The sequence below is a fragment of the Daejeonella oryzae DSM 19973 genome, assembly GCF_000422945.1.
GTDB lineage: Bacteria > Bacteroidota > Bacteroidia > Sphingobacteriales > Sphingobacteriaceae > Daejeonella > Daejeonella oryzae.
In genome coordinates, this window is the sequence record NZ_AUHA01000002.1 from 346027 (window position 1) to 461369 (window position 115343).

At 37.8% G+C, this 115343-nt stretch carries 112 protein-coding genes (2 of these 112 only partly in view); 39 read left to right on the forward strand and 73 right to left on the reverse strand.

Annotated features, from left to right (window positions below; translation table 11 throughout):
• From G521_RS0101750 to G521_RS0101765, 4 genes are all read left to right on the forward strand, one after another.
• Window positions 1-103, forward strand: the end of a protein-coding gene (locus G521_RS0101750) for a family 4 glycosyl hydrolase (RefSeq protein ID WP_162141779.1). Its footprint begins 1100 nt before the window's first position; only the last 103 of its 1203 coding nucleotides appear in the window; the start codon falls outside the window, past its left edge; it ends in the stop codon at window positions 101-103.
• A complete protein-coding gene (locus G521_RS0101755) occupies window positions 100-1056 on the forward strand; it encodes a Gfo/Idh/MocA family protein (protein ID WP_026896977.1) in 957 nt (318 codons plus the stop codon). Before G521_RS0101750 ends, G521_RS0101755 begins: the two co-directional genes overlap by 4 nt.
• Window positions 1057-1137: 81 nt before the next feature.
• On the forward strand, window positions 1138-1485 hold the full coding sequence (locus G521_RS16245; protein ID WP_051189371.1) for a cupin domain-containing protein: 348 nt from the start codon (window positions 1138-1140) through the stop codon (window positions 1483-1485).
• 44 nt (window positions 1486-1529) lie between these two features.
• On the forward strand, window positions 1530-2609 hold the full coding sequence (locus G521_RS0101765) for a hypothetical protein (RefSeq protein ID WP_051189374.1): 1080 nt from the start codon (window positions 1530-1532) through the stop codon (window positions 2607-2609).
• Between the two features lie 62 nt (window positions 2610-2671).
• On the opposite strand, the gene G521_RS0101770 is transcribed toward G521_RS0101765, so the two are convergent.
• From G521_RS0101770 to G521_RS0101790, 5 genes are read right to left on the reverse strand one after another with little or no spacing between them, the layout of a single operon-like run.
• The gene (locus G521_RS0101770; RefSeq protein ID WP_026896979.1) at window positions 2672-3727 is read right to left on the reverse strand and encodes an NAD-dependent epimerase/dehydratase family protein; all 1056 of its coding nucleotides are present in this window, start codon (window positions 3725-3727) and stop codon (window positions 2672-2674) included.
• Window positions 3720-4634, reverse strand: coding sequence for an NAD-dependent epimerase/dehydratase family protein (locus tag G521_RS0101775; RefSeq protein WP_026896980.1), 915 nt, complete (start codon window positions 4632-4634; stop codon window positions 3720-3722). Before G521_RS0101775 ends, G521_RS0101770 begins: the two co-directional genes overlap by 8 nt.
• 2 nt (window positions 4635-4636) lie before the next feature.
• Window positions 4637-5497 carry a class I SAM-dependent methyltransferase gene (locus G521_RS0101780; RefSeq protein WP_155975633.1) on the reverse strand — a complete coding sequence of 287 codons (861 nt, stop codon included), beginning with the start codon at window positions 5495-5497 and terminating at the stop codon, window positions 4637-4639.
• A 3-nt stretch (window positions 5498-5500) separates the two neighbouring features.
• Complete coding sequence (locus G521_RS0101785) at window positions 5501-6670, reverse strand: glycosyltransferase family 4 protein (protein ID WP_026896982.1); 1170 nt, start codon at window positions 6668-6670, stop codon at window positions 5501-5503.
• An 11-nt stretch (window positions 6671-6681) separates the two neighbouring features.
• A complete protein-coding gene (locus G521_RS0101790; protein WP_026896983.1) occupies window positions 6682-7434 on the reverse strand; it encodes a sugar phosphate nucleotidyltransferase in 753 nt (250 codons plus the stop codon).
• 138 nt (window positions 7435-7572) lie between these two features.
• Between G521_RS0101790 and dtd the strand changes: the two genes are divergently transcribed.
• Window positions 7573-8025: a D-aminoacyl-tRNA deacylase gene (dtd, locus tag G521_RS0101795; RefSeq protein ID WP_026896984.1), complete on the forward strand. Its 453-nt coding sequence runs from the start codon at window positions 7573-7575 to the stop codon at window positions 8023-8025.
• A gap of 54 nt (window positions 8026-8079) precedes the next feature.
• Entirely contained in the window at window positions 8080-8406 is a 327-nt protein-coding gene (locus G521_RS0101800) for a nucleotide pyrophosphohydrolase (RefSeq protein ID WP_026896985.1), read from the forward strand.
• A 39-nt stretch (window positions 8407-8445) separates the two neighbouring features.
• On the opposite strand, the gene G521_RS16250 is transcribed toward G521_RS0101800, so the two are convergent.
• From G521_RS16250 to G521_RS0101840, 8 genes are read right to left on the reverse strand one after another with little or no spacing between them, the layout of a single operon-like run.
• On the reverse strand, window positions 8446-9210 hold the full coding sequence (locus G521_RS16250; RefSeq protein WP_051189376.1) for a 2-phosphosulfolactate phosphatase: 765 nt from the start codon (window positions 9208-9210) through the stop codon (window positions 8446-8448).
• Between the two features lie 60 nt (window positions 9211-9270).
• A complete protein-coding gene (gene gcvT / locus G521_RS0101810) occupies window positions 9271-10347 on the reverse strand; it encodes a glycine cleavage system aminomethyltransferase GcvT (RefSeq protein WP_026896986.1) in 1077 nt (358 codons plus the stop codon).
• A gap of 55 nt (window positions 10348-10402) precedes the next feature.
• Window positions 10403-11605, reverse strand: a complete 1203-nt coding sequence (locus tag G521_RS0101815; RefSeq protein ID WP_026896987.1) for a glycosyltransferase family 4 protein — start codon at window positions 11603-11605, stop codon at window positions 10403-10405.
• A 56-nt stretch (window positions 11606-11661) separates the two neighbouring features.
• Entirely contained in the window at window positions 11662-12261 is a 600-nt protein-coding gene (locus G521_RS0101820; protein ID WP_026896988.1) for a ribonuclease HII, read from the reverse strand.
• Window positions 12262-12307: 46 nt separating this feature from the next.
• On the reverse strand, window positions 12308-13552 hold the full coding sequence (locus G521_RS0101825) for a PP2C family protein-serine/threonine phosphatase (RefSeq protein ID WP_026896989.1): 1245 nt from the start codon (window positions 13550-13552) through the stop codon (window positions 12308-12310).
• 48 nt (window positions 13553-13600) lie between these two features.
• Window positions 13601-14752, reverse strand: coding sequence for an ABC transporter permease (locus G521_RS0101830; RefSeq protein ID WP_036677992.1), 1152 nt, complete (start codon window positions 14750-14752; stop codon window positions 13601-13603).
• A 42-nt stretch (window positions 14753-14794) separates the two neighbouring features.
• Window positions 14795-15928 (reverse strand): glycosyltransferase family 2 protein, encoded by a 1134-nt coding sequence (locus G521_RS0101835; RefSeq protein WP_245580818.1) that lies wholly within the window; start codon window positions 15926-15928, stop codon window positions 14795-14797.
• Window positions 15909-16883: a lysylphosphatidylglycerol synthase transmembrane domain-containing protein gene (locus tag G521_RS0101840; RefSeq protein ID WP_026896992.1), complete on the reverse strand. Its 975-nt coding sequence runs from the start codon at window positions 16881-16883 to the stop codon at window positions 15909-15911. Before G521_RS0101840 ends, G521_RS0101835 begins: the two co-directional genes overlap by 20 nt.
• Before the next feature lie 125 nt (window positions 16884-17008).
• On the opposite strand from G521_RS0101840, the gene G521_RS18085 reads away from it, so the two are divergent.
• The 4 genes from G521_RS18085 (at window position 17009) to ruvC (ending at window position 19140) form a co-directional block, all read left to right on the forward strand.
• The gene (locus G521_RS18085; RefSeq protein ID WP_155975635.1) at window positions 17009-17176 is read left to right on the forward strand and encodes a hypothetical protein; all 168 of its coding nucleotides are present in this window, start codon (window positions 17009-17011) and stop codon (window positions 17174-17176) included.
• A gap of 84 nt (window positions 17177-17260) precedes the next feature.
• Complete coding sequence (locus G521_RS0101850; RefSeq protein ID WP_026896993.1) at window positions 17261-17698, forward strand: hypothetical protein; 438 nt, start codon at window positions 17261-17263, stop codon at window positions 17696-17698.
• 259 nt (window positions 17699-17957) lie between these two features.
• Window positions 17958-18422, forward strand: a complete 465-nt coding sequence (locus tag G521_RS0101855; RefSeq protein ID WP_026896994.1) for a hypothetical protein — start codon at window positions 17958-17960, stop codon at window positions 18420-18422.
• A 112-nt stretch (window positions 18423-18534) separates the two neighbouring features.
• Window positions 18535-19140: a crossover junction endodeoxyribonuclease RuvC gene (gene ruvC / locus G521_RS16255; RefSeq protein WP_051189378.1), complete on the forward strand. Its 606-nt coding sequence runs from the start codon at window positions 18535-18537 to the stop codon at window positions 19138-19140.
• Between the two features lie 8 nt (window positions 19141-19148).
• On the opposite strand, the gene G521_RS0101865 is transcribed toward ruvC, so the two are convergent.
• The 4 genes from G521_RS0101865 to rsmA form a co-directional block, all read right to left on the reverse strand.
• Window positions 19149-19562 carry an HIT family protein gene (locus tag G521_RS0101865; RefSeq protein WP_026896995.1) on the reverse strand — a complete coding sequence of 138 codons (414 nt, stop codon included), beginning with the start codon at window positions 19560-19562 and terminating at the stop codon, window positions 19149-19151.
• Window positions 19563-19628: 66 nt separating this feature from the next.
• Window positions 19629-20102, reverse strand: coding sequence for a transcription elongation factor GreA (greA, locus tag G521_RS0101870; RefSeq protein WP_026896996.1), 474 nt, complete (start codon window positions 20100-20102; stop codon window positions 19629-19631).
• A 106-nt stretch (window positions 20103-20208) separates the two neighbouring features.
• Window positions 20209-21141: an NAD(P)-dependent oxidoreductase gene (locus tag G521_RS0101875; RefSeq protein WP_026896997.1), complete on the reverse strand. Its 933-nt coding sequence runs from the start codon at window positions 21139-21141 to the stop codon at window positions 20209-20211.
• Window position 21142: 1 nt separating this feature from the next.
• On the reverse strand, window positions 21143-21922 hold the full coding sequence (rsmA, locus tag G521_RS0101880; protein WP_026896998.1) for a 16S rRNA (adenine(1518)-N(6)/adenine(1519)-N(6))-dimethyltransferase RsmA: 780 nt from the start codon (window positions 21920-21922) through the stop codon (window positions 21143-21145).
• A 171-nt stretch (window positions 21923-22093) separates the two neighbouring features.
• Between rsmA and pdxA the strand changes: the two genes are divergently transcribed.
• The 14 genes from pdxA to G521_RS0101945 all read left to right on the forward strand — a co-directional run bounded on the left by pdxA (window position 22094) and on the right by G521_RS0101945 (window position 36017).
• Window positions 22094-23149 (forward strand): 4-hydroxythreonine-4-phosphate dehydrogenase PdxA, encoded by a 1056-nt coding sequence (pdxA, locus tag G521_RS0101885; RefSeq protein ID WP_026896999.1) that lies wholly within the window; start codon window positions 22094-22096, stop codon window positions 23147-23149.
• A 155-nt stretch (window positions 23150-23304) separates the two neighbouring features.
• Complete coding sequence (locus G521_RS0101890; RefSeq protein ID WP_026897000.1) at window positions 23305-23838, forward strand: YceD family protein; 534 nt, start codon at window positions 23305-23307, stop codon at window positions 23836-23838.
• A gap of 21 nt (window positions 23839-23859) precedes the next feature.
• Complete coding sequence (gene rpmF, locus G521_RS17975) at window positions 23860-24051, forward strand: 50S ribosomal protein L32 (protein ID WP_081675001.1); 192 nt, start codon at window positions 23860-23862, stop codon at window positions 24049-24051.
• Between the two features lie 101 nt (window positions 24052-24152).
• Window positions 24153-25091, forward strand: coding sequence for a phosphate acyltransferase PlsX (gene plsX / locus G521_RS0101895; RefSeq protein ID WP_026897001.1), 939 nt, complete (start codon window positions 24153-24155; stop codon window positions 25089-25091).
• Window positions 25092-25112: 21 nt separating this feature from the next.
• Window positions 25113-26099: a beta-ketoacyl-ACP synthase III gene (locus G521_RS0101900; protein ID WP_026897002.1), complete on the forward strand. Its 987-nt coding sequence runs from the start codon at window positions 25113-25115 to the stop codon at window positions 26097-26099.
• A 79-nt stretch (window positions 26100-26178) separates the two neighbouring features.
• A complete protein-coding gene (accB, locus tag G521_RS0101905; protein WP_026897003.1) occupies window positions 26179-26655 on the forward strand; it encodes an acetyl-CoA carboxylase biotin carboxyl carrier protein in 477 nt (158 codons plus the stop codon).
• Window positions 26656-26746: 91 nt separating this feature from the next.
• The gene (accC, locus tag G521_RS0101910) at window positions 26747-28087 is read left to right on the forward strand and encodes an acetyl-CoA carboxylase biotin carboxylase subunit (RefSeq protein WP_026897004.1); all 1341 of its coding nucleotides are present in this window, start codon (window positions 26747-26749) and stop codon (window positions 28085-28087) included.
• A 73-nt stretch (window positions 28088-28160) separates the two neighbouring features.
• On the forward strand, window positions 28161-29042 hold the full coding sequence (tatC, locus tag G521_RS0101915; RefSeq protein ID WP_026897005.1) for a twin-arginine translocase subunit TatC: 882 nt from the start codon (window positions 28161-28163) through the stop codon (window positions 29040-29042).
• A 57-nt stretch (window positions 29043-29099) separates the two neighbouring features.
• Window positions 29100-29534, forward strand: coding sequence for a ribose 5-phosphate isomerase B (rpiB, locus tag G521_RS0101920; RefSeq protein ID WP_026897006.1), 435 nt, complete (start codon window positions 29100-29102; stop codon window positions 29532-29534).
• A gap of 18 nt (window positions 29535-29552) precedes the next feature.
• On the forward strand, window positions 29553-31154 hold the full coding sequence (locus G521_RS0101925) for a M28 family peptidase (RefSeq protein WP_036677996.1): 1602 nt from the start codon (window positions 29553-29555) through the stop codon (window positions 31152-31154).
• Between the two features lie 177 nt (window positions 31155-31331).
• Window positions 31332-32714 (forward strand): LutB/LldF family L-lactate oxidation iron-sulfur protein, encoded by a 1383-nt coding sequence (locus G521_RS0101930; protein ID WP_026897008.1) that lies wholly within the window; start codon window positions 31332-31334, stop codon window positions 32712-32714.
• A 107-nt stretch (window positions 32715-32821) separates the two neighbouring features.
• Window positions 32822-34804, forward strand: coding sequence for an alpha-ketoacid dehydrogenase subunit alpha/beta (locus tag G521_RS0101935; RefSeq protein ID WP_026897009.1), 1983 nt, complete (start codon window positions 32822-32824; stop codon window positions 34802-34804).
• A 35-nt stretch (window positions 34805-34839) separates the two neighbouring features.
• Window positions 34840-35418 carry a PepSY domain-containing protein gene (locus G521_RS0101940; RefSeq protein WP_026897010.1) on the forward strand — a complete coding sequence of 193 codons (579 nt, stop codon included), beginning with the start codon at window positions 34840-34842 and terminating at the stop codon, window positions 35416-35418.
• A 35-nt stretch (window positions 35419-35453) separates the two neighbouring features.
• Window positions 35454-36017, forward strand: a complete 564-nt coding sequence (locus G521_RS0101945; RefSeq protein WP_026897011.1) for a hypothetical protein — start codon at window positions 35454-35456, stop codon at window positions 36015-36017.
• A 4-nt stretch (window positions 36018-36021) separates the two neighbouring features.
• Here the strand turns inward: G521_RS0101945 and G521_RS0101950 are convergent, their stop codons facing one another.
• The 12 genes from G521_RS0101950 to G521_RS0102015 all read right to left on the reverse strand — a co-directional run bounded on the left by G521_RS0101950 (window position 36022) and on the right by G521_RS0102015 (window position 46704).
• Complete coding sequence (locus G521_RS0101950; RefSeq protein WP_026897012.1) at window positions 36022-36633, reverse strand: SprT-like domain-containing protein; 612 nt, start codon at window positions 36631-36633, stop codon at window positions 36022-36024.
• Window positions 36634-36706: 73 nt separating this feature from the next.
• Window positions 36707-38821, reverse strand: a complete 2115-nt coding sequence (feoB, locus tag G521_RS0101955) for a ferrous iron transport protein B (protein ID WP_026897013.1) — start codon at window positions 38819-38821, stop codon at window positions 36707-36709.
• Between the two features lie 3 nt (window positions 38822-38824).
• The gene (locus G521_RS0101960; RefSeq protein WP_026897014.1) at window positions 38825-39040 is read right to left on the reverse strand and encodes a FeoA family protein; all 216 of its coding nucleotides are present in this window, start codon (window positions 39038-39040) and stop codon (window positions 38825-38827) included.
• 201 nt (window positions 39041-39241) lie between these two features.
• Window positions 39242-39637, reverse strand: coding sequence for a VanZ family protein (locus G521_RS0101965; protein WP_026897015.1), 396 nt, complete (start codon window positions 39635-39637; stop codon window positions 39242-39244).
• The gene (gene gcvH, locus G521_RS0101970) at window positions 39637-40026 is read right to left on the reverse strand and encodes a glycine cleavage system protein GcvH (protein ID WP_026897016.1); all 390 of its coding nucleotides are present in this window, start codon (window positions 40024-40026) and stop codon (window positions 39637-39639) included. Before gcvH ends, G521_RS0101965 begins: the two co-directional genes overlap by 1 nt.
• Before the next feature lie 823 nt (window positions 40027-40849).
• On the reverse strand, window positions 40850-41731 hold the full coding sequence (atpG, locus tag G521_RS0101980; protein ID WP_026897018.1) for an ATP synthase F1 subunit gamma: 882 nt from the start codon (window positions 41729-41731) through the stop codon (window positions 40850-40852).
• 87 nt (window positions 41732-41818) lie between these two features.
• Complete coding sequence (atpA, locus tag G521_RS0101985) at window positions 41819-43393, reverse strand: F0F1 ATP synthase subunit alpha (protein WP_026897019.1); 1575 nt, start codon at window positions 43391-43393, stop codon at window positions 41819-41821.
• Between the two features lie 54 nt (window positions 43394-43447).
• Complete coding sequence (atpH, locus tag G521_RS0101990; protein WP_026897020.1) at window positions 43448-43993, reverse strand: ATP synthase F1 subunit delta; 546 nt, start codon at window positions 43991-43993, stop codon at window positions 43448-43450.
• Window positions 43994-44061: 68 nt separating this feature from the next.
• On the reverse strand, window positions 44062-44574 hold the full coding sequence (locus tag G521_RS0101995; RefSeq protein ID WP_026897021.1) for a F0F1 ATP synthase subunit B: 513 nt from the start codon (window positions 44572-44574) through the stop codon (window positions 44062-44064).
• A 76-nt stretch (window positions 44575-44650) separates the two neighbouring features.
• On the reverse strand, window positions 44651-44860 hold the full coding sequence (gene atpE / locus G521_RS0102000; protein ID WP_026897022.1) for an ATP synthase F0 subunit C: 210 nt from the start codon (window positions 44858-44860) through the stop codon (window positions 44651-44653).
• Between the two features lie 48 nt (window positions 44861-44908).
• Complete coding sequence (atpB, locus tag G521_RS0102005) at window positions 44909-46063, reverse strand: F0F1 ATP synthase subunit A (RefSeq protein ID WP_026897023.1); 1155 nt, start codon at window positions 46061-46063, stop codon at window positions 44909-44911.
• 401 nt (window positions 46064-46464) lie between these two features.
• Window positions 46465-46704, reverse strand: a complete 240-nt coding sequence (locus tag G521_RS0102015; RefSeq protein WP_036678000.1) for an AtpZ/AtpI family protein — start codon at window positions 46702-46704, stop codon at window positions 46465-46467.
• A 302-nt stretch (window positions 46705-47006) separates the two neighbouring features.
• Here G521_RS0102015 and porW point away from each other — a divergent pair, with 302 nt between their 5' ends.
• The 3 genes from porW to uvrC all read left to right on the forward strand — a co-directional run bounded on the left by porW (window position 47007) and on the right by uvrC (window position 53875).
• On the forward strand, window positions 47007-49739 hold the full coding sequence (porW, locus tag G521_RS0102020) for a type IX secretion system periplasmic lipoprotein PorW/SprE (RefSeq protein ID WP_155975637.1): 2733 nt from the start codon (window positions 47007-47009) through the stop codon (window positions 49737-49739).
• Window positions 49740-49757: 18 nt separating this feature from the next.
• Complete coding sequence (locus G521_RS0102025) at window positions 49758-51968, forward strand: penicillin-binding protein 1A (protein WP_026897026.1); 2211 nt, start codon at window positions 49758-49760, stop codon at window positions 51966-51968.
• A gap of 83 nt (window positions 51969-52051) precedes the next feature.
• A complete protein-coding gene (gene uvrC / locus G521_RS0102030; RefSeq protein ID WP_026897027.1) occupies window positions 52052-53875 on the forward strand; it encodes an excinuclease ABC subunit UvrC in 1824 nt (607 codons plus the stop codon).
• A 204-nt stretch (window positions 53876-54079) separates the two neighbouring features.
• Here the strand turns inward: uvrC and G521_RS0102035 are convergent, their stop codons facing one another.
• The 5 genes from G521_RS0102035 to G521_RS0102055 all read right to left on the reverse strand — a co-directional run bounded on the left by G521_RS0102035 (window position 54080) and on the right by G521_RS0102055 (window position 57579).
• Complete coding sequence (locus tag G521_RS0102035) at window positions 54080-54658, reverse strand: dihydrofolate reductase family protein (protein WP_026897028.1); 579 nt, start codon at window positions 54656-54658, stop codon at window positions 54080-54082.
• 92 nt (window positions 54659-54750) lie between these two features.
• A complete protein-coding gene (locus G521_RS0102040) occupies window positions 54751-56049 on the reverse strand; it encodes a hypothetical protein (protein WP_026897029.1) in 1299 nt (432 codons plus the stop codon).
• A 27-nt stretch (window positions 56050-56076) separates the two neighbouring features.
• Window positions 56077-56385 carry a putative quinol monooxygenase gene (locus G521_RS0102045; RefSeq protein WP_026897030.1) on the reverse strand — a complete coding sequence of 103 codons (309 nt, stop codon included), beginning with the start codon at window positions 56383-56385 and terminating at the stop codon, window positions 56077-56079.
• A 106-nt stretch (window positions 56386-56491) separates the two neighbouring features.
• Window positions 56492-57085, reverse strand: coding sequence for a hypothetical protein (locus G521_RS0102050; protein WP_026897031.1), 594 nt, complete (start codon window positions 57083-57085; stop codon window positions 56492-56494).
• A gap of 2 nt (window positions 57086-57087) precedes the next feature.
• Complete coding sequence (locus G521_RS0102055; RefSeq protein ID WP_026897032.1) at window positions 57088-57579, reverse strand: RNA polymerase sigma factor; 492 nt, start codon at window positions 57577-57579, stop codon at window positions 57088-57090.
• A 141-nt stretch (window positions 57580-57720) separates the two neighbouring features.
• Here G521_RS0102055 and G521_RS0102060 point away from each other — a divergent pair, with 141 nt between their 5' ends.
• On the forward strand, window positions 57721-59004 hold the full coding sequence (locus G521_RS0102060; RefSeq protein WP_026897033.1) for a DUF5690 family protein: 1284 nt from the start codon (window positions 57721-57723) through the stop codon (window positions 59002-59004).
• Window positions 59005-59021: 17 nt separating this feature from the next.
• Here G521_RS0102060 and G521_RS0102065 read toward each other — a convergent pair whose 3' ends face one another.
• The 12 genes from G521_RS0102065 to G521_RS0102120 form a co-directional block, all read right to left on the reverse strand.
• Window positions 59022-59966, reverse strand: coding sequence for a PorP/SprF family type IX secretion system membrane protein (locus G521_RS0102065; protein ID WP_245580819.1), 945 nt, complete (start codon window positions 59964-59966; stop codon window positions 59022-59024).
• A 26-nt stretch (window positions 59967-59992) separates the two neighbouring features.
• Window positions 59993-61429, reverse strand: a complete 1437-nt coding sequence (locus tag G521_RS17610) for a T9SS type B sorting domain-containing protein (RefSeq protein WP_026897035.1) — start codon at window positions 61427-61429, stop codon at window positions 59993-59995.
• A gap of 56 nt (window positions 61430-61485) precedes the next feature.
• Window positions 61486-62331, reverse strand: coding sequence for a hypothetical protein (locus G521_RS0102075; protein WP_155975639.1), 846 nt, complete (start codon window positions 62329-62331; stop codon window positions 61486-61488).
• Between the two features lie 19 nt (window positions 62332-62350).
• The gene (locus G521_RS0102080; protein ID WP_026897037.1) at window positions 62351-63865 is read right to left on the reverse strand and encodes a PKD domain-containing protein; all 1515 of its coding nucleotides are present in this window, start codon (window positions 63863-63865) and stop codon (window positions 62351-62353) included.
• Window positions 63866-64089: 224 nt separating this feature from the next.
• Entirely contained in the window at window positions 64090-64953 is an 864-nt protein-coding gene (gene porN / locus G521_RS0102085; protein ID WP_026897038.1) for a type IX secretion system ring subunit PorN/GldN, read from the reverse strand.
• A gap of 9 nt (window positions 64954-64962) precedes the next feature.
• Window positions 64963-66492, reverse strand: a complete 1530-nt coding sequence (porM, locus tag G521_RS0102090) for a type IX secretion system motor protein PorM/GldM (protein ID WP_026897039.1) — start codon at window positions 66490-66492, stop codon at window positions 64963-64965.
• Window positions 66493-66533: 41 nt separating this feature from the next.
• The gene (gene porL / locus G521_RS0102095; protein ID WP_026897040.1) at window positions 66534-67337 is read right to left on the reverse strand and encodes a type IX secretion system motor protein PorL/GldL; all 804 of its coding nucleotides are present in this window, start codon (window positions 67335-67337) and stop codon (window positions 66534-66536) included.
• A 56-nt stretch (window positions 67338-67393) separates the two neighbouring features.
• Window positions 67394-68716, reverse strand: a complete 1323-nt coding sequence (porK, locus tag G521_RS0102100) for a T9SS ring complex lipoprotein PorK/GldK (protein ID WP_026897041.1) — start codon at window positions 68714-68716, stop codon at window positions 67394-67396.
• 307 nt (window positions 68717-69023) lie between these two features.
• Window positions 69024-69794 carry a uroporphyrinogen-III synthase gene (locus tag G521_RS0102105; protein WP_026897042.1) on the reverse strand — a complete coding sequence of 257 codons (771 nt, stop codon included), beginning with the start codon at window positions 69792-69794 and terminating at the stop codon, window positions 69024-69026.
• 12 nt (window positions 69795-69806) lie between these two features.
• Window positions 69807-70790: a DUF4271 domain-containing protein gene (locus G521_RS17615; RefSeq protein WP_051189382.1), complete on the reverse strand. Its 984-nt coding sequence runs from the start codon at window positions 70788-70790 to the stop codon at window positions 69807-69809.
• A gap of 122 nt (window positions 70791-70912) precedes the next feature.
• Window positions 70913-72091, reverse strand: a complete 1179-nt coding sequence (locus tag G521_RS17620; protein WP_051189384.1) for a sugar transferase — start codon at window positions 72089-72091, stop codon at window positions 70913-70915.
• Entirely contained in the window at window positions 72088-72495 is a 408-nt protein-coding gene (locus tag G521_RS0102120) for a response regulator (RefSeq protein WP_081675002.1), read from the reverse strand. The genes G521_RS17620 and G521_RS0102120 overlap by 4 nt, the downstream gene beginning before the upstream one ends.
• 292 nt (window positions 72496-72787) lie before the next feature.
• On the opposite strand from G521_RS0102120, the gene hemW reads away from it, so the two are divergent.
• The 4 genes from hemW (at window position 72788) to G521_RS0102140 (ending at window position 76439) form a co-directional block, all read left to right on the forward strand.
• The gene (gene hemW / locus G521_RS0102125) at window positions 72788-73933 is read left to right on the forward strand and encodes a radical SAM family heme chaperone HemW (RefSeq protein ID WP_026897044.1); all 1146 of its coding nucleotides are present in this window, start codon (window positions 72788-72790) and stop codon (window positions 73931-73933) included.
• A gap of 8 nt (window positions 73934-73941) precedes the next feature.
• Entirely contained in the window at window positions 73942-74730 is a 789-nt protein-coding gene (locus G521_RS0102130; protein WP_026897045.1) for an SDR family oxidoreductase, read from the forward strand.
• Between the two features lie 166 nt (window positions 74731-74896).
• A complete protein-coding gene (locus G521_RS0102135) occupies window positions 74897-75448 on the forward strand; it encodes a fasciclin domain-containing protein (protein ID WP_026897046.1) in 552 nt (183 codons plus the stop codon).
• Between the two features lie 118 nt (window positions 75449-75566).
• Entirely contained in the window at window positions 75567-76439 is an 873-nt protein-coding gene (locus G521_RS0102140) for a cupin-like domain-containing protein (protein WP_036678007.1), read from the forward strand.
• Window positions 76440-76495: 56 nt separating this feature from the next.
• Here the strand turns inward: G521_RS0102140 and G521_RS0102145 are convergent, their stop codons facing one another.
• The 4 genes from G521_RS0102145 to G521_RS0102165 all read right to left on the reverse strand — a co-directional run bounded on the left by G521_RS0102145 (window position 76496) and on the right by G521_RS0102165 (window position 82220).
• On the reverse strand, window positions 76496-77845 hold the full coding sequence (locus tag G521_RS0102145; RefSeq protein ID WP_026897048.1) for a RagB/SusD family nutrient uptake outer membrane protein: 1350 nt from the start codon (window positions 77843-77845) through the stop codon (window positions 76496-76498).
• Window positions 77846-77856: 11 nt separating this feature from the next.
• A complete protein-coding gene (locus tag G521_RS0102150; protein ID WP_026897049.1) occupies window positions 77857-80805 on the reverse strand; it encodes a SusC/RagA family TonB-linked outer membrane protein in 2949 nt (982 codons plus the stop codon).
• Between the two features lie 279 nt (window positions 80806-81084).
• Complete coding sequence (locus G521_RS17980; protein WP_026897050.1) at window positions 81085-81612, reverse strand: plastocyanin/azurin family copper-binding protein; 528 nt, start codon at window positions 81610-81612, stop codon at window positions 81085-81087.
• Between the two features lie 164 nt (window positions 81613-81776).
• Window positions 81777-82220: a YybH family protein gene (locus G521_RS0102165; RefSeq protein WP_026897051.1), complete on the reverse strand. Its 444-nt coding sequence runs from the start codon at window positions 82218-82220 to the stop codon at window positions 81777-81779.
• A gap of 184 nt (window positions 82221-82404) precedes the next feature.
• On the opposite strand from G521_RS0102165, the gene G521_RS0102170 reads away from it, so the two are divergent.
• The 4 genes from G521_RS0102170 to G521_RS0102185 all read left to right on the forward strand — a co-directional run bounded on the left by G521_RS0102170 (window position 82405) and on the right by G521_RS0102185 (window position 87352).
• Window positions 82405-83505, forward strand: a complete 1101-nt coding sequence (locus G521_RS0102170; RefSeq protein ID WP_026897052.1) for a vWA domain-containing protein — start codon at window positions 82405-82407, stop codon at window positions 83503-83505.
• A gap of 44 nt (window positions 83506-83549) precedes the next feature.
• Window positions 83550-85058, forward strand: coding sequence for a sigma 54-interacting transcriptional regulator (locus G521_RS0102175; RefSeq protein WP_026897053.1), 1509 nt, complete (start codon window positions 83550-83552; stop codon window positions 85056-85058).
• A 44-nt stretch (window positions 85059-85102) separates the two neighbouring features.
• Window positions 85103-86380 carry a metallophosphoesterase gene (locus G521_RS0102180; protein ID WP_026897054.1) on the forward strand — a complete coding sequence of 426 codons (1278 nt, stop codon included), beginning with the start codon at window positions 85103-85105 and terminating at the stop codon, window positions 86378-86380.
• 90 nt (window positions 86381-86470) lie between these two features.
• The gene (locus G521_RS0102185) at window positions 86471-87352 is read left to right on the forward strand and encodes a UbiA family prenyltransferase (protein ID WP_026897055.1); all 882 of its coding nucleotides are present in this window, start codon (window positions 86471-86473) and stop codon (window positions 87350-87352) included.
• Between the two features lie 7 nt (window positions 87353-87359).
• On the opposite strand, the gene G521_RS16285 is transcribed toward G521_RS0102185, so the two are convergent.
• The 4 genes from G521_RS16285 to G521_RS0102205 form a co-directional block, all read right to left on the reverse strand.
• Window positions 87360-89765, reverse strand: coding sequence for a TIM-barrel domain-containing protein (locus tag G521_RS16285; protein WP_051189388.1), 2406 nt, complete (start codon window positions 89763-89765; stop codon window positions 87360-87362).
• A 67-nt stretch (window positions 89766-89832) separates the two neighbouring features.
• Window positions 89833-90522: a response regulator transcription factor gene (locus tag G521_RS0102195; RefSeq protein ID WP_026897056.1), complete on the reverse strand. Its 690-nt coding sequence runs from the start codon at window positions 90520-90522 to the stop codon at window positions 89833-89835.
• A gap of 45 nt (window positions 90523-90567) precedes the next feature.
• Window positions 90568-92250: a sensor histidine kinase gene (locus tag G521_RS0102200; RefSeq protein WP_026897057.1), complete on the reverse strand. Its 1683-nt coding sequence runs from the start codon at window positions 92248-92250 to the stop codon at window positions 90568-90570.
• Between the two features lie 3 nt (window positions 92251-92253).
• Window positions 92254-94140, reverse strand: a complete 1887-nt coding sequence (locus G521_RS0102205; RefSeq protein ID WP_026897058.1) for a S9 family peptidase — start codon at window positions 94138-94140, stop codon at window positions 92254-92256.
• Window positions 94141-94391: 251 nt separating this feature from the next.
• On the opposite strand from G521_RS0102205, the gene G521_RS0102210 reads away from it, so the two are divergent.
• The 3 genes from G521_RS0102210 to rfbC are packed head-to-tail and all read left to right on the forward strand — an operon-like array spanning window position 94392 to window position 97111.
• Window positions 94392-96200 (forward strand): tetratricopeptide repeat protein, encoded by a 1809-nt coding sequence (locus tag G521_RS0102210; protein ID WP_026897059.1) that lies wholly within the window; start codon window positions 94392-94394, stop codon window positions 96198-96200.
• A 52-nt stretch (window positions 96201-96252) separates the two neighbouring features.
• Window positions 96253-96555, forward strand: a complete 303-nt coding sequence (locus G521_RS0102215) for a DUF4286 family protein (RefSeq protein ID WP_026897060.1) — start codon at window positions 96253-96255, stop codon at window positions 96553-96555.
• Window position 96556: 1 nt separating this feature from the next.
• Entirely contained in the window at window positions 96557-97111 is a 555-nt protein-coding gene (gene rfbC, locus G521_RS0102220; RefSeq protein ID WP_026897061.1) for a dTDP-4-dehydrorhamnose 3,5-epimerase, read from the forward strand.
• Window positions 97112-97192: 81 nt separating this feature from the next.
• On the opposite strand, the gene G521_RS0102225 is transcribed toward rfbC, so the two are convergent.
• The 19 genes from G521_RS0102225 to G521_RS0102315 form a co-directional block, all read right to left on the reverse strand.
• Window positions 97193-98032 (reverse strand): OmpA/MotB family protein, encoded by an 840-nt coding sequence (locus G521_RS0102225; RefSeq protein WP_026897062.1) that lies wholly within the window; start codon window positions 98030-98032, stop codon window positions 97193-97195.
• A 16-nt stretch (window positions 98033-98048) separates the two neighbouring features.
• Entirely contained in the window at window positions 98049-98711 is a 663-nt protein-coding gene (locus tag G521_RS0102230; RefSeq protein ID WP_026897063.1) for a DUF2461 domain-containing protein, read from the reverse strand.
• Window positions 98689-99093 carry a DUF983 domain-containing protein gene (locus G521_RS0102235; protein ID WP_026897064.1) on the reverse strand — a complete coding sequence of 135 codons (405 nt, stop codon included), beginning with the start codon at window positions 99091-99093 and terminating at the stop codon, window positions 98689-98691. Before G521_RS0102235 ends, G521_RS0102230 begins: the two co-directional genes overlap by 23 nt.
• Window positions 99094-99172: 79 nt before the next feature.
• Window positions 99173-99448, reverse strand: a complete 276-nt coding sequence (locus G521_RS0102240) for a hypothetical protein (RefSeq protein ID WP_026897065.1) — start codon at window positions 99446-99448, stop codon at window positions 99173-99175.
• Window positions 99449-99539: 91 nt separating this feature from the next.
• The gene (locus tag G521_RS0102245; RefSeq protein WP_026897066.1) at window positions 99540-100079 is read right to left on the reverse strand and encodes a DUF420 domain-containing protein; all 540 of its coding nucleotides are present in this window, start codon (window positions 100077-100079) and stop codon (window positions 99540-99542) included.
• Between the two features lie 17 nt (window positions 100080-100096).
• Window positions 100097-100801 carry an SCO family protein gene (locus tag G521_RS0102250; protein ID WP_026897067.1) on the reverse strand — a complete coding sequence of 235 codons (705 nt, stop codon included), beginning with the start codon at window positions 100799-100801 and terminating at the stop codon, window positions 100097-100099.
• Window positions 100801-101148, reverse strand: coding sequence for a cytochrome C oxidase subunit IV family protein (locus tag G521_RS0102255; protein WP_026897068.1), 348 nt, complete (start codon window positions 101146-101148; stop codon window positions 100801-100803). The genes G521_RS0102250 and G521_RS0102255 overlap by 1 nt, the downstream gene beginning before the upstream one ends.
• 18 nt (window positions 101149-101166) lie before the next feature.
• Window positions 101167-101856 carry a cytochrome c oxidase subunit 3 gene (locus G521_RS0102260; protein WP_026897069.1) on the reverse strand — a complete coding sequence of 230 codons (690 nt, stop codon included), beginning with the start codon at window positions 101854-101856 and terminating at the stop codon, window positions 101167-101169.
• A gap of 22 nt (window positions 101857-101878) precedes the next feature.
• Complete coding sequence (locus G521_RS0102265; protein ID WP_026897070.1) at window positions 101879-102457, reverse strand: cytochrome c oxidase subunit 3; 579 nt, start codon at window positions 102455-102457, stop codon at window positions 101879-101881.
• A 4-nt stretch (window positions 102458-102461) separates the two neighbouring features.
• Window positions 102462-103331, reverse strand: a complete 870-nt coding sequence (gene cyoE / locus G521_RS0102270) for a heme o synthase (RefSeq protein ID WP_026897071.1) — start codon at window positions 103329-103331, stop codon at window positions 102462-102464.
• Window positions 103328-104395 carry a COX15/CtaA family protein gene (locus G521_RS0102275; protein ID WP_026897072.1) on the reverse strand — a complete coding sequence of 356 codons (1068 nt, stop codon included), beginning with the start codon at window positions 104393-104395 and terminating at the stop codon, window positions 103328-103330. Before G521_RS0102275 ends, cyoE begins: the two co-directional genes overlap by 4 nt.
• A 108-nt stretch (window positions 104396-104503) precedes the next feature.
• Window positions 104504-106402, reverse strand: a complete 1899-nt coding sequence (locus tag G521_RS0102280) for a cytochrome c oxidase subunit I (RefSeq protein ID WP_026897073.1) — start codon at window positions 106400-106402, stop codon at window positions 104504-104506.
• A gap of 8 nt (window positions 106403-106410) precedes the next feature.
• A complete protein-coding gene (locus tag G521_RS0102285; protein ID WP_245580820.1) occupies window positions 106411-107757 on the reverse strand; it encodes a cytochrome c oxidase subunit II in 1347 nt (448 codons plus the stop codon).
• A gap of 24 nt (window positions 107758-107781) precedes the next feature.
• The gene (locus G521_RS0102290; protein ID WP_026897075.1) at window positions 107782-109002 is read right to left on the reverse strand and encodes a hypothetical protein; all 1221 of its coding nucleotides are present in this window, start codon (window positions 109000-109002) and stop codon (window positions 107782-107784) included.
• Between the two features lie 16 nt (window positions 109003-109018).
• Window positions 109019-109603, reverse strand: a complete 585-nt coding sequence (locus tag G521_RS0102295; protein WP_309425071.1) for a c-type cytochrome — start codon at window positions 109601-109603, stop codon at window positions 109019-109021.
• Window positions 109596-110132: a DUF3341 domain-containing protein gene (locus tag G521_RS0102300; protein WP_026897077.1), complete on the reverse strand. Its 537-nt coding sequence runs from the start codon at window positions 110130-110132 to the stop codon at window positions 109596-109598. Before G521_RS0102300 ends, G521_RS0102295 begins: the two co-directional genes overlap by 8 nt.
• Before the next feature lie 2 nt (window positions 110133-110134).
• Complete coding sequence (gene nrfD, locus G521_RS0102305) at window positions 110135-111610, reverse strand: NrfD/PsrC family molybdoenzyme membrane anchor subunit (protein ID WP_026897078.1); 1476 nt, start codon at window positions 111608-111610, stop codon at window positions 110135-110137.
• A 31-nt stretch (window positions 111611-111641) separates the two neighbouring features.
• Complete coding sequence (locus G521_RS0102310; RefSeq protein ID WP_026897079.1) at window positions 111642-114662, reverse strand: TAT-variant-translocated molybdopterin oxidoreductase; 3021 nt, start codon at window positions 114660-114662, stop codon at window positions 111642-111644.
• Between the two features lie 41 nt (window positions 114663-114703).
• Window positions 114704-115343, reverse strand: partial view of a cytochrome c3 family protein gene (locus G521_RS0102315; protein ID WP_026897080.1) — the 3' portion only. It continues 641 nt past the right edge of the window; 640 of the gene's 1281 nt are visible here — the last part of the coding sequence; the start codon falls outside the window, past its right edge; it ends in the stop codon at window positions 114704-114706.

A 115343-nucleotide genomic window follows, 5' to 3' on the forward strand; every position in this document is an offset into this window, starting at 1 on the left:
ACCAAATAATATAAGTAGTGTTTTAAATTCAGACCCGTTGGTTGCTTCTTCCAACGTAAAAGCTATTTGTAAATCTATTTTAAAAACATATAATAGAACATGAACCGACCTACGCTAAATATTGGAATAATAGGTTGTGGAAGGATGGGAAAGATCAGGGCGGAAGCTACAAAGAATGCCAATCAAAATATATTGGCAGCGTTTGATATCAACAATCAAATGCTTTCAGATTTCAAATTATTATTCCCCAACTCTCAAGCGATAGATAAAATCGATAATTTCCCATGGAATAATATCGATATAATTTTTATTTGTTCTCCTCCTTCATTGCACTTAACTCATATCTCAATTGCTGTTAAACACAAAAAGGCATTTTTCGTTGAAAAGCCACTTTCAATAAATGCAATCGAAATAACCCGTATAATTAAAGAGATAGAAACAAAACAAATAATCAATGCTGTTGGATATATGAACAGATATCGAGCATCTATACAACATATAAAAAACCTTCCCTTCTTAGGCGTTTCAAGTTATTGGATAAACAAAATGTACAAAGTTCCCTGGTGGGAAAATATTAATGAATCTGGAGGCCCTTTAAACGAACAAGCCACCCATTTATTTGATTTATATCGTTACCTCATTGGAGATGTATTTGAAGTTTTTGCAAACTGTGCCTTAAGTAATTATAGTTTTCCAACTACTATAAGTGTTAACCTCAAGTTTATAAAAGGCCAAGTTGGAAATATCCTTTACAGTTGCGACGCAAAGTCAAAAAAAATAGGGATGGATTTATTTACTGAAGAAGATAAGATTTCATTAGAAGGGTGGGATTTCAATCTAAGAAATCAAACGTTTCCGATTTTATCTGCTCAGGATATATTCGACTTAGAAACTAAAACATTTTTCAACGCTGTTATAGAAAACAAGCAACAATTGGTTCTTTCTGACATAAAAGATGCATTAGATACCCAATTCTTAGTAGACGCTGTAAATTTATCAATCAAAACACGAAGTGTCGTCAACATTAAAGAATTTGTGACATCTAATTCAATATAATAATTTGCAAAATATGGTTGCAATGTATAATCTGTTGATAATATAATCTTTACAGTAACGCTAAAGAAGAAAAAAAAAGTTATGAAGTACTCATTTGAAGATCAAGATTATAATTTCGAGATCGCCCACAATGGTAATGCTCCGATTTACTCTTTAAGGGTGGCTACTTTATCCTCAAATTTTGCTTTTAATTTTTTAGACTTTGTCAAGATGCCCGTGGCCTCCACCATTGGTAAGCACACTCATTTCACTGATAGTCAGGAAATTTATATAATAATATCCGGAAATGGTGAAATGATAGTTAATGAAAAAAATTACATAGTTAAAAAAGGTGATGTTATAGTGAATCCCATTGGTGGAACTCATCAAATAAAAAATATGGGAAGTGAAGAAATTTGCTTTGTAGTAATTGAAACCCAAGTTCATTAAATCTAATTAGCTTTATTTCATTACAATTAATTTTAGGTACAGTTATGATATCATTCAATATACTAGCCAACCCAAACTGGAAACGAGGCTTACATCCTTTTTACCGATGGAAAAACCAATTGGAGAACAATGGTATTAAGGTTCAAATATACTTTAGCCATAAAGACAAAAGGCTTCGGAACTCAGACAACATTTTTATTTTTTCAAGGTACTTCGAACAAGGTTGGCAGAATATTCAGAAAAGGACTCCTGAAAATGAAAGTGAATTAATAAAATATTTATCAGATTTAAAAAATTATGCCGGCGAACTGATTTGGTTTGACGAAGCTGCGTCCTCCGGCTCCGCAGATTTTCCGATTATAGGTCATGTTGATAAGTTTGTAAAGAAACAAGTGTTAAAAAAGATGGATTATTATAAAGAGCCTGTTAATACTGCTGATTTACGTATTTGGGTAAATTCAACTATAAAACAAACACAGGTAACTCCCTTCATACCTTGTCCGGCAAATGAACTTCACAAAATAAAAGCTGGGTGGAATACCTCCGTCTACGATTATCGTTACATTAGAAATAGATTAATGCCAATAAGTAACTATCTCAGCTATAAGATTTATAGCCCAAGATATACTGACATTAATGCCAAACGAAATCTTGATGTCGCATTCAGAGGAACTACTGCTTATAAAAACAATATTGAAGTTTCTCTTCAAAGAAATAAAATTATTACTATTCTAAATGATATCGATTTAAAAATTGCACAAGGCAGAAGGATAACAAAGGCAAAATATTTCAAAGAATTACAATCAGCTAAAATCAGTTTGAGTCCGTTTGGATTTGGCGAAATTTGTTATCGTGATTTTGAAACCTTTATCGCTGGAGCGATATTGGTAAAACCTTCATTAGATCATCTGACTACATACCCAAATGTATTTATTCCAAATGAAACCTACATACCAGTATCATGGGATTTAACAGATCTGCAGGAAAAAATAGAAGATATTTCCATTAATTACAACCAATATAAAGATATCGCTCGTAACGGACAAAATCGATTTAAGACATTGTTAAATAATTCAGAATATTTTGTTGAAGCAATAAATCGCATTCTTGATAGGACTTTCTAAAAAGATTGCAGAACAAATCTTCACACAGAGGTAAGGCGGAAACTTCGCTTGTCATTCCAAATCTACACTGATTTGGGTTCACATACAGTATAAAGATTGTTATAGTAACCAACCATATCGCTAATACTTTCGTAGATATTATGTTTTATCATTCCACCTGTACTTAGAATTTTAGAGTTATCACCTAAATGATGGTCAATTTTACCATTTAAGAGTGCCAATTCGGTGGTTTTTATCTCAAAGCTGTCTTTCTTTTTATCAAAAATTAATCTCAAGCATTCACTAAGAATGCTGTCTATCATTACTGGCACCCCCGAACAAATATTATAAGTCTCATTATAATTTCCTCTATTTAAAAGTAATGCTATATAACTTGCAACATCTCTGACATCCACAAAATCTCTAATAGAATCCAAGGAACTGGTTTGCAATTCAGTTATTAATGGATCATTTTTGATTCTTAATAATTCACTTACAAATCGTCCGCATACATGACGCTCATCCTGGCCTGGTCCAACAATATTAAACACCCTTAAAACTAAATAGGGAATATGGAATTGTTCACAAAAAGATTTAACTATAGTTTCTTCGGTTGCCTTTGCAAATTGGTATAGATCGGCGGGATTACAGATGTCTGACTCTTTGAAAGGAATGTCTTCAATTTTTGAGGGTAATCCATAAATACCACCGCTCGAGATTGCTACAAAAGGAATATTTTTAAAGTGTTTATTACAAGCCCAAAGCAAATTAAGGGTTCCTTGAATGTTTGTGCTAAACAACTTTCCATACCCATCGCCTTTCAGTCCAGACGCCAGATGAATAATTTCTGTGGGATTAAAATCAAGCATTACATCTTCTATTTTTGTCTTATCCAAAATATTCGCCTGTAAATATCTGTATTTGTCGTTTTCTAACAATTTGAGGAGTTCATCAGGGAGTGGCGCATTTGATAGTATATTACCTTTTATATGAACCGAATGTGTGAAGCTCCTAGGAATCTCTTCGGACCTGCCAATCCCCAAAATTTGTATGTCCTCAAATTCTGCTAACAATGAAGAAGTAAGGTATCTTCCCAAAAAGCCTTGGGAGCCGGTAATTAGAACTCTTTTCTTATTCATTCTGAAATGATAGGATAGTTTTTTTCAGCCCATTTATTAATGATGTTTCCGGTTTCCAATCCAATTCCGTTTCTGCTTTCATATTGTTTGATATTAAAAGATCAATATCAGCAAATCTCGGTCGGTCAGATTTGGAGTTTTCACAAATATTTCCAGAGGTATGCATAATTTCTTGAATCATTGTTGCTATTTGTTTTGCGCTCGTCCCAATACCCGTTCCAATGTTAAATATCTCGAAACCTTTAAATTCAGATAATAATGCGTTTTTTATTGCCCTCACCAAGTCACCGACATAGCAATAATCTCTAACTGAAGAAAGGTTAAATAGTCTTAAATCACCCCCTTCTAATGTTTTTTTATAAACATCATACATTAATGATTTCTTGGACATACTGGGCCCATATATGGAAAATGGTCTAAGGATTTTAAATTTAATAGATTTAGAAATATGATACACATAAGCTATTTGCTCAATAGCTACCTTTGATACGCCATAAGGTGATAGAGGCTGAAGTAAGCTATACTCTGAAACCGGATTGAAGATAGGTCGTCCGTAGACTTCTGCAGATGAGATGATGATCACTTTATCAATCTTTATATCTTTACATACGTTCAACAGTGATGTTGTTCCTAAAGTATTTACCCTTAAACTTTCTATAGGGCTTTCAAATGAATCTCGAACACTGTTAAGGCCGGCTAAATGTATTACCACGTTTACATCGGATAGAACTCTTCTCAATTGATTAATATCGAATAGGTCCACTACAATTAAATCAGTAGAGGTAATAACATTCTCATCGGTTCCTGTAATTAAAACAGTATTGATTATTTCATCCTTAAAATCACGTCTCAAGTGTGTGCCAATAAAACCTCCAGCCCCAGTAATCCCAACCTTCAATTTTCCCATAATTAAATCGGCTTTGTTATATATAAGATAGTTAAAGGGCCAACTTTGGGGAAATATCGTCCCAACTTATATCTCAGAAAATTTGATATGGCACTATTTATTTTAAAAAAAATAGAAGCATGTTTGCCAATTAAGGGGCTCACCAATCTCATCATAACGCTTAAGAGTGCGAAATTCACAACCTTGCCAATAAGTAGATATGGAACTAGAGAATGAGTTGTTTTATGAATAACCTGAAGTTGTGCTTTTTGCAACAATTTTGCAAGAGACTTCTCAGAATACAACCACCTATGCTGTGGTAATCCTAAAGGAAACAATCTGTACCAATAACTCGAAATTCCTCCAACAACTCCAACTTCAAAACTAATATAACCGTTTTGTTTTAAGGCCTTTTTCATTTGTTCAATAGAAAGGAAGGGGTCTGGAAAATGCGCTAAGAGATCGACATGAAAAATCACGTCAAACTTTTTACTATTAAAATCAAAAGTTTCTATAAATCCTTGATACCCCATAATTTTATAAATATTTTTCATGTAACCCAATCGTAAGTAATTGGGCTCAAGTCCAAAAACTTCGTATCCGAACTGGGCAAATGCATGAAGTTGATGCCCGTTGCCTGAACCAACCTCTAACAAAATCATATTCTTACCAATTTTTTTATTTAACCACCGAGCTTTGTAATAGGAAGATAGTTTATAAAATGGATCAGAATGAGAATCCATTTCCCAGTTGATAGTTTCAATATCAGGTAATGGATTGCAGAATAATAATCCGCACTCTGGACATACTAGCGAGTTATATCCTTTTTCTTGATAGACTGATTTACTGGAATGCTGATGACACAAAAAACATTTATTTTCCACTTTTTATTTTTTTTTTGTTGCAAGCTCAAGAAATTCGATTTCCAATTTTTTATTCATTGAATCAGGTGAAAAACAATCATCAAACCTGTTTTTTGCAGCCTCACCAAGCTTAAATCTAAAGTGTTCGTTCTTAATCAATTTTTCTAAGTGATAAATTAGCCTATCTGGAGAATTAATATCAAACAATAGGCCTGTTTTATTGTCTATGACCATTTCGGGAATACCTCCAACTGTTGAAGCAATCAATGGCTTTCCGATTGACATTCCCTCAAGTATACTATTTGGGAGAGAATCATACCTACTTGCATGTACCTGAATATCAATAACGTTAAAAATATTCCCGATATATCCTGGGTAACTTAAAAACTGTACCCTAGATTTTAAGTTATATTCTTGGACTAATTCTGTTAATCTCTTTAAGAATTGAGTGTCCCGAGGATACCCTATTATCCATAACTCGATATAAGAATATTTATTTGCTAATTGATGGAAGGCATCGATCAGGAGATCCTGACCTTTAGAATGGACAATTTTTGCAATCTGACCAATGATTAACTTTTTCGCTTTAGTTTTACTTACTTTTAGTTTTTCTATTTCCTCGTCATAAGAAAATTGAAGTTTTATGGGACTAGGTATTACTAAAAATTTTGGATTATCTGAACCAATCCATGCCTGGAGCTCAACCGTCCTAAACCGAGAATCACAAATTATTGTATCGCTAAATTTCAAAAAGTGTCTTGCTGTTTTGGAATATAAGCTATTGTTATTCTGCTTATGATATAAGGTTGTAACTATTGGAATATTTATCAATTTCTTTACCAACGCCCCAAAAATACCTCCACGTGGCAGCCGACAATCCAAAACATCTATTTTGTGTTGATTTATTATTTTAAGAATGGACACAAAGTAGATGATTGCATTAGCCAAAGACAGGAACTTATGCAATGGTTTCCAAATTTTGCCCTGCTTAAATTTAATCACCCTGACATAACTAACCTGAATCTGAGCCCTTTTGAAATGATTCATTGCGGGATTAGATTGGTACAATGTGCAAACTCGGATATTAAATAATGTTTTATCTAAACCATCGCAGATATTCAACAGTCTAGTTTCATCACCACCAAAACCACTCGAAGAGTGAAGAGAAAGAATATTTGTTTTTTTTTTCTGCATTATACCATCAATTAGTTAAGTTGTCCTCTAAGCTTAATAATTGTTTTCAGTAATGACCATTTTTCCATCTGGTTGGTTTTCAATAAGCTGAGGTTATCATTAATATCTGTCCATATTGCCTTATGTGGAAAGGTATTAACTTTGAAATGGGATTTAATCAAAGTTTTACACAAAAGAGGAACATCTATCCTCCTATCCCTGTAATGTTCGCGAACTATTTCTATAGCAGAATTACTTAGAACATAAGTTCCACTTGACACAAATATCTTTTTTAAAGGTTTTTCAAGATAATCAATAATCGTGGTATCATGTGTAATCAATTCTCCAAATGGAATTCTGAAAGACTCTTCATGTGCTGCAATTGTCATATCCGCCCCAGATTTAATATGGGCATCTACTAAGTTTTTTAAATTTAGATTTAAAAGATTATCTACATTTAAAATTAATAAAGGTTCTTTATTGCAATCAACCCACTGGACGGCCCCTATAGTTCCTAAAGGAACGTTTTCAGTTAATAATTCTAATTTTATTTTAAGTTTGCATTCATAAACAACCTGCAATTCTTTTATATAATTAATTAGATCAGGCTCATTTACAGAAACCGATATCCACAGGGTTTTAAATTTAAAAAGATAAGCATACAAAATATTTAATTCTATAAGTGGAATATCAAAAACTTTAATTAAAGCTTTATGGGTATTACTATTCGTTGAAGCCCGCATTCTGCTGGATTGCCCCCCAGCCATAATTAAAACATGATTCATTTTAAACCAGTAATATAAATTTATAAATAGTTTAATTCTATAAGTTTAAATATATTTATTTTTTTAAACTTTTGTCATGAGATCAACTCCAATATTTAATAAAGTTATATGCCAGTTAATCAAAAGAATCAAAGTAAAATGAGAGCAGTCATCCAGCGGGTAAGCAATGCATCTGTAAAAGTGAATGAAATAATCACCGGCCAGATAAACACCGGCTTTTTGGTTTTACTGGGAATTTCTGAAGATGATACTGAAGATGATGTGAGCTGGCTTTCTGCAAAAATTGCCGGGATGCGTATTTTTAGCGATGAAAATGACCAGATGAATCATTCTCTGGAAGATGTGAATGGAGAAATTTTACTGATCTCACAGTTTACTCTTTTTGCACAAACAAAAAAAGGAAACCGACCCGGTTTTACACGGGCCGCAAAACCGGAGAAAGCAATTCCGCTGTATGAGCTGATGTCTGCGAAATTAGAAATGCTCACAGGAAAGAAGACTCAGAAAGGAATTTTTAGCGCAGATATGAAGGTAAGTCTTTTGAACGACGGACCTGTTACGATAATTATTGACACAAAGAACAGGGAATAATTCATCCGGGAATCAGCCTGGTTTTCCTAATTAACCGGTAACAAATAAACTATTATGACCATACAGGAAGCACAGCAAACGGTAGATAGCTGGATCAAAACAACCGGCGTAAGATATTTTAATGAATTAACCAATACGGCTATCCTGATGGAAGAAGTTGGAGAGGTGGCCCGGATTATATCCCGTAAATACGGCGAGCAATCTTATAAAAAATCTGATGAAAATGCTGATCTGGGCGACGAACTGGCTGATGTACTATTTGTGCTGATCTGCCTGGCCAATCAAACAGGTGTTGATCTGACTGAAAGCCTGCATAAAAACCTGGAAAAGAAAAGCATCCGCGATAGCGATAGGCATAAGAATAATGAAAAGCTCCGGTAGACGCATGAATATGAGGAGCGGGCTATTAAACAATAAACCTTATTCCTCTATTTTAATAACCCCTGCTCTTTCGGTATGAATAATTAAATCCTGATCCATTTTCACCAGCCGGTCGCCTTCTAAAACCGGAATGCTGGCAGTGATATCAACGTTAAGACAAAACTCAATATCTTTTTCAATTTTCAGTTTCTTTAATCTTTCGCTGTGCGAGGTTTTTTTAAGAAAGCCATTGAGATCATTTTTTCCAAGTATATACAAATCATCCGCAGCAATACCAGAATCATCAAGCTTATACCCTTCGCCCTTTAGCTGGTTTACAACAGCGCCTGCAAACAGGGTATCTTCCAGATTAAATTTATTTTTCCAGCCGGCGCAAAGTAAAAACACATCCGAATCCTGTTTTTTAAGCCAGTTGCATAAAGAGGTTAAATTCAGAAATGACCCAATAACGATTTTACGGGCCTCCCGAGATTCGTTAATTGCATGCGTACCGTTTGTAGTAGTTAATACAATGGTTTTACCGGCCACTTTTTCTACGGTATATGAAAACGGAGAATTCCCAAAATCAAACCCGTTTACTACCTCGCCATTACGTTCGGCAGCGAGTAAAAATTCAGACCCGCGGTATGATTCGCAACTCTCAATAGTTGCTACCGGAATAATCGCTTCCGCTCCATTTTCAATGCCATAGCAAATAGAAGATGTTGCCCTGAAAATATCAATCACTACAACTACGCTTTCGCGGATATCATACAGATGAAGAAGAGCGGGAGTCAAACAGACTTCCAGTTTACGGTTTTGCATATATTTCGATTTTATCATCAGGATACACTTCTGCGGATGTATTTACGGATGACAAGAGTTTTATTTAAAGGGGAATTTGACAACTTTTGCTTTAATTTTATTATCGCGGATGCGGATAAAAATCTCAGAACCTTCTTTAGCAAATTCAGTTTTTACATATCCCATACCAATTGCTTTTTGTAACGACGGAGACTGCGTTCCGGAACTTACCTTTCCGATAACATTTCCATCTGCATCAACAATTTCATAATCATGACGCGGAATTCCCCGGTCAACCATTTCAAAACCAATCAGTTTACGTTCTACTCCGTTTTGTTTCTGGGCGGCTAAATTTTCAGAATTGACAAAATCTTTGCTGAACTTGGTGATCCAGCCTAAACCTGCTTCAAGAGGTGAAGTTGTATCATCAATATCATTTCCGTACAGGCAAAACCCCATTTCTAAACGCAAGGTATCCCGGGCAGCCAAACCAATTGGTTTAATTCCGAAATCTTTACCTGCTTCAAATATTTTATTCCATATCTCAGAAGCATGCTCATTATCAAAATACAATTCAAAACCGCCGGCACCGGTGTAACCTGTGGCAGAGATCAGCACATTTGGAATTCCTGCAAAAGTTCCTTTCTTGAAAGTGTAATATTCCATTGAAGCCAGGTCCAAATCTGTCAGACTTTGCAGTGCTTCAGCAGCTTTTGGCCCCTGCACGGCTAACAAAGAAGTACGGTCAGATATATCTTTCATCTCCACTCCAAAGTTGTTATACTTTGAAATCCAATCCCAGTCTTTTTGTATATTGGATGCATTTACAACCAGCATATAGGTTTTCTCATCTATACGATAAACCAGTAAATCATCTACAATTCCACCATTCTCATTTGGCAGGCATGAATATTGAATTTTCCCATCATACAATTTAGAAGCATCGTTAGAGGTAACTTTCTGAATTAAATCTAATGCGCCCTCTCCTTTTAAAATAAACTCGCCCATATGACTCACATCAAATACGCCCACTGCTTTTCGAACAGTTTCGTGTTCTGCATTTATACCGGCGTACTGCACAGGCATATTAAATCCCGCAAAGGGAACCATTTTAGCGCCTAAAGCTATGTGGAGATCATTTAAAGCTACATTCTTCATGTTAGGGAATCCAATTTTTATTTGCGCCAAAAGTAAATAAAAAAGCGGAGATGCTTCAGGCCTCTTCTATTTTATGATAGAAGTCCATAATTGCGGCACTGCCGGTTTCCATGCAGTAATCTGTTTCTACCAAATGGCGGGCATTTTCGCCAATCATTTCAACAAAAGAGTGATCTGTACTGCATTGCAAAATGTATCGGTAAAAGTCATCGGCAGTATCTGCTATGAGGATATTTCTGCCATGCTCATATCTGATTCCTTCTGCGCCGAGCGAGGTGGAGATCACACATTTTTTCATGGCCATAGCCTCGATAATTTTCACCCTCATTCCGCTGCCCGAAAGCAGTGGCACAATCATCATAGCTTTAGAGTTCATAAACTCTTTGGCATTTTCAACACTCGAATGAATTTTCACATCGTCTGCTTCGTGGTTTCTGAATTCTTCAGGAATATTTTTTCCGGCGATATAAAATTTCAAACCGACATTAAGCTCTTTGAGATCGGCCCAAACATTCTCTAAAAACCATTCCAGGCCTTCTTTATTCGGCAACCATTTTAAAGAGCCAATATGAAAAACGGATAAAGGTTCAGTAAGTGACAAATCCGGATTGTATTCATCCGGATCTATCTGCACAGAAAGATTTTGCATAGGAACGGTACAGCCTCTGTACTTTAATTCACGAAGGTCGGCCTCGCAAATGGTTGCCACTGCATCAAAATTATTTAACTGACTGAGTTCAAATTTTCTTAATGTGCCGGCAAGCGAGTGAAGATAAAATTTTCTGAGAGGCCATTTTTCTGAATCTGCAAAGCGGTCCCAAATCTGGTACTCTACATTATGAGCCCGGTAAATTACTTTTGCCCTGCTAAATTGCCTGATCACAGGAAGATAAGGCACTACAAACAATCCTTCTAACTGAATAATATCAAAATTAGTTTCGCTTAGGATATTCCTTAACTGAATGGCTGCATTGGTATTATAATAACGTGAAACTATATAAGATTTATTAAATAACAGGCTTTTAAATGCATTCATTGCACTTACATGGGTATTCAGGTAGCTGGTAGTTATTGAAATCTGATTTAGAACTGGATCATTAATCCGGGCAATTTCAACAAAATGCTTTGCGGGATTGAGACTAAAGATGCTGACCTCTGCGCCCAGATTAAGAATGCCTTTTAAAGTATTGCGAAGCACAATCGGATATCCTCCATTTGCCGGATACGGAACCCGGTTGCTTATGTACAATATCTTCATTTTTAAACAATTTAATCACTGTTTAATTTAGCAAGCTTTATACGAATATCAAAATCTTAAATAAACAGTTCCAGCTGCGGATTGGTAACCCGAAAAGTTTTACGATGGTATGGAGACATGCCGTAGTTTATTACTGCTTCGCGATGTTTTAGTGTTGCATACCCCTTATTTCTGTACCAGTCATACTCAGGATGTTCTTCCGAAATTTTACACATATAATCATCCCGGTAGGTTTTTGCAAGAATAGAGGCAGCTGCAATGGAATAATATTTACCATCGCCCTGAACGATACATTCATGCGGAATATCCTGGAAAGATTTAAAGCGGTTGCCATCAATAATTAAGAACCGCGGAATTAATTTTAACTGTTCAAGCGCTTTGTGCATCGCTAAAAACGAAGCATTCAAAATGTTTATTCTATCTATTTCTTCATGATCTACCTGAGCAACTGCAAAGGCCAATGCTTCACGTTCAATAAAATCACGCAGCGAATAGCGCTCTTTTTCAGTTAGTTGCTTAGAATCGGTTAAAATGGGATGACTAAAATCAGAAGGTAAAATAACTGCCGCGGCAAATACTGGTCCGGCCAAACAACCACGACCGGCTTCATCACATCCTGCTTCAATAAATTCGTTTTGATAAAATGATAAAAGCATTGGTGCTGTCTTTAAATCCTGATAAGAAAGGCAAATTTAATGGAACTTAAAGAATACGGATGGATAATAATGTAATATCATCTGAATTCATACTCGCTTTATGCAGCGACTTGATATTTTGAAGGATCTTTTTATTGAGATCGTCAACCGGCAGTCCCTTAAATTTTAACAGATGGGATACCAGTTCTTCATCAGAAATGTAGACGTCTTCCTCGGCACTTTCAACCAAACCGTCGGTATAATTAAATATAAGCGTTCCCGGTGTTAAACATTCTTTCCCCATCCTGATAAACGGTAGCTCATCAAAGGCGCCGATCATGGTAGTTCCTTCACGCAGAAATTTAACCGAATCTCCGGAAAGCATAATTGGTGGGTTATGGCCCGCATTTACATATTCCAGCTGCCGGTCCTGCTCATTATATCTGCCAATAAACAGCGTTATAAAGCGCTCGCCATTTGTATTTGAAACAACTATTTTATTTAAACGCTCCACAATTTTTGACAGATCGCGTTCTACCGAAGCCCAGGCACGAAGACTTGCCTGCAAATTTGCCATAAGCAAAGCAGCAGAAACACCTTTTCCCGAAACATCGGCAATACACCACATATATTCTGTGGGACTTAAAGGAATAAAATCGAAATAATCTCCACCAATGTTTTGATTTGGAAGATAGGTTGATCCTACTTCTATAGTTCCGGATTTTGGCAGTTTTTGCGGAACCAGCATATTTTGCACTTCGCTGGCAAGTTCAATATCGCGGTGAAGCAGTTCCCGTTCAACGCGTTCTTTAAACAGTTTTTTATTTTCCAGAGCTACGATAATCACATTGATCATCGTTTGAATAAAACTCAAATCATTGCTGATCAGTTCAGAGTTTGCGTTTAAATTCCCGATTAACACAAAAGCCTGCGAATCTTCTTTAAGAAAAACCGGAACGAAATATTCATAGCTGCTAACCAGATCGTGCGGGTAGCTTCTTAATGGAGTAATAACGTTTAGCTCTTGCAGCAAATGGCACATTTCCTGCAAAACTTTTGGGCTTTCGGCCGGACCACCAAATCGCGTTGCACAATAAAAATGGCCCTCCTCTTTAATCAGCAGGCGCATTTTACCGATTTTCAGGTGAACACTAAAAATTACCTGCAACATTTCAAAAAGCACAGACGAAGGGCTATTTTTATTAATAGCCTGCGTTACTTCCAGAAGGGAATTTAATTCAGCCTGCCTTTTCAGCAGCAGCTGTATTAAATCTCTTTCATCTGTTTCATTTTGAGTTTGAAGATTTGCCAATACAAACGTCTTTATGTTAGCGTTAAAATTAATAAGAATACTTGCATATTACACATTTGTATTCTGTGATTTTACATCAAAAGCATCCTGCAATCCCAATGCTAACAGGTTAAAAGCATAAACCATAAACATAATTGCAATTCCGGGTAATATAGCTAAATATGCTGCATCTATTATAATATATCCATAATGTTCCTTAATCATTCCTCCCCAGGTAGGCATTGGAGGCTGAGCGCCAAAACCCAGAAAACTTAAACCCGCTTCCAGCAGTATGGCAGAAGCGAAATTTGAAGAAGCCACTACCAGAATAGGACCAGCAATATTGGGTAAAATATGCCGCATAATAATTCGGCTGTCGCCGAAACCCAGTGCCCGGGCTGCTTCTACGAATTCAACTTGTTTCAAAGCCATAATCTGCCCTCTTACCAATCGGGCTACTTCCACCCACATCGATAATCCAACGGCAATAAATATCTGCCAGAACCCTTTTCCCAAAGCAAATGAAATTGCAATCACAAGCAATAAGGCAGGCAGTGACCAAACCACATTCATCAGCCAGCTTATAAACACATCCGTACGGCCTCCATAAAAGCCGGCCAGCGCTCCGAGCGTAATCCCGATAAACAGGGAAATAAAAACAGCCATCACTCCAACCGAAAGCGAGATGCGAATTCCAAGAATCAGCCTGCTTAAAAGATCACGGCCGTAAATATCGGTTCCAAGCCAGTACGTTTTTTTTACGATCAGGTTTTTTAGAACGTAGCTTTTTAACCCCTGTGAAGTGGATTTTAATTCGGAATACTTTGCTGCAGGCAAAAGTTCAGCGTATGCAAAACCTTTCTCCTCTGCCACCTCTTCGTCTCCAATATATTCTCTCAAAATAATTGAATCTTTACTAAACCTGTAAGAACTTACGGGAATTTCTTTGAAAGAAGATGGCTGACCAAAGAGCATCAATTCAACAAAATTTTTTGTTTCCACAGAGTGATTATTTCTTAGCCGCAGGATAGTAAATGTTGAGCCTGGTTTCTTGGTACTGATTTGTAGCAGCATATTGTTAGCCATGGGAGTTTGATCAGGCATGATCAAATACCCAAGCACTCCCATAATCATCAAAATCAGAATAACGATGATACCTCCTACAGCTGGCTTATTTCGTTTAAATCTTTTCCAGGTACGTTGAGAAGGTGTATTATCCATGTAAATTATATTCCTGTTTCAGTTTAAAGCTGCAATTAAAGATTATCTGACCATGCGGCCTTTCCAGTTGTATTTACCTGAATTACCTGCAATGCCAATGTATACAAAATAAAATATGTGTAAAACAGTTAAAAGCGGTTGATACCATAATAATTCACGTCGGTTTGCAAACCGGGCCATCGGAATCAAAAAAGCCAATTCTGTTAAAAGTTTACACACCAAACTGATAAGTGCAAGATCCCAGTACTGGGGATCAAAGAATCCCAATATTGCATTAATCAGAATCAGCAAATTAAAAAACCAGATAGAAACTCCCAGAACAACTATACTTTTATTTTTATACTTGGTGCTTTTTGATGCCCAGCGCTTTCTCTGCTGAATAAATTCAGCAAGCGTAGGTTTTGCATGAGTATATACCGTTGCTTCACGCGATTTACAAAACCCTATTCCATCCGGATACCGGGAAGCAACTTTATGAAGAAAAAGTTCATCATCTCCAGAGGCCAGATCATCAATTCCTTTAAAACCCTTTAATTCAAAAAAAACATCTTTGCGGTAAGCCAGATTTGCACCATTGCAAGTGGAAGGCATTTTGTTGCCAATTGTGGAAGCTCCTAATCCAATCAGGTATAAAAATTCAAGCGTTTGCATTTCCTCAAATGCAGAGTTTTCTTCAAAATAAGCAACCGGCGATGATATCAGCTTAAAATTGTTCTCCTCGTAATACGAAACAATATTGGCCAGCCATTCGGGACCCATTCGGCAATCAGCATCTGTAGTAACAATCAGCTCCCCTTTTGAAATAGCAATTGCCTCGCTGATGGCCTTTTTCTTATATGAATTTAGCGGCTCGTGCTCATTCAGCTTAATCAGTATAACGCCTTTTGCAGCGTATGAACTGATAATTTCGGCTGTACGGTCTGTTGAGTGATCATCTACGATAATTAATTCCAGAAGTTTTCCGGGATAATTTTGCGCCAGAATATCTCTGATGGTTTTATCAAGTTTATCTTCTTCGTTGCGTGCCGCAATTAATACACTTACATACGTTTTAGGAATAGAAGCTGACTTGCTGATCCAGGGCAAATTAATCCATCCTCTTCTGAAATACAGAACTACGCTAACATAGCAGATGGTCAGCAGAATGCTCAGAAAACTAATTACGGTTAGTGCCAAAAAAATTGAGTTTTAAAACGAATACGGAGCCTAAAATAGCAGGAATTATGAGATTTATTAACCAGATAAATGCGGTGGCGGCCATTATAGCAATTTCATGCGAGGTAATAAAAGCAAAAAAATAAGTGGCCGTCATGCTGCGGACTCCTACGTCCAGTAAATCTAAAGAGGGTAATGCGGATTGAACAAAAAATAAAATAAAAATCATCATCAGCATTTCAAAAAGCTGGATCTCAGGAATAAGAAGATGTATGATCAGGAAATACTGCGTTGTAAATACCGCAAAGCGGGAAAAGCTATATATAAAAACCTGCAGCAGTTCACGTTTTTTATATCTCGCCAGGATGCCGAAAAATCGCTGATAGGGTTTAATAAAACTAATTCGCGACAATAAGCCATCCAGCCAGCGGATATTAAAATAAAAGAGAAGAAATGAACCGCAAAAAATTACAACCAGAAATGAAAGTGAATAATACAATAGGATATTCAGTTCAACAAAGCGACCTATAAACCACAAAATAGCCAGTGAACCTAAAATATTGGTGATTACCATCTGACTGAAAGCACCCACTCCCATGGCAATAACTCCCATAATCCGTCTTCGCGGAGAAAGGAAAAATACACGGCCGCCATATTCGCCGATGCGGTTTGGCGTAAAAATAGCCCAGGTTAAACCGCAAAAAACAGATTCCACCGCTTTCCAGGTACTGATTTTTTCTATCCGCTGAACCAAAAATTTCCATTTTAGAGATTCCAGAAACCAGTTGAGGAACATGAGTAAAAAAACAATGCCCAGCACTAAACTGACTTTTGCAGTATCAAGTTGTAGTGTTAAAGTTTTAAAACGCGTAATATTCTGGTTGTCGGATAGCTTATAATAAATGAAACCGAAAGCAAGCAGTAAAATACCGGCTTTAAAAAATATACTGAAGAACTTTTTCTGCTTCTGATTCAAGGATCACCTAAATATGCTGCAATGTTAAGAAATCAGAAAGGGAATCGGAATTTTAAATGATGGAGGAAAAAAGTAATAAGAAAAATTTGCAGGAAAATTGATTTTGTGATTTATATCATAGGTTAATGGCAGTTAATTTAGATAAAATGATTGCAGCATTTAAAGAATTTATAGACCCAACTAACACTCTAAATTTTCCCGATGATGCTTATAAAGGTTTGATGTTACAGGGATTAGAAGCATCAACCTACTATAGTAAACATCTTAACTCTACAGAAACAAAAACATTATAATGGAGAAGTTATCTCTTTAGAAAATAATTTTATCGGTATATTATCTGATATTACGCGTTTAAAAATTAGAGGATATTAACAAAGATGAGAAATACAAAATGTCTAAAAATATGTCTTTTATTATTATTCCTTTTTATTCAGATTACTTCAAAAGCACAGTTAAAGGCTTCAAATTATCTTTTTCTTAAACTAGCTAAATATAAAATAGAAGCATGGAAAGGAAACAATGGTATTAGAGGTTATACCATAAATAACACAAACTTTTCTTTTCGCAAGGATCTACATTTTACTCATTTTAACGAAGTTGTGGCAAGCAGGGGTTGCTGTTCTTATCAGGAAGTGAAACGAATACCAAAAGAATGGAACATTATTAAAGTGGAAAATATCGTAACCTTTTTGGAAAAAGAGCCTCATATATTAAATCCATTCAAAAATAAAATATTCATCGTGGAAAAGGATAAATGTAAAAATATTTTTAAAGTTTACCAGGTTAATTTGGTACAAAACTGGCTTATGGATTGATACAGGCCGATTATTGAATGCTGATACGTTTCCTTCAATTTCCAAAATCTCAGTTGATTCGCACAGATTAAATACCTGGATCAACAGTGAGCAATGCGCATTTTTTCATGGATTAGAGCCGTCATTTGAACAATTTACCTGAAAAAGCTTCGGGCTCACCTAACGATAATGGATATAAATTTGCCCAACAAGCCTTTGGTTTTCGAGTTGAATACGGGCCTTCAATGTATTATGTAAAATATCAAATGTATATCAGGCCATGAAGAAATATAAAAACCCAAATCGGATTTTATTGCTCTTAACAATTTCTATTTTTTTTAGCTTTTGCAATGCAGATAATTCAAAAAGAACTGATTCAAAAAAACAAAATCAATTAGAGAGAATAGATTCTACACGTATTTTCCAGGTTGTTTTAGATTCTTTTTTTATTGAAGGGGTTAAGGGTCAGGATGTCTTTATAATTGTAAATAATTTAATAAAACCTGATTATAACCTAAAAGTAGATAGCAACCCTGTAAAATATATTAATAAACCCTTAGGGTATCCTAAGGGTGAAAAATTTGATTACAGTAAATTGATTGTTTCTTTTGAAAAACTGAAAATTTCTGGATCCAATTGCACTCTAACTATTTATTGTAAAAGGGCCGGTATTATAGCAGATTATGTGTTAATTAAGGTTAAGGGCAAATGGATTATTAAATCCTTCAATAGAATTTACACCTAATCTTTCCTATAGCGAAGCGTTACATAGAAGACCAGGGATAACGCTTCAGAATTAATACAAGAAGTTAAAAACTTATTATCCAGCTGATACTAAAAACAGGTAATATTGCCAGGTGCTAAGAGAAAAATCAAAAGAGCGAATTATCCTGGGAATCGACCCCGGTACAAGCGTAATGGGGTATGGTCTGGTAAAAGAAGTAAAGAGCCAGGTAGAATTGATTTGTATGGGAGTAGTGAAAATGGATCATCTGGATGATCATCCCTCAAAGCTTAAGCATATTTTTGAAAAAACGGTTGCACTTATTGATCAATACCATCCGGACTGCCTGTCAATTGAAGCTCCCTTTTATGGAAAAAACATCCAGGTTATGCTGAAACTGGGGCGGGCACAGGGCGTAGCTATGGCAGCCGCATTATCCCGCGGACTTCCAATATTTGAATACTCTCCCCGCAAGATCAAGCAGTCTATTACCGGAAACGGAAATGCGGTTAAAGAGCAGGTTGCGTCTATGCTTAAAACATTATTAAAATTCACAGAATCTCCTGAATTTCTGGATGCCACTGATGGACTGGCAGTTGCGGTTTGCCATTCATTTCAAAAAATGACAGCAGGCCCCGGAAATAAAAAGTCGTACTCTGGATGGGATGCTTTTATTAAGGATAATAACAAACGTATTTCGGGAAATCCATCAAAAGATGGAACAAAAAAAGCCGGATAAAATCCGATTTAATGAATTGAAGAAATGCCGTATAAAGCTTTGCGAATTTTGTCCGCAGTTTCGTTGAGTTCTTTCTCGCTAGGTTTTAATTTTTCTTTGCTGAAATTCATATCATCAACCCGGTTCATCGGGATCAGGTGAATATGTGCATGAGGTACTTCCAAACCGATCACAGCAACTCCTACTTTTTTGCATGGTATTGCTTTCTTGATTCCTTCTGCAACCATCTTCGAAAAAAGCATCAACCCGGCATAGGTTTCGTTCCCGATATCGAAAAGATAATCTGTTTCCTGTTTAGGGATCACCAAAACGTGTCCGGTAGCCAGAGGCTGAATATCCAGAAAAGCCAAAAACTCTTCTGTTTCGGCTACTTTATGCGCAGGAACTTCTCCTGCTACGATCTTTGAAAATATGGAAGCCATAATATTAAGCTCTGGATGATTGCTTGTGAGTGGTGAAAGAAACGTATTACTTTAAATTCAACCGGTTTACCTGCTGATTTCTAAAATCTCAAATTCAATTTTACCGGCAGGAACAGTAATTTCTGCTTTCTCACCTACAGATTTCCCTAATAAGCCCTGTGCAATAGGAGACTTTACAGATATTTTACCTGTTTTCATATCCGCCTCGGTCTCTGAAACCAGCTGATAGGTCATGGTTGCACCGTTGCCCACATTTTTTATTTTTACAATTGACAAAGCCAGTACTTTTGTAACATCAAGTTTAGATTCATCTATTAAACGTGCCGTAGCCAAAACATTTGTAAGTTTTGAAATTTTAGATTCATGATGCCCCTGCGCTTCCTTAGCCGCGTCATACTCAGCATTTTCTGATAAGTCACCTTTATCCCGTGCCTCCGCAATAGCTTTAGCAATCTGTGCCCGCCCCTCTGTCTTTAAGAAATGTAATTCTTCCCTAAGCTTGTCTAATCCTTCCTGGGTATAATAAGTAACATCCGACATATCTGTAAAATTATGTTTTAAACTTCTATAAAAAACAAACAAGACTATGCCGGCATACGCCAATATAGTCTTGCGAATTGTTAATACGAAGATAATATTTTAAGAATTAGAAAACCAAATTTTTAAGTTTTTCAGCCAGCACTTCAGAAATTTTTCGATAGGATTCATGAGTCCAGCCTGCAACATGCGGACTTAAAATAACCCGGTTATTATGGGTTAGTTCTTCAAACCAAGTCTGTTCTGAGAGAGCCGGAAATTTTTCTGTTTCGAGCACATCCAAACCTGCAGCAATGATTGTTCCTTGTTGTAATCCTTTTAAAACCGAAGCTGTATTAACAATTTCGCCACGGGATGTATTGATGAAAAATATGGGTTTTTTAAAATGAAACAGATACTCATCATCCACCATTTTATGAGTTTCGCGGGTTAGCGGAATATGAAAACTCAATACATCAGCATACTTTACTATCTGCTCCATGCTCATCTCTTTCACAAAACCATCTCCATAGCCGGATTTATACTTATCAAAAGCAATTACTTCTACGTCAAATCCCTTTAGCTTTCTGGCCATGGCCTGACCTGTGTTGCCATATCCAATTAAAGCAACCGTTTTGCCTTTAAGTTCCCAGCCACGGTTTCCTTCACGATTCCAAATTCCATTTCTAATTTCAAAATCGCCTTTACGGAGATTGGTCATCAGTGAAAGCAGCATTCCGATAGCGTGCTCAGCTACTGCATCGCGATTTCCTTCAGGCGCATTAATGCACGTAATTCCTTTTAAGGCAGCATAACGCTCATCTACATTATCCATTCCTGCACCCGCACGGGCAATAAACTTCAGGTTTGGAGCAGCATCCATAACTTCTGCGTCAACTTTAAATTTTGTTCTGATCACAAGACCGCAATAGTTTTTTAAAACTTCAAGCGTTTGCTGCCTGGTAAAATTAGGCTGATCATTACAGGTAAAACCTAACTTTTCTGCACTTTCTTTAAAAGACGGATGCAAATCATCAACAATTAAAATCTTTCCTGAGTGCATCTTATCTATTTTCAGAAATCATGTTGGTTAAATGAACAAAATCCGCAACACTTAAACGCTCTGCCCGCAGATCGAGCATTGGATCATCTCCCATATTATCTTTATTGATTAAAGAAGATAATGCATTCCTCAAAGTTTTTCGCCTTTGATTAAATCCAGCTTTAACAACCTGCCAGAATAGCTTTTCATCGCAATCCAGCTGCTTCACTTTATTCCGCGTTAAGCGGATTACTGCCGAAAGCACTTTAGGCGGAGGATTGAAAACACCCGCCTTCACGGTAAATAAATATTCTACTTCATAATACGCCTGCAGAAAAACGCTCAGTATGCCATATTCTTTGCTTCCCGGTTTTTCGGCGCAGCGTTGCGCTACTTCCTTTTGAAACATACCCACTACTTCGACAACCTGATCGCGGTTATCGAGAATTTTAAAAAGTATCTGCGATGAAATATTGTAAGGGAAGTTTCCGATAATTCCAAATGGGCCATTAAACACATCCGCGAAGTTTAGTGCCAGGAAATCTCCGTTTATTAATTTATCACCCAGCTGCGGATATTTTTTCTGCAGATACTGGAACGATTCCACATCAACATCAATTAAATAGGTTTCATACTGTTGCTGCTGAAGTAAATAATCAGAAAGTATTCCCATACCGGGACCAACTTCTAAAACCTGTTTATACTCTGCCGCAGCCCGCAGGCTGTTAACTATTTTTTCGGCAATATTTTTATCAGTTAAAAAATGTTGCCCCAGATGTTTTTTTGCTTTAACAAGACTCATCAGCGATAATTTATTACAAATTACGTTAAAATTGACGGGAGAATCAGCATGATGGCTTTCCGTAATCTCAAATCCCTCGATTAATAGCAATTAGTAAATAGTCAATTAAAGTCTTTATTTTGCAGAAATTTACTAAATGAATAGCGCTGCAAAGCTGCAACATGTATAATTATGAGTGATAAAATTAAAGTCGGAATTTCTGTAGGTGATGTAAATGGTATAGGCTTAGAAGTGATCATTAAAACCCTTATGGATAACCGTATTATGGATTATTGCACCCCCATAGTTTACGGTCATACCAAAATTGCTTCTTTTCACCGCAAGACCTTAGCCATTAACGACTTTAGTTTTAACGTAATAAATAACCCGGGTATGGCTCATGATAAAAGGCCAAATATGATTAACTGCTGGGAAGAAGATGTAAAAATAGAATTGGGCGTAGCTAACGAAACCGGTGGTAAATATGCTTTTTTATCACTTGAAAAAGCATTAGATGATTTGTTAGCAGGCAGCATTGATGCACTTGTTACTGCTCCAATTAACAAGCATACCATCCAAAGTGAAAATTTTCAATTTGCCGGGCATACAGAATATATTCAAACCAAAACCGGATCTGAAGATTCGCTGATGTTTTTGATTAGTGAAGATCTGAAAGTAGGAGTTGTTACTGGGCATATCCCTATTTCTGAAGTTCCTGAAAAAATTACTCAGGAAAAAATTATTTCCAAGCTGACGCTCATGAATAACAGCTTAAAGAAGGATTTCTGGATTCAAAAACCCAAAATTGCCGTTTTAGGATTGAATCCGCATGCGGGAGATAACGGCTTGATTGGTAATGAGGAACTTCAAACTATCATTCCGGCTATTGAACAGGCCAATTCACAGGGAATTATGGCCTTTGGCCCTTATTCGGCAGATGGTTTTTTCGCCAACAAAACATTTGCACAATTTGATGCGGTGCTGGCCATGTATCATGATCAGGGATTGATTCCGTTTAAGCAAATTAGTTTTCATAACGGCGTTAATTTTACTGCCGGCTTACCGGTTGTAAGAACCTCACCAGATCACGGAACCGGTTTTGATATAGCGGGTAAAAATAAAGCTTCTGAAAATTCTTTCCGCGAGGCAATATTCGAAGCTGTTAATATTGTGAAGCACAGAAGAGAAAGTACCGAACTTGCATCCAATCCATTAAAAATAAGCAGGTTTACCAAAGACAGAGATTAGATACTTTTAACAGAATAAAGATAATTTTTAAGCGTACTCAAAAATGAACGCATCTAAGTAGGTAAATATCCTGCCTGATAATTTCAAGGCAATTTTAAAAAAAGCATTCCCAACTAAATTATTTTTCCTATTTTTGCAGGCTTAATTGGAGTGCTTTGAAACCGCTAAAGGAATATAGAATACCTTTTACAGGCCTGAAAATGGGCAAACATGAATTTCATTTTGAAATTAATGATGCTTTTTTTGCAGAATTTGAATATTCGCTGGTTAAAAGTGGCAACTTAAAAGCAGATCTGGAATTAGATAAACAGGAAACATTATTAATCCTTAATTTTAATATCCAGGGTCAGCTTAATTTTAGCTGTGATGTTTGCCTTGCAGATTATCCTTCAAATATTAGTATTGAAGAGCGCCAGATAGTTAAATTCTCTGGTGATGAAAATTTGGAAGATAACACGGATGAGATCGTCGTGTTAACAAAAAATGATTTCGAGATTGATGTATCAAAATTGATCTATGAATATATTACCCTTTCGGTACCTTATATCAACCGTTGTGATGATGAAGGAAATACCCAATGGTGTGATAAAGAAATGATTGCGAAGCTCGATGAGCTTTCGGGAGAAAATGAGCAAGAAACTGACAATGACGACCCACGCTGGGAAGCGTTGAAGAACATAAAAAAGTAAATAATTAATACATAGGAACAAATGGCACATCCAAAACGGAAAATATCTAAGTCTAGAAGAGACAAAAGAAGAACGCATTATAAAGCTGAAGCGCCTGGCTTAACTACTTGCCAAACTACTGGTGCAATACATTTACCTCACCGTGCTTACAATGTGGATGGTAACCTGTATTACAATGGCAAAATGGTTATTGAAAATACTTCAATAGCATAAGTTAATTTTCTGACATGAATTACCATGCGGAAAATCCGTCAAAAAATATTTTCATTAATATTTCATGGGCACTTTCATATAATAAGGAACAATTTATCTAGATGAAAATTGGCTTAGATATAATGGGCGGAGATTTTGCTCCCAAAGCAACAGTTTTGGGAGCAATTGCAGCTCAGAAAGCCTTATCAGCAGATCAAAAAATAGTTCTTTTTGGCGATAAGGATCAAATCCTCCCTATACTTTCCGATCAGCAGATCGATCCGGATGTTTTTGAGTATGTCCATACAACCGAAGTCATTGGGATGGGAGAACATGCAACTAAAGCAGTTTTTCAAAAACCCAATTCCAGTATCAGTTTAGGCTTTCAATATTTAAAAGAAGGTCAGATTGATTCATTCTCCTCTGCCGGAAATACCGGCGCCATGCTTGTTGGAGCTATGTTCAGCGTTAAAACCGTAAGCGGGGTTATACGCCCGGCTATTGCGAGCAATATCCCCAAATCAAAAAGCGGTTTTGGCATTCTTCTGGATGTTGGAGCCAATGCGGATTGTAAACCCGATGTTCTTCTTCAATTTGGAATTCTGGGAAGCTTATATGCAGAGCATATTTATAAAATGCCTAATCCAAAAGTTGCCTTAATGAATTTGGGCGAAGAAGAGGAAAAAGGCAATATGCTTACTCAGGCTACTTTCCCTTTAATGAAAGAATGTCCCATAATTAATTTCGTTGGTAATATCGAAGGTCGTGACCTTTTTAATGATAAGGCTGATGTAATTGTATGTGATGGATTTACCGGAAATGTAACTCTAAAACTAGCTGAAACATTTTACGTTTTAACTGTAGAAAAAGGTTTTAAAGACCAGTTTTTCGATAGATTTAATTATGAACAATACGGAGGCTCCCCTATTTTGGGAATAAATGCCCCGGTATTAATTGGCCACGGAATTTCAAGTCCCGAGGCTATAAAAAATATGGTACTATTGTCTCGAACCATGATCGAAACCAATTTAGTTGATAAGATCAAAGAGGCCTTTAAATAATTTCATCCAAATCTTTTCTGTATGCATAAGATTCATGCTGCAATAACCGCGGTTCACGCTTACGTCCCCGATTATATTTTAACTAACAAAGAGCTGGAAGGCATGGTTGATACCAACGATGAGTGGATTACCAGTCGGACAGGTATTAAAGAACGCCGGATTCTCAAAGGTGATTTTGCAACTTCGGATATGGGCGTACATGCTGTAAACGGATTGCTTAAAAAAAGAGGCATCTCAGCTTCAGAAATTGACCTTATCATTTTTTGTACTACAACCCCTGATATGCCTTTTCCGGCCACAGCAAATGTTCTGGCTGATAAAATTGGAGCTGTAAATGCCTGGGGATATGATTTAAATGCCGCATGTTCAGGTTTTGTGTTCGGTTTATCAACCGGATCGCAGTTTATAGAATCGGGAAAGCATAAAAAAGTTCTTGTAGTTGGTGGCGATAAAATGTCATCAATTATCAATTATAAAGACCGTACCAGCTGTATCATCTTCGGCGACGGATGCGGTGCAGTTCTACTTGAACCAAATACCGAAGGCTATGGTGTACAGGATTCCATACTGAAAAGTGATGGATCCGGCGGTTCATACTTATTCCAGAAAGCGGGCGGATCATTGCATCCTGCTACATCCAAAACCGTAGAAAATGACGAACATTATTTAGTTCAGGAAGGACAGGCAGTATTCAAATTTGCTGTAACGAATATGGCCGATGTTGCTGCCGAGATTATGGAGAAAAATAATTTAGGTCCTGATGATGTGGCTTGGCTTGTGCCTCACCAGGCTAATAAGCGGATTATTGATGCCACTACCAATCGCATGGGTTTAAGCTCTGACAAAGTAATGATCAATATTGAGCGTTACGGGAATACTACTAACGGTACAATTCCTATCTGTTTGTGGGAATGGGAAAGCAAATTGAAAAAAGGTGACAATGTTATCCTTGCTGCCTTTGGCGGTGGTTTTACATGGGGATCGGTATACCTTAAATGGGCTTACTAAAAAATCAGAGCCTTTGTTAAAATTTTTATTATAATTTTAGATCGCTAAATTTTAATTTTTTTATACTAAAACACATAAAATGGATATTAAACAAATTCAAGATCTCATTAAGTTTGTCTCCAGGTCTGGAGTAAATGAGGTTTCTATTGAACAGAAAGAGTTTAAAATTACCATAAAAACCAATCAGGCACCAACTTATGTTACGGCTAGCGTTCCTGCGGCAGCAGCACAGGTTTTACCTGCAGCACATGCCGCTCCTCCGGTTTCTCCGGTAGAAGCTAAGGAAGTGCTGGTTCCTGTTTCTGATGATTCAAAATACCTCACTATTAAATCTCCGATGATCGGAACGTTTTACCGTTCATCCAGCCCGGATAAGCCATTATTTGTTAATGTTGGCGATGAGATTAAGGCAGGACAGGTGGTTTGTATTATCGAAGCGATGAAGTTATTTAACGAGATCGAATCTGAAATTTCAGGTCGAATTGTTAAAGTGTTAGTAGATAATGCAAGTCCGGTAGAATATGATCAGCCTTTATTTTTGGTAGAGCCTATTTAATTTGAAGATACCCAGTTTGACTATTTGAAGTTAAATTACCTATTTCTTCATTTTCAGTTTGCCAAATTTTCAGGTTTTCAAATCAAAAACTATGTTTAAAAAAATACTTATTGCCAACCGGGGTGAAATTGCACTGCGAATAATCCGTACCTGTAAAGAGATGGGTGTTAAAACAGTAGCAGTTTATTCTACTGCCGACCGCGATAGTTTACACGTGCGTTTTGCCGATGAAGCTGTTTGCATCGGCCCGCCACCCAGTAAAGATTCTTACTTAAATATTCCCAATATAATTTCTGCAGCCGAATTAACCAACGCAGATGCTATACATCCCGGTTACGGTTTTCTTTCAGAGAATTCTAAATTTTCTGCCATCTGCCGCGATTACGGAATCAAATTTATTGGTGCTACGCCAGAACAAATCAACGGCATGGGCGACAAAGCCTCTGCTAAAGAAACGATGAAACTGGCCGGAGTTCCAACTATTCCGGGTTCTGAAGGATTGTTAACAGATATTAAAAGCGGAATTAAGATTGCCGCTGAAATTGGTTATCCTGTTATTTTAAAAGCTACTGCCGGTGGTGGTGGCCGCGGAATGCGTATTGTTTGGAACGATGAGGAGTTCGAACCCGCATGGGATTCGGCACGTCAGGAATCTGCCGCAGCTTTTGGTAATGATGGTCTTTATCTTGAAAAATATGTGGAAGATCCGCGTCATATAGAAATTCAGGTGATCGGAGATCAGTATGGCAAAGTTTGTCATTTATCTGAACGCGATTGTTCTATTCAGCGTCGTCATCAGAAATTAATTGAAGAAGCACCTTCCCCATTCATGACTCCCGAGTTACGTGAAAAAATGGGTATTGCAGCTATTAAAGGAGCGCAAGCCGTAAATTACGAAGGCGCCGGAACTGTTGAATTTCTGGTAGATAAACACCGTAATTTCTATTTCATGGAAATGAACACGCGTATCCAGGTTGAACACCCGGTTACCGAAGAGGTTATCAATTTCGATCTGATTAAAGAACAAATAAAAGTTGCCGCCGGTATTCCGATATCAGGAAAAAATTACGAACCAACCATGCATGCCATTGAATGCCGTATTAATGCGGAAGATCCGTTCAATAACTTTCGTCCTTGTCCCGGAAAAATTACACAGTTTCATTCACCGGGTGGACACGGAGTACGTGTAGATACTCATGTTTATGCCGGTTATCAGATTCCTTCTAATTACGATTCAATGATTGCGAAGCTGATTTGCGTGGCACAAACCCGCGAAGAAGCAATTTGTACGATGGAGCGTGCTTTAAGCGAATTTGTTATTGAAGGAATTAAAACTACTATTCCTTTTCATTTACGACTGATGAAAAATGCGAATTTCCGTGCAGGTAATTTCACCACCAAATTCATGGAGAGTTTTGATCTTACAGAATAAGCATCTATAAAACAAAATAAACCGTAGATACCATTCTAAAATCAATTAGAATGGTATTTTTGTTTTTAACAATATGAGCGAAGTAGAAAGCAACAGCCTGGTTAAGGCCGTAAAAGAAAAAGGCAAAAGCCTTGAAGCCGAAATGTCTTTTTTTGACCATTTAGATGTTTTGCGAAAACATCTGATCAGAGCCTCACTGGTAATAATTGTTTTTATGGGGGTTGCTTTCACCTTTTATGATTTTATTTTTGATAAGATCATCATGGGACCAAAGAGTACAGATTTCTGGACTTACCGGATGATGTGTGCCTTAAGCGAAAGATTTGATCTGGGTCCTGATTTCTGCATTACTAAAATCCCGTTCAATATTATTAATACCGAAATGGCCGGCCAGTTTACATTACAACTAAACTCTTCGCTGATGATTGGTATCGTTTTGGGATTTCCTTATTTGCTTTTTGAAATATGGCTTTTTGTGAAACCGGCCCTGCATGATAAAGAAAGAAAATCAGCCAGCGGCTTTACGTTCTATGCTACCTTACTGTTTCTGATTGGTATTTTATTCGGTTATTATGTAATTGCACCACTCTCAATCAGTTTCCTGGCTGGATATAATGTAAGTGATGTAATTCAGAATCAGATTACTATCGATTCATATTTTTCTACGGTTGCTACCTTAACTATTGGATCGGGTTTGATCTTTGAACTGCCTATCGTAATTTTTATCCTTTCAAAACTGGGTATAATGACGCCAAAGTTTATGCGTTCTTCACGCCGCTATGCCACCGTTATTATTCTCGTTATTGCAGCAATAGTAACTCCAACACCTGATATTTTAACCATGCTCACAGTAAGTTTCCCATTATTCTTATTGTATGAGTTAAGTATCGGAATTTCTGCAAGGGTAGAAAGGAATAAAAAGAAGGCTGAATTAGAATTCGAAAAAAGCATTTAACACCATATCTCTAAAATTTTACGTTTAGCTTGTACGATTAATTATACATTTACAATCATGAATAAAAAATTATCCATTGCTATTGGTGCTGATCATGCAGGATTCGATTACAAGCAATTACTCAATGATCTTTTGAAGGATTACGAGGTTAAAGATTTCGGAACCTTCAGCGCAGATTCTGTTGATTATCCTGATTTCGCCCATCCGGTTGCGCAGGCTGTAGAAAATGGAGAATATAATCTGGGCATTCTTATATGCGGAAGCGCAAACGGAGTGGCCATGACTGCAAATAAACATGCCGGAATTCGTGCTGCAATCTGCTGGAATGAGGAACTTGCCGAACTTGCCCGTAATCATAACAATGCCAATGTGCTATGCATCCCGGCAAGGTTTACCTCCCCTGAACTTGCTGAGGCCATTACTTTAAAGTTTCTGACTTCAGAATTTGAAGGCGGAAGACATGGCAATCGTGTTGATAAAATCTCTTGTTAAACTAAATCTAATTAAATAATGAAAAAACAGTTCCTCTGGATACTAGCGTTGTGGATTTCCATACCTGCATTCGCACAGGATCCCCGTGCACAAAAATTTGCCAAACAAATTACTGCTAAAGATGCCAAAAAGCATTTAAGTATACTGGCTTCCGATGAGTATGAAGGTCGTGAAACCGGTAAACCCGGCGCAGAAAAAGCCGCCAATTACATAGCTGCTCAGTTTAAAAAATTAGGATTAACAGCTCCGGTTAATGGTTCTTACTTTCAAAACGTAAGTCTGGTTGAAAACCTGTTTGAGGTAAAATCTTTCAACATCAACGGCACAGCCCTTACTTTTGGTAAAGATTTCTACTTCTCAGGAACACCTGATACTAAAGCGATAAATGCTTCTGAAGTGGTTTTTATTGGTTACGGAATTGATTCTGAAAATTACAGCGATTTAAAAAACACAGATATTAATGGTAAAGTTGTTCTGTTCATTAACAAAGGTGAACCTGTAAAAAATGGTATTTCGGCAGTTACAAAATCTGCTGATAATTCTGACTGGAGCAAAGGACGCAAGCGTTTGCAATATATTCAAAGCAAAAATCCATCACTTATACTGGCTGCAAGTCCGGATGTAGCGGAAATTCTTGAGAAAAACGGCGAATATTTTAAATCAGCAGGAGGCCGCTTATCCCTAAAGAAGGAAAAGGCTCCGGATGCTAAAGCAAACGCAGCTGCTGTTGTAAATATCCCGGTTTCTGTAGCGGATATGATTTTGAAGAATTCAGGCTTAAATTATGAAACGTTAAAGTCATCAATTGATAACAGTTCTGAACCTAAAACGCAAACTGTTAAAACCAACTTCAGTACTGCATTTGGTCAGCTGTCAAAAGATGTTAAAGCCATGAATGTTATGGGCTTTCTTCCGGGAACTGATCTGAAAGATGAAGTGCTTGTATTTTCTGCTCATTATGATCATATTGGTTTAACTAAAAGTGGCACCGATAAAGTAAATAATGGAGCTGACGATGACGGATCTGGTACTACCGGGGTTATCGAGATTGCCCGTGCTTTTGCCAAAGCCAAAAAGGCCGGTAAAGGACCAAGAAGAAGCATTCTGTTTTTAGCCGTTACCGGAGAAGAAAAAGGATTATTAGGTTCTGAGTGGTACTCAGAAAATCCGGTTTTCCCGTTGAATAAAACAATTGCCGATTTGAATATCGACATGATCGGCAGAATAGGAACTGCTTATAAAGGAAAAGCTGATTCGGCAAATTATTGCTACCTCATCGGATCTGATAAGTTAAGTTCAGATCTACACAAAATCAGCGAAAACGCAAATTCTATTTATACTAAAATGACCATTGATTATAAATTCAATGATCCTAAAGATCCGGAGCGTATTTATTACCGTTCTGATCATTACAATTTCGCCAAACACGGTATTCCAATTATTTTTTACTTCAATGGCGTGCACGAAGATTATCATAAGCCAAGTGATGAAGTTCACAAGATCAATTTCCCATTGCTTGCTAAACGTGCCCAACTAGTATATTATACGGGCTGGGATCTCGCAAATCGCGAAAGCCGGCCAGCTGTAGATGTTAAAAATGACATGCCTGCAACCAGATAATAAAAATCCCCTGAGATGATCAGGGGATTTTTTTTGAATCAGATTTTATCAGTTTCTCTACTGTTTTATAATCAATCTGATTTACAATACCTTTCATAAATTCTCAGGTTTTCACAATTTTTGCAGCTTAATAAAGTTTTAAGGATTGCTTCTCATCAAAATAGCTAAATTCGCCTAATGACCAATTACGCCTCGGAATTTCTGAATGAATCAGCTGAAAAAGCATTCGATCTTGACCATCGCCGAATTATCAATTACAACATTGGTAAATATGATGCCGCCGTTGAACGCGGCCTTTTAAAATTTTCTAACCTCGAAAATTCTAAACGGAAAGCCCATGTCATAAAATGGAAAGTGATGGAAAACCTGGATAAATTACTTCCGGAATTTGAAGCCAATTTTCAGCGCAAAGGCGGTAAGGTAATCTGGGCAAATACGGCCGAAGAAGCTAATGCCGAAATACTGAATATCATTAAAAAAGCAGGAGCAAAATCTGTTATCAAATCCAAATCAATGGTTACTGAGGAAATTCACCTGAATGAATTCCTGGAAGGTAACCACATTGAAACATTGGAAAGTGACCTTGGAGAATATATTGTGCAATTGCTGGGACAAAAGCCCTATCATATTGTAACTCCGGCCATGCACCTTAGCAAAGAGGATGTCGCTAAATTATTTAACGAAAAATTTGGCACTCCGACTGACGCTACTCCGCAGCAATTAACATTAAAAGCCCGTGAACTTTTACGCGAAAAATATACTTCAGCAGATGTTGGAATTACCGGCGGCAATTTTCTGATTGCCGATACAGGAAGTTTAGCACTGACTGAAAATGAAGGAAATGCCAGGCTAACGACTACATTTCCTAAAATACATATCGCAGTGGTTGGTATTGAGAAAATCATTCCTTCAATGAGCGACCTTGACCTTTTCTGGCCATTGCTTTCTACACACGGCACCGGGCAAAATTTAACAGTTTATAACACTATTTTAGGCGGGCCAAAGCAGGAAGGTGAAACGGATGGGCCTGAAGAAATGTATGTGATTCTTTTAGATAATGGCCGTACCAATTTACTGGCTCAAAAAGATCAGCGGCAAGGCTTATACTGTATTCGCTGCGGCGCTTGTCTCAATGCGTGTCCGGTTTATAAAAATATTGGCGGACATACTTATGAAAGTACATACAGCGGTCCAATTGGTTCTGTAATTACTCCGCATATGCAGGGAATGGAAGACTTTAAACATTTAAGTTTTGCCTCAAGCTTATGCGGTAAATGCTCTGAAGTTTGCCCCGTTAAAATAGATATACATAAAATGCTTTTGCTTAACAGGCGTGATTCTGTGGAGCAGGGATTTGTAACCAAAAAAGAAGTCTACACCTGGAAAGGATGGAAATCCGGAATGATGAAACGTAAAATGATGGATATGCTTTCTGGTTCGTGGAAAAACAGACTTTTAAAATTCCTTTTCAGAAAAAGCTACGGAACAAACCGGGCAATACCTAAAGTTGCTCCCAAATCATTTAGTCAAACCTGGAAAGAAGAAAATCCGGAACAATAGATCAGATATTTTCAGTCATCACAGATATTAAGATTATCGGGCTATTCCGTGCTCAAAAAACACGGAATCAATTTTCGAAGCTTTGAAAAATCTGTATGTTTACCGGCATGAATTTCGACCGCAAAAACCTGGATGATCAAACCTTATTAGGCTTATACAAAAATCTGTTAAAGCCCAGGATGATCGAGGAAAAGATGCTGATTCTGCTGAGGCAGGGCCGCATTGGCAAATGGTTTTCCGGGATCGGTCAGGAAGCCATAGCCGTGGGAACTACTCTGGCCATGAAACCGGATGAATATATATTGCCCATGCATCGTAATTTGGGTGTTTTTACTAGCCGGCAAATTCCTTTGTCCCGTTTAATGGGTCAATGGCAGGGAAAAGCCTCAGGTTTTACAAAAGGACGTGACCGCTCCTTTCATTTCGGAACTCAGGAATTTAAAATCGTTGGGATGATTTCACACCTGGGGCCGCAACTTGCGCTGGCAGATGGAATCGCGTTAGCGGATTTATTGAAGAAAGATAAAAAGGCAACGCTTGTATTTACCGGCGAAGGAGCAACCAGCGAAGGCGACTTTCACGAAGCTTTAAATGTGGCTTCAGTTTGGAACCTTCCGGTGATATTTATAATAGAAAATAACGGGTATGGATTATCAACTCCTACCAATGAACAGTACCGCTGCGAAACACTTGCCGACCGGGCTATTGGCTATGGCATGGAGGGGCGGGTTATAGATGGCAATAATATACTGGAAGTGTATCATACCATTAATGAGATTGCTGCAGAAATCCGGAAAAATCCAAGACCTGTACTTGTAGAATGTTTGACCTTCCGGATGCGTGGACACGAAGAAGCTTCCGGAACCAAATACGTGCCTCAGGAGTTATTTGAGGAATGGGCCGTAAAAGATCCGGTTAAAAATTTTGAAGAATATTTACTAAGTGAAAACGTACTCAGTCCAAATTTAATTACCGAGATAAAAGCAGATTTTAAACTGGGTATTGAACATGATGTTGAGCAGGTATTTCTGGAAAAGGAAATTGAACTCAACCAGCAAGAAGAGATTGCAGATATGTATGCTCCATATTTTGCTGAGTCGGTTCTTCCGGCAGATACAAATAAGAAATCTGACAAAAGATACCTGGATGCGATAAGTGATGGTTTAAGACAAGGAATGCAAAAACATTCTAATCTGGTAATCATGGGTCAGGATATAGCCGAATATGGCGGGGCTTTTAAAATAACTCAGGGTTTTGTTGAGGAATTTGGTAAAGGAAGAGTGCGTAATACTCCAATATGCGAGTCTGCGATTGTTGGAGCTGCCTTAGGTCTCTCAATAAACGGATATAAAGCCGTTATGGAAATGCAGTTTGCAGATTTCGCTACCTGCGGATTTAATCAGATTATTAATAACCTGGCCAAAACTCATTACCGCTGGAACGAAAAAGCAGATGTGGTGATACGTATGCCTACAGGTGCCGGAACAGGTGCCGGACCTTTTCATTCTCAAAGCAATGAGGCATGGTTTACCAAAACTCCCGGACTAAAAGTTGTATACCCGGCATTTCCTTCTGATGCTAAAGGCTTGCTTCTTGCTGCCATTGATGACCCGAATCCGGTAATGTATTTTGAACACAAATATCTCTACCGCGGAATTTCAGAGCCAATTTACGACGACTATTACACTATTGAGATTGGAAAGGCAAAACTCGTTTTAGAAGGCGGGCAGTTCAGCATTATTACTTATGGCCTGGGAGTTCACTGGGCTATGGAATATCTCAAAAACAATCCGCAGCTTTCCGCAGATTTAATCGACTTAAGAAGCCTGCAGCCCTGGGATAAAGAAGCTGTAGAAAAATCAATTAAAAAAACAGGGCGGGCTTTGATTTTACATGAAGATACGTTAACTAATGGCTTCGGTGCCGAACTCAGCGCTCATATAGCCGAGCATTGCTTTAAATTTTTGGATGCGCCTGTTATGCGTTGCGCCAGTCTGGATACAGCCATCCCGATGAACAAAAGTTTGGAAGATAATTTTTTGGCAAAAAGCCGTTTAGCAGAAACCGTGGAGAGACTGATGAATTACTAAAATATTAAGCTCTCGGGCACATTTGACAAATACATATGCAGGATAAAAAACACAGACAGAACCAGGCAAAAATTCTGCGAATCGCCAGGAAAATACATCGTACCACGGGAGCCTTGCTGTTCGTTTTTTTCTTTATTATTTCAGTTAGCGGATTGTTTCTGGGCTGGAAAAAACACAGCGGTGGAATCATTCTTGCCAAATCTTACCAGGGGACTTCCAGCGAATTAAAAGACTGGCTTTCCATTGACAGTCTTCATAAAAATGCAGGCAAAATATTTATTGACTCCATATCAAAAACCCTCTCACAGGAACTTGACAGAATTGATATCAGAAAAGATAAGGGAATGGTGAAATTTGTATTTTCCAAAGGTTACTGGGGCATTCAGCTGGATGGGGTAACCGGTAAATTGCTTCATATAGAAAACCGCCGTGCAGACCTTATTGAAAATATTCATGACGGCTCAATTCTCGATTCCTATTTCAATACCAGTAACGGGCAAATAAAGTTGGTTTATACTACTGTAATGGGAATTGCTTTACTAATATTTACAATCACGGGTTTTTGGCTATGGTATGGACCTAAACGGATGAGAAATAAAACTGCTCCTGATTAGTGAAACTCCTTAATCTCATTTAAACTTTATACAAAATGAAATTTACATTCTCTGTTCTATTGTTTTTAATTTCTCTAAGTACAGTGGCTCAGGACCAATCCGGAGCACAAAAATTCTGGAAAAATCTTCAAAAGCATTGTGGTAAATCCTTTGAAGGTGAAATAACTGAAGGGCCTGCAAACGATGATTTTAGAGGTAAGAAATTAGTAATGCATGTTCGCAGTTGTGATGAAAACCGAATTCGCATTCCGTTTTTTGTAGGAGATGATAAATCCAGAACCTGGATATTAACTTATGAGAATGATCGAATCCAACTTAAGCATGATCATCGTCATGAGGATGGAACTGAAGATAAAATCACGCAATACGGCGGAAAAACAACAAATTCAGGATTGACTAATATCCAGTTTTTCGCTGCTGATCAGGAAACTGCTGATCTGATTCCTGCGGCTTCAAATAATGTATGGTGGATTACGCTGGATGAAAAATCCTTTACTTATAACCTTAGACGGATTGGTTCTGACCGTTTATTTTCGGTACGGTTTGATTTGACTAAAGCAACAGCAAATCCATCCGCTCCATGGGGATGGAAAAATTAATTGTTTATGCTCCCATCAGCATTACCTCGGCCAAAGGATTGAATAAATAAACTGCACCTGTCTTAAGTTCAACGCAGCGGAAACGTTTTCTTACCTGCATCTCTTTCCTGAAAACCCGGCCATTTTTCATTTGAAACAAGCTGTTTACAGGTAAGCTTTCTACCGTGATTACATTTTCGGGCTTGCTGTCATAATTCTGCAATGCTCTGAATAAATTAGGATCAGAACAGCTGGAAGCTGCGGGATTCTCCAGATAGGAAATAATAGCCTTATTAATATCCATCGGAAATACATTTTTATCAAAAAATGGTCGCATCATCCGTTTAAAATTTTGTTTCCATTCTTTGCCATGCGGCTTTGCTTTCCGCTTATGCTCATTCCAGGTATGAAGATGTGCAAATTCATGAACCGTTGTTACCAGAAATGCATATTGATTAAGGTTGTAATTAACAGAAATACGATGACCCGCATCCTTAAATGGCGGACGGTAGTCGCCGTATTTAGAATTACGGTTACGCGAAACTTTAAACTCACATTGAAAATAATCAATCCAGCGTGCTACAATGGGTGCGCATTCTGGCGGAAGATATTTTTCGAGAATGACTATTTTATCCAATTTTTATAAACCTGAATGACTAACGTGCAAACGTTAAATAAAGCATAAGATTTTAAAAAAGCAAAATTGCAATTTATTTAAGAGTCTGGTAAACTATAAAACTTGCTACATAAGCGAGTCCGGTCATATATACAAATTGAATAGTCGGCCATTTCCAGTGCTTTGTTTCACGGTACACGACGGCTACTGTGCTCATACATTGCATGGCAAAAGCATAGAAAATCATCAGTGAAAATGCAACTGCGGTGGTAAAAACAGGCAGGCCGGTATCCGGATTTCGGGCACTCTGCATTTTCTGCCTTACAGATTCCAAATGCTTGTCATCTGCATCCACGCTATAAATTGTAGCCATCGTACCCACAAATACTTCGCGGGCTGCAAAGGAAGTGATCAGCGCAATGCCTATTTTCCAGTCAAATCCCAGAGGTTTAATAGCGGGTTCAATAGATTTTCCCAAAACACCTGCATAAGAATTTTCCAGCTTGGCTGAGGCTATTAAGCGATCCAGTTCTGCCGGAGTATATTTCTGCGTGTATAAATCACTTTCAAACTTTTTTTCAATAGTATCAAACCTCTCGCCCGGGCCGTAGGATGCCAGAACCCAAAGAATAATTGAAATAGCGATAATTACTTTACCAGCTTCGAATACAAAAGTTTTGACTTTTTCGTACATCGTCAGCAGAATATTATTCCACCTGGGCATCCGGTACACCGGTAATTCCATGATAAAATATCCACGCTCACGCGATTTTAAAATATATTTCATCACCCAGGCCACTACAACAGCACTGATAATACTAAAAACATATAAGGACATTAAAGCAACACCCTGCAGATTTATAAAACCCCAGATACTTTTCGAAGGCACAACCAGAGATATAAGCAATGTGTAGATAGGCAAACGTGCCGAGCATGCAACCAGCGGAGTTACCATGATCGTAATCATGCGGTCTTTCCAGTTTTCAATATTTCGGGCACTCATAATGGCAGGAACTGCGCAAGCCAGACCACCTATTAAAGGAACTACAGATTTTCCGTTTAAACCTACCTTACGCATGATCTTATCCATCATAAAGGTAACTCTGGACATATAGCCCGTATCTTCGAGAATAGATATAAAAGCGAATAAAATGGCGATTTGCGGAATAAAAATCAACACTCCGCTTAGGCCTGCAAGAACTCCGTCAATAAGCAAACTTCGTAACACACCTTCGGGCAGTAAGCTGTTTCCGGTGTCGGCCAGCCAGACAAATAACTGCTCAATTAATCCCATTGGATATTCTGACCAGGCAAATATGGATTGAAATATCAGGAATAGAATGACTGCAAATAGGATAAAGCCGAAAATTTTATGAGTAAGAACTTTATCAATCCGGTTACTAATGGTTTCGAGCTTGGCATCTGCCTTAAAACTTATGGTATCAAAAAGAACATCGTTAATAAAATTATAACGGGCAATAGTTTCGGTAGCCTGAGTTTTTTGCGAATGAAACGCAAATTCATTCTCAATTTCGCTTATTCGTTTATTTTCATCCGCATTAAGAAAGCTTAATTGTTCATGCTGATGTGCCAGCTGCAGAGCAACATAAGGCAAATCAACTTGCAGCTCCTTCTGAATTTTCCGTATTAATTCAGGTGCCAGCGACTCCACTTCAATAGAATCTACCTGCAATGGAATTTTTGAGGAATTTAAAATTGCCTGTTTCAGGCAGCTGATGCCATCATTGTTTCGGGCGGATATTGGAACTACCTGAACACCCAATTTGAGAGCCAAGGCATCTGAAGAAATTTCAATTCCTGAACGTTTAGCCAGATCCATCATATTCAGGGCAATAATGACCGGAATTTTAAGATCAGCAATCTGGGTATATAAAAGTAAGTTTCGTTTTAAATTGGAGGCATCTGCTACAAATATGATCAAATCCGGATGAATGGCGCTTTTTTTATCTGCCAAAGCTTCCATAACGATCACTTCATCCCGACTTTTAGGATATAAGCTATACGTTCCGGGAAGATCAATTATTTGAGAAATACGGTTATCGGGAAGTTTACAAAAACCCGTTTTCTTATCAATGGTAACGCCGGGGAAATTACCAACCTTTTGGTTAAGCCCGGTTAAAATATTAAAAAGAGTAGATTTTCCGGAATTGGGGTTACCAATAAGAGCAATTTTAAGATCGCCTTCCAAAATTTATTGCAATATAATTGTAGAAGCTTCCAGCTTCCGAAGGCTTAATTGATAACCGGATACTCTGATAGCCATCGGATCGCCAAGAGGTGCATATCGTTCAACAACAATAGATTCACCGGGTAAACATCCCATCTCCATTAATTTTACTGACATTTCAAGATCAGTAAATTCTTTTATCACACCAGATTGACCTGGTTCTAGTTGCGAAAGCTTCATGTTCTTTTTACTTGAGCCAAAAATAAGCTTATTTAAATTAAATCCAAATAAGAAGAATCATTTAATTTAAATTACTTCGTCATTTTTATTTGAGAACTACTTCCCAAACCGCCAGAATTATAAAACCGCGGGCAATCGCATTTTTTTTTGAATATGCTACAGGAAGATAGCGTGGATATGAATAAAAAAACGCCGATTATTTTACAATAATTTTTCATTGAATCGAATTCTGTGTAAAAAAATATAGCTGAATATTCCCATTCCTACGCCTGTCATATCCGCAAAAAAGTCCCACCATTCGGCCGAGCGATACGTGAATATATAATATTGAAGCATCTCAATAGCGGCACCCAGAAATGTGGTTATTAAAAGTATTTTCAATATGGTTATAGTACGATAGGTATAACTCAATTGTTGTCTTATTTTTCCGTAAAATAACAGAACCGTTAACACAAAGAAAAATCCCGTATGAACCAGTTTATCAAAACCTTCGAATACGGGAATTTTTGTGTTATTACTGATTGGTAAATCACATAGAATAAGAACAATAACTGCCCAGATAATAGCCAGGTACTGATATCTTAAGGTGTTAAGCATTATCCGCCAACCTGTTCTTTATATTCATCTGCAGAAAGCAACGAATCTAATTGTGCATTATCAGCTAAATCAATTTTTACCATCCAGCCCTCACCATACGGATCACTGTTTACAAGTTCTGGGTTCGTATCCAACTTTTTATTGAACTCGATTATCTTACCATTAACCGGCATGAAGAGGTCTGAAACAGTTTTAACCGCTTCTACGGTACCGAAAACATCATCATGGTTAATATGCTCGCCAACTGTATTGATATCTACATACACAATATCTCCCAACTCATGCTGGGCAAATTCTGTGATGCCAATAACGGCCTGCTTACCTTCATTACCTTCGATACGAATCCATTCGTGATCTTTCGTATATTTTAATTCGGATGGGAAATTCATTGCGTTTATTATTTTGGTTGCTCAAAAATAGAATAAGATATTTGAATTAAGAATTGAGAATCAAGATAATCTATTACATTAAGGCAAAGTATTTACAAATACACGTATTTGATATACCCGGAATCTTAAAACAAAAAAACCTTTTCCCGGAAAGGAAAAGGTTTTTAAAATGTTAATAAGTTAATTATGCGTTACTCAATGCAGCTGCACCACTCACAATCTCCGTTAACTCAGTAGTAATCGCTGCCTAAGTAATTAGACCTTTTTAGAATGATTTGCTTGCTCACTTAACCAGAGTTCTTAAAAAAGCTACTAATAAAATAAGCGCAGGTAAAATACTATAATATGCAATAAACTCCAATATCCCGTCTTCTCTTCTTTTACGGTCCAGTTTTTCTATAACAATAAGATATTTTTCACCTTTAAGCTTCTGTCCGAGTTTAAAAATAAAATATAGGACAGTGCATATCAATATAAAAACTTCTATAGCTGTAATTGTGGTTACAAAAAAAATACTAATCAGATATCTGGTGATAATGGATAATGAATATCAATACAATATGTATTAATATCAGGGAATCACACACTCTTTTAATAGGAATTTGCTTTGCTTTAGCCCAATTTATTCCAAATATTCTTTTGTGAATCTTAAACAGCAGATAGAAATAATAATTATATAATGTGTTCATGATTAAATTGGATCACAGCTAAAAATATAAACAGAAGAAAGATTTAGTGGATTAAGATTCCTTCCAAAAAACCAGCAAACAAAAAATCCCTTGCCAAAACTGGCAAGGGATTTTCGATATCCGGATGACCGAGATTATGCATTTGAAAGCGCTGCTGCACCGCTGACGATCTCTGTTAACTCTGTAGTAATAGCTGCCTGACGGGCCTGGTTATATGAAAGTTTTAATGCTTTCAACAAATCTCCGGCATTTTCAGTAGCCTTATCCATCGCTGTCATACGTGCTCCGTGCTCTGAGGCATGAGAATCAAGTATGGCTTTATAAACCTGTGTCTTGATAGATTTTGGTATTAACTGTTCCACTATTTCTTCCTGAGAAGGTTCTAAGATATAATCAACAGATACTCTGCTCACTACAGACTGAACTGAACGTGGAACCGGTAATAATTGTTCGCTGGTAAGAATTTGAACGGCTGCATTTTTAAACTGATTATAAACCAATTCTACGCGGTCATAATCACCATTTGCAAAACCAGTCATAATATCTTCCGTAATTTTAGAAGCGTTCTGAAAAGTTAAAGCATTGTATAACTCGTTATTATTACCAATTACTTTATAATTACGCTTTTCATAAAAATCCTGAACCTTTTTACCGATTGCTACAATCTGAACATTCCCTTTACGAAACTGCTCCGGATATTTTTCAGCAATCAGGTTATTGGTGGTTTTTATCACGTTCATGTTAAAAGCACCGGCAAGACCTCTGTTAGAAGATACCGCAATTACCAATACACGCACAGGTTCACGCTCCTGTATGAAAGGGGAATTAGATTCTTCCAGACTGGCAGAAAGGTTTGCCAGAATTTCTTTCATTTTATTAGCGTAAGGACGTAACTGAACAATTGCATTAGTTGCTCTTTTCAACTTGGCCGCCGAAACCATTTTCATGGCTTTGGTGATCTGCTGAGTTGAACTTACAGATGCTATACGATTTCTTACTTCTTTTAAATTAGCCATTTTACTTAGATGTGAGATGTGAGATCTGAGATTTTAGACCGGTAAAGTCTTAAGCTCAAATCTCAGATCTGCTTTCTCAAATCTTAATTAATATTTTCCCGCCAATTCCTTAGCTACTGTTTCTAAAGCCGAAGTGATGGTATCATCCAGTTTCCCAGCTTTTAATCCAGCTAAAACTTCCGGGTGACGAACTTCTAACTGCTGAAGATATTCTGCTTCAAAAGCTTTGATCTTATTTACAGGTACGTTACGCATTAAATTTTTTGTTCCTGCGTAAAGAATAGCCACCTGTCTTTCAACAGACTCCGGAGAGAACTGACCTTGCTTTAATAATTCTACGTTACGGGCACCTTTATCCAAAACAGATTTGGTAGCAGCATCCAGATCAGAACCGAATTTAGAGAAAGCCTCTAATTCACGGTATTGAGCCTGATCCAGTTTCAAAGTTCCGGCCACTTTCTTCATCGATTTAATTTGTGCGTTACCCCCAACACGTGATACCGAGATACCTACGTTAATTGCCGGACGAACACCTGCGTTAAATAAATTCGACTCCAAAAATATCTGCCCATCCGTAATAGAAATTACGTTTGTAGGAATATATGCAGAAACGTCACCAGCCTGGGTTTCAATAATTGGCAGTGCCGTTAATGAACCACCACCTTTAACAATGTGACGAATAGATTCTGGCAAATCATTCATTGCCTGTGCAATGCTGTCGTTCGAATTGATCTTTGCAGCACGTTCCAATAAACGGCTGTGAAGGTAGAAAACGTCACCAGGATAAGCTTCGCGGCCTGGTGGACGACGTAATAATAAAGATACTTCGCGGTAAGCAACTGCCTGCTTAGATAAATCATCATAAATGATTAAAGCTGGTCTTCCTGTATCGCGGAAAAACTCACCAATTGCAGCGCCTGCAAAAGGAGCATAAAATTGCATTGGAGCCGGATCAGCTGCAGAAGCTGCAACAATAACCGTATAAGGCATTGCTCCTTTTTCTTCCAATGTTTTTACAATCTGTGCTACGGTAGAGTTTTTCTGTCCGATAGCTACGTATATACAAAATACAGGCTGACCTGCTTCGTAAAATTCCTTCTGGTTGATAATAGTATCAATACAAACTGCTGTTTTACCAGTCTGACGATCACCAATTACCAATTCACGCTGACCACGGCCAATCGGAATCATTGCATCAATAGCTTTAATACCGGTTTGCAAAGGCTCAGTTACAGGCTGACGATAAATTACACCCGGTGCTTTACGCTCCAAAGGCATTTCGTAAGTATCTCCCAAAATTGGTCCTTTACCATCCATTGGCTGACCAAGCGTGTTAACTACACGGCCAAGCATGCCATCACCAACTTTGATAGATGCGATTTTGCTGGTACGCTTTACAGTATCACCTTCTTTAATCTCATCAAAGGCGCCTAATAAAACCACACCCACATTATCTTCTTCAAGGTTTAGTACGATACCCTGTAATCCGTTATCAAACTCAACCAGCTCACCTGATTGAACTTTTGTCAAACCGTATACACGGGCAATACCATCACCCACTTGTAATACGGTACCAACCTCTTCGAGTTCGGCTTCTGATTTAAAGCCCGCCAATTGTTGTCTTAAAATCGCCGAAACTTCATCTGGTCTAACCTCTACCATAGTTTTTATTTATGAGTATTTTATGTAAATCTTTATTATTCTTCTTTTGTATTCTTAAACAGCTTTCTGTTCAAATTCTTTTTTCAGCTTACGAAGCTGGCTGGAAAGACTGGTATCAAATTGCTTATCTCCCACGTTTAATATAAACCCGCCAATAAGGTTGGGATCTACTTTTGTGGTTAATAAAATCTCACCATGAGTAGTTTCTTTTATTACTTCCTCAATTTGCTTCTTATTTTCTTCGCTTAAAGGGGCAGCGCTTGTAACTGTTGCTTTAACAATGTTTTTGCGGATATTATATTCATCTACAAATGCTTTTGCAATAGAATATAAAATTGACGAACGCTGTTTGTTAACCAGAAGCTTAAAAAACGACAAAACAACGGGATTAAAACGGGAAGCGAAAAGTTCTTCCAGAATATTCAGCTTTCTGCTTGGGCTGATAATTGGATTTTTCAATACCGCCTGTAAGGTTGGGTTTTGCCTAAGAGTTTCTATAAACGATACAATATCGTTCCTGATCGGCTCAAGAGTATTTTGCTCCTCTGCCAGGTCCATTAACGATTTCGCGTAACGCGATGCAACTTGTATTTCAGACATATTATTTTAGTTATGGGCAATGAATTTTAGGTTGCAATGCATCATAAAACCATGCTCAATACTCAATACTAATTAAGTTTAACTTCTTTCAACAGATCAGTAACCAGCTCATTTTGTTTGTTCTGATCTTCGAACTGACTGCGTAATACTTTCTCTGCAATTTGAAGAGATAAAGTAGCAACCTGATTTTTCACTTCAGCCATAGCTGCAATTTTCTGATTTTCGATTTCCGTTCTGGCTTTCTCAATCATTTTTGCACCTTCAGTTTGTGCAGCAGTTTTTGCGTCACTTACAATCTGATCTTTTAATTCTTTGGCTTGTTTTAATATCTCATCACGCTCAATACGTGCCTGCTTTAACAGGAGCTCGTTTTCGCTGGTCAGTTTCGCCATTTCTTCTTTAGCCATTTCGGCCTTAACCAGAGCATCTTCGATAGAGCGCTCGCGTTCGTCTAAAGCCTGCACAATAGGTTTCCAGGCAAATTTACTTAACAGGAAAAACAGCAGAATAAAGGCAACAGTTGACCAAATGAACAATCCCGGATCGGGACTTACTAAAGGATTTAATGCCAGTAATGTCATTATTTTATATTTTTTGTTTATTTCAATTCATTAAATAAAAAGAAGGCTGCTGCCAATCGCAACAGCCTTTCTTTTATTACTTTGTACCTAAGAACGCTACAACTACACCAAACAGAGCTACCGCTTCAACGAATGCCGCTGCGATTAACATCGCTGTTTGAATTTTAGATGCTGCCTCAGGTTGGCGAGCCATACCTTCCATAGCTTTACCACCAATTTGTCCGATACCGATACCAGCTCCAATAGCAGCTAATCCGGCTCCAATACCTGCAATACTTCCAGTTATCATTACTTGATTTTTAAATATATATTAAACAAAAAAAATAAATTCATATTAGTGTTCAGCGTGTTCTTCAACCGCCATACCTATAAATAAGGCCGACAAGATAGTGAAGATAAACGCCTGAATAAAACCTACAACCAACTCAATTACGCTGATAAAGATTACAAAAGGAACCGCAATACCTGCTACTAAGACTGATTTTAAAATAAAAATCAATGAAATTAAACTTAGTATTAGAATGTGACCTGCTGTAATATTTGCAAATAATCGAATCATTAAAGCGATAGGCTTTGTAAATAAACCAATGATCTCTACAGGAATCATCAGCGGATATAGCCACCATGGAACATGCGGCTTAAATACGTGACCCCAGTAATTTTTGTTACCGTTAACCGTAGTTAGTACGAATGTACACAATGCAAGCATCATGGTTACAGAAATATTACCTGTAAGATTTGCTCCTCCCGGGAAGAATGGAATTAAACCCATCAGGTTATTTAACCATACAAAAAAGAATACGGTTAATAAATAAGGCATAAAAGCAGCATATCTGTACCCTAATTGCGGCTTTGCAATATCATCACGAACAAAAAGAATTATTGGTTCCAGAACAGACTGCAATCCTTTGGGAGCTTTTCCCTCACGTTTGCGGTAAGCTTTAGCTATACTGATGAAAACGACCAATAAAACAATGATGGATATAAACAATGAAACCACGTTCTTGGTAATGGAAATATCAAGCGGCTTGGCATTAGTTGGAACACTGTTTTCATCTAACTCTACATATGCTCCTTCTGCATTTTTAGCTGCATTGGGATAATAGAATTTACCATGATAATTAATCAGCTTCTGCCCATCCTCTTCGAAAATCTCTGTTCCGTGATCGTTATGACCATGCTTATTTGACAAAAAAGTAACAAGCCCGTTATCAGACCATAAAATTACTGGCAAAGGAATTGAAACCGAATGATCACCTTCACCCCAGAAATGCCATTCGTGAGAATCTGCAATATGATGAAGAATGGTGGCAGAAATATCTTCCTCTTTTTCTTCATGCGGTGCGTTCATTTCAGAACGGCTAACATGCGGTTCTTCTACCTTTACAGGCTCTTGAGCAACTGAAGTAAAGATTGTACAGGCTAAAAAAACAGCGGAAAACGCGATGCTAACTATTTTTTTTGAATTGAAAATATGGCTCAAATCCATTTATTTAAGGGATATTTACTTTAATTTTTGGTTGCGCAAGTTACACAACAAACAATAGATTTCAAATACCGTATGAAAGAAATACAGATAAAAATAATTCAGTAAAAATTTAGTGGGGTCAACGTTGATATTATTTAAATAAACAAAGGCCATTACCATGCAAACAAGCAACTTTATTGTTACAGTTCCCAACAAAGCCTGCCCCGAGGCTTTGTCACTTATTTGCATTCTCCAATAGGCTATTAAATAAAGTATAAGTGTAAGCAGACCAAAAACCAGATAAAGATCCCAAAAAAAAGGAATCAAAAGATTTTTATCCCCAAAGTAATAAGAACCAAAATATGGGAATGCCGCCAATACCGCCAAAAATCCTGCGTAAAGAATAAAAAATCGTTTCAGGCTCAAGATTTTAACTGTCTGATGGTTTGATAAATAGATACAATTACTCCCAAAACTCCGGCCAAAGCGGTTATCCATTGCGTTTCATTCTGGTAGTATTCATCCAGTTTATATCCAATGAAGGCACACACCCCAATGATTGCCATCATCTGGAAGGCTACTCCGGTATATTTTGCATAACCGGATAAAGCCTTCTTCTCATCTTTCAAATCTTCTTCGTTAGTTGGCTTTTCGGGAATCATAATTGCTGGTTAATTAAGGCACAAAACTATTAAATTTCACGACTAAATTATGGAGAAGGTTTGCCGGGAAAACTCCCGATATAATCTCAAGTGCTATTAGTACCGGTTTATTTCGATAATTTTGCAGCATTGCCAGAAAATGATCTTCGGCAAAAAATTATCCCATCAAGGCATTAAGCAGTCAACCTGTTATCCGGCTTAAGCAAAACTGAATTGAAATACTATATTTACAATTATAGTTCTGCCTTCTCCGGTAAAAATAAAATGGCCGGTACAAGGTTATTGTAATTAAATACAATCAATTGAAAATCACCTTTAAATACACGTTTGTAGTTATTGCTTGTTTTTGGATTTGCGGATGCGGGTCACAAAAAAATACAATTGCCAATCGGGGGATGCAAAACTTAACTGCCCGCTACAACATTCTGTATAATGCAAAGGAGCTTGTTAATGAGAGTGAAAGAAATATCAATTTAACATATCAGGATAATTTCGAGAATTTTATCCCGGTTTTTAAAGATCCGGATGAAAGCCTTGCACAGCCTGAACTAAAAAAACTGGATGACGCAATACTTAAGTCTAACACCATTGTAAATGAAAAATTCCAAAGTAAATTTGTTGATGATGCTTATTTCTTAATTGCCAGAGCCAATCATTTTAAGGCAAATTTTTACAATTCGGCTGAGTATTTCACCTATGTATATCAATCTTTCCCCAAAGAAAAAGAATTAAGACAGGCTGCGTTAGTGTACAAAGCACGATCATTAATTAGCTCTAACCGATACGAAGAAGCTGAATCAACAATCGATTCTGCTTTTAAATATATTAGTTCTGAAAAGAAATCAGTAGCTGATATTAACGCTTTACGGTCGCAGCTTTTCATCTATTCGCGACAGTATGATGAAGCAATTCCCTTTCTTCAAAAAGCAATCAGCCTGAGTAAAAGCAAAGAAAATAAAATCAGATGGACTTTTTTACTTGCCCAATTACAGAATCATACAGGTAAAACAGAAGCAGCTGCATCCAATTATTTAAGAATTATTAAAAGCAATGCTCCTTTTAATATGGCTTTTAATGCACTTCTTAACAGGATTACGATTGAAGATGAAAAAAGCGGTAAAAAAATTGATCGGGCGGAACAACTTAACTCCCTGCTAAAAGATGATAAAAACCGTGACTTTCTGGATCAGATATATTACGAAATAGGAAATAGTTACGCAGCAGAGAATGATTTAGAAAATGCTATCGAAAATTATAATAATTCACTCAGGCAAAATTCCAGAAACCAGAATCAGAAAGGTCTTTCCTATTTAAAGCTTGCGGATCTGTATTTAAATCAATCTGATTTTATAAAGGCCAAAACTTATTACGACAGCACTCTGACCAACCTTTCTCCGCAATCTGCGAATTATGAGTTGATTCGTAAAAAGTCTAGTAATCTATCTCTGCTTGCCAGTCGATTAACAACAATTTCCGAGCAGGATACACTACAAATGCTTGCCAGTTTGCCGGAAGCTGAGCGTAAAACAAGGATAGGTATTTTAGCCCGGCAACAGGCGCAAAAATCCATATCGTCCGATGGCACTATTCAGAACAATATTTTCTACAGCAACACTCAGCCCTTTGAAAATAAACGCGACGGAAAATTCTACTTTAACAACACTACCGCATTAAGTCAGGGCTTGTCAGATTTCAAAAGAAGATGGGGAAACAGAAAGCTGGAGGATAATTGGAGACGGAGTCTCCGTTCATCGGCAGACATTGCCAATGCTACTTCAGCAGAACCAGATTTCCCGGGAATTATGATTCCTGAAAATCCGGACCAGGTTGCCATAACACCTCAGAATTTAGAGAGTCGCTTTGCGGATAATATTCCGCTTACTGCAGATCAGAAAGCAGCATCTGATCAGAAAATTGAATCAGCTTATTATGATATTGCCAATTATTACCGTGAAGTTTTAGGTGACTCGCCGAAAGCAATCCGGAATTATGAGATACTGATCGGGCGGTTTCCGGAAAGTTCTTTTAAGTTGCCCGTCTATTATAATTTGTATCGCTTATATGCGGATATCAATCCGGAAAAATCCCAACAATATAAAAATATATTGCTAACTCAATACCCTCAGACGCCGTTTGCTAAGATCATACTGGATCCTTCTTTTAATCAGCAAACCGATGTAATGGATGTGGCTTTAAATAAATCCTACAATGAAATATATAATTTATACGAATCTAAAAAATATACAGAAGTTTTAAACAGCATCACTGAAGCCGAGAAAAATTTCGGACAGAATAGTTTATCTCCGCAACTGGCCTATTTAAATGCCTTAGCTATCGGGCATACTCAAAAATTACCGGCTTTGGACACAGCCTTCCGACAAATCACAAGAGATTTCCCGGAGGATAAATTAATTGTGCCACTGGTTCAGCAGCACTTGGTTTATCTGGAAAATAACCGCGAAATGATGGGCCGGAGACTATTTGCTCTGCTGGACGAAGATCCCAATGAGCCCCGTTTTGTTGAAGAACCCCGTACACAGCCCGTTCAGCAGCAAGTAATTGTTAAAAATTCCGATAAACAGAATGATCCCGTTAAAACTACCGGGGAAAAAGAAGAAATTGTTCAAACCAATCCGGAAATTGCAAATATTCCAAAGCCTTTAGGAAGTTCATTTTTAGCCCTTGTAGATTCGGCTGAGTATTATTTTGTAGTGAATGTTTTAGATCCCTCCTTAAATTTAAGCTCTTCCAGATTTGGCATAGGTCAGTTTAACCGAACTAATTTTGCAGGCGGTGCAATAAAACATCAGTTAAAAGCGGTAAATAACCAAAATCAACTGATATTTGTAGGCGTATTTTTTAGTAAGAGCGATGTTGTGGATTATTACCGGAATATTAATCCATTAATAAAAAACATCATGAAAATACCGGCTGACAAATACAATACCTTTTTTATAAGTAAACAAAATCTCGATAAACTGAACGATCGCGAAATGGTCAATCAGTACATTGATTTTTATCAGAAGAATTTTTAGCAGGAGCCAATTATCAATATGAATAACAAGTTATCTCAACAAGACATCAGCCGATATACAATTAGTTTCTGGAAATGGGTCATTGGCCTTATTGCGTTTGGGGCTATTTTAATCTTCAGCATCGGGTTAGGTTTATTTGGCCAGCTGCCCTCCTTCCGCGATCTGGAAAATCCAAAAAGTAATCTCGCATCAGAAGTAATTTCTGATGATAATGTAGTTTTAGGGACATATTATGTTCAAAACCGCTCGAATGTACGTTACGACCAAATTTCTCCGAACGTAATTAACGCTTTGGTTGCTACGGAAGATATCCGCTTTTACAATCACTCCGGCATTGACTTTAAGCGTACGTTCACCATTATTTTTTACAACCTATCGGGACGAAAACAAGGGGCAAGTACAATTACACAGCAGCTTGCTTTGAATTTATTTTCAGAAAGGGCTAAAAATCCGGTAAAGCGTTTTATTCAAAAACTCCAGGAATGGATCATTGCGGTAAAGCTCGAAAGAAATTATACCAAAGAAGAGATCATTACCATGTACTTAAACACCGTGGATTTTGGCTCTTACAATACATTCGGAATAAAATCAGCGGCACGCACGTATTTTGACACCACACCAGACAAGCTTGCTCCTCAGCAGGCGGCTATTTTGGTAGGAATGCTAAAAGGCCCCTCTTTCTATAATCCCTTAAGAAATCCGGAAAGGGCTTTGATCAGAAGGAATACGGTTCTGAACAACATGAATAAGGAGAATTATTTAAGCGATGAAGAAGTTCAGAGATTAAAGGATCTTCCGATGGGACTTAAATTTAATCCTTCAGATCATAATGAAGGGTCTGCACCTTATTTCAGAGCGGTGCTGAAAAAAGACATTCAAAAAACTTTCGAAGAAAATTCAATCACCAAGGCAGACGGTACTCCCTATGATCTGGACCGTGACGGTTTAAAGATCTACACGACCATTAATTCGCGAATGCAAACCTATGCCGAGCGGGCCCAGAGAGATTATTTAAAAGATCTGCAAAGACAATTCAATGCTCAGTTCAGAGGAAAAAATCCGTTTAAAGATTACCAGCAATTAATTGACCAGGGAATGAAACGCTCTGAGCGCTATCAGCAGTTAAAAGCCGAAGGGAAATCAGCGGATGAAATTAAAGAGGATTTTAACAAACCTGTTAAGATGTCAATCTTTAGCTGGAAAGGCGACATTGATACCCTGATGCGCCCAATTGATTCTATCAGATATTATAAATTAATGCTGCGAAACGCATTAATGTCTATGGAACCTCAAACAGGTTATGTAAGAGCATGGGTTGGAGGAACCAATTTTGAGCATTTTAAATATGATCAGGTAAAATCAGGTACACGCCAGGTGGGTTCTACCGCCAAACCTTTTACCTATGCAGTTGCAATAGGCAGCGGCGGTTATTCTCCCTGCTATTCGGTGGCCAACGAGCCGGTAACCATTGAAGGCTGGACACCACGTGCTTACAAACCACTTCCGGGATATTTAACTTTGAAAACAGCTCTGGCACATTCCCAAAATTATATTACAGCGTATATGATGAAGCAGGTGGGAGAAACGGCAGTTGCAACCTTGATTAAAAACATGGGAATAACCAGTAAAATTCCAGTCGTCCCTTCTATTTGTTTGGGAACTTTTGATGCTTCTGTTTATGATATGACAGGTGCATATTCAACATTTGTTAATTTGGGAGTATGGACCGAACCGCTTTATTTATTAAGGATAGAAGACAAAAACGGAAATGTGATTTACGAACGCAAGCCCAGAATTAAGGTGGCATTAAATCCGCAAACCGCATACGTAATGACGAATATGTTAAAGGCAGTTGTTACCGAGGGCACAGGCAGAAGGCTAAGAGGACGGTACAATTTAAATAATCCTATCGGAGGAAAAACCGGAACTACACAGAACAATTCTGATGGCTGGTTTATGGGTATCACCCCGCAGCTGGTTACCGGAGTTTGGACCGGGGCCGAAGACCGGGCCATCCACTTTGCTTCAACCGACCAGGGTGAAGGTGCAAATTCGGCATTGCCAATTTTTGCCTTATATATGAAAAGTGTGTATGCCGATAAAACGTTAAATTATTCAAAAGGCGATTTTGAAGCTCCCAAGGGCGGCACAACCATCACTTTAGATTGCGGGGCTTATAGCAAACAAGAATCGGGAGAAACGGAACTCGATGAAAAATTAGGATTTTAAAAAACAGATACAAGATATTAGACTTGAGATATTGAGACAATAACTTTATCTCAAAATCTCTTATCTCCATCTTATATCTAATCATGAAAGAATTTGATCACCGCCTGGCCTTGCAAAAAGTACCACCCAAACCGGGTGTGTACCAATTTTGGGATATTAATGGCGAACTGATCTATATCGGCAAAGCCAAGAATTTAAAAAACAGGGTTGGTTCGTACTTTAATAAAGATTCTTACCGGGTAAATGCCAAAACAAGAGTACTGGTCAGTAAGATTAATAATGTTACATTCACAATTGTTGATACCGAAATAGATGCATGGCTGCTTGAAAACAGCCTCATTAAAAAGCATCAGCCAAAGTACAACGTAATGCTGAAAGATGATAAAACCTACCCATGGATTGTCATCAAAAACGAACGCTTTCCCCGAATTTTCTGGACCCGGAAAATTATTAAAGACGGATCCACATATTTCGGCCCGTATGCATCCATTAGCATGATGCATACTATTCTTGGACTTGTAAAAGAAATTTATCCGTTACGAACCTGCAATTTGCCGCTTACGCCAGAAAATATTGCTTCAGGCAAATACCGGGTTTGCCTCGAATATCAAATTGGCAACTGCAAAGGCCCATGTCAGGCTTTCCAGTCAGAACCAGATTATAATCAGGGTATCGAAGAAATAAAAGATATTCTGAGCGGAAAAACCGGTTTTATTATCAGAAGGCTCAAAAATGAACTGGATCAGTCTATTGCCGAAATGAATTACGAACTGGCTCATCGCTTAAAGCGGAAGTATGATCTCTTAGAAAATTATCAGAGCAAATCAACCATTGTAAATTCTTCAATTTCTGATGTGGACGTTTTTGGAATAGCCACCGATGAAAAACATGCTTTTATAAATTTCTTAAAAGTAATGAACGGGACCATTATTCAGACACAAACGCTCGAAATTAAAAAGCGCCTCGACGAAACGGATGAAGAATTGCTCACCCTCGCCATTTCTGAATTCAGAGCACGATTTAACAGCCATTCTAAAGAAATTATTGTCCCTTTTGAAATTGAACTGGACGATCCCGGAATCAGATTTACAGTACCTAAACTGGGTGAAAAGAAAAAGCTGCTTGATCTCTCGCTAAAAAATGTTGCGTTCTTTAAACGCGAAAAATTAGAACAATACGAAAAGCTGAATCCTGAACTCAGAACAGACAGGCTCTTAACCCAGATGATGAAAGATCTGAGGTTAAATCAGCTTCCCCGCCATATCGAATGTTTTGATAACTCCAATTTTCAGGGCAAATTCCCGGTATCGGCAATTGTTGTGTTTAAAGATGCCCGGCCATCAAAAAAAGACTACCGGCATTTTAATGTTAAAACTGTAGAAGGTCCGAATGATTTTGCCACTATGGAAGAGGCGGTTTACCGTCGATACAAAAGAATGATGGATGAAGAGGGAACTTTACCGCAACTAATTGTAATTGATGGCGGAAAAGGTCAGCTTTCTTCGGCCGTAAAAAGCCTTAAACTCCTGGGAATTGAAACTCAGGTTACCGTTATCGGCATTGCCAAACGATTAGAGGAAATCTATTATCCCAATGATCCATATCCACTGTATCTGGATAAAAAATCAGAATCCTTAAAGATTATCCAGCAATTGCGTGATGAGGCGCATCGTTTTGGAATTACTTTTCACCGTCTAAAGCGGGATAAATCAACGCTCTCTACCGAACTGGAAAACATTTCAGGTGTCGGCCGCACGTCAGCAGATAAATTATTGCGTCATTTTAAATCAGTGAAGAAAATCCGGGAAGCAAGTGAGGAACAATTAATGGAAGTTTTAAATCTTAAGCAGGTAAAGGCTATTCTTGATTATTTTAAGGAAGCAGTTGAAACACCTAAAATTCAGTGAGTTAATTTAGATTGCGGGTCGAGCCGGGGATGACACTAGAAAAGAAGGAATCATTACGGGCTCGATCCGTAATCTCGTTCTTGATTTCCTTCACTCCTATCTTATATTCCTAAAGAATAAAAAGTTTAGTTGACAGTCATTGCGGGCTCGACCTGCAATCTAATCGTATAAGTATTCCAATAATTAAATGCTTACTCAGAGAATTCAGGTTTCACTGCGTACCGGTTCATAAGTTAAAACAACTATCCCGCAGTCAAATGAAGTAGATTTTACCAAAGTCAGATTTTCTTTGCTGTCAAGATCAGTAAAAATCGTCATGCCTTCAGCAATTGCCACCGGATTAATAAATAAGTGAAACTCATCGATTAGCCTGTGTTTTATCAGAGAAGATACAAAAGCGGAACCTCCATAGGCAATTATATCTTTACCATCCTGCTGTTTTAGTTTGTTGATTTCTTCAACAAGATCGCCCTTCGCTAAAACCGTATTCTCCCATTCAGACTTGTCCATTGTTTTGGTAAATACTACTTTGGGCGTATTCGTAAATTTCTGTCCGGCTGTAAATTCCGCATCTTCCGGATTGGAAGCTACAGCCGCCCAATGAGGTATAAAACCTTCAGCAAGTTTTCTTCCCAAAACAATGCAATCTACCGGTTCAGTGAGATCGGCTACATATTGTTTTAATTCTTCATCCCAATCCCATATCATCCAGTCCATCTCCCCATTAGGTCCGGCAATATATCCGTCCACAGTCATTTGCACCTGAAGTTTTAATTTTCTCATGGCTCTCTAAGGTTTTTACAATACCAATTTCCTGTAAAATTTAATTAGCAAAAAAACATTTAAGTAATTAGTTGGCTGCTTTCTAATTTTTATTATTGCATGTCAGCAGGTGTTACTTCATTAGATAAAAGCCATTTAAACAACTCCCACCTTTTTGAAGGATTATTACTTGTACCGCCATTCCGTTCAATATAATTCTTTACCAGATCATACCCATACGTATAATTGATTACATAACTCTGGTACTTCCTGCTAAACGAAAGTGAACGAACTGCATCCTCCTTATTAAATAAGCCATAATTCATCAGCCAGCGAATAGCCTCATCATCATTCATGGTACCATTTATAACTCTGCGGGTTACTTCGGTGCGAACATGCTGAAGCTTGCCTTTAATAGCAAGAGCCTGATAGTAAGCGCCTATCCCTGTAGTATCTAAACCTGCTAAGGGCAATACTACCGACTTAGTAAAATTTATCTTTTCTTCGCCCGGAAAGGCAACTTCAAGTCCGTAGTTACCGCTTCCTTCTGCAATAAGCGATTGAGGGCTGAATAAAGGATAAAGCGAAATCTCAATCCAGCCCTTATTGTGGTAAAGATTCTTTTCGAACAAGGTATTGTAAACATGGTGACCGGGATACCCCTCATGACTGGCAATATCAATTACCCGGTCTATTAATGCAGTTATATCAGAATTAAACTGGATCAGGCTCTTATAATTTCCCTGATACCAGTTATAGCCACTCCAGGGCTTTCCATTAACATATTCAAGGCGAAATTCCTCCGAGTGAGGAAGTTCGACCTGTTTCCGGGTACGTTTTGCGCTTTCTGCAATACAGGTTTTAATTACAGTATCTAATTTTTCCCTGGGGATAACAAAGCGATTAGCCAATGTTTGAAACCGGGCATTTACATCTCCCCTGCCGGGTAATAATTGATCCATTTGATTTAGCAGAATACGAAAATGGTCTTCACCTAAATTAGGGAGTTCTACGCCGAACAGTTCCTTAGCCTGTAGTTCAAAAGACGCCGGTTCACCTGCAAACATTTTGATGCGGCGACTGAATGCTGTTAGCTGGCCGCGTATCCATATTGCCCGCTTGCCCAAAGATTTATCTTTTATATACGGGCGAAGCTGTTCCAGCAATATATTTGTAGTATTTAATAACCTGTCTTTCGGAAAAATGGCTTCCTTAACGCCGACAGGCTTTAGCGAATCAGGACCGTAATACGCATCTACAAAATCAGAATCATATTGTCCGATGGCTAATCCCAAACGCACATAATTTTCCGCTATTTGGTTAAACGGGGTGATACCTGATTTCTGCTTTGAATTTTGTCCGTAGGATAACAGGGGAATAAAAATGATCAGTAACACGTGTTTTCTAAGCATGCTTATTTTGTAATGGTTCATTGTCTGTTAAATTCCCAGGCCTCCCATCACCTCCAGTTCCTGTCCTTTGGAGGGCGGTCCGTTCAGAATTGGCATGGCTTTCATGATTAACTCCCTAACGCCCTCCACCTTCAGTGAATTATCGTGATCTTCTTTGCTGTCCCATATCTCAGTTATAAAAACTGCGTCGGGTTTATTTGAATCTTTGCTGACTACATACATTTTGCAGCCTTTAGCAACTAAGAGAAGTGCAGATGCTTCAATTAAAATAGAAGTAAGTTCTAAAGCATGACCTGTCTGGGCTTGTAATTTTCCGTGTAAAAGGTATGGTTTCATTGCTGGTTAAGTTTCAATATTATGATTTCCGGATTTCGATAATTTCTTCCGGATGGTATGCGTATGTAAATATGCAAGTTCCCTCAATATAATTCAATCCCACAATCTAATTATTGATATCAGAAAGCATTTGCTCGGCTTCACTTAACACTTTGTTATAATATTTTAACACCCAAAAGGCAAATCCTAAAAAGAATAAAACAGATACAGGGAAAATGATTGTCCAGAAGTTTGGTATCTGGCTGAGATTTTTCCCTTGAATTGCGGAGAACACAGGAATAATGATCAGCATGAGTAACATTCCTAAAGCCACATTCAGTTTCTGAAGTTTCTGAAATCTTATTTTTTGAGCGGCAAAACTTTTAATTGTTTCCAGGTAGGTCTTAGAAGAAATATTAATTCCTTTAACTGCCCGAAGCGATTGAAGAGAAATAATTGGCAGAATTAAAAGCAGAGCAATAGATACCAGACCAAATACCTGCATTAGCGTTTGATCTATTTTTAAAAGATTAACGCTGATGTATGCCGCGGCAATATAGCAGACAATGGTTCCCGTATATTCCGAAAAGCCAATCTTATTTAACTTAGAATGATATTTCTGCTTGCTTATCCGTTCGATCATTTGATTGCTGAGTAGTTCCTGCTTTTCCACTCTATTGGTTAATTCTGCCCAGCCTGATTTCATTTGTTCAAGTTCCATAATTATCTTTTTTTTATAATTTGTGATTTTAGCTTTTCTTTAATCCGGGAAATTCGTGTACCCACATTGCTGATGGAAATACCCACAATTGCTGCAATATCTTCGTGACTTTTCCCTTCGAGGTAAAGAATTACGATTCCCTTTTCCAACAAATTCAACATCTGGATATGTTCATACAATAAGCGAATCCGTTCCTCTTCCTCAAAATCCGCATCTTCCTTAAACCGATCCGGGGCCAGGTCAATTGAAATTGTGTTTACTCGTTTTTTGCTTTGCTTTAAATGATATATAGCCGTATTTAAAGCCACTCTGTACATCCAGGTGCTCAGGTTTGATTGTTGATTGAAAGACGGAAAAGACTTCCAAAGCTGGAAAACCACTTCCTGAAATAAATCATTTCTGTCTTCATCGCTGTCAGTGTAAAGGCTTGAAATTTTATAAATCAAGCCTTCGTTCTCTTTAATCACTTCGGTAAACCGCTGCTTTATATTCATCTAAAATTAAATTCGAGCTATTAGTGTATGAAGTTGTCAAAAAATCACAATAGAGAAGCTTTATTTTTTAAAGTGCTTCCGAGATCAGGAAAATTCACGGCTAATAGCTACATTTCAATCACGAAAATTAACAGAATTGGCATGTCAGAAAAAAATGGAGAGAAAAGCAGTCGGGTAAAAGTTGGGTTATATGCTGCTGTTGTTGTTTTTCTGGCCTACACCATGATTTTCGGCTTCCGCAAATCTTTTACAGTTGCCACATTCGACGGAATTGAAATAGCCGGTTACAGCTACAAAACAATCCTGGTTATTAGTCAGGTTTTAGGATACCTGCTTGCCAAATTCTACGGCATCAAGTATATTTCAGAACTTAAAAGAACAGGCCGCGGGCAGGTTATCCTCATTCTAACGGGAATCTCCTGGTTAAGCTGGCTGTTTTTTGCCATCGTACCGGTTCCTTACAACATTGTTTTTCTATTTATAAATGGCTTTCCTCTGGGAATGCTTTGGGGAGTTGTATTCTCTTATGTAGAGGGCCGGCGAAGTACCGATTTTATCGGTGCAACTCTGGCGGTAAGTTTCATCTTCGCCTCCGGATTTGTAAAATCTGTAGGTGCCTGGCTAATGGTTCAATTTGGTGTAAGCGAATTCTGGGTGCCCTTTTATACCGGACTGGTATTTGCACTGCCGCTTTTGTTATTTGTTTATCTGATGGAAAAAATTCCGCCTCCCAGCGAAGAAGATATTCAGCTCAGAACAGAGCGATCGGCTATGACCCAAACCGACCGCAAAAAATTTATCAGCGAATTTTCTGCCGGATTGGTGGCTTGTGTACTGATTTACTGTTTTGCCACCATCTTTAGAGATATACGCGATAATTTTAGTGCAGAAATGTGGAAAGAACTTGGCTATTTTAATCAGCCGGCTATATTTTCAAAAACAGAAACTCCCATCACCCTGATAATTTTAGTGTTGATTGGCAGCATGGTGCTTATCAAAAACAATTACAAAGCATTGCAAATGGCACATCTGTTTATTTTGCTGGGATTTGTAATTGCCGGAATATCAACCCTGGCTTTTACTGCTAAAGCCATTGAGCCTATCTGGTGGATGATGTTAGTTGGCCTGGGTCTTTATATGGTTTATATCCCGTTTAACGCCGTGTTTTTCGACCGGCTGATTTCTACCTTTAAATACACCGGAAACGTTGGTTTTTTAATCTACCTGGCCGATTCATTTGGGTATGTTGGCAGCGTGGGTGTTTTATTGAGCAAGGAAATATTCAGGGTACAATTAAACTGGGTTACTTTCTTTTCAAACAGCGTGATCTGGCTTTCGGCGATCGGGATACTGCTCACTATTTTCTCAATGCTTTATTTCGGAAAGAAGTTCGCCAGACTGAAAGCGGCAGCCATCACTGCTTAAATCTTCCTGCCTGATCTTTAAAAATAACATTTTGGCTGATCTGCACGAGAATTTCCGAAATAGATTCCTATAGATACTTCGTGCGAGCCATAATTATAGTTGCGCAGTTTGTTGAGGGAATAATCAAATGAATAAGCGATCCGTAATTTTTCGGTGGCAAACACTTCGGCAATAATACCGGTGGCGCTGCTTTTTTGCAGATCACGTTGTAAATAATCTTTGTTGTAGAGACTGAAAGAAGTACGGTAAAATGCACCTACCCATAAGCGTTCATCAAACAGCATGAAGGCGTTTACATCTACACTCGAAGGACCTGCCAGATCATCTTTTATCAGAAAAGAAGGCTTAAATTTCATAGTCGGGTTTAGGACCAGCAAGGCTCCGCCGGTTAAATAATAGTGTGGCTTTGGTATGGGCGTTAAAATGTCGGTATCGCTTTTTGGTTTCATGTAATGTGCCAGGAGATTATCGACAGAAAAACCCGCAAAATAATTTTCATTGGAGAAATAAACGCCGGCCCGGGCATCGGGCAATATGGTGGTCTGTTTTATTTGCGGAATAAACTGATCATCAGTCTCTGTTGACCGCAGCTTTGTTCCGTCTATACCCAGCTGAATGGCGCCAACTCCTAAGCCAAGTGCCAGCCTGGAAGATTCCAGGGCCCCAACCTGCAGGCGGTAGGCATAATTGGCATACGCAGACAAACTGCTTTGCGCACCAATTCTATCATGCGCAATCATTAGTCCGACTCCTACGTTCCGCCGGTAATCGGTTACCCCATCTATAGCCACCGAGGCGGTTTGCGGGGCGCCTTCTACACCTGCCCATTGCGAGCGAAGGGAACTTTGAAGATAGACTTGTTCTTTATATCCGGCGTAAGCCGGATTAATATAAATTCCGTTAAAAATATACTGACTAAACTGTGCATCCTGCTGAGCCTGGCATATTGCTGCAATACACATCAGCAGGCATATTAAAAAGTGCTTTCTCATCGAAGTAATGTTACATATCCTTTATAAACCTGCCATTTGCCGGAGTTGCCCTTAACTTTGAGAACATAGAAATAAGTGCCTTCATTTAAACCTTCGCCTGTCCATTGGTTCAGGTAACCAGTTTTTTCGTAAATATGGCTTCCCCAGCGGTTTAATATTACCAGTTCATTCTCTGCAAACAGCTCCAATCCCGGAATGACAAAACTGTCGTTTTTACCATCGCCGTTAGGAGAAAAAACATTCGGAATTTGAACGCTGATAATTTCCTTGATATCTGTTGAAATATTATTTGAGAGATCGGCATCGGTATCAACCGAACTTACTCTTGCGGTATTGGTAATGTTTCCATCTGTTAATGCTCTCACACGAATTCTCAATTCCAGCACCTGCGAACTATCCAGTTTGGGAATCATCCATTTAAAAACATTGGTTGGCTTATCATATTCCACACGGCCGGCATGTGGCATTATTGCTTCCAGATATTCTAATTCGGCCGGCAACTCATCGGTTAATACCACATTGCTGGCAAAATCGGAAGTCTTGTTAGTTACTGTAAAGAGATATTCAAATTCACCATCCCGGGTTACCGGTTTGGTTTCAGATTTTTTCACTACCGCGATGTCAACTACCGAGTACCTTACAATTACCAATTCGGCAGGAACATAAATAATCTCATAATTATCTGAGCTTAATCCCCGCGGAATAATTTCATATTTACCTTCTTCTACTGCGCCTTGTGCACTTCCCAGATAAACTAAATTACCCTGCAGACCCGATTCATCATCACCGGGAATGAAACCAATAATATTTCTACCTCCACTTCCCTGGTATGGGCGCTGGTCGTATTCCTTTTGATCTCCAATGGCTTTAACAATTAAAAGTTTCTTTTTAATTACCTGCGGCTGCACCACAGAAACACCCGGACATTGGGCCGGAGTTTTAAAATCTGCGGTGATGTTTACTTTTCCCGCTTTCAAAATCTGAACCTCATTGCCGTTTACAATACGGGCAATAGCAGGATCATCTATAGAATATTTTATTTCAGAACCGTCGCTGGCAGTTGCGTTTAATTTAAAATTCGGATCGCCGTACGTTTTATCAGGCAATGGATTAAAGGTAATTACCGGTGTAGGAAGCAGAATGACTTCTACCGGATCAGAAAGCTCAGAAGCACAGCCTTCCAGGTTAAAAGCAGTAACAGTATACAGACCCGAAGTTCCAGTCAGGTAATTATCGCTCGTGGCACCCGGAATAATCTCCCCGTTTTTAAACCATTGATAGCCGGAAGCTCCGGGCACGGGTGCCCGGAGCGTTGCGGCTTCTCCTTCACATATCTTTACTACAGGATGCGAGTCCATTCCATTCCTGGTAATACCGGGCAAACCCGATATCATAAGGAACAGGAGAAAGAATACAGCGCATCTGTTCTTCATTGTAAGATTAATTAAATTCCGGAGCGCATCGCCCCGGAATTTAAATCTGAATAAGATTAGTTAATGGTAATAGTAGGTTTACCTGGTTTAGGTGTTACGATAAATACCGCATCTGCATTGTTTTGCTGAACCACTGCATCGTAAGAAGGAAGACAAGCAGGTTTAACAGTATAAACTACCTCTACCATGTATTTAAAGCTTCCGATTTCTGTTTCGGCAACTGTATACGTATTTGTAGTATTGGACTGAAGGGCTGAGCCGATCTTAGTACCATCTAAAGCTGTTTTGTACCAGGTGTATTTATATTCAAAATCACCCACTACCGGGTTAGTTAATCCGGCAACAGAATTCTGTGCACCAGAAAATGCAGTAGTTGCGGTTAATACAATTGCCTGAGTTGCTGGAGTACTTCCCGGAAGGTTATCCACGCAATATTTTAATATTTCAGTATTGGCAACTGTAGCAACTACAGTTAGAGGAGGCAGAACATATACTGTAAAATCTTCGAATTCATCGGCCTTACAAGTTTGGTTGTTTCCGTAATCCTGAATACCGTATACTCTGTAGGTATGGTAACCGGGAGTAGCATTGGTAACCGGTAATTTGATAGTAGTTTGACCTGCAATGGCGTCGGCACCACCTGCAGAATTTACTTCATACCATTCGTAAGTAGCAAATGTATTTCCGTCTTTATCTGTTGCACTTGCATTTAGGTTAAATGTATTGCTGGCCGGACAAAATATAGCCAGAGATTTATCAAAGGCCGGAACGGTTGCTGTTGCGGGGCCGACTTTTAAAAGGCTCTGATCTGTAAAAGTCACTTGCTGGGCTGTTGAATTAAAAGCAATCAGCATGAATGTGCAAATGAAAGTCAGTTTTAAGAAAGTAAAGATTCTGTTCATAAGGCTTGTATTTATCTGTTTAATTTATTTTTATTAAAGGTGAACCCGGTTTGGGATGAATTACTAATTGAATTGTTTGTGTTTCTAAAGTGCAGGAAGGGCTTTGGTATTTGGTTACTACATAATTTCCGGCTACAGAAACCAGATAAGGCGACGCGATCACATTTCCCTGAGAATCTGTAATGATGTATGTATATAGTTCAGGATGATAATTACTGATTGATTTGCTGAGATCATAGGAGCTTCCTACGCATGTATCGGCAATAACAGACGAATTAATAACTGTGTATGCAGGAATAGTAAGAGGTATGGAAGTTTCACATAAATTGCTATCCCTTATATACAGAATATGGTTACCGCTTGCAACCCCGGTAAATACACTGCCCGGCTGATAAGATCCGTTATCCAATTTATATTCATAGGTTCCGCTGCCACCAATTCCTGTAAGGGTTATAGTTGATGAACCCGGAGAGCAGGTTATTGCTGTATGGCTTTCGCTGAGGCTTAAAGCCGGAGGTGATGCATTTATTGTAGCGGATGCAGTTGCTGTACATCCATTGGCATCCGTCACCTGGTAATTATAAATTCCGGCGGAAAGATTAGAAGTAGGCGTACCCGAAAATGTATATGGAGCGGTACCGCCTGCGGCAGATAAAGCAACACTACCTGTTCCTCCGAAACATTTGATCTGTGTTGGCAGAGCGCTTAAAGTTATAGCCGAACCCGCAACAATAGTTTTGGTAAGCGTTGACTCGCGAATTCCATCGTTAACTTTTAAGGAAGCACTAAAAGGGGCAGCCGTATTCGCAAAAACATGCACAGGGTTAGCAAGAGTTGACGTAGATCCATCACTAAAAGTCCATAAATATGAATACGTATTACTTCCTCCGGTAGTCAGGGATGTGAAATTAACCGATGTATTTGTTCCGTTATTACAACTTTTGTAAGTAAAATCAACAGATAAGGGAGTCCTGATTACTGCTAATGGAACAAATGAACATTTAGGCTCTTCAAAAGTACATTCTCCTGAAATATTTTGCTGCCAGGACATTTTAAAATTGTGAATCTTTAACACCTCTCCACAATTCCAGGTAATATTTCCCAGCTTAATTAGCGTTTTGGGGATGGCGATCTTTGAATAGAGACAATTGGTAATGCTGGTAGTGGTAGTAATTCCTGTTAAATTATTTGTAGCACTTAGGGAATAATCTACGTAGAGTGAATAACGGGTGGCATTACCAACAACCTTTAACCATAAAAAACCGGTTACCGGTGTACCCGCTGTACACGGACTTGTTAGCTCCAGTCCATTGGCATCTCCAATATAAAACTCCTGAAAAACAAAATCATTAGAGGTACAGCCTTGCGAAAACGCATTTAAAGCAGAAGCAATGCCTATAATGAAAAGAAAAATCTTCTTGCTCCAGGAATTCCCCAGGGAGAGAAGTATTTTGATTTGCCAATTGAAAAATCTTCCGGTTTTTCCATCGCTGCAATTATAATCAGTAAGATAATTACCCGATCCGGATACCATAGTTTTGTAAATAATTTCAATGGCAGAATATATTTGCCAATGGAATTTTCTACGGAATCAGGGAAAGAAAGTTTAGTTTAATTAATAAAATTAACTGGGAAGAATGATAACCCGCAATCAAAAAAGGCAAATCTTAGATCGTAACAGGATAATATTCAATTACTTATAAAACAAAAAAAGCTTCCCGTAAACGGAAAGCCTTTTTGTATGTATAATAGGAGGCCTTAGTAAGACCAAAGATCGTGTTCCCGATCCATCAGTTCTTTTTTCACTCGTTCAGATTCATATAACTTGTCTATACCAAGTGCATAATCCTTAATACGCAGATCTTCAGGGTTAGATTCTTTTACAACATAACTGGCGAACAAGCGCTTCATGAATACATCGTCAAAACTTAATCCGGTAGCATCATTCCTGCGGTTTACAACTTCCTTAGTAACCAGTAACTGGCGTGCTTCCGGAAAATAAATCCAGAATGCGGGCTGATCATCTAAAGTCTGACCAGCTGCTTTTACTTTCACCATAGGCGCAATTCCAATTATGCGTGGTTCAAAAACAGAACGCTGCTTATCAAATATCCAGTCCTCTTTTATTCTAAACTTCACAATACTATCCGCATTGAATTCACCCGGTTTTACTTCTGTTCCGGTCTGATTTCCTTCATCATCGAAAATCGGCACCAGCACGCTGTCAGCAAATTTGGACATCGCTTCTTCCGGCTTAAGAATAGTAGAAAATTCATCTCCATTCACATCATCCCTGGTAGAAGTTGCATCATACGCGGTTAGTTCACCTGCCATTACAGCTTCCATAAAAACATCAATTAAACGTCCTTTAGGAGAAGCGAAAACCATATTTTGCTTTTCTCTAAGATCCATCTCACGCCAAACACGTTTACTGAACATTACATCAGATTCACGCAGGTTAGCATAAGGGGTAACCTTAGCACTTAAAATATTGGTTTTTTTATAATAGCCATCAACCGGCCTTTCTACAGGCGTAGGTTTGGTGCTGTTATTTAAATTAGGCGTTTGTGCAAATGCTACAGCATTTACCGCTAAAAGAGCCAAAGTGAATATTTTTTTCATCATAACAGATTAATTAGCTGTTAATACAATTCCGTCTAATTGCCTTTGAGTTCCATCCGGACCAACGGCTACTATGTTATCAAAAATAACCCGCGTTCCCGGAGTTACACTGGCCATCGCCGCTCTCATCTGAGAACTTAACGTATTGCCGCTAGTTTGTAGTATCACTGCATCTGCACGCGGTTTCGCAATAACCAGGTTAAAACGAGTTACGTTAAATTTAGCATCAAAATCAAAGTTTTCGAGTATTGCAAAAACTGCATTCTGTGATTTAATCACCACAGAACTCATAGCTCCACCGGTTTTTCCTGCAAACTTTGCTTTAGGATCAGGTATCCGCTTTACGCGAAAATCACTTGTTCCAATGTTCTGCACTTTACCATTAATCTCTGCCGATACATTTACTTTGGCAGCACCTGCAGAATTTACTCTTACCGTATATTTTCCGTTCGAACCTGAAATACTACCACCGCTCATACTTACTCTCAGGTTTTCTTTCGGGATACCCGGAGCGGAAACCGAAACAGGATTAGGGACCCCGATATAAAACACATTCATTTTATCAGGAGATACCACAGCCGATGGGCGTGACACCTGATATTTCTGCTCGCTGGTTTTATATTCTTTTATACTGCCGTCAGTTTGTTTAACTCTTACTGTTCCAACCCATGAAAAAACTCCTTCACTTCCGGTATTTACCGAATAAACTCCTTTACCATCCCTAACCTGCAAACTAGATCCTCCAACAGTAATTGTAGGATTTGATTTTGAGTCGTAAGCAGTTAAAAATACTTCGGCGGTATATGGCTGACCGGCTATAACATAAGAAGTTGGTGCTACTGCTACTGCGGCAAACTGATCCAGATTGACTACTGCCTGATCCATTTTACCGAAAATTTTCTTCACTACATCCGACTCAGCATTTTTAGTATCAGCCTGAATTTTTGTAAGGATGGTCATTGCTGCGGTTAAGGGAGTTCCTTCACCAAAATTAACATCTTCCCAGGTACGTTTTCCACCCATTGGTTTTGCAGGATCTTTTGCCTCTAATGAAAAAGTTAAACTAGACCGGTCTTTTGGTTCAATCAGATTAATTAATTTTTCACGTGTTTCATTAATCTTGGCTTTCAAGCGGGCGCCTTCCTTTTTATTGATCATGATACCGGTTGCAATATCAAGGTTAGAACGCTCTACCAGATCACCCGTTTCCGGATCATACCCATTACCTTCTTTAATAAACGTTTGCTTAAGTTTCTCCAGGTAACCGTTCAATTCTGCTGAAATTGCACGTGCCTGTTTTGCCTTTTCGTAAATTGGTTTCGCCCTTTCCGGCTCTTCCTTCAGTTTTGTATTTTCAAAGGAAGTAAATAATTGATTTACGCTGTTATTAACATTTGTTTGTGATGTAGCTAAACTATCATTGATATTTTTAAACGCATTTAATATAGTATCTGATACATTTAACGCAAGCATAGCTAACAATACCAAATACATGATATTGATCATCTTCTGCCTGGTTGATTCTTTACCTCCGGCCATTTCTTATTTCCAGTTTTAGAGTGAAATTTATTATTAAAAGATTAAACTCTTGGCTGATTCATAGCTGAAAGCATATTGCCATATATTGCATTTAAGGATGAAAGATTTTTGGCTAAACGGCCAACTTCTTCTTTAAATAATTTAGAATCTTCCATTGACTCGCTAAAGTTCTGCATGGTAACAGATAGATTCTGGTAGAATTTATTCATTGATTTTAAGTGAGAACTAGAATCTTGCAATTCTAACTCGTATACTGCGTTTAAAGCTGAAAGATTTTTAGCAAGGCCATTTACTTGTTCATGGTATGCTTTTGAATCGATATGTGTATCAGCCATTTCAGAAAGACTTCCGGTTGCTTTATCAAAAGCGACACTTAAATTATCAAATTTCTGAGAAGCTGTTTTAATTTTTCCTGAAAACTCGGTAGTAGCTACAGATGCATCTGCAACATTTGATATTGAAGAAACTTTGTCGCCAAATGTGCGCAAACCCGAACCTAAACTTTCAATCAGCTCCGGTCCGATTTTAGCGTCGGCCATCATTTTATCTAAAGCAGCTGTAGACGAGGGCATTGCAATGGTTGGTCTTGCAGATGCAACCGGCAGTTCACCGTCAAATTCATCAGATAATTCAGGGTAAACTCTTGACCAAGCAAGATCTTTTGCAGGAGGGAAAAAGCCGGTTAAGAAAAATAAAAATGCTTCAACACCTAATCCTACTCCAATCATATAATTTCCCCAAACACCACCCAGGTGAAGAATTTTAAACAAAGCACCCACAATCACAATACTTGCACCCCATGAAATTGCAGTGTGCAATAAATCAACCTTTTTCTTTCCAGCCATATTAATAGTAAATTTTAACGATTTTAATGTATTTAGATTTATTTGTGTTGTGAGAATTAATTGCGTTTATCCTTAATATCTCTACCCTGATATTTGGATATGCAACGGAAACCTATGTAAGATTTGGCTGTATCCTGATATTCAAAAGTGTTGGCAGAATTTTGAAGGAAGAAACCGATATCTTTCCATGAACCACCACGAACAACTTTCCGTTTCAATACTTCCGGATCATCTGATTTCGCCTCGTAGTTAAAAGTTGGGTTCATATCATGGGTAAAAGTAGAAGCAGATTCATCGTATGCCGAGCTGGTCCACTCAGAAACGTTGCCGGCCATATTATATAAGCCAAAATCATTTGGGTAATACGACTTAGCATGAACGGTGAAAGCACCACCGTCATCAATATAATTACCACGACCCGGTTTGAAGTTTGCCATTAAGCATCCTTTTGCATTGCGGATATAAGGCCCGCCCCATGGATAACTTGTTCCAACACGTCCACCGCGTGCAGCATATTCAAACTCAGCTTCAGTTGGTAAATCATAAGGAGCACGTGCAGGAATTCCACGACTTTCTTTATAAGACTCATTGAAACGGGTTCTCCATATTGTAAAAGCACGTGCCTGTCTCCAGGTTACTCCTACAACAGGATAATTGGCAAATGCAGGATGTGAAAAATAACCCTGAACCATCGGCTCATTCTGAGCGTATGCAAAATCAGACAACCATGTCAGCGTATCCGGATAAATTGCTACAGTATCTCGTAAAATAAAATCAGAACGTCTTTTAGATTTATCATTACGAAAATTGGAAGCTTCACGTAATTTCATAATGGCGAAGTTGTATTTTAACAAACGAACATCAAGTTCATTTCGGTCAAATACACGATCCTCTCCCTGGTAATACATGGCCTGAAGTTTGGCTGCATTTGCAGAATTTCCCTTTTTACCGCCCCATATTTCAGACCCATTTCCTACTTTTTTCCAATCAATATATTTTTTGCCGGCAGCATTCGGATCAGCTTTTCCTTTAGGCTTAAGGTAATATTTATCGTCCTGAAGATAGTTTGTAATCGCAATAGAATCACGCACCCAATTCACAAACTGACGGTATTCACTGTTAGTGATCTCCGTTTCATCCATGTAAAATGCCTGAATAGTTACTTGCTTATTTTGGGATATCTGAGCGAAAGTGATATCCTGGTCAGTTTGTCCCATAATGAAAGTTCCGGCTGGTACATAAACCATTCCATAGGGAACTTCATTGTTATGAAACTTCTTGGTTGAAACCCCAACCAGCTCACCGTTAGCACCTCCTTTACCGCAGCTACTTGCCATTATGGCAACTGCTGCAAGAGCGATAAAGTATATTTTTCTCATTTGATTGTTTTCGGTTTTGTATACCTTTTCCAAAATTATACCGAATATAAATAAAAAACACGTTAACCTTTAAAAAACTTACTTTCTACGTTTGCACGGGGCTTTTTCCTATTATAACAACCAGCTTATAATCAGCAATTTGAAAATGCTTTATTAAACGCTAAATGTTTTCAAGTATTCTTATAAACAGAAAATTATTTTTTCTTACGTATTCGGGCGAACAAAGTTTCCTTTAAAATATAAAAATCTAACTATCATGTTAGATGATTACTGTTTCAGAGAACTTAAGCCGTTAAATGATATTAATTTATTTATTTACCTGCTTAATGTATTGTTCAATGGCCATAGTCATACTTGGCGCCTGTGGTGTGGGACCCGCAATATCCAATAATAAATTATGTTCTAAAACCGCTTTGTGTGTACTGGCACCAAAAGCAGCAATGCGGGTTGTATTTTGAACAAAGTCAGGAAAATTTATAAATAAAGAATGAATACTGGAGGGACTAAAAAAGGCTAATATATCGTAATAAACTTCTTTTAAATCAGACAGATCACTGCAAACTGTACGAAATAAAACCGCAGAAGTAAAATCATAGCCATTGGCCTGCAGAAGTTTCATTGTTTCTTCTGCGGCAACATCAGAGCAAGGGTATAAAAATTTTTCAGAAGCATGTTTTTTCAAAACTTCTTCCAAATCAGAAGCGGTTTGTTTGCCAAAAAAGATTTTACGTTTACGATATTGAATATATTTCTGCAGATAAAGAGCGATTGTTTCGGATATACAGAAGTATTTCATCTCTGAAGGCACATCATAGCGCATTTCTTCGCAAATACGAAAAAAATTATCAACCGCATTTCTGCTTGTAAAAATAATTGCAGTAATTTCTGCAAGGTTTATTTTTTCTTTCCTAAAATCTTTAGCCGGAACTCCTTCTACATGGATAAAAGAGCGAAAGTCTATTTTTAAATTATATTTTTTTGCCAGATCAAAATATGGAGATTTATCACTTTCGGGTTTAGGCAATGTTATTAAAATACTTTTAACTTTTTTGTTTCTCGCTGATGATGCTTCTTGCATGTGTTTTCGGCTTTAGAACCTAAGTGCTTTAATTAGAATAAGTATTGGACATACTTCGAGGGCACAAAGGTATATAATTAAATATGTTTTAGAAAATCGATAATTGGTTAAAATGTTTGCACCAGCACGTATAAACTGAAATGTAAAAATCAATCCTATTATAATAATCGCAATGTAGCTATATACTTCCGAAAATCTGCTGGGTGTTAAGCTATATGCCAACAGTAAAGGCAAAAAAATTAATGCAGCGTTAAAATAACTTAAATAAAGGATGGTTATATATTCACTAACGATTTTTTGTACACCAAATAAAAAGCCAAGTATCCTTAATACTAAAATTTTTAATGTAAAGGCTCCAATTATGGTTGCAGATAAAATTAAAAACCACTCAAACCCTGTAAATGCATATTTAATCTGATAATGTTCTCCCGAGAGATATAAGAACATACCAATAGAAAGTCCGAACAATAAATAAAGAAATAAGAAGGGCCATGAATTGAACAGCATGTCTTCTTTATTTATCTGGCCCAAAGCCCTGTTGCTATAAAAAGATTGAATGATGGAACTTAACTCTTTTGAAAATGCATTTTTAAGGATAGCAAAAAATAAAATCAGGGCAATTATCACCAGGATAACCCAGGTTTTACCGGTATTCCTAAGTTTTCCCTCGTTTTCTACTTTATATTTCTTGGGGAATTTTTTCGCCCAAGCCTGGAAATTAAATTTTTCAACAGTATACAAATCTATTAAACTATCCAGAAATTGATTAGGCCTGTTTGGGTCAGGCGCTTTAATCCAAAGCATAGATAAAGAATCGGCATTGTTTTTTAGTGAATCAATTTTTTGATACGGTTTCCCAATTAAATTATCAGACTCAGGAGTTGAAACCGATGCTTGTTTTATAGAATCTGAACTAGCGGTATCTCTTTGTGCTATTGCCGATGTTTGGAGAAACAGGAAAAAGATCATTCCCAGACAAAAAATCTTTTGCACCATAAATTTAAAATAGCCGGTTTATTATGAAATACACTTCTGGGCAAATTTACAAGATAATTATCCGGTTTGGTAAGTGATATTTAGCAAAATATAAATAGAAGTGTGTAATGCTTTTCTGCAGCTTACTTTAATAGAGCCGGGATGGTTTTAGCAAGTATGATAATATCCATTTGAAATGTATGATTACGGGCATACCGATTGTCGAGGACCAATCTTCCCTCTTTATTATCATAACCTTTTTTACGCTTTTCGATTTGCCATAAGCCAGTAATTCCGGCAGGTGCCATAAACCGCAACACATATTTATCCGTTGTCAACTTCTCCGCATCTGAGAGAGGCAGTGGAAGATTCCCAACAATACTCATGTCACCTCTTAATACGTTAAATAACTGAGGAATTTGACTAAATCTGGTATAGTTTAAAAATTTGCCAACCTTAGTAAAGCCATGGAAAGAAGATTTTACATCTTCGGCGGTGTGGGCAGATAGCTTTTCATTGTATTGAAATTTCTTTTCGCACCAGGTTACCTGATCAGCGTATACAGGAAACTGACATTTAACCCTCGTTTCTCTGCAACTTTCACAGAGACCAGTTTCAACCGAATTGTTTTGTAACTGGGTATTATTTTCTGAGGTATGGGATAAATTTATCCGATTATCTGCATCTAATTGCATCATCCGAAAGCTGAACATTTTAAAGATGCGGTAGTTACTCCCAGCTCTTAAAGAGTGAGTAAATACAGATCCGCGGCTTTCTAATTTTATTGCAATGATAATTAATACAATTAATGGGGATAACAGAGTAAGTAAAAAGGCTGAAAACAGAATATCAAAAAGGCGGGTTTCATTTGGTATTTTATATGGAATATGAATTCGCTCACGCCGGTCTTTTGTTAATCGTTTCCAGTTTTGAATTACAAAATTTAAACGGCTTTCTATCTGAGCAACTTTAAAAGGCAATTTAAAAACATCCACCACACCCGCTCGCAAAGCAAGTTTAATTACATTTCTATCCAACTCTTTAGAAACTAAAAAGAATGGAACTTTAGGAAAATCTTGTTTATTTAAACTCTCAAGCAATTCAATTCCATATGGTTCGGCAATTTCACTTTGAGAAATTACAGCGACAATATTTAAGCATTGCCTGTGATAAGCTTCCGCAAGTTCGCTCGCATTTTTATAATTAACCAGCTTTCTGTCCTGGAAATTACAAATAGAAAGTAAAGTAAAAACAGCTTTATTGCAATTAACCAGCGCTATTATTTCCTCACGAAGAGAAATATTTGAACTCTTATTTTTCACGAAGCAATACTTATTTTTATCCGCCTGAAAATTACTCTAACTCTAGCTTCCAGCTCCGAAGGATTAAAAGGTTTTGCCAGAAAATCATCAGCACCTGCATCAAGACAACGTGTTCTAACCTCTGAACCCTCTTCTCCTGAAAGAATTAAAATAGGGATCTCATTAAAAAAATCACTTGCCTTTATCTGTTCGATCAATCCAAACCCATCTAAAACCGGCGTATTGAGATCCGATATTATCAATGCAGGAATGTTTCCGTCTTGTAAAAAGGAAAGTGCATCTAATCCATTACTGCAAATTTTAATTTCATAGGTTTCGTGAAGTACTGATTTAATAATCTTTTGCATAAAGATATCATCTTCTACAACCAGAAGCTTTTGGCGCATTGAATTTGTGAAACCCATAAATTGAAAATATATAATAAATTCTAAGTGTTTAATAATTATTAATACGCTCCCACTTAACCTAACAAAGTTTAAATGAGCTATAAAAGCATTTTAGAGTGCCTTATATCTTAAGACCTTTTCATAATGCACTTAATTTTTACGGATGAATCTCATTAAAGTTGCGGGCAAATTCACTATAACGATATTTTTTTTCAAAAAAATGGGGCATTTAGTTTATAACAATTGAAAATATTCTTAATCAGGCTCAAAAGTTAATTTGGTTATCTTTGAGGCTATTTTATCTATCCTGATGTCCGGAATATATTTACATATCCCTTTTTGCAAAAAAGCATGTCATTACTGCGATTTTCATTTCAGCACTTCTCCCAAATACAAAGATGAAATGGTTAGTGCTTTGCGGAAAGAACTGATTCTGCAAAAGAATTTCCTGGCAAATCAGAATATAGAAACCATTTACTTTGGTGGAGGAACTCCTTCTTTATTGGATGCCGATGAACTTCATATTCTGATTAGTGAAATCGGCAATCATTATGATCTGTCAGCAACAGCTGAAATCACTCTTGAGGCAAATCCAGATGATTTAAGTCCGCAAAAAGTGAAAGAATTGAAACAAACCGCAATTAACCGGTTCAGTATTGGCATTCAATCTTTTTTTGAAGAAGACCTTATTTGGATGAACCGGGCACATAGCTCTAAAGAAACAGAGAGTTCAGTAAAAAGAGTCCAGGATGCAGGTTTCGAAAACATCACTGTTGATCTTATATATGGCTATCCCCTGTTAAGCGAAGAGAAATGGATCAGCAATATTACCCGGGTTATTAACCTGAATGTTCCTCATGTTTCTGCATACAGTATGACAGTAGAGCCGGCCACAGCCCTTGCTTCTTTTATAAATAAAGGCCTGCAGCAACCCATGAATGAAGCACAAAGTGCCGGACAGTTTATAATATTAATGGACTTTCTCCGGCAAACCGGATTTGAGCACTATGAAATTTCCAACTTTGCCAAACCCGGAATGATATCCAGACATAATTCTAATTATTGGAAAGGCATTCCGTATCTGGGTATCGGACCATCGGCACATTCTTTTAACGGGGAAATAAGATCATGGAATATAGCCAATAACAGCAAATATCTGCAGGCCATTGGGAACAATGAAATCCCTTCAGAGAGTGAAATTCTAACTATTCCTAATCAGGCTAATGAATATATAATGACCTCGTTACGCACAATGTGGGGAATGGATCAGGAGAGGATAAAAGCCAGATTTGGAGATGACTATTTAAAAATCATTCAAAATAATCTTTCAGAAATAAATCCGGATTGGATTAAGGAAAACAATGGAAAAATTATGCTAACGCAGGAAGGTAAATTATTTGCCGACCATATTGCCTCTGAATTATTCATCGATCCAAATCAGGATTTTCAAAATTAGCCCTTTTAATGAAAGACAAAATAATTTGGATTACCGGAGCATCAAGCGGAATTGGCGAGGCGCTGGTATATTTACTGCATGAACAGGGCGCTAAACTGATTATATCATCCAGAAACCGAGATGCCCTGTATCGCGTAAAGCAAAACTGCAAAAATAACTCCATTGACATCCATGTTCTTCCTCTGGATTTGGAGCAGACTGAAATTTTACCTGAAAAAGCCGCTTTAGCACTTAAAATTTTTGGAAGAATAGATATCTTGATTCATTCTGCCGGAATCAGCCAGAGGGCTTTAGCTATAAATACCGGGCTAAAAGTTGCTCAACAACTTATGGATGTAAATTTTTGGGGAGCGGTAAGTCTGACACAAGGATTATTACCATCGATGATATCGGCGGGCGGCGGGCAAATAGTTGTAGTTAGTAGCTTGGTTGGTAAATTTGGCACCCGATTACGTTCTGCTTATTCGGCATCGAAGCATGCTTTGCACGGCTATTTTGATTCACTCCGCATAGAAACGGAAGAACACAATATACATATAACTATTGTGTGCCCCGGATTTATAAAAACCAATTTAACTTTTAATGCCTTACTTGCCGATGGCTCAGCTCAAAATACGATGGATGATGCCCAGGAAAACGGCATGATGCCGGACGAATGCGCTTCAAAAATTATAAAAGCGGTAGCATCTAAGAAACGGGAAGTTTATATAGGCGGCAGAGAAAAATATGCTGTACTTATTAAAAGATTTTTCCCGGGATATTTTGCAAAAATGATTCGTAAAGCAAAAGTAGTTTAGCCATCTCAATTAAAATATATTTACTTACTCCAAATCTGGAAAGGCTTACAAGTCTTCTGTTCAATAGAATTCTTAAAAAATCCTTTAAAAAATTTAAAAGGAGCTAAATCCGTAAAACAATATATCACGTAATTCATCCTGATTAACATATCAAAACCAAATCACGATGAAAAAAATTATAATCCTGGCAATTGCATTAGTAACTTCTGCAGCCACAACGCAAACATTCGCTCAAAAAACTAAAATGGTAGGTGGTGCTGCCATGTATCCAACCAAGGATATTGTAGACAATGCAGTTAATTCAAAAGATCATACCACTTTGGTAGCCGCCGTACAAGCTGCCGGATTGGTCGAAACTTTAAAGTCAGAAGGACCTTTTACGGTTTTTGCACCTACCAATCAGGCTTTCGAAAAATTACCTGCCGGAACTGTTGAAACTTTAGTTAAACCTGAAAATAAGGGTACTTTAACCTCCATTTTAACTTATCACGTTTTAGCCGGTAAATTCAGTGCTGATGCTATCATGAAAGCCATCAAAAACGGAAAGGGTTCAGCAGAATTTAAAACCGTTGCGGGTGGAACATTAACAGGTTCAATGAATGGCAAAAATCTTATTCTAACTGATGAAAAAGGTGGAAAATCTATGGTAACTATCGCTGATGTATTTCAAAAAAATGGGGTTATCCATGTTATAGATACAGTTTTATTACCTAATTAAGAATTTCGTTTTGTTTTAGGTCCCGGTATGATGCTCATCTGCCGGGATTTTTTTTGCCTTATAAAATGGGATTGCTGGTGTATAGTGATTTTGTTATATTTAATCATAAAATCTGAAGATGAGTGGCATCTCTCTAAAATCTGTAGATTATCTAACAACCATCAGCAGGGAAGATTTTCTTAAAAACTACTTCAATCCCGGCGAGCCTGTGGTGATCCGAAATCTGAGTAAAAACTGGCCTGCATTAGAGAAATGGACCTTTAACTATCTCAAAGAAGTAGCAGGCAATCAGATAGTGCCTTTATATGATAGTTCAAAAGCAGATCCTTCCAAACCCATTAATGCCCCTGCTGCCGAAATGAAATTTTCAGAATATCTGGATTTAATACAACATCAGCCAACCGATCTTCGGATTTTCTTATTTGATCCGATTAAATATGCCCCCATTTTACTTGATGATTACTATCCACCTAAAGAACTTCTTGGCGGATTTCTGGATAAATATCCCAATATGTTTTTTGGTGGAAAAGGCTCGGTTACATTTTTGCATTACGATATAGATCTGGCACATATTTTCCACACGCATTTTCATGGAAGGAAAAAAGTCATTCTGTTTAAAAACGAATGGAAAGAGCGGTTATACGGCATCCCATTTGCAACTTATGCTTTAGAAGACTATAATATCGAAGATCCCGATTTTGATAAATTCCCGGCTCTTAATGGAATTGCCGGATATGAAACTATTTTAGAACATGGCGATACCTTATTTATGCCTTCTGGTTATTGGCACTGGATGAAGTACCTGGAAGGGTCTTTCTCTATTTCACTTCGGGCATGGGATAAATCCTGGGCGGTTAAATCGAGAAGCCTCTATAACTTAACCATCCAAAGAAAACTTGATGATTTTATGAAGCGGAATTTTCGCGAAAAATACATGAGCTGGAAAGAACAATTAGCAATAAAACGAGCATTGAAGTCCCTTGAAAAATAAAATTAGTGTTAATAAAAAAGACCCGCTTACGCGAGTCTTTTTTATAATCCCCTATTCTAACCAGCATTTTCTGAAAACGGGAGCGGGAAGCTAACCCAAACATCATCTCCGGTACGATCAATCGGCAATTCATTAAGTTTATTATACCGGCGCATATCAATCCAGCGATGTCCCTCCATAAATAATGAATATCTCCGTTGGATTAACATTTCGTTAATCAAAGCAGTTTCAGTTAAAGCTCCGGAATAAGCAGTTAAACCGTGACCTTGCCTGATTCTGTTTATCGCAATCAAAGCATCCGTATAACCGGCTGCTCCACTTCTGATTTTTGATTCTGCATATATCAGAATTAATTCTTCGTTTCTGATAATAGATACAGGATCTGTATTACTCTGGAATATTACCAGATCATGCGTGCCTGTTAATCCGCTTTGCGTAGCAGGTGCAGATCGTAAAGCTATTTTATTTAAACGATCGTCATTTGCAGCACCTGCTGCAAGTGCATCGGTTCTGAATGCCGGTTGTGCAACTCTAACTTCTCCTGTGGAATTTAATGGCAGAAATACCGGGTTAAGCTGGTCGCCTGTTGCACCTGAAAATACATGGTAAACTCCTGAATTAAAATCTCCGTTGATGTTCAAAAAGGAGGCATTTAAAAAATTCAACGCTTCCGCAAATTGTCCTCTGTAAACAGCAACCCGGGCAGCTATTCCCCTGTTAAATCTCTTAAAACCGTCTGGATTATCAAAACCGGCAAAGCCGGCGGAAAGCTGGAAAGGAAAGGTTGCACCTGCAGCATTCAATTGCCCAAACCCTGATTCCAATAACGCAGCAATCTGAGTTAATGCTTCAGCTTTAGGAACAAACGGTCCCAGATTAGAAGGATCTGCTACATCAACACGAATTCCATTATCATTAGAAAGATTTAATACCAGTAATAACTGATACGCTTTAATTGTATTTGCAAATCCTAAATAAGCCTGCTTTTGAGCTTCGGTTGGCAACGAAGTATTTTCAATAGCACTTATCAGGATGTTTGTATTTTTAATAGTTCTGTAGCGGCTGGCCCATGGATTTGTAGTATAAAATGTATTATTATCCAGTACAGCGTTACCGGCTCCTAACAGATCAGAAGTAAACCGGGGTTCTGAACCTGAAAAACGATAAATTTCCCGTCCAACGACTCCTACATCATCCAAATATGTTCCTAAATTATTTCGCATACTCGACTCAGTGCCTACAACCAGATTATTAAGATCATCTAACGTGGCATTGGATAAGGCACCTTCCAAACTTGGATTATTCGGGTTTATACTATCGTCAATTTTACACGAAGAAAATTGCAAAGTCAGGAAGACACAAAGTGCTGCGCTAACTATCTTTATATTATGAATTACTAATTTCATGCGTTTGGCTATTAAAGTTCAACAGTTAAATGAAAAAACAATCTCTTAGACTGAGGAAATGGCGTAACCTCTACACCGGTTGAAAATCCGGTTCCTCCAAAATTTGAAACTTCGGGATCATAACTTTTATATTTAGTAAATGTGTAGAGGTTATTTCCGGAAAATCCGACTTTTACCGCCGAAACAACATTGTTAAAAGCAGATCTTAATACGGTATTCGGCAGGTTATAATAAAGACCAACTTCACGAATACGCAAATAAGATGCATCCTGAACAAAAGGACGGGCAGAAGAACCCAGTAATGAAGTTCTTTCTATGGCATTAATTATACCGTCACCGTCATCATCATCATCGTAATCCGGACTTGTACCACCCAAATCTGTGAGCAATTCGGTGAGGTTAATATTATCATATTTATATTTCCAGTGCAGTTGAAATGCGAGAGATAAATTTTTAAACAGCGTAAAATCATTGTTAAAATTCATCTGAAATTTAGGCTCTGCATTTCCTAATACTTTAACAGAACCATCATCGATTCCTAATATTTGAGTAGCAACTTTACCTTCCTCAATCCGGAATGTGCCAAGAGTATTTCCAAATCCGCCGAGATTGAATGCAGGTACATCCAGCTTGGTAACTACCGATTTATTTTTCCAGAATGTGGTATGTGATACCCATTTAAAGTTTTCGGTATCGACACCCCTGACATTTAATGAAAGCTCAACTCCCCTGTTACGCAATGTACCGCCATTAATAATCTGAGTTGAGAACCCTGATGAAGTGGGCACATTATTGGCAAAGATCAGGTTGCTGGCGCTTTTTTGGTAATAAGAACCTTCAAATGAAACTTTCCCCTGTAAAAAAGAAAGATCCATTCCGGTTTCAAATTCTTTTTGCCTCTCCTGCCGGATATCATCATTTCCCTGCTGTGTGGTTATAAGTACTCCTCCCGATCCGCCAATATTTGATTGAACCAGGTCTGTAAATTTAGATCCGAAAGGAGGGAAATTTCCGGATTCTCCATATGCTGCCCGTATCTTAAACTGGTTAATGGATGAAATATTCCAGAAATCAAAATTGCTTACATTAAAAGCAGCAGACGCTTTAGGGAATAGCTGGTATTCAGAAACATCAGCATTATCCGATGATTTATCCAACCGTAAACCACCGGTTAAAATTAATTTATCATCGAAATTCACCTCTTCCTGAAAAAACAATCCTCTGTTTTTTCGCGGAATCTGAGTTTGAACAGCCTTTAGTGCTGCGGCCTGACTAACATTTGTTTGAGAACCTGTTAAAACAGTGGCGATATTTAATATAGTTTCCTGCTTGAAATTCTCAAGAGTGGTTCCTAAAGTTGTATTGAATGTCGCTTTGTTATTAAATGCATTTAAAGTATTAACCACAAATGCAGAAAAATTTAAATTCAGGTTGTTCGTGTTTCCTTGTATAGATGCTCCATCAGTACCATTACCACCCGATTGAAACTGTAATAGGCGGGGAAATAATGCTGTAGATTTTAAATTATAATAATCGGCTCCGCCTCTAAAAACCAGTTTTGTTACCGAAGTGGAATTTTGCTGTAAAAAGCTGTTGAAAGTTAAGCCTCCGATAAACCTGTTTACCTTCTCATTATTGGTTGACAAATCTCGTGTCTGCAGAGGATTTGATGCTGCAAATGGATTATTAGGATATAACCCGCTTTCATTGGGATATAAATTTATAAAACTTGGTGTAGAAGATAATGCAACACCGTAAGTTACACCCGAATTATCATTATTTGTCAATCCTCGATCTGTGGAAGAATTAATATAGTTTGTAGTAATTGAAAAATTAAACCGATCGCTGATGCGATGATCTATATTTGCCCTAACCGATGATTTCTCATATCCGGTAGTTTTAATAATTCCTTCTTCATCACTATAAAGACCAGAAACAAAAAACCGCGTTTTCTCATCGCCGCCGCTTAAACTTAAATTAGATGTGCTTAGAAATCCTTTGTTTCCGTACATCTCATCTTCATAATTATATACTTTTCCACCGGCCTGATTAAATAAAGAAAGGGCACTAGCACCATACGTATCAATCACCCTCTGCTCTGTGAAATTACGGATGCCTAACTTTTTACTCAAGCTTGCCTGTCCAAAATCTTGTCTGAAACTTACTTTTGTTTTACCGGCAGAACCTTTTTTAGTTGTAATAATCACTACTCCGGAAGAGGCCAGAGCACCATAAATTGCCGCCGCTGAAGCACCTTTCAAAATTTCAATATTTTCAATATCATCCGGATTAATGTCGGCAATCCGGTTAGTAGCATTATCCTGATTTGAAGGATTACCGCCGGCGGCGGCTGCGGTCACTGCATTTAATCCGGGAGAAATATCTGAGTTATCAATAAAAACTCCATCGATGACATACAATGGCTGGGTATTTCCATTTACGGATGTGACCCCACGCAACCTGACTGAAAAACCACCACCGGGTGCCCCGGAGTTGGAGGTGATATTTGCTCCCGGTATTTTTCCGCTTAATGCGGCATCTACTGTTTGGGGGTTGGTGGTTCCAACAAGTTCTCTGGCAGAAACCGTACTTACCGCATTTGCCAGATTACTTCGCTTGACGCTGGTAGCCAGACCTGTTACCACTACTTCTTCCAGCCGGGCAAAATCTTCCTTTAATTGGACATTTAATGTTGGAGCCGCAGCAGCTTCCAAATTAATATAACCTAAATAAGAAAAAACAATTGTAGAGCCATTTGGAACATTACTTAACGTGAATTTTCCTTCTGCGGAAGTTACCGTTCCGGTATTGCTTCCTTTGATTTTTACTGAGACTCCCGGAAGTGGATAATTTCTGCTTGCATCAGTAACCGTACCTGTAACATTCACCTGGGCACTGCTTACAAATGGAACTAAACAAAAGAGGAGTAAAATTTTTAAGAGTAATAGGTTTTGTTTCATATTCATAGGTTTTGCTTTCCTAAATATACTGATTAGTAGAACATTGAAAAATTTTTAAAATACTTGTGTAGCGTTTTCACATAGTTATTTTAATCGGAAGAAATTCGAATATGGAAATTCTAAAATATCAAAACTCAGAAACAGTATGGAAGCAAACCTCTGTTAGGAATGAGGTTAAATATCTTAAAAGAACAATTATATTGAACCAGCTCTCTAAAAGGTCAAAAAAAAAAGGAGATGACCAACGGCCATCTCCTTTTTTCAAGAAATTAATTTGACTTAAAGAGCAATCACTTTGCCTCTCATAGTACCCCAGTGACCCGGGAAACTGCAAATAAATTCATATTCTCCCGCAGGAACTGTAAAGGTAATTGTATCACTTTCACCAGGACCTAATAGTTTAGTGTGAGAAAGGATTGAAGTTTTCATGTCGGCAGGAATGTAATCAGAAGCCTGACTAACCGCTGCTTTTAAAGCAAATTGCTCTGTATCTGTACCTAATTTCAACAACACAAAATTGTGAGACATAGCCTCTTTAGGTAATTTACCGATATTCTTAAGAGATAGGGTTACTTGCTCTCCGGCTTTAACGCGAATTTCGGTTCTGTTGAACTTCATTAAATCATCACCGGTTAATTCCACTGTATTTGAAACCACCGTATCCGATACTGCCTCAGGCGCTGAAACTTCAGGAAGTGAATTATCAACAGCCATCGTGTCTGCTGTTTCTTCTGATGTCTTATTTCCGCCACATGAAGCTAGAAAAAGAGGACTTACAACAGCTAATAAAAAAAATATTTTTTTCATAATTTGATTGTTTTAAATGGCGCAAGTTAGATCAAAGCACAAGATAAATTATCATTTGAAAGTTATTAATCATGCTTGTTCAAAACTGCACGCTATGTGTAGAATATATAAACAAGTTTATGAAAGGAAGGTTTGTGTGTTAACATCGCATACAAAACATTGAGTTAGCTGCTATGATCGGCAACTACTTTCCATTGCCCTTTAATTTTTTTCATCAGTAAAGTAAAGTAACCCTGTGGTTCATCTTTCTCTCTTTTAAGATGCCATGCGCCAACAACAAATGCATGCTCTGAATTGAGCATTCTGATTTCCTGAAAATTGAAAGTCAGAAAGCCCATCTCCTTTTTATCCGGATACCCTTTTTTGTAATTGTCAAGGGTTTGCTGCCATCCATATTTAGGGCCACCTTGGCCAATAAACACTAAAGAGTCTGATTTCCAGTATCCCTGCATATACTCTTCAAGATTTCCATTGTTCCAGGATAATCGCTGGTCTTCAAGAACCTTAATAATTTTTTGCTGCTCTGCCGAAGCGAATGATGTTTGCGATTGCGCAACGGCACTTAGAGAAATCAGAAGTAGTAAAACTGCATAACCTATTTTTTTCATCAGTTGTGATTTTTATAAGGTGAATATTGAAATTATTTTCAAAGTACAGATCGTCTTTAATAAGATCAAATATCACACATTCTAATGTACCGTTTAAATCACCCAATTTTTACATCATCCTAACATTAGTAGAACTCCAAACTTTTATCTTCGAATTCTCGTTAATTAACCTGAAAGGCACACTATGCGGGGACATGAATTCTCGAAATTTATTCCAAACGAACTTCCAAAAGGTGGATTTGAAGAGTTACTGAAATTATTTTTAGAACTATTAAACTATACAGCCGGAGATGCTAATGAATCATTGGCCTGGATGAATGAACTTGATAAGCAATATAATCTAACAACCGATGAATACGGGATGGGAGATTTTATCGATGATTTAAAAAAGAAAGGCTACCTGGGGGATGATGACCAGAATTCAGGGGGTTTTAAAATCACGGCTAAAACAGAACAAAGCATTCGTCAGTCAGCATTAGAAGAAATTTTCGGCAAACTCAAAAAATCAGGTAAAGGAAATCATAATTCCAATATTTCGGGAATTGGTGAAGAAAAGAATGCTGATAGAAGAGAATTTCAATTCGGCGACAGCCTGGATCAGATTGATATGACTGCGTCTATACATAATGCGCAGGTCAATCATGGTATCGGTGATTTTACCATGACTGAACGGGATTTAGAAGTGGAGGAAAAGGATTATAAAACCATTACATCAACGGTTTTAATGATTGACATTTCCCATTCTATGATATTATATGGCGAAGACCGTATTACTCCGGCCAAAAAAGTAGCGATGGCCCTCGCCGAGTTAATTCGAACGAAATATCCTAAAGATACCCTTGATATTGTTGTTTTTGGAAACGATGCATGGCCAATTACTTTAAAAGATCTCCCGTATCTGGAAGTCGGTCCTTATCATACCAATACCTATGCTGGTTTAGAACTTGCTGTAGATATTTTGAGGCGCAGAAAAACACATAACAAGCAGATATTTATGATTACCGACGGCAAGCCGACTTGTTTAAAAGAAGGTAATAAATATTATAAAAACAGTATTGGCCTGGATCGGAAAGTGGTAAGCAAAACGTTGAATATGGCTGCCCAATGCAAGCGGCTTGGAATTCCAATTACAACTTTTATGATAGCCCGCGATCCGTATTTACAGCAATTTGTTAAACAATTTACTGAAGTCAATGCAGGCAAAGCTTTTTACAGCTCATTAAAAGGCCTCGGCGAATACATTTTTGAAGATTATATTAAAAACCGAAGACGAACAGTCAGGTAATTAAACATTGAGTCTTACACCGGCTGAATAACACCAAAGAAAAAATGAATAAACTATCTATAAAAACATTAGCAGAACTTAAGGCTTCTGGATATAAATCACGTTCGGTTAAAGAAGAACTTCGTGAAAATCTGATTATTCAGCTTAAAAATAAAGAAGCCGGCTTTGAAGGAATTATCGGGTATGAAGATACCGTTATTCCAGATCTGCAAACAGCAATTCTGTCACAGCATAATATTCTATTACTGGGATTACGCGGTCAGGCAAAAACACGGATTGCCCGCTTAATGATTAATTTACTCGATGAATATGTACCCTATATTGAAGGTTCAGAATTATTTGAGGATCCGCTAAACCCAATTTCCTGGTTTGGTCATCATGTACTTGAAATTAAAGGCGAGGACACACCCGTATCATGGCTTCACCGTTCAGACCGGTATACTGAAAAATTAGCCACTCCGGATGTTACTGTTGCTGATTTGATTGGTGATGTAGATCCCATCAAAGCGGCCACTATGAAATTGACCTATTCGGATGAACGTGTAATTCATTTCGGATTAATTCCCAGGGCGCACCGTGGTATTTTTGTAATTAACGAATTACCGGATCTTCAGGCCCGTATACAGGTAGCTTTATTTAATATTCTTCAGGAAAAAGATATACAGATCCGAGGATTTAAATTGCGTTTACCTTTAGATATCCAGTTTGTGTTCACCGCCAACCCGGAAGATTATACCAATCGGGGAGCGATTGTTACGCCTCTAAAAGACCGTATTGAAAGTCAGATTCTGACTCACTATCCACAAACTGTAGAAATATCAAGAAAAATTACACAGCAGGAAGCCCGCATCAGCAAAGCTCAAAAAGAATCGGTTGAAGCAGATGGCCTGGTTAAAGACCTGGTTGAACAAATTGCATTTGAGGCTCGTAATTCAGAGTATATTGATAAAAAATCTGGAGTATCTGCCAGGTTAACTATATCGGCTTACGAAAACCTGATCAGTAATGCCGAACGCCGCATGCTTTTAAATAATGAAACACAAACATTTGTCAGGATTTCTGATTTTTTGGGAGTGATTCCTGCCATTACCGGAAAAATAGAACTTGTGTACGAGGGAGAGCTTGAGGGGCCTGCCAAAGTAGCCAACATCCTGGTAGGAAAAGCTATAAAAACATTAATGTCCACCTATTTCCCTGATCCTGAAAAACTCAAAAAGTCTAAAGGTGTAAATCCGTATTCAGAAATTGTGAATTGGTTTGCGGCCGGCAACAGCATCAGTATTCTTGATGATTTGTCTACAACTGATTATAAGGATAACGTTCAATCTGTTCCGGGTTTAAAGGCCATCATTAAACAGTTCCATCCTGCACTTAGTGAGAACCAGAAAATATTACTTATGGAATTTCTTCTGCATGGGCTGGCCGAATATTCTCAGTTAAGTAAGTCATTTTTAAATAATGGATTTACATTTACGGATATGTTTAACAGCTTATTCAGCGCAGAATTTAATGATGAGGACGAAGATTATGGCGATGATAAAGGCCGGTATTAATTTCACCAGACTATTTATATTAGAGGCAATTACACCGTAAATTAATGACCAACAGAATCATCGGATTAATCATCATCAGTATTATTTTGCTGATGATGGATTTATACATTTATAAAGCCATTAAATCATTAAACCCCAAACGCACAGAGAAGCAAAAAACACTTTTCGCTTCTCTGTGGTGGGGATATACCCTGCTTCTGGTTTTGGGCGTTTTTGCAGGGATATTTTTCAATATACGCTTGGCATTCAGATCGGTAATCCTGGTGGCCTTTTTTCTTACCGTCGTCACTAAATTTGCTTATCTCCCATTTTTATTTACAGATGACATTCGCAGATTTTTCATCTGGTTAAAAAGAAAATCAGGATTTAGTAAAGAACCTAAGACTCTCGCAACGGAGGATAGCTCCAATATTCCCCGTTCAGAATTTTTGCTGAAAGCAGGAATGATTGTGGCTGCGGTTCCTCTGGCTTCACTAACGTATGGAATGGCATCTGGTGCTTATGACTACCGTATAAAAAGGCAAGCATTATATCTTCCTAATTTACCCAAATCATTTGACGGAATAACTTTAGCTCAAATCTCGGATGTCCACTCAGGAAGTTTTTACGATCGTAAAGCAGTTCTGGGAGGTGTGGAGTTGTTACAGTCACAAAAACCTGATCTTATATTTTTTACAGGTGACCTGGTGAATAATATCGCTTCAGAAATGAGGGATTACCAGGACATCTTTTCTAAATTAAATGCGCCGCTTGGTGTGTTTTCTGTTTTAGGAAATCATGATTACGGTGATTATCATTTCGGGAAAGAACCCTCTGCAGCAAAGGCTAAAAATCTTGCTGATGTTAAAGCAACCCATAAAAACATGGGCTGGGATCTCCTGTTAAACGAAAACAGAAAAATTAAAATCGGTAGCGAAGAGATTGCCATCATAGGAATTGAAAATTGGGGGGCCGGACGATTTGCCAAATACGGCAATATGGCAGAAGCAGTGAAAGGTACAGATCAGTCACCCCTGAAGCTTTTATTATCTCATGATCCTTCTCACTGGAGGGCACAGGTTTTACCAGAGTATCCGCAAATTGATGCCATGTTTAGCGGGCACACACATGGAATGCAGTTTGGCGTAGTTGCAGAAAAATTTCAATGGAGTCCTGTTCAGTATATATATTCAGAATGGGCGGGCTTGTATCAGGAGCAAAATCAGCAGCTTTATGTAAATGTTGGATATGGATTTCTGGGATATCCGGGCAGAGTTGGTATTCTCCCGGAAATCACGATATTTGAATTGCGCAGCGGAACTAATCCGGCAAATGTAACCTGACCAAATAAGGTCAGGGAAACACGATAGAGAAAGTTTAATTTAAGCAGCACTTATGTCGTCCTTAAATCAGCTATCCGACGGCAGCATAAAATGATGAATAAATATTTCAGGGAATCTCTCGATTTTTTATTGTTCAGCAACTTATTTATTGCCTTGTGTGCAGTGGCTCAGGGATTAGTCACCTATCAGTTATTAAATATTGAGCCGGAAAAACACGTGCTCGCACTCTTGTTTTGTGCAACATTGGCCCAGTATAATTTCAGCATTCTGCTTTCTAAACCCAAAGAACCATTAAAGTCTCCTTTCCGGCGGGTACACTGGATATTTTCACATTACCGGCTCATGATCACGCTGACCATGATCGCGGTATTATCATGCATTCCTCTTTTGTTTTTCCTTTCATTAACCAGTCAGATTCTGCTGGTTTTTTTAGGCATAATATCGGTGGGATATAGTTTACCAATTTTCAGTTTTCACGATAAAAAATTTGGATTAAGAAATATCCCCGGCGTAAAATTATTCCTGATTTCGCTTGTATGGTCGTTAAGCGTGGTTCTATTACCTATACTAGAAATTGAAGGTCAGCACTTATTGTCAATTTCTACCCGGGATACAATTCTGCTAATCGCAAAACGCTTTTTGTTCATTGCTGCCATAACTGTTCCTTTTGATATAAGAGACCTGTTCCAGGATAGAAGCAGTGCGTTAAAAACCATCCCTGTACTAATTGGTGAAAAAAGAGCATATATAGTTTGCCAGGCCTTATTGTTGGCTTACCTCGTATTGCTTTTCCTGTTTACAAAAAATTTCGATTCCAGTTTCTTTGCCTTAACAGCTACCATTTTGTTATCCGGCTGGCTGATTTTTCGTTCCAATTTTAAAAAGAATGAATACTATTATTTTTTGTACCTGGACGGAACGATGATTGTTCAGTTTTTAATGCTGATGATTTTTAGCTGGATACCTGTTTAGCCTATTATTAATTATTTTCCTTAAGCACAATTTCCTGCTTAATTCCTCTATTTTGAATGTGAATTGTTAAGGTGCTGGTGGCACTATTAAACCATGCTGTATTGCCGGTTCTATACATCTTTCCCGGTTTTTTATATTTTATTCTGCTCCCGTTAGAACTTAGCCTTTCCGGTTTAGTAAAATTGGGAATTTCGATATAAATATTTCTAAGCTTGCCGGGTTTTGAACTGGCAATTACAAGTGTATGCTGAGCTTTATTTTGAGAATTTCCGGTAAAGCTTAACAATTCGTATTCCGCCTTTTCAATGGCTTTCGGATCCTTCCCGTTATCATCATATAAAACAAACCGGGCACTTTTTTCCCGGTTAAGGAAATATTTAACCATCAATGTATCGCCAGCATATTTTTCAGTATTCTTAATATCGGTCCCCATCGGAATAAAGCTTCCTGATTTTGCAAAAACCGGAATATCTTCTAAATCAGCTTTAATAATTGCAGAGTCTTTATAAATCTGATTGCTTGTCATATGTACCCAATCCCCTGAAGGAAAAATAACTTTACGCTCCGTTTTGCCTTTTTCAATTATGGGGGTAATTAGCAGATCTTCTCCCCATAAATACGCATCATTTACACTTGCCAAATCAGAGTTTGAAGTATCAAAATAATTAACAGGCATTGCCATAGGCCTGCCGGAAACTGTGTTTTTATAGGATAATGAATAATTATACGGCAGGTATCTATACCTGAGCTTTACATAGGACTTAATAACTTTTTGCGTTTCTGCATCCCAAAAAACGGGCTCGGGTGCGGCTACAGCAGGATCTGCATGCGCCCTGAAAATTGGTGTAAAAGCGGCAAACTGCATCCACCGGATGTAGAGTTCTGCATCTTTTTCTCCAAGTGCAAAACCTCCGGCATCAGAATGCATGTAAGCTATGCCGCTCATGCTCATACCCAGCATAATAGGGATCTGAGCTTTATATCCGCCCCATGACCGGGAAACATCTCCGCTCCAGGGAAAAGTAGAATATCGTTGCATTCCGGCTCCGCCGGATCTGGCCAAATTAAAAACCCGTTGCTGAGGAAAATCCTTTTTATAACCGTCAAAAATTGTTTTTGACCAGATCAATGGATAGACGCTGTGTACGCTTCTTGCTGTTCCATTAATATGTCTGATACTATCGGGATGCTTTTCAGGTTCACCCAAATCACACCACCAACCGGCAACTCCTTCATTAATACGCTGACGGTAAAAATTCCACAAATACTGCTGCGACTTCGGTTTAAAAATATCAATTAAGCCCGAAGCACCGGCCCAGAAATTACCAATTATGTAATCTTTGCCATCAGCATCTTTAGCCAATAAACTTTTGCTGCTAACTTCGTTAAAGTTGTCTGAAAGCTTAGTTACATAAGTTTGGGTAATAGGGATGGTTTTTAAACCCATACTATTTAATTCAGCCAGCATTTTTTCCGGCTGCGGAAATGAATCGCGACGCCAGTCGTGATTTCCCATTGTTTTCACATCGCCATACCAAAAGAGATCAAGAACTACGGCGTCTAATGGATAACCGGCAGCAATAGTTTTACGTGCGGTTTCTATGGTTTCTGCCGCAGATTTATACCCAAATCTGGACTGAATGAAGCCGAGCGCCCATCGGGGCGGCAGGGGTTGTTTTCCACTAAGGGAAGTATATGAATTTAATATCTGATCATTATTTCCGGCTATTACAAAATATGAGACATTTCCGCTTTGGGTTGAATAACTCAGCTCATCGCTTTTGCTTTTTCCCAGATCAAATAATCCGGCTCCCTGATTTTCGAAATAGATTGCATATCCTTTGGATGAAATAATAAGCGGTACCGAAACATTCAGATTTTGTTCACCATATGAATATCCATAATGTGGCTGATGATAATTTTCTAACAAATATCCGCGTCGGTTTACCGGAATCGCCCTTGAACCCGTTCCGGATAAACTTTCTTTATCATCTAACTGAAATGCCAGTCCGTGGATATTTTCGGAATTGCAGTAATAATTAAGATTTCTGGTAAGTGTTTTTCCAGCTTGATTAAACAGAAGCTGAAGATTATTTTTTGATAATGTTAATTCCAGCGAATCGGTTTTGAGAATAATTGATTCCGGAGTTTCGCTAACCTTTGCAATACCAGACTGTGGTTTTGAAACCAGTACATATGAAGAATCCGAAAATTCATTTAAGGCATCTAAATATGTAACCCGTAAAACATTTTGATCATAAGCTGAAATACGGATTTGGCCCGTTTCCGTATTAACCTTTAGATCCTGTCCATCAAAACTAAAATTTTTATATCCTGTGAAGTAAGTTTTAGACTGGCAAAAGGCTGAGGAGGTGGCTGCTAAGAACAGCGCAAAAAAAATCCTGAATTTCATGCTCCCAAACTACAAAAAAGGAAGTTAAAACTCAGGAATTATATGCCAGAGGCTAATTATTTATATTTTATTCGGTCAAAAATTTATATCCGACTCCCCGAATGGTTTGCAGATAATGTGGCTTGTCCGGATTATCTTCAATTTTCTTACGAAGACGAACAATATGCATATCCAATGTGCGGGTATTAACATCGGAGTTATAACCCCAAACTACCATCATCAGCTCATCGCGATTGATAATCTTATTTTCATTTTTAAGAAAATAGAGAAGTATGCGGTTTTCTAAAATAGTCAGCTCCACTTTTTTGCCATCCTTCACCAAAGAATGGGTATTGGGAAAATGTTCCATGTCACCAAACTTATGTGCTTCCGTTTTTTCGCTATTGATGGCAAACTTCACTTTGTTATCAATTAAAGCAATCAGCACATCCATATTAAACGGTTTGGTAACATAATCAGAAATGCCAAAACTGTATGCATCAATTTTGTCTACATCCTGTGCTTTTGCTGTCATCATGATAATGAGGTTATCAAAGCCTTTTTCACGAACAGACTGGCAAACTTCAGAACCTTGTTTTTTAGGAAGCATCCAATCAAGCAAAACGATATCTGGCCTTTCAGTCATGATTACTTCTTCAGCCTCTAAACCATCGGCAGCTTCAAAAACGGTATACCCTTCTGACTGTAATCTATGGCTTACCAGGAAACGAAGATTCTCATCATCTTCAACAACCGCAACTTTTATATCTTTCTGCATAATTATATTTAACTATTTATCAGTTTCACAATATTATTCTTTTGTTTATGCTACCGGCAATTCTTCAAAAGGCAAGGCAATTTTAAATTCAGATCCTTTTCCTTCCCGGCTTTTAACAGCAATCGAGCCGTGCATAAAATTGACCAGTTCCTTACAGAATGCCAATCCCAGTCCTACACTTCCCTGCTGGTTATACTGGCTTTGTATTCTATAAAATTTCTTAAAAATATTCTCTAATTCTTTTTTAGGAATTCCGATTCCCTGATCAGTAAATCTGAAAACTAAATTTTTATTAGCTTTTTTTATCAGTATGTGTAGTTCCTTTTTATCAGTTAATGAATATTTATAAGCGTTATCAATCAAATTTTGAAAAAGACTTCCCAGCAGAACCGGATCCGCTTTAAAATGATCAACTCCCTGTATAGAACAGGTGATATTAAAATGCGGATATTTCAACTGATAAGCATCTATAAGGTTTTGACAAAAAACTTCAAGATTTATTACTTCCTCTTTAATTTTTATTGCTTTATTTTCAATTTGTGTAAATGATAGAAGCCTGTTCATCATATCATTTAACTTATCTGCTTCTTCATCAAGAATTTTGCCATAATGATTACGTTCTCTGTCAGAAAGCTGTGAGGCACTTCGAATATTATTACCGGCGATCTTAATTACGCTTACTGGAGTCTTAAATTCGTGCGTAAGGTTATTGATAAAATCATATTGAAGCTTAAACAATTTACTGTTAATGTTGAGGTTACGAAAAATAAGATAGGCTATAAAAACCAGTACTCCATAAATTACCAGCAGGCTTAGTGCAATAGGTAAAAATCTGAAATTTATTTCCCGGGTTAAATAACTCTTAGAAGAACTGAGATATAATTTGTAATCTGAAAAAGCACCAGGCAGGGGAATATCTGTACTAATCAGTTCAGGATTGTTTTCCAATGACTCATAAACCAGTGGTTTAATGATTATATGCTGATATAATTCAGGATGCGTGTTTTTAATTATGAAACTGTAAGGATTTAGATGAAAAGTCATCAGATCTTGTTCATATACCAGCGAAGGTGGTTGCTCCTTAAACATCAGATCTTTAAAAACCCGTAAATCTTCCCTACGGGGAATACTCATATACGTGATTTTTCTGGCGGTTACGCTGTAAAAAATATTGTACCGGTCATTATCGTTTAGCGCCTGACTTGTATCTGCAGATTCAATAAATCCGGCAAATTTCATAGCCATTTTATTAAATTCATCTGAAGTTTTAAGCGATAACGTATTAGGTAAAATATTTTTAAACAGGAGGATAGAATCTGCCGATACTTTCTTACCAAACTGGTACACTGCTTTTGGTCCCAAAGAGAAATTATTGACCCGTAAACCGTCGGCAATTTTATGGTTGCTAATTCCGGCATCGTAAAAAACAATTCGTTCTACAAAGGGAAATTTTAAAAATACAGTATCAGAATATTTTCTTGCCGACGCTGAATCTAAAAATCCCTGGTAAAAAGATATTTCGGGAATTTTATTCTGAAAAAAATCATTGTAGGGGTTTGCCACTTCCTCTAATACATTAATTTTTTGAGAAATGAATTCATTTTCTACATTTTTTCTGGTCAGATTATAAGCCAGCAACATGGCTACAATTAATGAAACAGAAATAAGTATCAGAAAAGTAACTACTAAAGAAAAGTTCTTGCGGTAAAGCTGTTTTCGCTCGTCCATTTTCTAATTACTTTTTTTTAAGTTTCTACCCAGAAACGCTTCCAGCTCTTTATAAAATTCAATTTTATTTTCCTGTTTATTAAAAAAATGCCCTTCTTCTTCTTTTAAAATGTAGGTAACAGGGATCTGCTTCTTTTTTAATTCTTTAACAAACTGGTTGGTTTCGTTCACATTTACACGCGGATCTTTTGAACCCTGGGCAATTAATACCGGAACTTTAATTTTATCGGTATGAAAAATCGGAGAACTGTTTCTGAAATAATCTCCATCCTTTTCCGGATTACCCACCATTTCAAAATACATTTTTTGATAAGGCTTATAAAAGGGCGGAATTCCTTTTAAATAAGTAAATAGATTGATCAAACCCGAATAGGAAGCTCCGCAGGCGTACAAGTTAGAATTAAAGCACAAACCGTGAAGAGCCGAAAATCCGCCAAAGCTTCCGCCATAAATAGCAATCCGCTGTGGATCTGCAATTTTTGACCTGATTAACCATTTGGTTCCATCTGTAATATCTTCCTGTATTTTGCCGCCCCACTGTTTAAAACCTGCAATCCAGAAGGCTTTGCCATAACCGGTTGAACCGCGGTAATTAAGCTGAAGAACACCGTATCCCCGGTTGGCTAAAAATTGAACTTCGGCATTGTATCCCCATGAATTTCGTGATGATGGACCTCCATGAGGAATTACTACGAACGGTAAATTTGATACTTCCTTCGTATTAGGGAGTGTTAAATATCCGTTAATGATTATTCCGTCGCGGGTTTTAAAACTTATAGGTTTCATTTCACATAACAGTTCCTTTTTTAAAGAGGAATTTACATCACTTAATTTTGTAAGCTTATTAGCTGCTTTAGTGTATAAGTAATATGTTCCCGGATTACGGTCTGTATAGGTGCGCACAATAAAATTATTTTCAGAAGAATCCCGGTCGGTAATTCTGATTTCAGTATTTGGTAACTGCTGTTCAATTAGCTGGTACATCTCTTTTATATCTGCATCCAAATAATAACGTTGCTTCTTCCAGGTTTCATACCCGGCATATTCCAGTTTATTTTTCAATTTAGAAATAACACCGTCAGTAACATCTACCTCCGGATGAGAATAAATTACACGTACTTCTCTTCCGGTCTTACAGTCAAATTCTACCAGTGTCATCCGATCTGTATTTTGATTTGAAAGTGCGAAAATGGATGAGTTTTTACTGAATCCCAGAGGAGCTATTGTAGTTTTAAAATTATTTTTAAGCACCTTCTTAAATTCTTCTTTCTCAGATTCCCGATACAGCAAAGTTTCATCTACGCCATCACTGGCGACGGCCATGCGCAGTTTCCCTTTAGAATCTGCATACCAATTAGTTATATTCCCGGGATTTTTTACAAGCAAAGTAAGCTTTGCATTTTTTATGTTTAGCCGGTAAGGATCGAAAACCGTAGAATCTCTGGTATTTAAAGCAATTAAAATTTCATTATTAATTGCTCTTTCATAACTGATAAGGCTAATTCTGGTTTTTTTATAAGATATCAAATTACGGGTATTTTTGCCATTTCGCTCCACCGCATACAAAGCCGGATCTTCATCTGCATCGTAATTTTTAAGATAGAGGATTTCATTATTATCGGCCCAGAAGTAATAAGCAATATTACGAACAGTATCTGCCGTGAGCTGTGTTACATCTTTGCCATCAATAGTTTGTACAAAAATATTGAGCCGGTTGTGAAAAGGCTTTAAATATGAAATATATTTACCATCCGGTGAAATTGAAAAAGCTGTTTTTTCGGGATTTTTAAAAAAATCCTGCAGGGCAACCTGTTTAACCTTTTCCTCCTGCTTGCAAGCTGAAAAAATTATTGTACTTAATATCAAAAAATACCTGGCGAGTTTCAGCATCAACAATTTATCAAATTTATACGCATCAGAAAAAATAACTAATTAAAATTTCCAGTAATTACTTTCAATAGTTAAAAAAAGCTTCCTAAATAACGAAAGTAAATCTTGTTAAATTACTAAATTGAAAAACAGATCAATGTTATTAGTGCGTAACATTTAAAATACACGGTTGATGAGTCTTAAAAATCAGCGAAATAGGTAATTTTAAACATTCCACAAATTCATTGTAAATGACCAATAAAGGTTTTCAAATGAGGAATCTACTGATTTTTATACTCTTCTTTTTAATATCAAATCTATCTGCTGCTCAGCAAAGTAACTCTGAAGCCTTAGCCGCTCACTATTTTCAAAATGGAGAATATGATAAAGCTGTAGTTATATACGAGGATCTGTATAAAAAGAGCAGAAACTCCAATTATTATGACCCTTATTTTACATGTTTACTGAGACTTAAAAAATACGATGCCGCTGAACAGCTCACACGTAAACTCCAGAAATTAAATCCTCAAAATTATACGTACCCTGTTGACTTAGGAAGAATTTCTCTGGAAAAAGGTGAAAAAGAGAATGCTGAATATTTGTTTAATAGCCTGATAAAAAATCTCCCTAAAAATGAATTTGCTATTCGAGATCTGGCTACAAATTTTTACAGGGCAGAAGCGTATGATCTTTCAATTAAAACCTTTCTGGCGGGCCGAAAATTATTGAATGATGAAAAATCATTCGGCTTTGACCTTATCAGTTTATATCGATATCGAAAGGATAAGCTGATGCTCATGAATGAATATATCACCATGCTTGAGAGTACTCCAGAAATTTTAACGCAGGCTCAAAATTCACTCGCAAATTTACTTGAGGAGCCATCGGATTATGAAATCTTAAAAACATCTCTGCTGCGGCGTATTCAAAAAGATCCACAAAATGTTTCTTATACCGAGTTTTTAGTTTGGGTGTATATTCAGCAGAAGGAGTTTAGCATGGCCGTTAAACAATCTCTCGCATTAGACCGGCGATTGAAAGAAGACGGAGAAAGGGTATTTGAATTATCGCGAATTTTAACGGGCAATATGGCTTATGAACAGGCTATTGAAGCTTTGGAATATCTGGCTCAAAAAGGTGAAGAAAGCCGGTATTACCTGCCGTCTAAAATAGATCTGTTAAATTTAAAAACCAAAATGCTCACAACAGGCAAATTCAGCCAGGAAGAGCTGCTTAATCTGGAAAAAGATTATGAATATTTACTGGATAAATTCGGGCGTAATTCAGGAACCTCTTTTGCTATCAGGCAGCTTGCATCTTTGCAGGCTTATTATCTTAAAAAACCACAGGCTGCAATTACAGAATTAGAAAATCTGCTGGATTTACCGGCATTGAACTCTCTGGTTATTGCTAAAGCTAAACTTGAACTGGGGGATATATTTATATTATCCGGAGAGGTGTGGGATGCAGCTCTTATTTACGGGCAAGTTGAAAAGCAGTTTGCTAATGAGCCATCAGGCCAGGAAGCTAAATTTAAAAACGCCCGACTATCCTATTTTCAAGGCGATTTTTTGTGGGCAAAAGCCCAGCTTGATGTTTTAAAAGCATCCACTTCGCAACTATTTGCAAATGATGCTTTAAATTTAAGATTGCTTATTACAGATAATTTGCAAAATGAAGCAGATACCAATGCGTTAAAAATGTACGCACAAGCTGACCTGCTGATTTTTAAAAACCAATCTGATCCTGCACTACTCATACTTGACAGCATTGAAAGTAAATTTCCGGGCAACTCCTTAACTGACGATATTTTAATGTCGAAAGCCAAAATACACATTACCAAAAATGAATTTAAACCGGCTGTTGCTGAGCTTCAAAAAATATATGATAATTTCTCCTTTGATCTTTGGGCAGATGATGCAATTTTTATGCTTGCCGATCTGAATGAAAATAAATTAAATCAGCCGGAGAAAGCAAAAATCCTGTATCAAAAAATTATTAGCGATTACCCGGGGAGCTTATTTGTAATCGAGGCCCGAAAACGCTTTAGAAATCTGCGTGGGGATTCGGCTGGATCGTAACTGATCTTTCTTTACATTCTACCAAAGATGTTTAAAAAACTATCTTTGTATCATGATATTATACAACGTAACGACCATCCTGGATGAAGAAATCCAACATGAGTGGTTAACATGGATGCAAGATCAGCATATAGCCGACATGATGGCAACTTCCTGTTTTGTATCTCACAGAATACTTAAAGTTATTGATTCACCTAATGAAGGTGTAACCTATTGCATGCAGTATACTGCTGAAAACCGCGAAAAATATGAGGAATACAAATCCAAATATGCTCCGGAAATTCAGGCTTCTTTTCCTCAAAAGTTCGCCAATAAGTTTGTTATTTACCGCTCTCTAATGGAATTTGTTGATTAGTATGAAATTTATAGAAACCGAGCTTAAAGATGCCTTAATTATAGAACCAAAAATATGGAAGGATGACCGGGGTTATTTTTATGAAAGCTTCAGCAAAAAATTATTTAAAGATGCGGGTATTGATGTAGATTTTGTTCAGGATAATCAGTCTCTTTCGCAACCGGGTACCTTACGTGGTTTGCATGCCCAGGCTCCCCCGTTTGCGCAGGGAAAATTAGTCAGGGTTATACAGGGAAAAGCTTTAGATGTTATTGTTGATGCCCGTACAAATTCTGCTACTTTCGGCAAACACCTAAGCGTTGAATTGAGCGGAGAAAATCATCGTTTATTTTGGGTGCCTCCCGGATTTCTACATGGCTTTGTAACGCTTGAAGAGAATACAATTTTCAGCTATAAGGTAACCAACCTTTATAATAAAGAATCAGAAATTGGTGTCATCTGGAACGACCCAACCCTAAATATTGATTGGCAAATTAATCCGGATCAGGTTATTTTGTCTGAAAAAGATAAAACTCTGCCCACCTTTAAAGATTTTGAGAGCCCTTTTAACTTATAAAAGTTTCCAGCCGATAAAATAATAAAGGCGATGAATAAAATATTCATCGCCTTTATTATTAAAAGGTTATCCCGAATGACTTTACTTTATAAGATTATATAATTCATCTAATTTCGGAGATAATACAATTTCTATACGACGGTTACGGCTTCGGATTTCAGGTGTAGAACCTGCTGCAATAGGCTGATGCTCTCCTTTTCCGGTAGCGGTAATTCTGTTATTCTCCACTTTTTCAACATCTGTTAAATAACGAACAACAGAGGTTGCTCTTAACACACTTAAATCCCAGTTATCCTTTATCTGACCCAGATTTAAAACGCGTTGATTATCTGTATGGCCCTCAACAGAAATATTAATTTCTGGCTGAGTTTTTAAAACTGTAGCCAGTTCCTGTAATGCCTGCTTGCCTTTCTCATCAATAATAATACTTCCGGTACCGAATAATAACTTATCCGTTAGTGAAACATATACTTTTCCGTCACGAATGTCAACTGACAATCCGCTTTGCTGGAAACCCAGCAAGGCTTTCTGTAATTTATTCTTAAGTGCATTGGTAGCTTCATCGCGTTTACGCAAAATATCTTCCACTTCATTTAAACGAGCTTCACGCTTTTTAAGATCATCTGAAAGCTTATTTATTTCAGTAGAACTATTTGAGCGTAAAGATGCGTAATTGGCATCCAGACCTTGTAATTTTTCCTGTAACTCAGCAATACGGGCGTTGATTCTGGTGGTATCACCCTGAAGTCTTTTAATTTCATCCTCAAGACTTTCAATTTTAAGCTGAGCAGCTTCCCATCCTAAAGAAAGGGAGTCTCTTTGTGCTAATAAAGCATTGTACTTTTTAGGAGATAAAACGATACATGAACTGAATGAACCGATTAGTACTGTTAGTAAAATTGCAATGTTTAGTTTCTTCATTATATTTCTTGTTTAGTTATGATAATGCATTGCGCAAATAAACTATAAAAGGATGCATTATTGCAAAACCCATGATAACTTTTTTCACAGCATCTTTTTGTTGAAGTTCTTTAGCCGTGAGTTTATGACTAACCGTAAAGCTTTTAAGCTTTAAATAATTAATTTCAGAATGGTCTGCGGAGTAACCCTTTGGAACTGTTTTTAAGGTGTGTTCTGTTTCCAGAGAGCCAAAATAATTTTGGAATTCTGTATTGTCAATAATCTTTCTGAATTCTCCTGAATTGTAATCAATCTCCTGTCTGATGAGTTTTAGCTGTTCGGGCTCAGGAAGCCAACAGCCACCCGCCACAAAACATTCATCCGGATTAATGTGCAGATAATATCCGGGGCCGTTAAAATTTTTACCGTAGGGAGAAATGCCAGCGCCAAAGTTTGTTTTATAGGGCGTTTTATCTTTACTAAAACGTATATCCCGATAAATCCGCATCACACAGGCTTTTGGATCCAGATCGGCTGGAATCAATTGATCAATCAGCGAAAGTTCGGTTATAATTTCTCCGGTAAAGTCAAGAACATTATTTCTGGCCTTATCATGCTCCTCTTTATGTGCATGAAACCATTCACGTTCATTATTCTGATTTAGTTCCTTTAAAAAATTAAACGTGGCTTCGGTAATCATCAGAATCGTAGTAGGAGTTATATTTTACTTTGGGAGTTAAATAATGCAATAATATAACTCGTGAATATCTGTAATTGAATGGCGAAAAAAGTAGTGTACCTGCCAGAATAACACCAATATAAAGCCAGGGAGTTTCCATCTCACCTGATAAATAATAGGTGAGCATACCCAAAATAACCATTTGTGCTACATTAAAAGCATAGCTTACATACATGGCCGCATAAAAATAGCCGGGTTCTACCTCAAAGCGCATTCCGCAGTTTGGACAAAATTCATTGGTCTTTTGTAGTTTAATTCCATACATGGGTCCCGAGAATATTTTGCCGCGATGACATTTTGGACATTTAGCATGAATAACTGCGTTGATTTTGGATGTGAGCATATTGAAGAAACGAAGATTAAAGAATAAACAGGATTCACCTCTATTAATTCCAAAGAGGAGAATTTGGCGCCGGGTGGGTTTAATTTAAATTTATCTTTTCGTCCTTTATGTTAATTGCCACATTTTTACGGCGATATTTTTTATACCATAAAAATCCAATGCCGGCAACAGCCAGGTAAGGTGCAGCCAAAAGATATAAAATACCATCGTTTAAACCTTTTCCCTGCGTGTTGCCATTCTTTACAGAATTTTCTGCATTTAATGTACACATGGAGCATTGAGCAGAAACATCAACAGCGGTTAAACTCAAAAAAGATATGATGAAAATTACAGATAACTTTTTGATAGTCTTCATATTCCAAATATACGTCAACACATTAAAAAATTGGACAATTGTATCAGTAAAATTTGAATTTTACATTAAGCAGAACGTAAGACCGATGATATTAGAAAGTATAATAAGGAGAGATCATAACATAAACAATAACACCGGTTATGGTTACATATAACCATATTGGAAAACTCCAGCGAACCAGTTTGCGATGCTTTTCAACCTGCATCTGCAAACCTTTCTGAAAGCTGAAAAGTACCAGAGGTAAAACCGCTGCGGCCAATATGATATGTGTGATTAAAATGAAATAATAGAATACTTTCATTGCCCCTTCTCCGCCATAAGAAGTTTTTATACCTGTGGCGTGAAATATGATATAAGAAACCAGGAATAAAGAGGATAAAATGAAGGTTAGAATATTGATTTTTTTGTGAGCGTTGATATTTTTCCTCTTTATAAAATAAAGAGAGATCAGAAGCAATATACTGCAGGTACCGTTAATAATAGCATTTAATTTAGGGAGAAAAAAAACCCAGTTGGGGATAGCCGCTTTATCGGGAAAAATATTGAGGATATTGCTTTGCAGAATCAGTACAACCGCAAATACAACAATTGATACAGCAACTATTAGTCTGAAAATTAATTTATCATTCATCGGTTAAAATATATTCCTCAAGGATATTTAACTTTGCGGAGTTCTTCGGTAATCAAAACCTTGATTTCATCACTCAACAAATCTACCTGAGCTTTATTTGTTGAATCATAATATCCCCTGATGCGTTTTGAAGGATCCAAAAGAATAAGCATCGGGCTATGTATGAAATTATTTACGCTGGAAGTATCTTTTAAAGCATCAACTAAAAAGTCTTTCCTAGCTATTTGAAAAATAGTATCCTGATTTCCTGTAAGGAATTTCCACTTTTCTCCAGGCAAATTATAACCGGAAGAATATTTTTTTAATACTTCGGGCGTGTCAAACTCCGGATCTACCGTAATTGACATAAACCGTACTAGTGAATTTCCTGCAAATTGACCGGCAACCCGTGCCATTTCTTTATTCATATCCTTACAAAAAGAAGGACATCTTGAGAAGAAAAAATTAACAACTGTTATACTGCTGCTATCACTTTTTAACGAATAGCTCTGTCCCTCCTGATCAGTTAACTGAAAATTTCGGATAGTATGATAAATTGTATCTGGAATCTGTTTTCCACGTTTTGTATGGAAGGTGGAGGCAACCTGCTTGGGGCCGAAAACACTCAGCGGATGATATCTGTTTTTACCTTTCTCCTGAAGTAAATAATACAATAATCCTGGTACCGCAAGAAGGATAACCAGGATTATAATTTTTTTAAAAGGAGAAGTTGACTTGTTCATTAATTCATGTGAACGTTCAGGTAGGAACCTTCTGTCAACATCAGAATTATAAAGTATATAATAAATACTAACGAGATGGTAATACCGGTTTTTAAAGCTAATTTTTCAAACTTCAGGTGCATAAAATATGCAACAATGTAAAAAGCTTTAACAAGGGTAAGCACAATATAGGCGAAATTTCCAAGCCCATGACCTATAATACCTTTAGGCAACATGTACAATGCTATAAAGAATTCTACAGCTGTAATTCCCAACAGGTAAAAGAAAACCTGCCAAATCTTTTTCTTGGTCATGCCTTCATGCTCGCCGGCATGTGCATCTTGATCATGTATATTTTCTACTGACATTATTTTGCTTTATCAGAATTAAACTAAATAGAAGAATGTAAATACGAATACCCAAACCAAATCTACAAAGTGCCAGTAAAGGCCAACTTTTTCAACCATCAGGTAACTGCCACGCTTATGAAATACGTTTGTGACGGTCATAATTAGTATGATAATATTAATTAATACACCTGTAAAAACGTGAAATCCGTGAAAGCCTGTTATTGTGAAGAACAGATTGGAGAACTGCAAAGCACCAATGGTTTCAATGCCTTTGTAAGTATCAGGGAAGCTTCCCCACCAATATCCTTCGTGATGTAAGTGCGACCACTCTAAAGCCTGGCAACCAAGGAACATTAATCCTCCGATAATGGTACCAACCATCCACCATACAACTTCTTTTTTTGATCTGCGATGTCCTGCTTCTACAGCAAGTACCATCGTTACAGAACTCATGATCAAAATAAAAGTCATGATACCCACAAAAACTAAAGGGTAACCTTCATTTGCGATGCCTGGAATAGATTGAAAAACCACGTCAGGATCGGGCCAGGTCATTTTACTAAATCGCTGAGCTCCATAGTAAATCAGGAAAGCAGAAAAAGTAAAAGCATCGGAAAGCAAGAAAAACCACATCATCAATTTGCCGTATTCAACAGCAAAAGGAGATTTTCCACCACTCCAGGCGTCGGTTTTTATTTCATCAATTTGTGATACAGTAGAACTCATTTAAGTGATGGGATTTGGGTTATTATTGGTTCAAAAGTAAGAAAACATATAGATAAATCCATAGTATATCTATAAAATGCCAAAATATTGAGGAGACCTCTAAACGGAATATATTACGAACCTGAGGGATATTCTGATAAACTCCTGCAAGTGCGAAAAACAACATAATAATTCCGGCTAAAATATGCACCAGGTGTGCCCCAGAAAATATATAGACAAATGACTGAGAAGCATTATAGTTAACAAAAAATACCCCCTGTTCGGTTAGGGTTTGCCAGGCAGAAAACTGGAAGTAAGTAAATAAAAAACCTAGTGAAATGGTAATTATTAAATATAACTTTTGCTTACTAAACTGAAGTCTTTTACCCGACAGGTATGCCAGATGCATAGTGATGCTGCTTATAATAATAACCGCCGAACTGTATTTAAAAGCTTGAGGAAGTATGGTTTTTAAACCTCTTTCTGCACTTCCGGCAGTGTATACAATAAAGCCACTTGTTAACGCCGCAAACATCATAAAAGATGAGATGATGAACAGCCAGATTAAAAACTTTTTAGCCTTTAAATTTTGTTTGTATTGTTCAGAAGATATCTGCCTCATATAACTACTTTTTAATAAAATCAAATAATAATGCCAGTTGCACCACCGGCAAATACAGGAAAGAGCTGTACATCAGCTTTTTTGCGGATAGTACATTTCCCTGCAGATGTAACTGGATTGCATACCAGCAAAAAATCAATCCGCAAATTGTTGTGATAGTGGCATAAACATATCCGCCAAATCCGTAAATGGTTGGCATAAATCCAACGCCAATTAATAATATAGTAGATAATACCGTTAAAAAACTGCTTGTTCTATCTCTTTTTGTTGTTGGCAATAATCTGAATCCGGCCCGCTTATAATCATCATCCAATACCCAGGCTATAGCCCAGAAATGCGGGAATTGCCATACAAATTGAATGATAAATAGTATTACGGGTATCCATGAAATCTCCGGACGATCAAAGGCTGCAAAGTAACCGATAAGCGGTGGAAGAGCTCCCGGAAATGCGCCAATAAAAACAGCTATAGGCGATTTCCTTTTCATTGGAGTATACAAAAACGCATACAGGAATATGGAAAATACGGAAAGAACTCCGGTAAGAAAATTCAGCTTAACCAAAATCAGGGTGCCAAAAATGCCCATAAATAAACTGAGCACCAATGCCTGGCCCGTTGTCATCCGTCCAGCCGGAATGGGACGATCCAGGGTACGAAGCATTAATTTATCCAGATCTTTTTCGATAATCTCGTTAAATCCATTGGCGGCAGAAGTAACCAAAAATCCGCCAATTGTTAATATAAACCAATTAACCCAAATGATATCGCCCTGAACTTTACTTCCGATAAGAAAAGAAACAGAGGCAGAAAAAACGACAGTTAATGTTAACCGAAGCTTTATTAATTTTTTAAAGTCTGATAGAAAATTCTTCACGCTAATTTCCGTCTATACATTTTATTTCTTCCCAACAATAGCATTAAATAGAACTGAGCACCAAACAATAAACTTGCTAAAAAGAGATGCGTAGCCTGACTAACCGGAGGCAGAGCCAGATAGGATAATACGATTCCTGTTATAATCTGTAATACAATTAAAAATATAATCAGAGATATAAACTTAAATTGAAGTCCGTTTAACAAATACCGGCTCCTTACCATTACAAAAAGAATTACATTAACAATAACTACAGCAATTGCAAGATCTCTGTGAATATTAAAATTGGATCCCACATTTGAAACCCATTCAGAACGCCCCATATTATTCATGCTTTTGGCAATCTCATCTATTTGCTCTCTTACAGTAGTTCCTAATGTAATCTGAACCAGTGTTAATAAGATCGCAAAAATAGCGAATCCCCGTAAATAAGGTTCTGATCTGTTTGTCAAAATATGACGTTCACGCCAAACTTTTGCCTGAAAATAAGTATAGATGCTAATGGCCAGAATTGCTAAAGCCAGTAACATATGAACCGTAACTACCCAGGATAGTAAATTTGTAGAAACGACTATAGAACCAAGCCAGCCCTGAAATCCAACTAAAATTAAATTCAGAAGACTTAAAAAAAATATTTTCTTGCGTGAGCGGATATACGTAACCGAGAAAAACAAGCATCCGATCAATAAAAATCCACAGATTACGCCGATCAGCCTATTGATATATTCGATCCAGGTGTTTACTGCATTAAATTCTTCATGTTCAAATATGCTTTGATCTTTACGGATTTTTATAGCCATATCTCCAAAGCCGAAAACATCTAACATCTTGGCAAAACGTTCATTCTTGGCAACCCGTTTATCCACATATTTTTGAAGATAATTATCTGGTAACTGAGATGAATTTGTAGGGGGGATAAATTGATCGAAACATTTTGGCCAATCGGGGCAGCCCATCCCGGAACCGGAACTTCTAACAATTCCACCGGCAAGAATTAAAACAAAAAGAGTAATAATTGAAATAAAATTAATCTTCAGAAATCTCTTTTCGCTTGAGGGATACATTTAGCTTTTATAGTATAAAATTGGGGTATCTGCAAGTAAGTACTTATGGCAGATACCCCAATAGATGCATATTTAAATGCGTGTATTGCTGAATCGAAATGGTAATATTTAAACCTCTTCGGTAGCCTTTTGCGGTACCGGATTATTTTTGATCCATTCTTCCTGAATTCTTTCCGCTTCCGGATTACCTTCAAAATCATGAGGCAAATTAGAACTCATCGTTTCTGAAAACGGCGTTACCTGCGAAATAAAATCTTCATGATGACCAGGTTTGCTGTAATCATATGGCCAACGGTAAACTGTTGGAATTTCTCCTGGCCAGTTACCATGGATACGCTCTACCGGAGTAGTCCACTCTATTGTATTGGACTGCCAAGGATTCTGGGAAGATTTCTTACCGTAAAATATAGAGTAAAAGAAATTCCATAAAAATGCTACCTGCGCCAGTGCAGAAAGAATAGCAGCCCATGTAATAAATGTGTTAACTGTTAACCATTCTTTCATAAACTCAAATTCTGTAAAGGCATAGTAACGACGCGGAACGCCATCCAGACCCATAAAGTGCATCGGGAAAAATACCAGGTAGGCCCCAATAAATGTTAACCAGAAATGCAGGTATCCTAATTTCTCGTCCATTAAACGGCCAAACATTTTTGGAAACCAATGGTACACACCGCATAACATTCCGAAAATAGCCGCTGAACCCATTACCAGGTGAAAGTGAGCTACTACAAAATACGTATCGTGGAGGTTAATATCCAGAGCTGCATTTCCTAAAAATATACCGGTTAATCCACCAGAGATAAAGAAGGAAACCAAACCAATTGCGAATAACATTGCAGGAGTAAAACGAATATTACCTCTCCATAAAGTAGCAAGATAGTTGAACGTTTTTACTGCAGATGGAACGGCAATAATAAGAGTTGTGATCATAAATACTCCGCCCAGAAATGGATTCATTCCCGTTACGAACATATGGTGACCCCATACTATAAATGAAAGTACTGTAATACCAATTAATGAATAAACCATTGCATGGTAACCAAAGATCGGCTTGCGTGAGTTAGTTGCAATAACTTCAGAAGTTATACCCAAAGCAGGCATAATTACAATATATACTTCCGGGTGACCAAGGAACCAGAAAAGGTGCTCCCAGAGGATTGGACTTCCACCTTGATTTGGTAAAACCTGTCCGGCAATTACGATATCGGAAAGGTAAAAGCTAGTACCAAAACTTCTGTCGAATATTAATAAAACAACCGCAGAAACTAACACCGGGAATGATAATACACCAATAATCGCTGTTAAGAAGAATGCCCAGATTGTTAAAGGCATTTTCCACATATCCATACCTTTAGTACGCATATTTAATACGGTGCTGATATAGTTTAATGCTCCGATTAAAGAAGAAGCTATAAAGAAGGTCATACTTACCAGCCATAAAGTCATCCCTATTCCAGATCCGGAAATTGCTTTAGGCAATGCAGAAAGCGGAGGATAAACTGTCCAGCCTGCACTTGCAGGACCGGTCGCTGTAAAGAATGAAGCCATCATGATCACACAGGCTGTGAAAAAGAACCAGTATGAAAGCATGTTTAAAAATGGCGAAGCCATATCTCTTGCACCTAATTGCAATGGGATTAATAAGTTACTAAAGGTTCCGCTTAAACCGGCAGTTAATACAAAAAACACCATCATGGTACCATGTATTGTTACCAGAGCCAGATAAAAATCGGGTTTTATTCTACCACCTTCTGCCCAGCCACCTAAAAATGTTTCCAAAAGAGGAAATGTTTTATCCGGCCATCCCAGCTGCAAGCGGAAGAGTACAGATATTACCATTGCAATAACTGCCATGATGATACCAGTGATCAAAAATTGCTTTGCAATCATTTTATGATCCTGGCTGAAAATGTACTTGGTTATAAAGTTCTCTTTATGATGTCCGTCATGACCGTGATCATGGTGGTGTAGTACGGCTGTGTCGTGTATTGCTGTGCTTGCCATAATCTCTCTTATCTTTTAATATTAGTATTTAACGCTACTGATTTATTTTCAGAAGATGCTTTTTGATCAGCCATCTGAAGTTCCTTTTTAACATCATCATTATACATCAGCGCCTGCTTAGCAATCCACTCTGCATATTCCTTTTCAGATACTACAGTTACTTTAGCCTGCATGTTATAATGGCCTGCGCCACAAATTTTAGCACATAATAAAGTGTAGTTATAAGCCGGATCATTGCGCTTCTCACGCATTTCTTCGGTTGTTAAACGAGGAGTAAACTGGAAGAATGTTGCCATACCCGGAACAGCATTCATCTGAACTCTGAAATCTGGCAGGTAAAAACTATGAAGAACATCTTTTGATCCGACAGAAACACGTACCGGACGGTTTACCGGAACTACGATCTCACCGGCAAGTTTATCATCCCAGCTTTTGCGATCTTTGAAATCTATACCCAAACCATTGGTTGGTGTAATTAATTTATAATTACTTAAGCCTATTTGATTGTCAGCTCCGGAATAACGAATGTTCCATTTGAATTGCTCGCCTCTTACTTCAATAAGTAAAGCCTTTTTCTGCTCATCTTCCGGCGGATTAGTAATACTTCTCCAGGTAAAGAAACCAAATACAACCAGTACAGTTAAAACAATCGCAGGAACTATAGTCCAGATTCGCTCAATTGCATTGTTGTGAGGATAGAAATAAGCTTTCTTCTTAACAGATCCGCGGTATTTGAAAGAAAATCCAAATAAAACAATATGTGTCAGGATGAATACGATTGTGGTAATAATTAAAGTGATATCAAACATGAAGTCGATACGTTCACCATGCTCGGAAGCAGATTCCATTCTGAACATTGGTCCCTGAACCGCATAGGACCAGTAAACTCCATACATACCAACTATCAAAGCAACAATAAACAGGATACCCTGGACTTTTCTCCAGTCAACAGGTTGCTTTTGCCCCTGCATATCACGGCTTAGCTCATAAACCTTTAATATTTTTCCTATGATCGCAATGAAAACGCAAAAAAGGAAAAACATCAGAAAGTAATATGAGGCAGATTTGTACTCTGCCGACAGATCTGCTTTTTCAGGAGCCGCACTAACTGAAGCCATTTTTGTGGTGTCTACATCTGTGCTGATCAATGGTGCAGACGCAGGTGATACTGTTGCAGGAGCTGTTTTTGCAGCGGTATCCACAGCAGTTGTGTTGGAAACTGCTGTTGAATCTGCAGATTGAGCACTTGCCTGAAATACATTAGCTGATAAAGCAATGACTATCAAACAGGTGACAATTGATCTGATATTGAAAATTCTTTTTAAACCCATATTTTTAACAAACAATACGTTCATGTGTAACTATTCCTATATTAAACTTTAAATCTGATGATGTAAGCTTTCTTCCAGGAATGGATGATTAACCGGCACCAATGATCTTTTACTTAATTGATTTAACATCAGGAATATAAATAAACCTGCAAAACCTATTGCAGTACCAATTTCAATTATTCCAAAACCTCTGTGCTCAGCAACAGTTCCCGGCATGATCATCATATAATAATCTAACCAGTGACCTAATAAAAGCATGATACAAACAACCATCAATGAATTCATTTTCCGTTTAGAATTACGACTCATTAACATTAATACCGGGGCTACAAAATTTATAACGATGTTAACCCAGAACCAAGGCAAATATTCAGGCTCCCAACGCTTGTAGAAATAAACTGTTTCTTCGGGCATGTTTGCATAGTAAATCAGGATGAACTGAGAAAACCATACGTATGTCCAGAAAATACTGAATCCGAAAATAAATTTTCCTAAATCATGAAAATGATTTTCATTGATCCAGCTCATATATCCGGCTTTCTTTAAAAAGATAATCGTTAATGCAATTGTACATAATCCACACAACCACATTGCTGCAAAATTATACCAGCCAAACATGGTTGAGAACCAATGAGCTTCTAAAGACATAATTGTATCGAAAGCCCAGATTGGAGTTGTAAAACCAAAGATAATCAGGAATATTGCCGACCATTTAATACTCTTGTCATAATTTACTAATCCGCCATAAAGATCTTCGCGTTTAGAAAATTTATTAAATAAGTAAGCAAAAAAGCTATAGGCTCCTAAAAATAGAACTAATCTGATTAAGAAAAACGGCACATTTAAATAACCTGATTTACCGGCAATAATCGGATCGTAATTTTCACTAGCAGGATCAGAAAGACCTTCTCCGTTCCAGTGGTGATACAAGTTGTGCGTTAATAATCCGGAAGCACAAACAACCAGTAATATTAAAGACGCTATTGGAAGCACTCTTGAAAAAGCCTGAGGCACCCGTAAAAATCCGGTTGGCCACCCTGCCTGAGCTACATATTGTACGGCAAGAAAAAATAATCCTGCAGCACAAACACAGGTAAAATAATAAGACATTAACAGCAAATTGGCAAAAGTACGCTCTGCATGATCGGTAAAAAAACCGTATGCAATAGCAAGTATACCAATCAGGATAGCTATTAAACTCCAGGTTTTTGCTTTACCTGTAAATTCAAATTGTTCGTTGAAATTATGACTATGATTGTTAGTTCCCATCTGGTTTTGCAATTGACTACTGTAATTTTTGTAATTCATGAACATACATAACAATCTTCCAGCGCTCGTTTGGAGATAGTTGATTTTTATGTGGTCCCATTAAGTTAAGTCCGTAAGTAATGGTATGAAATATTTTACCATCCGTTAAATCCTTCATAGCTCCACCACGGGAAGAAGTACCTTTTGAATAAGATGGAGGACCAGGGAATTTTCCCATTTTAACAATTGATCCATCGCCTTCGCCCTGGTATCCATGGCAATGCGAACACATATTCACATACAATGCTTTTCCTTCCTGTAAAGTTGGAATAGTAACCGGCAGTGGATTTCTCATACCACTGCTTGCAGCCTGATATCCTTCCGGTGTATTCGGATACTCTTCAGATTTATCAAAGCCCTGTGGTGAAGTTCCTTCAGGTGGTGTTTGGGCAGTTTGACCGTTTTTAAAATTAGGATTCGCCTGATCCGGATTATACGCTTTTGCTTCGTACATATTGGGGGCAAATTCTAATCCTGTACTGCGCTTATCAGCACAGGAAGATATAACAGCTGCTACAGCAACACTCATAAAAGCAGCACGTACTAATAAAAGCTTATTCATAACTAACATATTTCCTTTCATTATGCTTAATTTCTACAGCACCAGCATCTTTTAAAATATCATCAATTTTTGTAGGATATGGATTTTCCTTAGCATCAATTGCTATAACAAAGCGGTCGTTAGTTGCTCTTAGGTCCATTACACGTGGTGCACGTCCAGGGAACAGATGCGTTGCATAAAAAAATGTACCCACCATACCAAATGCACAGAATAAAACGGTAAGCTCAAACATTACGGGGATAAAATCCGGGAATGCGAAGGCCGGCTTACCACCAATATTCATTGGCCAATCAATAACCAGCATAAAATAAAGCATTGAAAATGCAGTAATGGTACCGGTTATTCCAAAGAGGAAAGCCACTTTGGGCAAACGCGAACGCTTTATACCTAATTTATCTTCAATTCCGTGAATTGGCATCGGCGTAAAAACATCATAAATACTTACGTTATTTTCATGAAGTTTATCAATCCCGTGCATCAGATCATCCGGATCTTCAAAATGACCTAATATATATTTCGTGTTGCTCATTTCTAGCTTTTTGCGTATTCAGATTCGTGTGAAATGCTGTCAAATTTATTTAATGATTCCTGGTAATATGCGGCCTGTTCTTTAGGTACAGCATCTTCCCTAATCAGCTTTTGTTTCGCCTGATCACTGGAACTCTTCAGCAATAATTTAACCTCGGCCATTGCAATTGCAGGAAGCACCCGAAGGAAAAGTAAAAATAAGGTGAAGAATACTCCGATGGAACCAATAAAAATACATACATCAATTACGCTTGGGTAAAACATAACCCAGCTTGATGGAAGATAATCACGGTGTAATGAAGTAACGATAATTACAAAACGCTCGAACCACATACCGATATTTACAACAATTGATAATATCCATGATGCTGCAATACTTGTTCTCAACTTTTTAAACCAGAATAACTGCGGAGTAATTACGTTGCAAAGCATCATGCTCCAGTAAGCCCACCAGTATGGTCCGCTTACACGGTTAAGGAATGCGTACTGCTCATATTCTGCACCAGAGTACCAGGCAATAAAAAGTTCTGTTAAATATGCAACTCCTACAATTGAACCTGTTAAAATGATGATCTTATTCATCGATTCAATATGGAACATGGTGATATAATTTTCAAATCCCAACACTTTACGGGCGATTAATAACAGGGTTTGCACCATGGCAAATCCTGAGAAAATAGCTCCGGCAACGAAATAGGGAGGGAAAATTGTGGTGTGCCATCCCGGAATAACCGAGGTTGCAAAGTCCATAGATACAATAGTGTGCACCGAAAGTACTAATGGAGTTGAGATACCTGCAAGAATAAGAGATACAATTTCAAATCGCTGCCATGATTTCACTGATCCATTCCATCCAAATGAAAGAACAGAATAAATCCTACGGCGTAAACCTGTTGCTCTGTCGCGGATAGTAGCAATATCAGGTAGTAAACCAGTGTACCAGAATACTAATGATACCGAGAAGTAAGTGGAGATGGCAAACACGTCCCATACTAATGGTGAGTTAAAGTTTACCCATAATGAACCGAACTGGTTTGGAAGAGGTAAAGCCCAATATGCCAACCATGGACGACCCATGTGTGAAACAATATAGGTTGCGGCGCAAATTACCGCAAAAATGGTCATTGCTTCTGCCGATCGGTTAATGGAGTTCCGCCAGTTCTGACGGAAGAGTAATAGTACCGCAGAAATTAATGTTCCGGCGTGACCAATACCTACCCACCATACGAAACCGGTGATATCCCAGGCCCAGCCTACTGTTTTATTTAAACCCCAGGTTCCAATACCAAACCAAAAGGTATAACTTACTGCAACTACCCAAAGCAATGCACCTAAAGCTGCAATTGTAAAGCCAATCCACCAGGCTTTATTGGGTTTATTTTCTACAGGAACCAAGATATCGTGAGTAACCTTGGCATATGTAATATTCTGCCCGGTAACTAAGGGTTCTCTAAGTATGGATTCGTGATGAGATGACATATTTCTCTAAATTTCTAATGTATGAAATCAATTAAGCCTCTACTGTATTTCTAACTTTGGTCTGATATCCAACACCAGGTATCGTATTAATTTCTTCTAAAACGTAATACGTACGCTCGCTTTTCAATGCTTTAGAAACTTCTGATTCCGGATCGTTTCCATCCCCGAAGATAATGGCATTGGTTGGACAGGTTTGCTGACAAGCTACTTTTACATCTCCATCTTTTAAAGGACGTTTCTCTAATTTAGCTTGAAGTTTACCTGCCTGGATTCTTTGTATACACATGGAACATTTCTCCATTACCCCGCGTGAGCGTGGTGTAACATCCGGATTCAATACAAGCTGAGTGAACTCATTGTTCATGTAGTTATCAAAACGCGAATCATTCCAGTAATTAAACCAGTTGAAACGACGTACTTTATACGGACAGTTATTTGCACAGTAGCGGGTTCCGATACAACGGTTATAAGCCATGTGATTTAAACCCTCGGAAGAGTGCATGGTTGCAATAACCGGACAAACAGTTTCGCATGGAGCATGCTCACAGTGCTGACACATCATAGGCTGGTGAACTACAGACACATTGTCCATATTCTCCAGATCCTTGATCTCATTTTCTTCCGTTACACGATCTTCACCATCCTGGAAAGTATAGTAACGATCAATTCTGATCCAGTGCATTTCGCGGCGGCGGCGAACCTCGTCACGACCTACTACAGGAATATTGTTTTCTGCATTACAGGCAACGATACATGCACCACAACCTGTACAGGCATTTAAGTCAATTGCCATAACCCAGTTATGACCAGGCTGTTCGTATCTGTCCCAAAGATCATAATTCTGTGCATGACCTTTTCCGGTACCGGCATGAGGATCTTTTAAATAATCCTTTAGCGTTGTTTCACGAATAATGTTTCTGCCTTCAATAGAATGATGTGTTTGTGTTTGAGCAAGTTCATATCTGCCGCCAGCCTTAGCTATGGTTGCAGTTGAAACTTTTTGAAAAGTTCCGTTAATGAAATTAACAAATGGATATGCATTTTGACCAATTTCAGCGGCAGCTTTACCTGCTTTTGTACGACCGTAACCCAATGCAACAGAAACAGTTCCCATTGCCTGACCGGGCTGCAGCAATACCGGAAGCGTGATGGTATATTTATCAGTTTTCACTTCCACCATGTCGTTTTCGCCAATGCCTAATTTCTCGGCATATTTTGGAGCGATAGCAGCATAGTTGTCCCAAGTAACTTTAGAAACCGGATCCGGCAATTCCTGTAACCATGGATTATTTGCAGCCTTACCATCACCAATGGCAACGTTCTCATAAATATGAAGTTCCACTGCATTATCACCTCCTTTTGCTAATGTATTACTACCATTAACAATAGATTGAGAAACTGCATTTAAATCCTGAGCAAATGAATACGCTCCTCCGCTTTTTGCAGCTAATGAAACTGATCCTTTTTGCAATAAATCTTTCCAGGTTGAACCTGATGAAGACAGAACAGTTTTAGACCAGTTATTCTGGATATACTGATAATAATCTTTAACGGCATTATTTGACCAGATCAATAATCCTTCTTCCGCATAACGCGTATTATTAACCGGATTAATGGTTGGCTGAACGATTGTGAAATAACCTTCTACCGGATTTGAATCGCCCCATGACTCTAAATAATGATGAGCTGGCGCAATAATCTGGCATAAAGATGCTGTTTCATCTTCACGATCAGCAAATGAAACACGCAATTTAACTTTGCTTAAAGCATCCGTAAATTCCTTTGCATTTACATAATCATAAGCCGGGTTGCTGTTGATGAAGAAAACGGCATCAACTTCACCGCGTTTCATTTCGTTAATGAATTCTACAAACGCAGCATCATTACCGGCATACTGATAGGAAGCATTATCCAGATCGATAGTAGTACCATAACTTCCCAAAAGGGAGTTGATCGCATTTACCAGAATTTGAGTAGAAACATCATTGGAACCGCAAACTACTACTGCTTTGCCTTTAGCAGCGCTTAATTCTTTAGCTGCTAATAAAATTGCTTTATCAGCATTCGGGTTGTTCGCTAATTTTTTAGTTCCCGAAATGTTTCCGCCTAATGCAGCATATAAATTCATTAATGCGATTCCCTGCTCTGAAGGTTTCAAAGGAATACGGGCATCGGCATTGGTTCCGGTCATACTCATTCCAGTTTCGAACTGGATATGACGTGACATTTTACCTTTTTGTAATGATGTATTGTTTCTGTTAGAAGCGTACTGACGGTTAAATTCAACCGGAGAGATCCATGTTCCAAGGAAATCAGCGTCAAAACTTACAATTACATCCGCTTTATCAAAATTATATCTTGGAAGAACTGCTTTACCAAAGCTATTTTCATTCGCTTTGATCATACCTGTATAGGATACAGAATCAACCTGGATATGTTTAGTGTTCGGAAATTGAGCAGTAAAATCAGCAATAACAGCTTTTGTTGACGGGCTATTAATTGTAGATGAAATCAGTCTGATTTTCTTTCCACCGGCCTGCACTTTATTAAGCTCTCCCTTAACAAACTGGTCTAATTGTTCCCAGGTTGTTGAATTGCCGTTATATGTAGGGCCCTTTAATTTAGATACATCATACAAATCTAAAACTGAAGCTTGTCCGCGGGCGTCAAGACGACCTTTGCTTAAAATACAATTCGGATTTCCTTCAATTTTAATCGGACGACCTTCACGGGTCTTAACTAAAATGCTGTGTCCGTTAAATGTTGATGTATAATAATTAGGTATACCGGGAACAATTTCTTCCGGTTTAATTAAATAAGGAATAGATTTTCTTACCGGTGCTTTGTTACAAGCAGCAAGCGTTACTGCTCCTAAACCAAAACCCAGTGCTTTCAAAAAGTCACGGCGAGGAGTTACAGTGCTCAGGCCAGCTTCATTAAGCACTTCCTCAATCGGAAGCGATTCAGAGAATTCGCCTTTGTTTTTTTCAACAAATTCTTTGCTGTTGTGCAGTTCCTCTAAACCTTTCCAGTATTTCTTATTGCTTTCCATTTAAGCTATATAAACTGTATACGTATTTCTTTTTCTATTAATTAGTAATGGCATTTACCGCATTCCAAACCGCCTAAAACGGCTGCAGTAACTTTCTGACCTTTTTTCAGCTGATCATGAGCGGCCATCAATTTATCATAATACGCATTGTCCTTATGATTCACTTCAGTTTCCTTATGACAGTTGATACACCATTTCATGGTTAGAGGAGAGTATTGGTAAACCTCTTCCATTGCCTGGATCGGACCGTGACATTTCTGGCATTCTATACCAGCTACTTTTACGTGCTGAGAGTGGTTGAAATAGGCAAAATCAGGAAGGTTATGAATTCTAACCCATTCAACAGGCTTTTGATCTTCGCCATATTGTTTCGTATCCGGATTGTAATCCAATGCTTTGTAGATTTTCTGAATCTCCGGAGAGATCTCGCCATTATATTTTTCGGTTGCCTGCACATAATTGTGACAGTTCATACAAACATTAAGCGAAGGGATGGACGCATTTTTAGAAGTAAATGCTCCGGTATGGCAGTACTGACAATCTATCTTATTAATACCTGCGTGTAACTGGTGAGAAAATTTGATAGGCTGAACAGGCTGATATCCGGTTTGAACTCCGGTTTCCCACATTGCTTTCCATCCTGCCGATCCTAAAAAGATCACCGAAAGTAAAACAATAAAG

What these genes read in the sequence shown, in the direction of transcription:
- G521_RS0101755 (WP_026896977.1), top strand. Translation starts at nt 100, where the DNA reads ATGAACCGACCTACGCTAAATATTGGAATAATAGGTTGTGGAAGGATG.
- G521_RS16245 (WP_051189371.1), top strand. Translation starts at nt 1,138, where the DNA reads ATGAAGTACTCATTTGAAGATCAAGATTATAATTTCGAGATCGCCCAC.
- G521_RS0101765 (WP_051189374.1), top strand. Translation starts at nt 1,530, where the DNA reads ATGATATCATTCAATATACTAGCCAACCCAAACTGGAAACGAGGCTTA.
- G521_RS0101770 (WP_026896979.1), bottom strand. Translation starts at nt 3,727, where the DNA reads ATGAATAAGAAAAGAGTTCTAATTACCGGCTCCCAAGGCTTTTTGGGA.
- G521_RS0101775 (WP_026896980.1), bottom strand. Translation starts at nt 4,634, where the DNA reads ATGGGAAAATTGAAGGTTGGGATTACTGGGGCTGGAGGTTTTATTGGC.
- G521_RS0101785 (WP_026896982.1), bottom strand. Translation starts at nt 6,670, where the DNA reads ATGCAGAAAAAAAAAACAAATATTCTTTCTCTTCACTCTTCGAGTGGT.
- G521_RS0101790 (WP_026896983.1), bottom strand. Translation starts at nt 7,434, where the DNA reads ATGAATCATGTTTTAATTATGGCTGGGGGGCAATCCAGCAGAATGCGG.
- dtd (WP_026896984.1), top strand. Translation starts at nt 7,573, where the DNA reads ATGAGAGCAGTCATCCAGCGGGTAAGCAATGCATCTGTAAAAGTGAAT.
- G521_RS0101800 (WP_026896985.1), top strand. Translation starts at nt 8,080, where the DNA reads ATGACCATACAGGAAGCACAGCAAACGGTAGATAGCTGGATCAAAACA.
- G521_RS16250 (WP_051189376.1), bottom strand. Translation starts at nt 9,210, where the DNA reads ATGCAAAACCGTAAACTGGAAGTCTGTTTGACTCCCGCTCTTCTTCAT.
- gcvT (WP_026896986.1), bottom strand. Translation starts at nt 10,347, where the DNA reads ATGAAGAATGTAGCTTTAAATGATCTCCACATAGCTTTAGGCGCTAAA.
- G521_RS0101815 (WP_026896987.1), bottom strand. Translation starts at nt 11,605, where the DNA reads ATGAAGATATTGTACATAAGCAACCGGGTTCCGTATCCGGCAAATGGA.
- G521_RS0101820 (WP_026896988.1), bottom strand. Translation starts at nt 12,261, where the DNA reads ATGCTTTTATCATTTTATCAAAACGAATTTATTGAAGCAGGATGTGAT.
- G521_RS0101830 (WP_036677992.1), bottom strand. Translation starts at nt 14,752, where the DNA reads ATGGATAATACACCTTCTCAACGTACCTGGAAAAGATTTAAACGAAAT.
- G521_RS18085 (WP_155975635.1), top strand. Translation starts at nt 17,009, where the DNA reads ATGGCAGTTAATTTAGATAAAATGATTGCAGCATTTAAAGAATTTATA.
- G521_RS0101850 (WP_026896993.1), top strand. Translation starts at nt 17,261, where the DNA reads ATGAGAAATACAAAATGTCTAAAAATATGTCTTTTATTATTATTCCTT.
- G521_RS0101855 (WP_026896994.1), top strand. Translation starts at nt 17,958, where the DNA reads ATGAAGAAATATAAAAACCCAAATCGGATTTTATTGCTCTTAACAATT.
- G521_RS0101865 (WP_026896995.1), bottom strand. Translation starts at nt 19,562, where the DNA reads ATGGCTTCCATATTTTCAAAGATCGTAGCAGGAGAAGTTCCTGCGCAT.
- greA (WP_026896996.1), bottom strand. Translation starts at nt 20,102, where the DNA reads ATGTCGGATGTTACTTATTATACCCAGGAAGGATTAGACAAGCTTAGG.
- G521_RS0101875 (WP_026896997.1), bottom strand. Translation starts at nt 21,141, where the DNA reads ATGCACTCAGGAAAGATTTTAATTGTTGATGATTTGCATCCGTCTTTT.
- rsmA (WP_026896998.1), bottom strand. Translation starts at nt 21,922, where the DNA reads ATGAGTCTTGTTAAAGCAAAAAAACATCTGGGGCAACATTTTTTAACT.
- pdxA (WP_026896999.1), top strand. Translation starts at nt 22,094, where the DNA reads ATGAGTGATAAAATTAAAGTCGGAATTTCTGTAGGTGATGTAAATGGT.
- rpmF (WP_081675001.1), top strand. Translation starts at nt 23,860, where the DNA reads ATGGCACATCCAAAACGGAAAATATCTAAGTCTAGAAGAGACAAAAGA.
- plsX (WP_026897001.1), top strand. Translation starts at nt 24,153, where the DNA reads ATGAAAATTGGCTTAGATATAATGGGCGGAGATTTTGCTCCCAAAGCA.
- G521_RS0101900 (WP_026897002.1), top strand. Translation starts at nt 25,113, where the DNA reads ATGCATAAGATTCATGCTGCAATAACCGCGGTTCACGCTTACGTCCCC.
- accB (WP_026897003.1), top strand. Translation starts at nt 26,179, where the DNA reads ATGGATATTAAACAAATTCAAGATCTCATTAAGTTTGTCTCCAGGTCT.
- accC (WP_026897004.1), top strand. Translation starts at nt 26,747, where the DNA reads ATGTTTAAAAAAATACTTATTGCCAACCGGGGTGAAATTGCACTGCGA.
- tatC (WP_026897005.1), top strand. Translation starts at nt 28,161, where the DNA reads ATGAGCGAAGTAGAAAGCAACAGCCTGGTTAAGGCCGTAAAAGAAAAA.
- rpiB (WP_026897006.1), top strand. Translation starts at nt 29,100, where the DNA reads ATGAATAAAAAATTATCCATTGCTATTGGTGCTGATCATGCAGGATTC.
- G521_RS0101925 (WP_036677996.1), top strand. Translation starts at nt 29,553, where the DNA reads ATGAAAAAACAGTTCCTCTGGATACTAGCGTTGTGGATTTCCATACCT.
- G521_RS0101930 (WP_026897008.1), top strand. Translation starts at nt 31,332, where the DNA reads ATGACCAATTACGCCTCGGAATTTCTGAATGAATCAGCTGAAAAAGCA.
- G521_RS0101935 (WP_026897009.1), top strand. Translation starts at nt 32,822, where the DNA reads ATGAATTTCGACCGCAAAAACCTGGATGATCAAACCTTATTAGGCTTA.
- G521_RS0101940 (WP_026897010.1), top strand. Translation starts at nt 34,840, where the DNA reads ATGCAGGATAAAAAACACAGACAGAACCAGGCAAAAATTCTGCGAATC.
- G521_RS0101945 (WP_026897011.1), top strand. Translation starts at nt 35,454, where the DNA reads ATGAAATTTACATTCTCTGTTCTATTGTTTTTAATTTCTCTAAGTACA.
- G521_RS0101960 (WP_026897014.1), bottom strand. Translation starts at nt 39,040, where the DNA reads ATGAAGCTTTCGCAACTAGAACCAGGTCAATCTGGTGTGATAAAAGAA.
- G521_RS0101965 (WP_026897015.1), bottom strand. Translation starts at nt 39,637, where the DNA reads ATGCTTAACACCTTAAGATATCAGTACCTGGCTATTATCTGGGCAGTT.
- gcvH (WP_026897016.1), bottom strand. Translation starts at nt 40,026, where the DNA reads ATGAATTTCCCATCCGAATTAAAATATACGAAAGATCACGAATGGATT.
- atpG (WP_026897018.1), bottom strand. Translation starts at nt 41,731, where the DNA reads ATGGCTAATTTAAAAGAAGTAAGAAATCGTATAGCATCTGTAAGTTCA.
- atpA (WP_026897019.1), bottom strand. Translation starts at nt 43,393, where the DNA reads ATGGTAGAGGTTAGACCAGATGAAGTTTCGGCGATTTTAAGACAACAA.
- atpH (WP_026897020.1), bottom strand. Translation starts at nt 43,993, where the DNA reads ATGTCTGAAATACAAGTTGCATCGCGTTACGCGAAATCGTTAATGGAC.
- G521_RS0101995 (WP_026897021.1), bottom strand. Translation starts at nt 44,574, where the DNA reads ATGACATTACTGGCATTAAATCCTTTAGTAAGTCCCGATCCGGGATTG.
- atpB (WP_026897023.1), bottom strand. Translation starts at nt 46,063, where the DNA reads ATGGATTTGAGCCATATTTTCAATTCAAAAAAAATAGTTAGCATCGCG.
- G521_RS0102015 (WP_036678000.1), bottom strand. Translation starts at nt 46,704, where the DNA reads ATGATTCCCGAAAAGCCAACTAACGAAGAAGATTTGAAAGATGAGAAG.
- G521_RS0102025 (WP_026897026.1), top strand. Translation starts at nt 49,758, where the DNA reads ATGAATAACAAGTTATCTCAACAAGACATCAGCCGATATACAATTAGT.
- uvrC (WP_026897027.1), top strand. Translation starts at nt 52,052, where the DNA reads ATGAAAGAATTTGATCACCGCCTGGCCTTGCAAAAAGTACCACCCAAA.
- G521_RS0102035 (WP_026897028.1), bottom strand. Translation starts at nt 54,658, where the DNA reads ATGAGAAAATTAAAACTTCAGGTGCAAATGACTGTGGACGGATATATT.
- G521_RS0102040 (WP_026897029.1), bottom strand. Translation starts at nt 56,049, where the DNA reads ATGCTTAGAAAACACGTGTTACTGATCATTTTTATTCCCCTGTTATCC.
- G521_RS0102045 (WP_026897030.1), bottom strand. Translation starts at nt 56,385, where the DNA reads ATGAAACCATACCTTTTACACGGAAAATTACAAGCCCAGACAGGTCAT.
- G521_RS0102050 (WP_026897031.1), bottom strand. Translation starts at nt 57,085, where the DNA reads ATGGAACTTGAACAAATGAAATCAGGCTGGGCAGAATTAACCAATAGA.
- G521_RS0102055 (WP_026897032.1), bottom strand. Translation starts at nt 57,579, where the DNA reads ATGAATATAAAGCAGCGGTTTACCGAAGTGATTAAAGAGAACGAAGGC.
- G521_RS0102060 (WP_026897033.1), top strand. Translation starts at nt 57,721, where the DNA reads ATGTCAGAAAAAAATGGAGAGAAAAGCAGTCGGGTAAAAGTTGGGTTA.
- G521_RS0102065 (WP_245580819.1), bottom strand. Translation starts at nt 59,966, where the DNA reads ATGTGTATTGCAGCAATATGCCAGGCTCAGCAGGATGCACAGTTTAGT.
- G521_RS17610 (WP_026897035.1), bottom strand. Translation starts at nt 61,429, where the DNA reads ATGAAGAACAGATGCGCTGTATTCTTTCTCCTGTTCCTTATGATATCG.
- G521_RS0102075 (WP_155975639.1), bottom strand. Translation starts at nt 62,331, where the DNA reads ATGAACAGAATCTTTACTTTCTTAAAACTGACTTTCATTTGCACATTC.
- G521_RS0102080 (WP_026897037.1), bottom strand. Translation starts at nt 63,865, where the DNA reads ATGGTATCCGGATCGGGTAATTATCTTACTGATTATAATTGCAGCGAT.
- porN (WP_026897038.1), bottom strand. Translation starts at nt 64,953, where the DNA reads ATGAAAAAAATATTCACTTTGGCTCTTTTAGCGGTAAATGCTGTAGCA.
- porM (WP_026897039.1), bottom strand. Translation starts at nt 66,492, where the DNA reads ATGGCCGGAGGTAAAGAATCAACCAGGCAGAAGATGATCAATATCATG.
- porL (WP_026897040.1), bottom strand. Translation starts at nt 67,337, where the DNA reads ATGGCTGGAAAGAAAAAGGTTGATTTATTGCACACTGCAATTTCATGG.
- porK (WP_026897041.1), bottom strand. Translation starts at nt 68,716, where the DNA reads ATGAGAAAAATATACTTTATCGCTCTTGCAGCAGTTGCCATAATGGCA.
- G521_RS0102105 (WP_026897042.1), bottom strand. Translation starts at nt 69,794, where the DNA reads ATGCAAGAAGCATCATCAGCGAGAAACAAAAAAGTTAAAAGTATTTTA.
- G521_RS17615 (WP_051189382.1), bottom strand. Translation starts at nt 70,790, where the DNA reads ATGGTGCAAAAGATTTTTTGTCTGGGAATGATCTTTTTCCTGTTTCTC.
- G521_RS0102120 (WP_081675002.1), bottom strand. Translation starts at nt 72,495, where the DNA reads ATGGGTTTCACAAATTCAATGCGCCAAAAGCTTCTGGTTGTAGAAGAT.
- hemW (WP_026897044.1), top strand. Translation starts at nt 72,788, where the DNA reads ATGTCCGGAATATATTTACATATCCCTTTTTGCAAAAAAGCATGTCAT.
- G521_RS0102130 (WP_026897045.1), top strand. Translation starts at nt 73,942, where the DNA reads ATGAAAGACAAAATAATTTGGATTACCGGAGCATCAAGCGGAATTGGC.
- G521_RS0102135 (WP_026897046.1), top strand. Translation starts at nt 74,897, where the DNA reads ATGAAAAAAATTATAATCCTGGCAATTGCATTAGTAACTTCTGCAGCC.
- G521_RS0102140 (WP_036678007.1), top strand. Translation starts at nt 75,567, where the DNA reads ATGAGTGGCATCTCTCTAAAATCTGTAGATTATCTAACAACCATCAGC.
- G521_RS0102145 (WP_026897048.1), bottom strand. Translation starts at nt 77,845, where the DNA reads ATGAAATTAGTAATTCATAATATAAAGATAGTTAGCGCAGCACTTTGT.
- G521_RS0102150 (WP_026897049.1), bottom strand. Translation starts at nt 80,805, where the DNA reads ATGAAACAAAACCTATTACTCTTAAAAATTTTACTCCTCTTTTGTTTA.
- G521_RS17980 (WP_026897050.1), bottom strand. Translation starts at nt 81,612, where the DNA reads ATGAAAAAAATATTTTTTTTATTAGCTGTTGTAAGTCCTCTTTTTCTA.
- G521_RS0102165 (WP_026897051.1), bottom strand. Translation starts at nt 82,220, where the DNA reads ATGAAAAAAATAGGTTATGCAGTTTTACTACTTCTGATTTCTCTAAGT.
- G521_RS0102170 (WP_026897052.1), top strand. Translation starts at nt 82,405, where the DNA reads ATGCGGGGACATGAATTCTCGAAATTTATTCCAAACGAACTTCCAAAA.
- G521_RS0102175 (WP_026897053.1), top strand. Translation starts at nt 83,550, where the DNA reads ATGAATAAACTATCTATAAAAACATTAGCAGAACTTAAGGCTTCTGGA.
- G521_RS0102180 (WP_026897054.1), top strand. Translation starts at nt 85,103, where the DNA reads ATGACCAACAGAATCATCGGATTAATCATCATCAGTATTATTTTGCTG.
- G521_RS0102185 (WP_026897055.1), top strand. Translation starts at nt 86,471, where the DNA reads ATGATGAATAAATATTTCAGGGAATCTCTCGATTTTTTATTGTTCAGC.
- G521_RS16285 (WP_051189388.1), bottom strand. Translation starts at nt 89,765, where the DNA reads ATGAAATTCAGGATTTTTTTTGCGCTGTTCTTAGCAGCCACCTCCTCA.
- G521_RS0102195 (WP_026897056.1), bottom strand. Translation starts at nt 90,522, where the DNA reads ATGCAGAAAGATATAAAAGTTGCGGTTGTTGAAGATGATGAGAATCTT.
- G521_RS0102200 (WP_026897057.1), bottom strand. Translation starts at nt 92,250, where the DNA reads ATGGACGAGCGAAAACAGCTTTACCGCAAGAACTTTTCTTTAGTAGTT.
- G521_RS0102205 (WP_026897058.1), bottom strand. Translation starts at nt 94,140, where the DNA reads ATGCTGAAACTCGCCAGGTATTTTTTGATATTAAGTACAATAATTTTT.
- G521_RS0102210 (WP_026897059.1), top strand. Translation starts at nt 94,392, where the DNA reads ATGAGGAATCTACTGATTTTTATACTCTTCTTTTTAATATCAAATCTA.
- G521_RS0102215 (WP_026897060.1), top strand. Translation starts at nt 96,253, where the DNA reads ATGATATTATACAACGTAACGACCATCCTGGATGAAGAAATCCAACAT.
- rfbC (WP_026897061.1), top strand. Translation starts at nt 96,557, where the DNA reads ATGAAATTTATAGAAACCGAGCTTAAAGATGCCTTAATTATAGAACCA.
- G521_RS0102225 (WP_026897062.1), bottom strand. Translation starts at nt 98,032, where the DNA reads ATGAAGAAACTAAACATTGCAATTTTACTAACAGTACTAATCGGTTCA.
- G521_RS0102230 (WP_026897063.1), bottom strand. Translation starts at nt 98,711, where the DNA reads ATGATTACCGAAGCCACGTTTAATTTTTTAAAGGAACTAAATCAGAAT.
- G521_RS0102235 (WP_026897064.1), bottom strand. Translation starts at nt 99,093, where the DNA reads ATGCTCACATCCAAAATCAACGCAGTTATTCATGCTAAATGTCCAAAA.
- G521_RS0102240 (WP_026897065.1), bottom strand. Translation starts at nt 99,448, where the DNA reads ATGAAGACTATCAAAAAGTTATCTGTAATTTTCATCATATCTTTTTTG.
- G521_RS0102245 (WP_026897066.1), bottom strand. Translation starts at nt 100,079, where the DNA reads ATGAATGATAAATTAATTTTCAGACTAATAGTTGCTGTATCAATTGTT.
- G521_RS0102250 (WP_026897067.1), bottom strand. Translation starts at nt 100,801, where the DNA reads ATGAACAAGTCAACTTCTCCTTTTAAAAAAATTATAATCCTGGTTATC.
- G521_RS0102255 (WP_026897068.1), bottom strand. Translation starts at nt 101,148, where the DNA reads ATGTCAGTAGAAAATATACATGATCAAGATGCACATGCCGGCGAGCAT.
- G521_RS0102260 (WP_026897069.1), bottom strand. Translation starts at nt 101,856, where the DNA reads ATGAGTTCTACTGTATCACAAATTGATGAAATAAAAACCGACGCCTGG.
- G521_RS0102265 (WP_026897070.1), bottom strand. Translation starts at nt 102,457, where the DNA reads ATGAGGCAGATATCTTCTGAACAATACAAACAAAATTTAAAGGCTAAA.
- G521_RS0102275 (WP_026897072.1), bottom strand. Translation starts at nt 104,395, where the DNA reads ATGTATCCCTCAAGCGAAAAGAGATTTCTGAAGATTAATTTTATTTCA.
- G521_RS0102280 (WP_026897073.1), bottom strand. Translation starts at nt 106,402, where the DNA reads ATGGCAAGCACAGCAATACACGACACAGCCGTACTACACCACCATGAT.
- G521_RS0102285 (WP_245580820.1), bottom strand. Translation starts at nt 107,757, where the DNA reads ATGAACGTATTGTTTGTTAAAAATATGGGTTTAAAAAGAATTTTCAAT.
- G521_RS0102290 (WP_026897075.1), bottom strand. Translation starts at nt 109,002, where the DNA reads ATGGGAACTAACAATCATAGTCATAATTTCAACGAACAATTTGAATTT.
- G521_RS0102295 (WP_309425071.1), bottom strand. Translation starts at nt 109,603, where the DNA reads ATGAATAAGCTTTTATTAGTACGTGCTGCTTTTATGAGTGTTGCTGTA.
- G521_RS0102300 (WP_026897077.1), bottom strand. Translation starts at nt 110,132, where the DNA reads ATGAGCAACACGAAATATATATTAGGTCATTTTGAAGATCCGGATGAT.
- nrfD (WP_026897078.1), bottom strand. Translation starts at nt 111,610, where the DNA reads ATGTCATCTCATCACGAATCCATACTTAGAGAACCCTTAGTTACCGGG.
- G521_RS0102310 (WP_026897079.1), bottom strand. Translation starts at nt 114,662, where the DNA reads ATGGAAAGCAATAAGAAATACTGGAAAGGTTTAGAGGAACTGCACAAC.